Origin of the sequence: Corynebacterium sp. H78 (assembly GCF_037572275.1) — a bacterium.
Taxonomy (GTDB): domain Bacteria; phylum Actinomycetota; class Actinomycetes; order Mycobacteriales; family Mycobacteriaceae; genus Corynebacterium.
In genome coordinates, this window is the sequence record NZ_JBBHKX010000004.1 from 1 (window position 1) to 100,534 (window position 100,534).

85 protein-coding genes, 1 tRNA gene and 1 rRNA gene are annotated in these 100,534 nt (G+C 57.6%); 52 read left to right on the forward strand and 35 right to left on the reverse strand.

Annotated elements, in window-relative coordinates; genetic code table 11:
- Nucleotides 1–80, forward strand: a 5S ribosomal RNA gene (gene rrf, locus WG934_RS08055); the annotation flags it as partial.
- Between the two features lie 212 nt (nucleotides 81–292).
- Nucleotides 293–736, forward strand: a complete 444-nt coding sequence (locus WG934_RS08060; protein ID WP_339989643.1) for a DUF2871 domain-containing protein — start codon at nucleotides 293–295, stop codon at nucleotides 734–736.
- A 31-nt stretch (nucleotides 737–767) separates the two neighbouring features.
- On the opposite strand, the gene WG934_RS08065 is transcribed toward WG934_RS08060, so the two are convergent.
- From WG934_RS08065 to WG934_RS08080, 4 genes are all read right to left on the reverse strand, one after another.
- Nucleotides 768–1,400 carry a cation transporter gene (locus tag WG934_RS08065; protein WP_339979666.1) on the reverse strand — a complete coding sequence of 211 codons (633 nt, stop codon included), beginning with the start codon at nucleotides 1,398–1,400 and terminating at the stop codon, nucleotides 768–770.
- A gap of 45 nt (nucleotides 1,401–1,445) precedes the next feature.
- Complete coding sequence (locus WG934_RS08070) at nucleotides 1,446–4,067, reverse strand: ABC transporter permease (RefSeq protein WP_339989645.1); 2,622 nt, start codon at nucleotides 4,065–4,067, stop codon at nucleotides 1,446–1,448.
- Nucleotides 4,068–4,072: 5 nt separating this feature from the next.
- Complete coding sequence (locus WG934_RS08075) at nucleotides 4,073–4,852, reverse strand: ABC transporter ATP-binding protein (RefSeq protein ID WP_339979669.1); 780 nt, start codon at nucleotides 4,850–4,852, stop codon at nucleotides 4,073–4,075.
- 124 nt (nucleotides 4,853–4,976) lie between these two features.
- Nucleotides 4,977–5,933, reverse strand: coding sequence for a pseudouridine synthase (locus tag WG934_RS08080; protein ID WP_339989646.1), 957 nt, complete (start codon nucleotides 5,931–5,933; stop codon nucleotides 4,977–4,979).
- A gap of 45 nt (nucleotides 5,934–5,978) precedes the next feature.
- Here WG934_RS08080 and WG934_RS08085 point away from each other — a divergent pair, with 45 nt between their 5' ends.
- The 4 genes from WG934_RS08085 to WG934_RS08100 all read left to right on the forward strand — a co-directional run bounded on the left by WG934_RS08085 (nucleotide 5,979) and on the right by WG934_RS08100 (nucleotide 9,624).
- Nucleotides 5,979–7,031 (forward strand): LLM class flavin-dependent oxidoreductase, encoded by a 1,053-nt coding sequence (locus WG934_RS08085; protein ID WP_339989648.1) that lies wholly within the window; start codon nucleotides 5,979–5,981, stop codon nucleotides 7,029–7,031.
- Nucleotides 7,032–7,305: 274 nt separating this feature from the next.
- Complete coding sequence (locus tag WG934_RS08090; protein ID WP_339979674.1) at nucleotides 7,306–8,202, forward strand: universal stress protein; 897 nt, start codon at nucleotides 7,306–7,308, stop codon at nucleotides 8,200–8,202.
- Between the two features lie 266 nt (nucleotides 8,203–8,468).
- Nucleotides 8,469–8,765, forward strand: coding sequence for a GlsB/YeaQ/YmgE family stress response membrane protein (locus tag WG934_RS08095; RefSeq protein WP_339979675.1), 297 nt, complete (start codon nucleotides 8,469–8,471; stop codon nucleotides 8,763–8,765).
- A gap of 226 nt (nucleotides 8,766–8,991) precedes the next feature.
- Nucleotides 8,992–9,624 carry a TetR/AcrR family transcriptional regulator gene (locus tag WG934_RS08100; RefSeq protein WP_339989650.1) on the forward strand — a complete coding sequence of 211 codons (633 nt, stop codon included), beginning with the start codon at nucleotides 8,992–8,994 and terminating at the stop codon, nucleotides 9,622–9,624.
- Between the two features lie 26 nt (nucleotides 9,625–9,650).
- On the opposite strand, the gene yidC is transcribed toward WG934_RS08100, so the two are convergent.
- From yidC to WG934_RS08120, 4 genes are all read right to left on the reverse strand, one after another.
- Nucleotides 9,651–10,961, reverse strand: a complete 1,311-nt coding sequence (gene yidC / locus WG934_RS08105; RefSeq protein WP_339979678.1) for a membrane protein insertase YidC — start codon at nucleotides 10,959–10,961, stop codon at nucleotides 9,651–9,653.
- Between the two features lie 49 nt (nucleotides 10,962–11,010).
- Nucleotides 11,011–11,361 carry a histone-like nucleoid-structuring protein Lsr2 gene (locus WG934_RS08110; RefSeq protein ID WP_339979679.1) on the reverse strand — a complete coding sequence of 117 codons (351 nt, stop codon included), beginning with the start codon at nucleotides 11,359–11,361 and terminating at the stop codon, nucleotides 11,011–11,013.
- Nucleotides 11,362–11,776: 415 nt separating this feature from the next.
- Nucleotides 11,777–13,474: an alkaline phosphatase D family protein gene (locus WG934_RS08115; RefSeq protein WP_339989652.1), complete on the reverse strand. Its 1,698-nt coding sequence runs from the start codon at nucleotides 13,472–13,474 to the stop codon at nucleotides 11,777–11,779.
- A 108-nt stretch (nucleotides 13,475–13,582) separates the two neighbouring features.
- Nucleotides 13,583–14,362, reverse strand: a complete 780-nt coding sequence (locus WG934_RS08120; protein ID WP_339989654.1) for a DUF6474 family protein — start codon at nucleotides 14,360–14,362, stop codon at nucleotides 13,583–13,585.
- A gap of 126 nt (nucleotides 14,363–14,488) precedes the next feature.
- On the opposite strand from WG934_RS08120, the gene WG934_RS08125 reads away from it, so the two are divergent.
- Both WG934_RS08125 and WG934_RS08130 read left to right on the forward strand, forming a co-directional pair.
- Complete coding sequence (locus WG934_RS08125; RefSeq protein WP_339989655.1) at nucleotides 14,489–16,273, forward strand: ribonuclease H-like domain-containing protein; 1,785 nt, start codon at nucleotides 14,489–14,491, stop codon at nucleotides 16,271–16,273.
- A gap of 90 nt (nucleotides 16,274–16,363) precedes the next feature.
- On the forward strand, nucleotides 16,364–17,278 hold the full coding sequence (locus WG934_RS08130; protein ID WP_339989656.1) for a Dyp-type peroxidase: 915 nt from the start codon (nucleotides 16,364–16,366) through the stop codon (nucleotides 17,276–17,278).
- Here WG934_RS08130 and WG934_RS08135 read toward each other — a convergent pair.
- Together WG934_RS08135 and WG934_RS08140 are read right to left on the reverse strand one after the other, a co-directional pair.
- Nucleotides 17,275–18,147 (reverse strand): crotonase/enoyl-CoA hydratase family protein, encoded by an 873-nt coding sequence (locus WG934_RS08135; RefSeq protein WP_339989657.1) that lies wholly within the window; start codon nucleotides 18,145–18,147, stop codon nucleotides 17,275–17,277. The genes WG934_RS08130 and WG934_RS08135 overlap by 4 nt on opposite strands.
- A gap of 390 nt (nucleotides 18,148–18,537) precedes the next feature.
- Nucleotides 18,538–19,140: a superoxide dismutase gene (locus tag WG934_RS08140; protein ID WP_339979689.1), complete on the reverse strand. Its 603-nt coding sequence runs from the start codon at nucleotides 19,138–19,140 to the stop codon at nucleotides 18,538–18,540.
- Nucleotides 19,141–19,347: 207 nt separating this feature from the next.
- On the opposite strand from WG934_RS08140, the gene msrA reads away from it, so the two are divergent.
- Nucleotides 19,348–19,983, forward strand: coding sequence for a peptide-methionine (S)-S-oxide reductase MsrA (gene msrA / locus WG934_RS08145; RefSeq protein WP_339989659.1), 636 nt, complete (start codon nucleotides 19,348–19,350; stop codon nucleotides 19,981–19,983).
- 8 nt (nucleotides 19,984–19,991) lie between these two features.
- Here the strand turns inward: msrA and WG934_RS08150 are convergent, their stop codons facing one another.
- Both WG934_RS08150 and WG934_RS08155 read right to left on the reverse strand, forming a co-directional pair.
- Nucleotides 19,992–20,156, reverse strand: coding sequence for an antitoxin (locus WG934_RS08150; RefSeq protein WP_339989661.1), 165 nt, complete (start codon nucleotides 20,154–20,156; stop codon nucleotides 19,992–19,994).
- A gap of 122 nt (nucleotides 20,157–20,278) precedes the next feature.
- Complete coding sequence (locus tag WG934_RS08155) at nucleotides 20,279–22,042, reverse strand: alpha/beta-hydrolase family protein (RefSeq protein WP_339989663.1); 1,764 nt, start codon at nucleotides 22,040–22,042, stop codon at nucleotides 20,279–20,281.
- Nucleotides 22,043–22,216: 174 nt separating this feature from the next.
- On the opposite strand from WG934_RS08155, the gene WG934_RS08160 reads away from it, so the two are divergent.
- The 5 genes from WG934_RS08160 (at nucleotide 22,217) to WG934_RS08180 (ending at nucleotide 27,833) form a co-directional block, all read left to right on the forward strand.
- A complete protein-coding gene (locus tag WG934_RS08160) occupies nucleotides 22,217–23,182 on the forward strand; it encodes an L-lactate dehydrogenase (protein WP_339979694.1) in 966 nt (321 codons plus the stop codon).
- Between the two features lie 98 nt (nucleotides 23,183–23,280).
- Entirely contained in the window at nucleotides 23,281–25,245 is a 1,965-nt protein-coding gene (locus tag WG934_RS08165; RefSeq protein ID WP_339979695.1) for a pyruvate kinase, read from the forward strand.
- Between the two features lie 68 nt (nucleotides 25,246–25,313).
- Entirely contained in the window at nucleotides 25,314–26,069 is a 756-nt protein-coding gene (locus WG934_RS08170) for a hypothetical protein (RefSeq protein ID WP_339989665.1), read from the forward strand.
- A complete protein-coding gene (locus WG934_RS08175) occupies nucleotides 26,069–26,905 on the forward strand; it encodes a glycerophosphodiester phosphodiesterase (RefSeq protein WP_339979698.1) in 837 nt (278 codons plus the stop codon). The genes WG934_RS08170 and WG934_RS08175 overlap by 1 nt, the downstream gene beginning before the upstream one ends.
- Before the next feature lie 10 nt (nucleotides 26,906–26,915).
- Nucleotides 26,916–27,833, forward strand: coding sequence for a DUF5926 family protein (locus WG934_RS08180; RefSeq protein ID WP_339989667.1), 918 nt, complete (start codon nucleotides 26,916–26,918; stop codon nucleotides 27,831–27,833).
- A 5-nt stretch (nucleotides 27,834–27,838) separates the two neighbouring features.
- On the opposite strand, the gene WG934_RS08185 is transcribed toward WG934_RS08180, so the two are convergent.
- Nucleotides 27,839–28,774: an LCP family protein gene (locus tag WG934_RS08185; protein WP_339979700.1), complete on the reverse strand. Its 936-nt coding sequence runs from the start codon at nucleotides 28,772–28,774 to the stop codon at nucleotides 27,839–27,841.
- Between the two features lie 29 nt (nucleotides 28,775–28,803).
- On the opposite strand from WG934_RS08185, the gene WG934_RS08190 reads away from it, so the two are divergent.
- The 3 genes from WG934_RS08190 (at nucleotide 28,804) to WG934_RS08200 (ending at nucleotide 31,711) form a co-directional block, all read left to right on the forward strand.
- The gene (locus WG934_RS08190) at nucleotides 28,804–29,229 is read left to right on the forward strand and encodes a hypothetical protein (RefSeq protein WP_339989668.1); all 426 of its coding nucleotides are present in this window, start codon (nucleotides 28,804–28,806) and stop codon (nucleotides 29,227–29,229) included.
- A 275-nt stretch (nucleotides 29,230–29,504) separates the two neighbouring features.
- The gene (locus WG934_RS08195; RefSeq protein WP_339989670.1) at nucleotides 29,505–30,347 is read left to right on the forward strand and encodes a fructosamine kinase family protein; all 843 of its coding nucleotides are present in this window, start codon (nucleotides 29,505–29,507) and stop codon (nucleotides 30,345–30,347) included.
- Between the two features lie 41 nt (nucleotides 30,348–30,388).
- Nucleotides 30,389–31,711: a polysaccharide pyruvyl transferase family protein gene (locus WG934_RS08200; protein WP_339979704.1), complete on the forward strand. Its 1,323-nt coding sequence runs from the start codon at nucleotides 30,389–30,391 to the stop codon at nucleotides 31,709–31,711.
- 13 nt (nucleotides 31,712–31,724) lie between these two features.
- Here WG934_RS08200 and WG934_RS08205 read toward each other — a convergent pair whose 3' ends face one another.
- Nucleotides 31,725–33,050 carry an amidase gene (locus tag WG934_RS08205; protein WP_339989671.1) on the reverse strand — a complete coding sequence of 442 codons (1,326 nt, stop codon included), beginning with the start codon at nucleotides 33,048–33,050 and terminating at the stop codon, nucleotides 31,725–31,727.
- Nucleotides 33,051–33,099: 49 nt separating this feature from the next.
- Between WG934_RS08205 and pheA the strand changes: the two genes are divergently transcribed.
- Entirely contained in the window at nucleotides 33,100–34,035 is a 936-nt protein-coding gene (pheA, locus tag WG934_RS08210) for a prephenate dehydratase (RefSeq protein ID WP_339979706.1), read from the forward strand.
- Nucleotides 34,032–34,946: a histidine phosphatase family protein gene (locus tag WG934_RS08215; protein ID WP_339989672.1), complete on the forward strand. Its 915-nt coding sequence runs from the start codon at nucleotides 34,032–34,034 to the stop codon at nucleotides 34,944–34,946. The genes pheA and WG934_RS08215 overlap by 4 nt, the downstream gene beginning before the upstream one ends.
- 16 nt (nucleotides 34,947–34,962) lie before the next feature.
- Here the strand turns inward: WG934_RS08215 and WG934_RS08220 are convergent, their stop codons facing one another.
- Together WG934_RS08220 and WG934_RS08225 are read right to left on the reverse strand one after the other, a co-directional pair.
- A complete protein-coding gene (locus tag WG934_RS08220; RefSeq protein WP_339989674.1) occupies nucleotides 34,963–35,307 on the reverse strand; it encodes a metallopeptidase family protein in 345 nt (114 codons plus the stop codon).
- Nucleotides 35,308–35,311: 4 nt separating this feature from the next.
- Nucleotides 35,312–36,412 (reverse strand): septum formation family protein, encoded by a 1,101-nt coding sequence (locus WG934_RS08225; RefSeq protein ID WP_339979712.1) that lies wholly within the window; start codon nucleotides 36,410–36,412, stop codon nucleotides 35,312–35,314.
- 59 nt (nucleotides 36,413–36,471) lie between these two features.
- Here WG934_RS08225 and WG934_RS08230 point away from each other — a divergent pair, with 59 nt between their 5' ends.
- From WG934_RS08230 to WG934_RS08245, 4 genes are all read left to right on the forward strand, one after another.
- Complete coding sequence (locus WG934_RS08230; RefSeq protein ID WP_339989676.1) at nucleotides 36,472–37,131, forward strand: LysE family translocator; 660 nt, start codon at nucleotides 36,472–36,474, stop codon at nucleotides 37,129–37,131.
- Between the two features lie 62 nt (nucleotides 37,132–37,193).
- Nucleotides 37,194–38,453 carry a serine--tRNA ligase gene (gene serS, locus WG934_RS08235; RefSeq protein ID WP_339989677.1) on the forward strand — a complete coding sequence of 420 codons (1,260 nt, stop codon included), beginning with the start codon at nucleotides 37,194–37,196 and terminating at the stop codon, nucleotides 38,451–38,453.
- Nucleotides 38,454–38,506: 53 nt separating this feature from the next.
- Nucleotides 38,507–39,541 carry a lysophospholipid acyltransferase family protein gene (locus WG934_RS08240; protein WP_339989679.1) on the forward strand — a complete coding sequence of 345 codons (1,035 nt, stop codon included), beginning with the start codon at nucleotides 38,507–38,509 and terminating at the stop codon, nucleotides 39,539–39,541.
- Nucleotides 39,528–40,367 (forward strand): HAD family hydrolase, encoded by an 840-nt coding sequence (locus tag WG934_RS08245; RefSeq protein WP_339989680.1) that lies wholly within the window; start codon nucleotides 39,528–39,530, stop codon nucleotides 40,365–40,367. The genes WG934_RS08240 and WG934_RS08245 overlap by 14 nt, the downstream gene beginning before the upstream one ends.
- A 20-nt stretch (nucleotides 40,368–40,387) precedes the next feature.
- On the opposite strand, the gene WG934_RS08250 is transcribed toward WG934_RS08245, so the two are convergent.
- The 3 genes from WG934_RS08250 to WG934_RS08260 all read right to left on the reverse strand — a co-directional run bounded on the left by WG934_RS08250 (nucleotide 40,388) and on the right by WG934_RS08260 (nucleotide 45,645).
- Entirely contained in the window at nucleotides 40,388–40,696 is a 309-nt protein-coding gene (locus tag WG934_RS08250) for a hypothetical protein (protein ID WP_339989682.1), read from the reverse strand.
- 201 nt (nucleotides 40,697–40,897) lie between these two features.
- Nucleotides 40,898–43,390 carry an N-acetylmuramoyl-L-alanine amidase gene (locus tag WG934_RS08255; RefSeq protein ID WP_339989684.1) on the reverse strand — a complete coding sequence of 831 codons (2,493 nt, stop codon included), beginning with the start codon at nucleotides 43,388–43,390 and terminating at the stop codon, nucleotides 40,898–40,900.
- A 497-nt stretch (nucleotides 43,391–43,887) separates the two neighbouring features.
- The gene (locus WG934_RS08260) at nucleotides 43,888–45,645 is read right to left on the reverse strand and encodes a peptidoglycan recognition protein family protein (RefSeq protein ID WP_339989685.1); all 1,758 of its coding nucleotides are present in this window, start codon (nucleotides 45,643–45,645) and stop codon (nucleotides 43,888–43,890) included.
- Nucleotides 45,646–45,857: 212 nt separating this feature from the next.
- On the opposite strand from WG934_RS08260, the gene glf reads away from it, so the two are divergent.
- The 8 genes from glf to WG934_RS08300 all read left to right on the forward strand — a co-directional run bounded on the left by glf (nucleotide 45,858) and on the right by WG934_RS08300 (nucleotide 56,328).
- Nucleotides 45,858–47,075, forward strand: a complete 1,218-nt coding sequence (gene glf / locus WG934_RS08265; RefSeq protein ID WP_339989687.1) for a UDP-galactopyranose mutase — start codon at nucleotides 45,858–45,860, stop codon at nucleotides 47,073–47,075.
- A 241-nt stretch (nucleotides 47,076–47,316) separates the two neighbouring features.
- Nucleotides 47,317–49,326 (forward strand): glycosyltransferase, encoded by a 2,010-nt coding sequence (locus tag WG934_RS08270; RefSeq protein WP_339989742.1) that lies wholly within the window; start codon nucleotides 47,317–47,319, stop codon nucleotides 49,324–49,326.
- Nucleotides 49,327–49,369: 43 nt separating this feature from the next.
- On the forward strand, nucleotides 49,370–50,014 hold the full coding sequence (locus tag WG934_RS08275) for a phosphatase PAP2 family protein (protein WP_445228230.1): 645 nt from the start codon (nucleotides 49,370–49,372) through the stop codon (nucleotides 50,012–50,014).
- Nucleotides 50,011–51,057: a decaprenyl-phosphate phosphoribosyltransferase gene (locus WG934_RS08280; RefSeq protein WP_339979727.1), complete on the forward strand. Its 1,047-nt coding sequence runs from the start codon at nucleotides 50,011–50,013 to the stop codon at nucleotides 51,055–51,057. The genes WG934_RS08275 and WG934_RS08280 overlap by 4 nt, the downstream gene beginning before the upstream one ends.
- A gap of 278 nt (nucleotides 51,058–51,335) precedes the next feature.
- Complete coding sequence (locus tag WG934_RS08285) at nucleotides 51,336–52,364, forward strand: alpha/beta hydrolase (protein WP_339989690.1); 1,029 nt, start codon at nucleotides 51,336–51,338, stop codon at nucleotides 52,362–52,364.
- Nucleotides 52,365–52,763: 399 nt separating this feature from the next.
- Complete coding sequence (locus tag WG934_RS08290) at nucleotides 52,764–54,881, forward strand: alpha/beta hydrolase-fold protein (protein ID WP_339989691.1); 2,118 nt, start codon at nucleotides 52,764–52,766, stop codon at nucleotides 54,879–54,881.
- Nucleotides 54,878–55,393 (forward strand): DUF732 domain-containing protein, encoded by a 516-nt coding sequence (locus WG934_RS08295; RefSeq protein ID WP_339979733.1) that lies wholly within the window; start codon nucleotides 54,878–54,880, stop codon nucleotides 55,391–55,393. The genes WG934_RS08290 and WG934_RS08295 overlap by 4 nt, the downstream gene beginning before the upstream one ends.
- A 5-nt stretch (nucleotides 55,394–55,398) precedes the next feature.
- Nucleotides 55,399–56,328, forward strand: coding sequence for a cutinase family protein (locus WG934_RS08300; RefSeq protein ID WP_339979734.1), 930 nt, complete (start codon nucleotides 55,399–55,401; stop codon nucleotides 56,326–56,328).
- A 117-nt stretch (nucleotides 56,329–56,445) separates the two neighbouring features.
- Here WG934_RS08300 and WG934_RS08305 read toward each other — a convergent pair whose 3' ends face one another.
- The 6 genes from WG934_RS08305 to trmB all read right to left on the reverse strand — a co-directional run bounded on the left by WG934_RS08305 (nucleotide 56,446) and on the right by trmB (nucleotide 61,622).
- The gene (locus WG934_RS08305) at nucleotides 56,446–56,970 is read right to left on the reverse strand and encodes a TM2 domain-containing protein (RefSeq protein WP_339989693.1); all 525 of its coding nucleotides are present in this window, start codon (nucleotides 56,968–56,970) and stop codon (nucleotides 56,446–56,448) included.
- Between the two features lie 129 nt (nucleotides 56,971–57,099).
- Entirely contained in the window at nucleotides 57,100–58,620 is a 1,521-nt protein-coding gene (locus tag WG934_RS08310; protein WP_339989694.1) for a peptide MFS transporter, read from the reverse strand.
- A gap of 145 nt (nucleotides 58,621–58,765) precedes the next feature.
- The gene (locus WG934_RS08315; RefSeq protein WP_339979739.1) at nucleotides 58,766–59,143 is read right to left on the reverse strand and encodes a DUF3054 domain-containing protein; all 378 of its coding nucleotides are present in this window, start codon (nucleotides 59,141–59,143) and stop codon (nucleotides 58,766–58,768) included.
- Nucleotides 59,140–60,216 carry a lysylphosphatidylglycerol synthase transmembrane domain-containing protein gene (locus WG934_RS08320; RefSeq protein WP_339989696.1) on the reverse strand — a complete coding sequence of 359 codons (1,077 nt, stop codon included), beginning with the start codon at nucleotides 60,214–60,216 and terminating at the stop codon, nucleotides 59,140–59,142. Before WG934_RS08320 ends, WG934_RS08315 begins: the two co-directional genes overlap by 4 nt.
- A gap of 24 nt (nucleotides 60,217–60,240) precedes the next feature.
- On the reverse strand, nucleotides 60,241–60,897 hold the full coding sequence (locus WG934_RS08325) for an NYN domain-containing protein (protein ID WP_339989698.1): 657 nt from the start codon (nucleotides 60,895–60,897) through the stop codon (nucleotides 60,241–60,243).
- Entirely contained in the window at nucleotides 60,897–61,622 is a 726-nt protein-coding gene (trmB, locus tag WG934_RS08330; protein ID WP_339980043.1) for a tRNA (guanosine(46)-N7)-methyltransferase TrmB, read from the reverse strand. Before trmB ends, WG934_RS08325 begins: the two co-directional genes overlap by 1 nt.
- A 208-nt stretch (nucleotides 61,623–61,830) precedes the next feature.
- Here trmB and WG934_RS08335 point away from each other — a divergent pair, with 208 nt between their 5' ends.
- The 8 genes from WG934_RS08335 to WG934_RS08370 all read left to right on the forward strand — a co-directional run bounded on the left by WG934_RS08335 (nucleotide 61,831) and on the right by WG934_RS08370 (nucleotide 70,426).
- Nucleotides 61,831–62,457: a hypothetical protein gene (locus tag WG934_RS08335; RefSeq protein ID WP_339989700.1), complete on the forward strand. Its 627-nt coding sequence runs from the start codon at nucleotides 61,831–61,833 to the stop codon at nucleotides 62,455–62,457.
- A complete protein-coding gene (locus WG934_RS08340) occupies nucleotides 62,451–63,500 on the forward strand; it encodes a hypothetical protein (RefSeq protein WP_339989701.1) in 1,050 nt (349 codons plus the stop codon). Before WG934_RS08335 ends, WG934_RS08340 begins: the two co-directional genes overlap by 7 nt.
- A gap of 39 nt (nucleotides 63,501–63,539) precedes the next feature.
- Nucleotides 63,540–64,127, forward strand: a complete 588-nt coding sequence (locus tag WG934_RS08345; protein WP_339989703.1) for a DUF6802 family protein — start codon at nucleotides 63,540–63,542, stop codon at nucleotides 64,125–64,127.
- 307 nt (nucleotides 64,128–64,434) lie between these two features.
- Complete coding sequence (locus tag WG934_RS08350; protein ID WP_339989704.1) at nucleotides 64,435–66,270, forward strand: phosphoenolpyruvate carboxykinase (GTP); 1,836 nt, start codon at nucleotides 64,435–64,437, stop codon at nucleotides 66,268–66,270.
- A 176-nt stretch (nucleotides 66,271–66,446) separates the two neighbouring features.
- Nucleotides 66,447–66,884, forward strand: a complete 438-nt coding sequence (locus WG934_RS08355; RefSeq protein ID WP_339989705.1) for an RrF2 family transcriptional regulator — start codon at nucleotides 66,447–66,449, stop codon at nucleotides 66,882–66,884.
- A 134-nt stretch (nucleotides 66,885–67,018) separates the two neighbouring features.
- Complete coding sequence (locus tag WG934_RS08360) at nucleotides 67,019–68,221, forward strand: FAD-binding oxidoreductase (protein ID WP_339989707.1); 1,203 nt, start codon at nucleotides 67,019–67,021, stop codon at nucleotides 68,219–68,221.
- Between the two features lie 73 nt (nucleotides 68,222–68,294).
- Nucleotides 68,295–68,726 carry a carboxymuconolactone decarboxylase family protein gene (locus WG934_RS08365; protein ID WP_339989709.1) on the forward strand — a complete coding sequence of 144 codons (432 nt, stop codon included), beginning with the start codon at nucleotides 68,295–68,297 and terminating at the stop codon, nucleotides 68,724–68,726.
- A 224-nt stretch (nucleotides 68,727–68,950) separates the two neighbouring features.
- Nucleotides 68,951–70,426: a YeeE/YedE thiosulfate transporter family protein gene (locus tag WG934_RS08370; RefSeq protein WP_339989711.1), complete on the forward strand. Its 1,476-nt coding sequence runs from the start codon at nucleotides 68,951–68,953 to the stop codon at nucleotides 70,424–70,426.
- 40 nt (nucleotides 70,427–70,466) lie between these two features.
- Here WG934_RS08370 and WG934_RS08375 read toward each other — a convergent pair whose 3' ends face one another.
- Complete coding sequence (locus WG934_RS08375) at nucleotides 70,467–72,128, reverse strand: protein adenylyltransferase SelO (RefSeq protein ID WP_339989713.1); 1,662 nt, start codon at nucleotides 72,126–72,128, stop codon at nucleotides 70,467–70,469.
- A gap of 70 nt (nucleotides 72,129–72,198) precedes the next feature.
- Between WG934_RS08375 and WG934_RS08380 the strand changes: the two genes are divergently transcribed.
- The 3 genes from WG934_RS08380 to WG934_RS08390 are packed head-to-tail and all read left to right on the forward strand — an operon-like array spanning nucleotide 72,199 to nucleotide 75,171.
- On the forward strand, nucleotides 72,199–73,071 hold the full coding sequence (locus tag WG934_RS08380) for a hypothetical protein (RefSeq protein ID WP_339989714.1): 873 nt from the start codon (nucleotides 72,199–72,201) through the stop codon (nucleotides 73,069–73,071).
- Between the two features lie 36 nt (nucleotides 73,072–73,107).
- Entirely contained in the window at nucleotides 73,108–73,356 is a 249-nt protein-coding gene (locus WG934_RS08385; protein ID WP_339989716.1) for a hypothetical protein, read from the forward strand.
- Nucleotides 73,357–73,359: 3 nt separating this feature from the next.
- A complete protein-coding gene (locus tag WG934_RS08390; protein ID WP_339989718.1) occupies nucleotides 73,360–75,171 on the forward strand; it encodes a radical SAM/SPASM domain-containing protein in 1,812 nt (603 codons plus the stop codon).
- 225 nt (nucleotides 75,172–75,396) lie between these two features.
- Here the strand turns inward: WG934_RS08390 and WG934_RS08395 are convergent, their stop codons facing one another.
- The 3 genes from WG934_RS08395 to WG934_RS08405 all read right to left on the reverse strand — a co-directional run bounded on the left by WG934_RS08395 (nucleotide 75,397) and on the right by WG934_RS08405 (nucleotide 80,291).
- Nucleotides 75,397–77,709 (reverse strand): 3-hydroxyacyl-CoA dehydrogenase NAD-binding domain-containing protein, encoded by a 2,313-nt coding sequence (locus WG934_RS08395; protein WP_339989744.1) that lies wholly within the window; start codon nucleotides 77,707–77,709, stop codon nucleotides 75,397–75,399.
- A gap of 36 nt (nucleotides 77,710–77,745) precedes the next feature.
- Nucleotides 77,746–78,981, reverse strand: a complete 1,236-nt coding sequence (locus tag WG934_RS08400) for an acetyl-CoA C-acetyltransferase (protein WP_339989720.1) — start codon at nucleotides 78,979–78,981, stop codon at nucleotides 77,746–77,748.
- A 458-nt stretch (nucleotides 78,982–79,439) separates the two neighbouring features.
- Nucleotides 79,440–80,291 (reverse strand): class I SAM-dependent methyltransferase, encoded by an 852-nt coding sequence (locus WG934_RS08405; protein WP_339979765.1) that lies wholly within the window; start codon nucleotides 80,289–80,291, stop codon nucleotides 79,440–79,442.
- 123 nt (nucleotides 80,292–80,414) lie between these two features.
- Here WG934_RS08405 and WG934_RS08410 point away from each other — a divergent pair, with 123 nt between their 5' ends.
- Entirely contained in the window at nucleotides 80,415–81,551 is a 1,137-nt protein-coding gene (locus WG934_RS08410; RefSeq protein WP_339989722.1) for a glycosyltransferase family 4 protein, read from the forward strand.
- On the opposite strand, the gene WG934_RS08415 is transcribed toward WG934_RS08410, so the two are convergent.
- Nucleotides 81,496–83,319 (reverse strand): hypothetical protein, encoded by a 1,824-nt coding sequence (locus tag WG934_RS08415; protein ID WP_339989724.1) that lies wholly within the window; start codon nucleotides 83,317–83,319, stop codon nucleotides 81,496–81,498. The two genes, WG934_RS08410 and WG934_RS08415, sit on opposite strands and share 56 nt — an antisense overlap.
- 102 nt (nucleotides 83,320–83,421) lie before the next feature.
- Complete coding sequence (locus WG934_RS08420) at nucleotides 83,422–84,615, reverse strand: DUF3068 domain-containing protein (RefSeq protein WP_339989726.1); 1,194 nt, start codon at nucleotides 84,613–84,615, stop codon at nucleotides 83,422–83,424.
- A gap of 304 nt (nucleotides 84,616–84,919) precedes the next feature.
- Between WG934_RS08420 and WG934_RS08425 the strand changes: the two genes are divergently transcribed.
- A complete protein-coding gene (locus WG934_RS08425) occupies nucleotides 84,920–86,119 on the forward strand; it encodes an acyltransferase family protein (protein WP_339989727.1) in 1,200 nt (399 codons plus the stop codon).
- Here WG934_RS08425 and WG934_RS08430 read toward each other — a convergent pair.
- The 3 genes from WG934_RS08430 to WG934_RS08440 form a co-directional block, all read right to left on the reverse strand.
- Complete coding sequence (locus WG934_RS08430) at nucleotides 86,028–89,594, reverse strand: DUF3367 domain-containing protein (protein WP_339989729.1); 3,567 nt, start codon at nucleotides 89,592–89,594, stop codon at nucleotides 86,028–86,030. The two genes, WG934_RS08425 and WG934_RS08430, sit on opposite strands and share 92 nt — an antisense overlap.
- A 58-nt stretch (nucleotides 89,595–89,652) precedes the next feature.
- Complete coding sequence (locus tag WG934_RS08435) at nucleotides 89,653–89,847, reverse strand: DUF2613 domain-containing protein (protein WP_339979772.1); 195 nt, start codon at nucleotides 89,845–89,847, stop codon at nucleotides 89,653–89,655.
- Between the two features lie 164 nt (nucleotides 89,848–90,011).
- Nucleotides 90,012–90,485, reverse strand: a complete 474-nt coding sequence (locus tag WG934_RS08440) for a universal stress protein (RefSeq protein WP_339989730.1) — start codon at nucleotides 90,483–90,485, stop codon at nucleotides 90,012–90,014.
- Nucleotides 90,486–90,665: 180 nt separating this feature from the next.
- On the opposite strand from WG934_RS08440, the gene WG934_RS08445 reads away from it, so the two are divergent.
- A complete protein-coding gene (locus WG934_RS08445) occupies nucleotides 90,666–91,115 on the forward strand; it encodes an arsenate reductase ArsC (RefSeq protein WP_339989746.1) in 450 nt (149 codons plus the stop codon).
- A 96-nt stretch (nucleotides 91,116–91,211) separates the two neighbouring features.
- On the opposite strand, the gene WG934_RS08450 is transcribed toward WG934_RS08445, so the two are convergent.
- Nucleotides 91,212–91,285, reverse strand: a tRNA-Gly gene (locus tag WG934_RS08450).
- A 183-nt stretch (nucleotides 91,286–91,468) separates the two neighbouring features.
- On the opposite strand from WG934_RS08450, the gene dcd reads away from it, so the two are divergent.
- From dcd to WG934_RS08485, 7 genes are all read left to right on the forward strand, one after another.
- Complete coding sequence (gene dcd, locus WG934_RS08455) at nucleotides 91,469–92,041, forward strand: dCTP deaminase (protein ID WP_339979775.1); 573 nt, start codon at nucleotides 91,469–91,471, stop codon at nucleotides 92,039–92,041.
- A 58-nt stretch (nucleotides 92,042–92,099) separates the two neighbouring features.
- Nucleotides 92,100–93,029, forward strand: coding sequence for an ABC transporter ATP-binding protein (locus tag WG934_RS08460; protein WP_339989732.1), 930 nt, complete (start codon nucleotides 92,100–92,102; stop codon nucleotides 93,027–93,029).
- The gene (locus tag WG934_RS08465) at nucleotides 93,026–93,679 is read left to right on the forward strand and encodes an ABC transporter permease (RefSeq protein WP_339989735.1); all 654 of its coding nucleotides are present in this window, start codon (nucleotides 93,026–93,028) and stop codon (nucleotides 93,677–93,679) included. Before WG934_RS08460 ends, WG934_RS08465 begins: the two co-directional genes overlap by 4 nt.
- On the forward strand, nucleotides 93,676–94,377 hold the full coding sequence (locus WG934_RS08470) for an ABC transporter permease (RefSeq protein ID WP_339989737.1): 702 nt from the start codon (nucleotides 93,676–93,678) through the stop codon (nucleotides 94,375–94,377). The genes WG934_RS08465 and WG934_RS08470 overlap by 4 nt, the downstream gene beginning before the upstream one ends.
- Nucleotides 94,374–95,363: an ABC transporter substrate-binding protein gene (locus WG934_RS08475; protein ID WP_339989739.1), complete on the forward strand. Its 990-nt coding sequence runs from the start codon at nucleotides 94,374–94,376 to the stop codon at nucleotides 95,361–95,363. Before WG934_RS08470 ends, WG934_RS08475 begins: the two co-directional genes overlap by 4 nt.
- A 179-nt stretch (nucleotides 95,364–95,542) precedes the next feature.
- Nucleotides 95,543–96,919: a UDP-glucose dehydrogenase family protein gene (locus WG934_RS08480; protein WP_339989740.1), complete on the forward strand. Its 1,377-nt coding sequence runs from the start codon at nucleotides 95,543–95,545 to the stop codon at nucleotides 96,917–96,919.
- A gap of 308 nt (nucleotides 96,920–97,227) precedes the next feature.
- Nucleotides 97,228–100,425: a SpaA isopeptide-forming pilin-related protein gene (locus tag WG934_RS08485; RefSeq protein ID WP_339989741.1), complete on the forward strand. Its 3,198-nt coding sequence runs from the start codon at nucleotides 97,228–97,230 to the stop codon at nucleotides 100,423–100,425.
- The last annotated feature ends 109 nt before the right edge of the window (nucleotides 100,426–100,534 follow it).

The window sequence follows — 100,534 nt, forward strand, 5'->3', positions numbered from 1 at the left end:
TTCCGAACCCGGAAGCTAAGTCTGCCTGCGCCGATGGTACTGCACTCGGGAGGGTGTGGGAGAGTAGGTCGCTGCCGGCATTGTTTTTGTGGGGGTCTGGTCCTTGTGGGCTGGGCCCCCTTTTTTTGTGTGGCTACTCGAACACACAAGCGAAGGCCACGTCGTCTGGCTTCGAGGTTATACCCCTACTCCCAATTTCAGTCTTTCGATTGACCCGCTCTGAGGGGTTATATGTCCTGGTAGCAGCCTTAGTGATTACTTGTTGTGGATACGCCCCTATAGAGTCGAGGACATGAAGAAACTCTATGGCGCATCTCTGACGTACTTGATTGTTGGCCTGGCGGCTGGCGTCTTCTATCGGGAGTTCACTCGCTTCTTCGACGCCGTCGAAAAGTCGCAGTTGAATACCCTGCACACTCACTTGTTGGTGTTGGGTACGTTCTTCTTCCTTATTGCGGTCGCATTAGAGAAGCTGTTTACGCTGAGCGCGGATAAGAACTTTGGCAAGTGGTTTGTAGCTCATAACGTGGCCTTGGTGTGGACCATCGGCGCGATGCTGGTGAATGGAATTGTTCACACAACAGGCAACGGTGATTCGTGGGGCGCTGCTCAGTCGGGTGTCGTTGGTCTTGGTCATATTTTGCTGTCGGTGACCTTTGTGTGGTTCTTCCTGATGTTGAAGAAGCGGGTCAAGATCACTGAACGCGATGAGCGTCGACTTCTAAACGCGAAGTAGATATCCAGCGCGGGGTGGTTTAGCCGTTGCCCTAGTGGCAGTCGCAATCCTCTTCGAGCTCGCCCTCCCAGGCTTCGAGCCCTTCCATGATGGCAATCCCCGCAATCGCGAATGCTGCCAGCGCATCAAAGCCAGCCCACCCAGTGTAGTGAAGCAACCCAAGTCCCAACAGCGAGCTGAAGGTCATCAACAGGCAGATCTTGGTTTCGGCGGCGTCGGCCAGGATGAGTGGATCATCTAGTTGTTTACCCACGTGAAGCTTCGCCCACCAGAGCAACGGCATTACGACGGCCGACGCTACAAGTACACCTACTCCGATTACCGATGTCTCTGGATCCTTGTCGCCAAGCAATCCGCTGATTCCTTCGTAGGCCAAGTAGGCCGCGAGTAAGAAGAAAGTCACGGCTACCGCTCGGAGCGTATTATGCTCCCGATGTTTTGCGTCGGTCAGTGATTCGTCGGCAAGTCTGCCGCGGAGGCGGAGAGCAACGAGGATCGCGACGAGTGACTCGATGAAGGAGTCAAGACCAAAACCGATCATTGTGGAAAGATCAGCGGCGCGACCCGCCCACATAGATAGGCCACCTTCGGCGAGGTTGTAGACCACGGTAAAAACGGCGAGCCTCAACCCGATCGAGTTGAGGTGACGTTCTCTAGTGCTCATTTGCATGAGACCATTGTGCCATTGGCGTGTGTACCGCCCCCAGCGCTAGTCAGCAATCGCTGCGAGAGGTGGCGTCGATGCTGCCTTATGTGCAGGCCAGGCTGCCGCGAGCACGCCGACAACGGCCGAGGCAAGCAACATAATGCCGATCTGGCCCCATGGCACGATGACGTCGCCAAGTCCTTCATTCGAGAGCACGGTCAGTAGCGACCAGCCGAGAGCCAGACCCAGGCCAATACCAGTGATCGCTCCGAAGATGGCGATCTGGACGGATTCGAGGCGGATCATGCTACGGATATCACGACGTTGGAAACCAACGGCGCGGAGCATACCGATCTCTTGACGACGCTCAACGATCGACAACGCCAACGTGTTGATGATGCCCAAGATCGAAATGATCACCGCTAGGCCGAGCAGTCCGTAGACGATGCCAAGCATGACATCGATGGATTGCGTTGCCATGCCGGAGTAGTCTTCGGCATCCATGACTTGGACAACGAGGAAGTCTGCAACGGCATCTTCCAAAGCCGAGCGCTTGTTCTCAATGTCGGCGGTGCTTTCGCCAGCGACGTCGACAAGCAGCATGCGGGGGATCAGCATGTCGCGGCTTGCGTTGGCGCGATCGAGAACGGTTGGTGAGATGGAAATTGCGAGGGACGGATCGGCGGTGTCCTCGTGAATACCCGTGATAGGGATAGGGAGGACTCCCATCGGGGTAATCATGCCGACGTCATCGCCGACTTTCCAGCCCTTTTCTTTTGCCACAGTGTTGTTAATAACTGCGCCAGAATCGGGCGCGGTCAGGTCGAGAGATCCATCGATAACATGCGCGGAATACCAGAATCCAAGGTCACCGTCGAAGAAGGAAGCATTTCCAGCTTGTGGGCCACCGACAGGGCTTGTGTTTGCATCTTCGGACGCTGCGAGCGCTTCGGCTTCATCGAGGTTCATGACATTGGCCATGCCAAAGTAGCTGACCGCTGTCGTTTCGACACCCTCAACCTGATCCACTTCTGCGCGCACACCGTCTGGCATTGCGACGTGGGCGGTCATCGGCGGTGCCATGACGTAGTCAGCTTTCAGATCACTCTTCGTAAACTCGCTGACTGAATTCTTCATGGTCGCGCCGAGCATGCCGACACTCACCACGAGCGCTAGTCCCAACATCAACGCAAAAGCAGTTGCCGCAGTTCGGCGCGGGTTACGCTGCGAGTTCGTACTAGCGAGCTTGCCGACGGTGCCAAACGGCCATCCGAGCACCCTGCCTACCCCACCGACGAGAGGCTGGGACAATGCCGGGCCGATGAGCCACATGGCCACGATGGCCGCGAATGCGCCGATGCCGACGAGAGTTGCTCGTCGCCCAGTCGTGCCGTCCTCCCACAGCACCGGTGCGATCAGCAATGCTGCACCAATGAGTGCTGCAATAGTGCCGGAAATGGTGCGGACCTTGAGGTTGGATTCGGAGGTTGCATCGCCACTGCGCATCGCTTCCACCGGAGGGATTGCTCCGGCACGCGAAGCTGGTGCCCACGCTGCAACCACAGTGATGAGAACACCTGCGATCAGGGGAATGATGAACGCAGTCCACGTTGCCGTGAGCCCGCCACCAGGCATCTCGTAGCCGAAAAGCGACATGGCTTCGTACAACAGTTTGGTCAGTCCGAAACCGCCCGCGATACCGAGTATGGAACCAATCAAGCCGACGACAAATGACTCGGTGAGCACCGAACGAGTGAGCTGGCCACGGGATGCGCCGAGTGAACGGAGCAGTGCGAACTCGTTAGTACGCTGGGCAACCAACATCGAGAAGGTGTTGGAGATGATGAACATGCCCACCAACAAACCGATGAGGCCGAAGGCGATGAGGAAGTAGTTCACGAAGCCGAGTGCTTGCGAAATCACCTCGGAGTCGCGTTCGGCGAGCACCGATCCTGGTTCGACAGTGAGCGTCGGATAGGCGTCCGTTAGCGCTTTGGATACTGTTTCAGGGGTCGTCGAATCGTCGACTGATAGCGACAGTGTTTCCACGTGCTCGCCATCGGTATACATCTCGTACCACTTGTCGAGTGGGAAGACGCCACTCATCCAGCCAGTCGAATCTGCCTCGGTAGTGAAAACGCCTGACACAGTGAATTCAGCTCTGGTCTTGCTGGTCACTGCGGTAATGGTGTCGCCAACCTGCAGATTGCCAAGCCTCTCGGCTACTGCGTTGATAGCAACTTCGTCAGGACCGCGAGGCGGATGGCCAGCCGTATACGTCTGAATACTGCCGACTGCTTCCTCGGCGTCGTAATACGGAAGTCCCATGGACGGCGCACCGTTGGTCTGAATGGCCTTGCCATCCGACCCGGTCATAATTACGCCAACAGATGCAGCACCAACATTGGCTGCTTCAACACCAGGAAACTGAGAGATCTTTTCGACGGTCTCCCTATTCAGCACCATCGCATCATCGGGAGCGACGGTCGCTACGACATCGATGCCGTCGTACGCGGTGCTCAACGCACCATCGAATGCCTTATTCAGTGATGCAGTGAAGACGAATGCGCCGGCGATGAATGCCGTACCAAGGACTACTGACAGGATCGTGAGAACGAGGCGAAGCTTGTGCGCCGCGATTGATCGCAGCGACACCTTCCGCATCGTGGAGGCAGAGGTTGCCATGATGTTTAGAACTCCTCCATCTGCGACATCTTCGCAAGGATTGCATCAGCATCAGGATTACGGAGTTCGTCGACGACTTTGCCGTCGGCAAGGAAAATTACGCGATCGGAGAAGGACGCCGCGCGCGGGTCGTGTGTCACGATCACGACTGTCTGACCCATGTCGTCCACAGCCGAACGCAGAATCTCGAGTACTTCGCGTGAAGAGTTGGAGTCGAGGTTGCCGGTTGGCTCATCACCAAAGATGATGTCAGGCCTACTCACGAGTGCACGCGCACACGCGACGCGCTGCTGCTGGCCACCCGACAGCTCGCTTGGCCGATGCGATAGTCGTTCCGTCAGGCCAAGGCGGCTGGTAATTTCGTCGAACCATTCCTTATCGACGTCTCGACCAGCGATGTTCAACGGCAACGTAATGTTCTCGGCTGCCGTGAGAGTAGGGACCAAGTTGAACGATTGGAAGACGAAGCCTAGCCGGTCTCGTCGTAAAGCAGTGATTCCCTTGTCATTCAAACTGCTCAGTTCAGTTTCGCCAATGTAGGACGTGCCAGAGGTTGGCGTATCAAGACCCGCCATGCAGTGCATGAGTGTCGACTTGCCGGATCCCGAAGGACCCATGATGGCCGTGAACTGGCCCTTGTAGAACTCGACATCGACATGATCGAGGGCAGTGACGGTTGCGTCTCCGGATCCGTAGGTCTTGGTGAGACCTTGGGCGTAAGCGGCGTTGTCGATTTTTGCCGCGTGCCGAGGCGAGTACTCGGTGGACGCAGGGGTGTCGGCCATGGTGTGGACCATTCCTTTGAAATAACAGTAGTAACAGTAGTTATCTCTATTCTTCCTGGGTTAGGTCCGTGGCGCTAGAGAAAGTCAGCTCACACCAGAACAGGTCTGTCCAACCCGGCCCAACTCAGTCCAACTGCAGGGGCGCGAGAACACTCCGCGCTGACCGGAAACTGATCGGCTTGCCAGTTATCGGGTCGGTATACGACATTTCCGTGCACACAAGATGTAGTGGCAAATTCGGATCCTCGGCCTCCACGGGCAGCAGTTCGGGATACACCTGGTCCCCAAGAATCGGTGCACCCTGTTCCCACAAATGCAGGCGCAACTGGTGTGTTCGCCCTGTCAACGGGCGCAAGAACCAACGGCACAGGGGGCCGTCGGAGCCGTCGATAAGCTCCCATTTCTCGATAATCGTGTGCGCATTCGGTTCGCCGTCAATCGTGTAAGCCTGCAGTTCACCTGGAACTTTGCGTTGCCGAGTGCTGATCTGTAGAGGTGTTTCAGGCAAGGCCGTGGGCACCTCCGACAGTGCTTCGTATCGCTTCACGACGGACCCGTGCGCCGCAAAAAGCCCCTGGTACGCAGCACGAGCCTCTTTCCGAGCCGTGAAAATCAATAGCCCTGACGTCATCCGATCCAGCCGATGAGCTGGCACCAACTCCGGATTGTCCAGCTGACGCCGAAGACGCACCACCGCAGTCTCGGTGATGTGTCGCCCCTTCGGCGTGGTCGCGAGAAAAGGAGGCTTATCGACGACCACCACGTTGTCATCGCTGTACACCACAGGCATATCCCCGGCGATGACAGGCTCGATTGCAGGAACGCGGTAAAACCAGATGTCACGGCCGGGTTTCAGCACAGAGTCGGGTGAGAAAGGCTTGCCATTGGAATCAACGACAAGCCCATCGGTGAAGCGCTGTGCAATGGCGACGTGGTCGTCGTCAGGATGGCGGTGCCGTTGCCCGTAAATTGCAGCAGTTAGTAGCTCGAGAGCTGTGACCGTGGGGTCGCCACGATGTCCGGGTACACGAACACGGGACGGGTTGAGGCCGTCACGGATCGGGAGAGGAGCATTCGCCATAATCATTCAGCCTAGTGGGTCGCATCTTTTCGATACAGTGGCACCATGACGAATGCTGTTACATCAACTTCAGGATCTGTATCGGGCGATAACTCCGACATCGCGTTGTCCTTTCTCGACCTCGTACCGGTGTCAGCAGGGACTGATGCCGCCACCGCTATTGCAGCCTCGGTGCGAACCATTCAAGCGGCTGAGCAGGCGGGATACTCGCGGTTCTGGGTGGCAGAACACCACAACACAGTGAATATTGCATCGTCGGCGACGGCAGTGTTGATCGGTCATCTCGCCGGCGCTACCTCCAGCATCCGAGTCGGTTCGGGTGGCGTTATGCTTCCCAATCACGCGCCACTGCGCGTTGCGGAAGACTTCGGCACCTTAGCCACCATCTATCCTGACCGCATTGACTTAGGTCTGGGACGCGCGCCGGGCACAGATCCAATGACCGCCCGGGAGTTACGTCGCGGTCGCTCCGATGTCGCAGACTTCGCTGCCGATATTCGTGATTTGCAGCGATACTTAGCGCCCGTACGGCCCGAAGCGCACATCATTGCGTACCCGGGACAGGGCACCAATGTTCCGATGTATGTTCTCGGTTCCTCCACGGCAGGGGCGTCGGTAGCTGCCACCTTGGGCATGCCTTTTGCCTTCGCCTCGCACTTCTCGCCATTCCAGCTGGTCGAGGCGTTAGAGGTGTATCGCTCATCGTTTAACCCGGATGCTCCGACTGCGACCGTCGCAAAGCCGTATGTCATGGTGGCGACGAACACGATGGTTGCAGATACACAGGAAGAGGCGGAGTACCAGTTCTCGGTAGTGCAACAGATGTTCCTATCGCTGGGTCGGGGCGGCACACGAAAGCCATTGCCGGAGCCGACGAAGAACCCGATGGCCGGGGCAACCACGATGGAATGGGAGCGGGTAAAGGCAGTTCTGCAATGTTCTTTCACAGGAACTGCGGACGATGTGGCCACCGAAATGCGCGAGTTTGCGCGGGAGATCGAGGCGGACGAGATCATTACGACGACATACGCCCACGATCCCGAGGTCCGAATCAACTCGGTACGGGCACTCGGTGAGGCGTGGAACTCGCAGCGTTAAAACGGCCTGTTTTGCTAGCCCCGAATGTGCGGTAACACCGATGAGCTGGGATTCAGTTGTCACTTCAAGCACAGCTGTTTCGCTAAGAACCCTATTCTTTGGTGTTCTTGTTCCGCTTCACCGGGCATTGTGACTTGCTCAACATGGTTAGGGTGGAGACTGCGGGGGTAGGGTGGTAGGTAAGAATCACACACTTTGGCACCCAGTTGGACGCAGCCGAATCTGGTCGCGCGAGAACCCGACGCACGGTGCTGTACGAAGGAGGACGGAAACAATGCCGAAGCAAGACATTATTGTCTGCGCAATTGACGGTTCCGATGCATCGAAGACCGCGGTCAAGTGGGCTGCAAATACAGCTGTAAAGCGCGATGTTCCGCTGCGTCTGGTCAGCAGCTACTCAATGCCACAGTTCTTGTACGCGGAGGGCATGGTTCCTCCGCAGGAGCTTTACGACGATCTTGAGGCCGAGACCCTCGAGAAGGTTGATGAAGCGAAGAAGATTGCGCTCGAGTTTGCTCCAGAAGTTCAGGTCTCTCACCAGATTGAAGAAGGCAGCCCAATTGACATGCTGCTCGATCTGTCTGAGCAGGCGACCATGATTGTTATGGGTTCGCGTGGTCTCGGCGGATTGTCAGGCATGGTCATGGGATCCGTCTCGGCTGCAGTAGTCTCCCACGCTTCCTGCCCAGTCGTCGTTGTCCGCGAGGACAATCTGGTGACTGAAGAAACCAAGTACGGTCCGGTTGTTGTTGGTGTCGATGGCTCGGGTGTTTCTCAGAAGGCAATTGAGAACGCATTTCGTGAGGCAGATGCGCGTGGAGCTGAACTAATTGCAGTCCATACCTGGATGGATATGCAGGTTCAGGCGTCGCTTGCAGGCCTGTCTGCAGCACAGCAGCAGTGGCAGGTTGTGGAAGAAGAGCAGCATGCTCTTCTTGGTCACCGCCTTGCCGGTTGGTCAGAGCAGTACCCAGACGTAAAGGTCACGAAGGTGGTCACCCGCGATCGTCCGGTGCGTGCCCTGGCAGACGCGTCTGAGGGAGCACAGCTATTGGTCGTTGGCTCGCATGGTCGCGGTGGTTTCAAGGGGATGCTCCTGGGCTCCACCTCTCGTGCATTGCTGCAGGCAGCGCCTTGTCCGATGATGGTGGTTCGCCCAGAGTCTATGTAACGAACTCTATAAATACTGTTGCAGTATAGGAGTTGCATTAAGAGTTTAAGCCTTCAATATGTTGTCACATTGGTTGTGAAGCTTTATTGAATGTTTACCTGCACGAAAGCGTCATTCACTTAAAATGGTGTGTGACGCTTTCATTTGTGTCGAAGTAATGACTCGCAAAAGTTGCGTGATGTTACTTGTAGCTATCGGGTAGATCCGATCAGCACGACACATGATGATTGCATTTATTGTTCGCCGAATAGAAAGAGAAACACGACATGAACGAGATTTTGCTTGCTGCGTCGTCCACTCCAGCGCTCGGCTTCATCGGCTGGATCATCATTGGTGGTTTGGCTGGTTGGATCGGCTCCAAGATCATGGGCACCGATGCTCAGATGGGTATCCTGCTGAACATTATCGTTGGCATCATCGGTGGTTTCCTGGGCGGTTGGGTGCTTGGCCTCTTTGGTTTCGACGTAGCCGGTGGCGGTTTGATCTTCAGCTTCCTGACCTGCCTGTTGGGTGCAATCATCCTGCTGTTCCTGGTTGGACTGGTCACCAAGCGCCGTCGCTAGTACGAGACAACTAGACTGCCTAGCCTGATACGGCAGGACTAAGGTAACTCAGCCCCTTGCCTTCGCGAAGTGCGAAGGGAGGGGGCTTTTTGCTGTCCACAGGGTTTTTCCTGTGATAGTCGGTGGTCGATAGCAGCATGGCATACAGTCGTACTGATAAAGACAGATTTGTCCATTGTAGAATGGCAACAGTTGATAAAACTGTAATCGAGAACGAGGAGCAGACGTGGCGGACGAGCCTGCGAAGGGTAAGACGGCCAAAGGTGGTCGAGCCACATCTCGGCGTCGAAATCGCCCCAGCCCCCGAGAACGATTGCTAACAGCTGCCACGGATCTCTTCACTACCGAAGGCATTCGTGTCATCGGTATCGATCGAATCTTGCGTGAGGCGGACGTCGCCAAGGCTTCCTTGTACTCGCTATTCGGATCCAAGGACAAGCTAGTCATCGCTTATCTCGAAGACCTGGACAACAAGTGGCGCGAAAGCTGGAACAAGCGAGTTGCCACCGTCGATACGCCAGAAGAAAAAATTCTCGCGTTTTTTGATTTGTGTATTACGGAGCAGCCGGGAATCGATTTCCGGGGCTCCCATTTTCAGAATGCCGCGAGTGAATACCCGAAGCCGGAAACGGAGTCGGAGCAGAATATTCGAGAAGCTGTCGCTAATCACCGGATGTGGTTGTGGGAACAGATCCGCGAATTGCTGACTCAGAAGGAATGTAACAAGCCGTCACTTCACGCGAACATGCTTATGTTGTTCCTTGATGGTGGCCTCGCTGGCGCCAAAATGTCGAAGGACCTGACGCCGCTGCAAACCGCCCGCGATCTTGCTCGTGATCTGATTTATAGCGAACACTAATTTCTAAAACTCATTCATTCTACTGTTCATTTCCGGAATCGTTTCCATTGCGATTCTTCACGACCCCGCATCGCGAGGGTCTTTTTCTTTACGACGGCAGCCAGTGAGCGACCTGCCCACATGACGTATTGAACGCTTTTCTTCTTACGTAGCCATGTCGCGACCCGAGAATGTGGTGTTCGCTGCGGTATCGGAAATACATGTGACGACTGCAGAAGTTCAACAGTGAAGTCTGCCTGGGGAAGTGTTGCGATCGGCGCTTGGTCACACAAGTCGGGTAAGAAGTGCTGTTCGCGAGGACGCATGAGCGCCACCGCGAATCGGAATTTTTGCACTTTGAGATTGCGAGCTGCTTCCGCGGCTACTTCGTCGTCATGCTGTTTCTGAAGTTCGGCAAGCTCTGCACGGGCGGGTGCAGAAAAACTCGAGCGCCATGTTAAATGCCGTTTGCGACGAGCAATAGAAATGCGACGACGTTCCATTATGCGTTGGGACGAACGATGGTGAATAAATTTCTCGGAAAGCGGATATTTCCGCTCAATATAAATTGTCAAAAGTACATTCTGAATAAGCGTCCATAAATTATTGCATACCCAATAGATAATTAGTGCTAGTGCTACTTTTCCGAAAACTCCCATTGTGAGGATGAAGATCGGAGATACGAATAGCATGACCAACATGAACCGAGACATTCTGCGCGCAAAAGGGCGTGAGTAGTCGTAAGTGCTCCCGTAGCGACGTAGAGAGACCGCGAGGTTGATGGTGGTAAACAGGGCTGCGCACACGATCAACGGCAGGATGACATCGACAACCTGCTGGCGCGAGGTTGCGAATTGCGCCAATGCGGTAGAGGGCATCGACATTGATGCGGATAACGGCACTCCGAGTAACTCAGATGTGGCGAACTCGGACACTTCAGCGGTGGAAAGGAAACCAACTCCATGTGGTCCCGCATGGACAATCCTGCGTAACAGTGAGTACAACCCGATGATGACAGGGAGCTGAATCAGTGGAGTGGTGAGGGCACCAGAGAGACTGATGTTCTGAGATCGCTGTAAGTCGGCAATTGCCCATTGCTGATATGCAGGGGCAAGGGGATCGCCGCTATGGCGATAGCGACGTCTAATAGCATCGATGTCGGGACGCAGATTGGCGCTTTGACGTGCGATGACGTACTGCTTGATGCTAAGTGGCGCAATCAGTGCTCGAACAGTAACGAGCAGTGAGATGATCGACAGTAGCCAACTACTTGAAGGGCTGACGGAAGTTAGTCCGGTATATAAAACATGCCACGCTTTCAGTACGCCTGAAACCGCGAGGATGAGAGGCTCAAGCATTGACTGAAAGCGTGGCTATGGATGCTGCCAGCATGAGGCAGTAAGGCAATTAAGCCTTGTCGAAAGCGTCGATAATGTTCTTCGGTAGAGCGCCACGGTCGGCGACCTGGTAACCATTCTCGCGGGCCCATTTGCGAATCATGTGATTACGCTCGCGAGCGCGACGGGAAGCTGCGCCAGCGGTCGTGCGACGGTTGCGAGCGACGTTGGCATCTTCGTCAATAGAAGCCGCGTCGATGTATGGCTTCATCGTCTCTGTGAACTTCTCTGCATTCTCGACCGACAAATCCATGACGTAGTTTTGGTTGTTAACGCTGAAGCGGACAACGCGAAGATTGTCAGCGCTCAGCTGAGTGCCGTCAATATCGTCGATGTACTGAATTACTTCTTTACGCGCCATTTGTGAGTAGACCTCCGTCGAAATTCTTGCAATCGATTCAGGGGATGAATATTGCACGTACTGAACCTCCACGCAGTGGGTGTGTACCGCGTGCATTGCTTTGCCTGAATTGATTTATTCCGAGCAGTTGTTGAGTACATGCTCGAGATTACGTCAATGTAGCCGAGTTCAGTGACAGATTCAACGAAACCGACAATGGTAGGGAAGTAGAAGTGGGTCTAAGTCAATGCGAAATGAGGCTTTTCGGGCGACGATGCCAATATCTCGCGATAATTTAGGTGAATAGCGATTAGCGAGTTCGAGCGCTTCGCTGATCCAAAATTGTAGTGGTAGTGAAAAGATAAATAAACCCACCTTCACCTGCGAAAATGAAAGTGGGTTTACAGTGAATTGAGCACTGTCAAGGATTAAGTGACTATGCGAGAGTCACTCCAGAGCCACGGCGGCCTACGTACTGGGCTGCCACAAACAGTTCCTGGTCCTTTTGGGTCTTGTCCTGCACAAATCGGTACTCGGCACGTACTTCGTCGGAAGTGAAGTGAATTGCCGCGTATCCGTGGTGGTCGAACTCCAAATATTTCACGTGACGGTTGACCCCAGTTAGGGCTGTTTCTGCGGTCAAGGAGATGCCGTTGCGTTGTGGCAGCTTCACGATGTCGTCGATGTTTGGCGCGCTCACAGAGGTGCACACGAATTCCATCGCAGCGACCCCATCTACGGGATATCGTCCAGGGGACCTCGGAACGTTACATGCCCACGAACTATGAATATCTCCGGTGAGGAACACAACGTTGTCCAACTGGTGCTCGCCCATGAGATCGATGAGCTTGCGTCGCTCGGCTGCAAAGCCATCCCATTGGTCAAAGTTGTATGGGATCCCCTCTTCTGGCATACCCAGCAATTCTGTTACTGCACGGGTCGCTTCGGGATCCATTGGCGGAATAAGGACCGGAGTAAACATCACCGAATTGCCCACGATATTCCACGTTGCCGACGAAGTCGTCCATTGCCCGCGAAGGAATTCAAATTGCTCAGAACCGAGCATGCTGCGCGATTCGTCATCAATTCCGGCCATGGCCTTGAATTCGACGGGTTGATCGCGGTACGTACGCAGATCCAGCATGACAATTTCCGCCAGGTCGCCGTAATTGAACGAACGGTAGAGATGTCCCTGTTCTGAAAATGTCGTCGCGCGCACTGGGAGCCACTCCAGGTACGCCTGGATAGCTGCGTCACGACGGGCTGCATATGAGCCCTCTTCGCCCTCGGTGTGGTTCTCTGCGCCGTTGTGGTAGCTGTCGTTAGCGACTTCGTGGTCATCCCACGTTACGACCCATGGCTTCACTCGGTGTGCTTCCTGGAGGTCGCTATCGGTGCGGTATTCGCCGTAGCGACGTCGGTAGTCCTGCAGCGTGACAATTTCATGTTCCGGCTGGTGCGTGCGAATTGGGCCGGTCTTTCCTGCGTACTCACCAGTGCCGTACTCGTAGATGTAGTCACCGACGCACATGACAATGTCGATGCCATCATTGCGGGCCATATCGCCGTACGCGCTGAAGTAACCGGTTTCAAAGTTGGCGCATGAGGTTAGGGCGATACCGAGGTGTTCGGGCGAGGAATTGACTGGTGGAGTCGTTCGAGTGCGACCGATCGGTGAGATCTGGCCGGAGTACTCTCCGTCAGCGACGATAAAGCGGAAGTAGAACCATGTATCAGCAGCGAGGCCAGTTGGTTCGACCTTGACTGTCTGATCGGCTGCTGGGTTGGCTACCGTCGTGCCACTGGCAACGATTGAGCTAAAGGCCTCGTCGGTTGCTACCTCCCAGCGGAGGTTGACTGGGTGACCTGCGCCCGAGCCAGGGATGTCGCCAGCATGCGAGGTTGCACGAGTCCATAGCAAGACGGAGTTGGGGAGCGGGTCACCCGAGGCGACACCGTGCTGAAATACGCTGTGCTCGGTAGCGGCAGCGTTGCTGTCGCCCGTGTCGGCGGTTGGGGCTTGCTCGGCAGATGCGGTTAATGGCGAAAGGGCGGAAGCGCCAACTAGCGCAGCGCCAGTGGCGCCTGCACGCAGGGCGGTACGTCGTGAAGTTGTGAGAGAGCGCAGATGCATGGATCTCATGTCACAGCTTCGCGACGAAAACTGCAGGTCATTAACCTATATTAATAGCCCGTTACGGGGGTAAGTTCACGTGAAGTTCATTTACCTGTTGATTAGTGGTTACTTACCAATCATTTCCACGATCTCGCCGTCGAGCTTGTTCAGCTCGGCAGTAATTGACTTGTGCGTACGGCGACGCTGATCCGGGGTCATCCGCTCGGCGGTTTCCACGGAGTCATCGAGAACGTCGAGGCGCTTCTTCGCATCCTTGACGAATCCGCTCGTGCCGGATTTGTTGGAACGGTCGAGGTCATCCAAAGCTGTACGGATCTTGCCGATACGTGCGCGCAAACCAGCGCCATGGCCGTAGAACCGGGCAGATTCTGCCCCGGTGACACCGTACTGCTGCGCCTTGGAATTCAGCTCGCGGTTCTGCAGGAACGCAATGCCACGGTAGGCCAGTGGCAGGGCAACTGGAATGATCATGCGAGCTGCTGCCACCCAGTTCTTCGCCTTATCCGCAGTAAAGCCCTGCGCGCGCTGCTGCTCCAAGATCTTTGCGGCCATCGCGGTCTGATGCTTCTGCTTTGCAGCGAGTGCCTTGCGTTCAGTCTTGGTCTCGCCCTTGTGGATCTTGACCATGCGCTTCGACGCGCGATCATCCAGCTTCTGCTGCTTCTTCAGTTCCTTTTTAGCCTGCTTGACGTCCATCGAAGCAGCCTTTTCCATCATCTTTTGGTCGCGCTTAGCTTGCTTCGCGGCAGCCTTGCTCTCGGCCTTCTTCGTCTCGCGCTTCAGCTTTGCCTCGTGCTTGGCGGCCGCCTTGGCCTTAGCGGTTGCGGCCTTTACTTCCAGCTTCATATCGCGACGACGTTCGCGCATTGCGTCCAAGAAACTCATGATGTCCTGTTCTTCGTTCAGCTATATGGTCAGCGTGAGATAGTTCAAATCCGGCTAATGATCTAACTATTTAGTAACTACCAGGGTAACGCGATTTGAGCGCGGGAGGCGATATTCTTGAGCACTGTGACTCCCCTGAAATCTTTGGCCAAGCCTGTTACCGGTTCCGATCTTATCGGTTGCCGTTACCGATTGGTTCGCGATTTATGGGAATACCAGGGCAAAGGTCAGGTGAAGAACGCAGTTGAGGAATCTCGCTCTCACCACAAGGATGCTGTCTTGGCTGCAATTCCGCATCCTATTGTCATCCAGGATGGGCCAGATGCGGACCTCGAAACATTGGAAGCAATGGCAGCGGGTGCTCCATTTATCATCGGCGCAGTATTGAGACATGAGCGTCCGCCTGCCGCCTACGATGCCGCCGGCCGTGCCATGAACCAACGAGCTTTCTCTGGCATTGCTGAGGAGTCTCGTCCTGATCTACTGGTGAAAATCGACGATGCTCCACAGGCACACGGGCCTCGCTACATGCCGGTACTAATCGTCGCGCACAAGTTGCTTAGTCCCCACAAGGGGCGTGCTCCGGCAGCAAAGATCTTGCCACTCACCCGTCTTGCGGGACCAGGGGTGTTTGGGCGCACGATGCGGCAGGGGATCGTCGCAACGCAAAAGTGGAGGTTGCGGCACCACGGCCCGGATGCGGTGCGCTTGGGGCAGGCTGCGGCGCTGTTGCACAGGTTGGGTGTGTCCAGTGGTCTCGTCGGTGGCATTGGCGCTGACGGAGAGAACATTGTGGTGGTCGATGAGGGGCCACGAGTGGCGTCGTATCGAGCTGCACTGCGGGATGCTCGCGAGACGGTGTACGCCGTCGCCGGTGAGCCGTCGCGGTGGGAGGTCGGACGGTGGCCGTTGGCTGCTCGCAAAGTGAGGGAGTGCAAGGGTTGCCGTTGGCATGACGCATGCGATGAGGAGCTTCGCCACAGCGATGACATTTCGCTGCTGCTCCCGGGTGACCGCGCTTCGAAGCTTCGTGAACAGGGCATTTCTACCGTGCGTGAACTCGCTGCCGCCGATGACTGCGGAGAGCAGAGCTGGCTAGCGCGAGCGGTGCTCGCTGGTACTCCTGCTTTACGACGAGTCGATGCCACCTCAGCGCCCCGGGCTGATGTGGAGATAGACATCGATATGGAGGCGTACCCGGCGCACGGCGCCTATTTGTGGGGAGCGTGGCCGGTGGGTGAGGACTACCAACCGTTCGTGACGTGGGCCGCGCCGGGCGAGAAAGGGCTTGGCGGTCAGGCGGAGGCTCAGAACTTCGCGATCTTCTGGACCTGGTTGATGAAGCGGTGCAATGACGCACTGAGAGCCGGACAATCCGTGCGCGTATATTGCTGGGCTGCCGAAGGCGAGAATTACTGGCTGCGGCAAAGCGCTGATCGCTTCGGTGGCATGGAGTTTGTGGTCGACGGTGCGCTCGTTGGTGACCGTGACAGTGACCGTGATGGCGAGAGCAGCGAAGGTGACAGCAGTGAATGCGATGGCCCAACCGTTGTCCGGGTGCCATCGCGGACGGAGATTGATGAGTTCATCTCGTCAGATATGTGGACCGACATGTTCCGAGTAACTAAGTCGCAGCTACTGTCGCCACAAGGGATGGGGCTGAAGGTGGTCGCACCGATGGCAGGTTTCCACTGGCGTGACGAAGGAGTCGATGGCGAAGTGTCCCTGACCCTGTACGAACAGGCTGTCGGACTCGCAGAAATCGCACCTACCGTGGCTGAGAGCGCGCGTGCTGCGCTACTTCGTTACAACGGTGATGATTGTCGCTCCGTTGCACACATCCGTGATTGGTTGGATTCCGGCCAAGCAACACTGGAGATTCCGCACGGAAGCAACTTGCCGAAACCGTAGCCAGACAGTTGAAGGCGTGACCACTACCATCCGGCAGCAACGTCGCCAATTTGGTGGCACAACCACATTATGGACAGGCACCATGGATACATGGCTCATCAAAGTGGAATTACCGGAATCGGCGTTACTGATCACGTCTACATCGAGTTCGACCTAGTCGACGGTGTCGATGGGGCAGAGGCCGTCGCAAAGCTATCTGAAGCGATAAACGTGCCAACGACCGCAGGTGCAAACATCGTGGCAGGTGTCCGTCCGGAATTGTGGGCGCGTGTCGCGGAGGCGGCGGACGTACCGGACAATGTGCACGGGTTTAACGAAGCGATTGTGGGACGTGACGGGTACACGATGCCGGCGACTCAGCACGATGTGTGGTTGTGGGGAGCGTCATCGTCGCGGTCGGCAGCATTCGATCTGTCGCGGTCGATCATCGAGCAACTGCGGGAGGTTCTGGCTGTGGCTGACGAGACAGTTGGTTGGGTCTACCAGCACAATCGCGATCTGACCGGGTTCGAGGACGGTACCGAGAACCCAGGTGCGCTCGAAGCTCCGAGCGTGGTCGCGATTCCGGCAGGTCAGCCGGGCGCAGGTGCATCGATCCTGCTGTATCAGCTGTGGAAGCACAAGACGGTCGACTGGGAGAGTCTCGGCACCAAGGCTCAGGAAAACATCATCGGGCGAACCCGGGAGGACTCCACGGAGCTTGACGACGATGTCATGCCCGACGATTCCCACGTCTCCCGAAATGTGATTGAGGTCGACGGCGAAGAGTTGGAAATCTTCCGACGTAACACCGCGTACGGAGACCATAATGACCATGGCACAGTGTTCGTCGGATTTTCCTTTGACCAGTGGCGCATGGAAGAAATGCTCCGTCGCATGGCCGGAGCCGACGACGAGCAAGGGCCACGCGATGCGCTGACTCGCTTCACTGACGCGATCTCCGGAAGCTGGTACGTGTGCCCATCAGTCGAGGCGCTAGCGAAGCTGCTGCCGGAAGAGGACTAACCCCGACCAAGCCACGTGCCGCGCCGGGCATAGCGCGGTGCGACCTTCTTCAATGCTGCCGAGCGTGCACGGACTGTATTTTCCCTGGCGAAGAGCATGAGCTGTTCGATGCGTTCGGCCCGAAATGTTGCACGCGGGGATTTCGAGGTATTCATATATAAGCGTTTCGTCGCTGCTAGCTGATCTGGTGAGCGCCCTACGAGTCTGTGCATCCTCGACCATGCTTCTTCCGTAGCAGCAGTGAGGTCTGGGGCGGTGGTCGTCGCTAAGCCAAGGTTTGTGGCGGAGGCGCCGGAGAGTTCTTCGCCGGACATCGTGAGCCATTTCGCCTGATCAAGCGGGAGTTGATCAGTGAGGGTACGGATCCCCGACATATCAGGGATGAGCCCCCACTTGGTTTCCAGCACAGACCAACGTGAGTCGGCGGTGGTGATGCGGAAGTCCGCGCCCAGGGCGATCTGCAACCCGCCGCCGTAGCAGTGGCCGTGCACGATTGCGATAACGGGAACGGGTACGCGGCGCCAATCCCAGCATGCGCGCTGGAACACGTTCGTGCCGTGGATATCGGGGAGGAAGCCGGTGGCGAGCGCAAAACGGGCGGATCGCGTCGGCTGCAGAGCGGAGCCGAAATCGAGCCCAGCACAGAACGAAGCGCCTTCACCTGCGAGGATGATGCCACGTAACTCGGGGTCGCGGGCGAGCGTTCGGGCGGTGGTGGATAAGTCGCGGAGCATGTCGATGGTCAGGCCATTGAGCTTTTCCGGACGGTTCAGCTTGACGACGGCTACCTTCCCCGCAACATCGCCACCGTCAGAGGAAAGCTGCTCGAAACTCACGGAAATGTTCTGAAAATGTGCGAACTCGGTCATGAAGGTGAGCGTATTCAGGGCACTGCAAGGTGCGAGGTGTTTTGCGGAAATTGATTGTGGAGCGTGAGGGGACGGCGGTGCAGACGGAAAAGCATTGTGCTTTAGGAGTCTCCCTCCATGAGGTACGCGGGCCCGCACGATTCACGAAAACGCGTCAGCACGCATCGCCAGGCGTGAAATCTACGCCACTATGTCGCTCCTGCACCGGAAACCGCTCCTGCACCCGCACCTCGAAATCACAAAACGCGCCCCACGCACATAAAGTGCATGAAGCGCGTTCAGGTTAGCTATAAAGCCAACTGCAAAGTCAGCAGAACTGACCAGCCAACAAGCAAGCTGAATCGCCTACCGGCGTAATCGCTTACTTGCTTGACTTCTTACTTAGATCTTTTACTTAGAAGCCTTTGCGAAACGCTCTGCAACGTCATCCCAGTTGAAGACGTTCCAAACAGCCTTGACGTAGTCAGCCTTAACGTTCTTGTACTGCAGGTAGAAAGCGTGCTCCCACATGTCCAGCATCAGCAGTGGGGTCAGGTTGATGGAGATGTTGCCCTGCTGGTCGGTCATCTGCTCGATGACGAGACGGCCAGCAACGTGGTCGTAACCAAGCACTGCCCAGCCGGAGCCCTGCAGGCCGAGAGCAGCACCGGAGAAGTGATCCTTGAACTGCTCGAAAGAACCGAAGTCGCGGTTGATAGCTTCAGCCAGCTCGCCGGTTGGCTCGCCGCCACCATTTGGAGACAGGTTCTTCCAAAAGATGGAGTGGTTGGCGTGTCCACCAAGGTTGAACGCCAGGTCCTTGGACAGAGCGGTAACAACGGAGGCAACTTCGCCGTTTTCGCGGGCAGCCTGCAGCTTGTCCAGGGCAGCGTTAGCGCCGTTGACGTAGTTCTGGTGGTGCTTGGTGTGGTGCAGCTCCATAATCTCGGCCGCAATGTGTGGCTCGAGTGCGTCGTAAGCGTAGTCCAGCTGTGGAAGCTCGTAGGTAGCCATGAAAATGGTCCTCCTTCATTTGACGAAATAACTTCTGTGCAACCGATGGTACGCAAGATCGGGAATTACGCAAGAGAATACATTCGAAAATAGGCATATTCTCAGCCAACTATTCGGCCTTGTCTATTTAATCCGCGCGCGGAAGACCAAAAATTCCCACAAAAAGCACGCTTCACGACGTCCCCCTCCACCATTATCATCAGCCATATGTCGAATGAGTCGCGCAATCATCACAACCACATTTTTTCGGCGGAGCAGATTCTTGGGGCTCCGGTCGTCGGGAAGCATGTTGTCCTGGGCAACCCGGTCGGGGAGTGGCCAGCTCATTGCGAGGTACTGATCGCGGCGGCCGGGTGTTTCTGGGGCGTGGAGAAATTGCTGTGGCAGCAGCCAGGTGTGGTTACAACCCTGCCGGGATATGCCGGAGGGCACACCGAGCAGCCGGATTATCGCTCGGTGTGTTCCGGTCTAACAGGGCACACGGAATCGGTGTTGGTCGCGTTCGATCCTGCGGAAACGAGCTTTGACCAGTTGCTCCGAGTGGTGTTGGAGGCGCATGATCCGACGCAAGGGGATCGTCAAGGTAACGATATTGGCCCGCAGTACCGCTCTGCAGTATTCCCACTTGACGACGATCAGATGGCAGTCACCACCGCACTCCTGGCTAACTATGGGCAGCGACTTTCGCGAGCAGGATTCGGGCCAGTGACAACCGAAGTCACGCCGCTCGGCCAGACTCCGACAGGAAGTTTCTGGGCAGCTGAGGAATTTCACCGTGGCTACTTACGCAAAAACCCGCAGGGATACTGCCCAATCCATGCGACGGGCATTTCCTGCGGGTAGGAGCGCGTTTACTTATTGAGGTGGTTGCGTGCAGCGTCCTGAGCCTTGTCGACATGCTCAGCGTGCTTGTTACCGGTCTTGGCATCGATTACGTCGCCGGCTTTATCAACGCCCTGGTCAACCTTGTCTGGGTTATCTGCTGCGAACTGCTTTGCCTTGTCGAACATGCTCATGAGGAAAGCACCGTCCCTTCTCAAATTGGAGTCGATCAGTAAAGATCGCTTTGGCACACACCATAACGACTCCTGCTTCGACGTGCAGGGGAGATTTCATGAGAAATATGCCAATGAAAGCCCTAGAACCGAGGGGCATGGTTGCGTTTAATCCATTTCCGAATGCGTTTGAATTTGATGCCATTGGCGCTTTTAAGCTTCTCTTTCATTGGCAAACCAAGAACAGAAGCCCAGGCAGGAAGCATTTCTTCTTCGTAGCGGTGGCCAATTCCACCGGGGGTTTCGGTCGAGACTAATCCGTCGATGAGAACTTGCCAGAACGTTACAAAGGGGAACCAGCGCATTGTTGGCAGCACATCGCGGCCGAGCGGTTCACGAAGCCAGTCGGGTCGTCGCCAAGCGAGTGAATAGTCCCACCACACGATCGGGTCCGATGCGTGCTGTAGGAATACCACCCGGGGATGAAGCCACTGTCCGAGCGGTGCCCCAGATACCGACTCGTAGAGCTCTCTCGGGCGGGTAGCAAAGCGAATATGCCGACCGCCGTCAATAATGGGTGCGATCTCGGGAGAACCAGGGTCTCGGTTTTTGGTGATTTCCTGCCACATCGGAGTGAATCGAGGAGCGCCTGACCACACGGCTCCATCAATCTTCGACAGCATGTCTTCCACATCAAAAAACGCGCTCGTGCCACCAAAAGCGCCCAGTGATTCGCCTGCTACGTAGAACTTCGGGCGGTCGTCTTCCGGGAGTTTTTGCCATTCGCGATACACCCGATTGATCAAAGCTCGACCAGCTAGCGGGGCAGTGTCATGATCAGCCAACCAAGCATAAGGCGACGGCAAATCTGAATACTGCAGGCCAATCTGCGCACAATTGCCGAGAGTCAAGAATTCGACCGTGACCAGCGACCATTCCGGCGTCCATCCGGTGCCCGTGGTGGTGTAGACGACCAGATGGTCGCGTCGGAAAGCACCGGTGCGATGCATTTCTCGAATGATCAGCTCCGTCTGCGCCGCTAAGCTACGACCTCGCACGTGCCCCGCATAAATGCGTATCGGCTCCATGACCTCGCTGCGATCCCGCTTCGTCACCGCCGCGATATCGCGTGCCCGCGGACCATCCGCCACCACCGCGCGCCCCTGCGCACCCAACGCATGCCACGGCTCCAATGACCACGGACTTCCTGATCGCTGTGGCTCCCACGGCTGCTGACGTCCCGGCAGCAAACGCATATTCAGGTTGTGCGCATTGCGAGCCACCTTTGCGACGATCCTGCGAATCAACAACTTATCCACGGCCAACGCGACCGTAGTGCCAAGTACAACGCCGGAAATCACCGGCGCGAAGCCAGGGGGAAGCCACGGCCTAATGGACATCCGCAGGTTGTCATACACCCAATCAGCCGCGAAGGTGAGCCCTTGAGTTGTCAGGTAGGCGCTTGTCGCCGCCAGAGTACCGGTGAGCTGCGCTTTTGCGGATGAGGTACCGTCCAAACCGACGAGCGAACCAATTTCACGTTGCTGAGAAATCGACCGCGCCCACACCGCGATAGTGGTCGCAGCGATAGAGGAATGCCACGACACCGCGATGTTTCTTTCGACACGTGGCGGGGGCGCGAACCGCACCAATGAAGTAGCGCGCAACCTGCGATCCAATCGGCGAAAGCCGTACCCAACGGCTGTTCCGACCACATGCCCAGCGACTTGCGCAGTGAAAGTCACCACGGCTGTCGGCACCATTGATCGAGGCATCAGCGATGGCGAAAACGCAGCCCACGATGCTATTTCGGCGCCGATCAGGCCTGGATTGGCGGGAAAGCCTCGGTGGGGACGTCGAAAAGCAGCGACTCGGCTGGCAGCCGTGAGCGCACGCTGGAGGTTCATGACTTCATCTTGAAGAGAGTCCGAAAACTTTTCAAGGGAACCCGGTGCGAGCGTGGACCGTTGCGGTTGCGAGAAGTCAGCGAAGAACCCACAGTACGAGAGGTAAGACCCGAGATAGCTAGCTTGACCATCCGCGTTCGAACTCATGTGAACTCAAATGGAGATGAGACGTTCATGAAGGTATCCGTCGGAAACAAAATTGTGCTGATCGGTGCTGGCGATGTTGGCGTCGCCTACGCATACGCCCTGGTCAACCAGGGCACTTGTGACCACCTGGCAATCATTGACATTGATGAGAAGAAGACCGAAGGCAACGTCATGGATCTGAATCATGGCGTTGTGTGGGCTTCAAGCCGTACAAAAGTGACATCGGGAACATACGCTGACTGCGAAGACGCGGCGATCGTTGTGATCTGTGCCGGCGCTGCTCAGAAGCCTGGCGAAACACGTTTGCAGCTTGTGGACAAAAACATGAAGATCTTCCGTTCTATCGTCGGCGACGTCATGGCTAATGGGTTTGACGGAATCATCATCGTTGCCACCAATCCTGTTGACATCCTCACCTACGCCACCTGGAAGTTTTCTGGCCTGCCTGCAAACCGCGTCATTGGGTCGGGCACCATTTTGGACACCGCGCGCTTCCGCTACATGCTCGGCGAGTACTTCCAGGTCTCTCCGATGAGCGCACACGCGTACATCATCGGTGAACACGGCGACTCCGAGTTGCCGGTGTTGTCCAGCGCTACCGTAGCTGGAGTGAGCCTGGCACGACGGCTGGAGGAGAATCCTGAGCTTCGCGACGAGCTTGAGCAGATCTTCGTCCGAACTCGTGATGCTGCGTACGAAATCATCGATGCAAAGGGTTCCACGTCGTATGGCATCGGTATGGGACTGGCGCGTATTTCCCGAGCAATCCTGCAAAACCAGGAGGTGGCGTTACCGGTGTCGGCGCTGCTGCGCGGTGAGTATGGGCATAACGACATCTACGTCGGTACGCCAGCGATTGTGAATCGGCGCGGTATTCGTCGTGTCGTAGAGCTCGAGTTAAACGACCACGAGCGCGAGAAGTTTGATGCGTCGGTTGCTGCACTCCGCGAAGTTCAGGATCCGTTTTGGCAGGACAAAGTGAACAATGGGTGACAAAAACACGGAAAGTCATCTGTCCGGATGAACTTTCTGTCATCTCGACCCACAATGTGAAGTACTAAAAGTTACGTACGTAGGGAGAGTGCACCTCAATGTCGCATGACATCGCTCCGCTGATTGAACAGCTCGACGGATTGCTCGCTGAGCTCGATAAGACTGCCGAGGCTTCACAAGGTCAGCTGGAGGAGGTGCATCCAGAGCATCGTCGTCGTGCAGAGAACTTGGTGCATTACGCGCACCTGCGCACGATCGATATCCGCGACTTGCAGAATAAGCTGCACGATTTGGGCGTCACCAGCCTGACTACCGCTGAATCTGGTACTCGCGGGCGTTTGGTACTGGCCCGCAACGTATTGAAGCTGGCTAGTGGCCAGGAGTCAGATACCGACGTCGCTGCGATCATTGCTGATGACGAGGCAGCGGACGAAGCACTCGAAAACAACGCCGAAATGTTGTTCGGCGAAGAACGCGAAGGCGTTCCGGCGCGCATTATGGTGACCCTTCCGTCTGAGGCTGCGGACGATGCCGAGATGGTGCTCGGTTTCGCCGAGGCTGGCATGGACTTGGCTCGCATCAACTGTGCGCACGACGGCCCAGAAGTTTGGCGTCGCATGATCGACAATGTTGAAGCAGCTGCCGAGCAGGTTGGCCGCGACATTAAGGTGTCGATGGACCTGGCTGGTCCAAAGCTGCGCACCGGTGACATCGAACCTGGTCCAAGCGTTGGTCGTGCACGAGTCACCCGCGATGATGCTGGCACCGTGTTGACTCCTGCGAAGATCTGGCTGACTCCGCGTCAGGTCGATATGGGCGGCCCAGTCGATGCTGAAGATACGCATTCGGGTGAGCCAACCCGCGCGCTGACAGTTACGCCGCCACCTGCTGATTTGCCAGGTCGCCCAGCACTGCCACTGACGGTTGATGCTGGTTGGTTGCAGAGCCTGCACATCGGCTCGGAGATCACTTTCCACGACAATCGTTCTGCGAAGCGCCATTTCACCGTCACCCGTATTGAAGACGGTGGCGTACTGGCGGAAGGTCCACGCAACGCTTACGTCCTGGACGGCACCCTGCTGCGCTGTGACTACGAAAAGACCCGCGCAACTGGCATCCCACCAACGGTGCAGAAGCTTCGCTTCGAAGTTGGCGACGAGATGGTCCTCACCTCCGATCCAACTCCAACTGCAATCCCAGATCCTGGTTTCGCTCCACGCATCAATTGCTCTCTTACTGAAGCTCTTGAAGCGCTCCAGGTTGGGGAGCCAGTGCTTTTCGACGACGGCGCAATTGCAGCAGAAGTCATCGAAAAGGGAGAGTCTCCGTGCGGAGAGTTCCTGGATGCGCGTCTTCGCGTCACGCGTGCGAAGCCGGGCGGACAGAATCTGGCTGCGCACAAGGGCATCAACCTGCCACACACCGTTCTGCCGTTCCCATCCTTGACGGATGAGGATATCGAGCACCTGCGTTTCGTCGTGGAAAACGCCCACGTAGCTGCAGTGAGCTTCATTCGAACGGTTGACGATGTCGAGCAGGTGCTGGACGTTATCAACGGTATTGCGGAGGAGCACGAGAAGGCTGGTCAGCCTGAACTGGCAGAAAAGGCACGCAATGTGGGCATTGTGCTGAAGATCGAGACCATCCCAGCTTTCGAGAATTTGCCAAACCTGATGTTGACGGTGATGCGTCGTCGAAACGTTGGTTTGATGATTGCTCGTGGCGACCTCGCAGTGGAGCTCGGCTTCAACCGCATGGGTGAAGTTCCAGGTCAGATTCTGTCGCTGGCACAGGCTGCTGGCCTGCCAACCATTTTGGGTACCCAGGTGCTGGAGACCCTCGCCAAGGCTGGTTTGCCATCGCGCGCGGAGATCACCGACGCAGCGTTTGCCCTGCGTGCAGAGTGCGTCATGTTGAACAAGGGCCCTCACATTAACGACGCGATCAAGATTCTGGATAATCTGGCGAACAAGATGGGTCGTTCGCAGCGTAAGAACCGCATCATGTTGCGTCGTATCCGCAGCTGGGATGCGGAGTATCATCCAGAAAACACTATGAACTAGGTCCCCGACGGTGCGCAGGCCAAACACCATGTGCCGCCTGTGCAACGTATGGAGTAGAGCGAGGGCGCATGAATTGGCAGCAACCAGGCACCGGCTGGCCTCAGCCACACCCTGGTCTGATGTCTCCGGAGCAGTTGAATGCTCCGGTGCGTTTTCGCGCCCGAGCGGTAAGTAACTGGGCGGTTGCTGGTTTTGTGATGTTGGCGTTTGGCCTGGTCGCGCTGTCGCTTGGGTACACGGATCACACTTCGGATATTTTCAAGGCCAATATCTTCCGCGTCGTTTCTACGCTGTTCTTCGCCATTGCGGGTGTCTGTGCCGCGGTTGTGGGTGTGTTCGTGTGGATCACGTTGGCTGCCCTCAAACGCCGTGCGCAATATTGGCAGCCACCGCTGAACCGCGACTTCGTATCCATTTCGACGATGCATGTATGGCCAGTCCGCAACATCACCGGTCCGGTTGTTGCCCTCGCTGAAACTGGGGTTACCGGTTCTGCCCGATACGTGTGGTTCGCGACGTGCGCCCTATGGCCTTTGGGTCTGATCTGGGCAATCGTCGGTGATAGCGCGCTGACGAACTTTCAAAGCGGTGTCGTGCTGTGTCTCGCCTTTGCGACGACCGCCATCACTGCTCGAACCCTTGCGTTGGCGTTGGAGCCTGAGTCAGGTCGTCGTCAAGTAATGCTTGGGAGGCAAGCGCCACAGCCGGGCTTTTGGAGTCGTGGCATCATCGAGCCCGCTACTAGCGCAAAGGCGGAACTAACGATGGTGACGCCACCGTTGGATGACAGTATCGAGAAGTTGTTCATCAAGGAGACCGACTGATGCAGATTGTTGCGCATCGGGGAGCGTCGGGCACTTTTCCAGAGCACACGCTTGCAGCCTACGAAGAGGCAGTGCGACAAGGTGCGGACGGCGTTGAGTGCGATCTTCGACTGTCCGGTGATGGGCATTTGGTGTGTTTCCATGATCGCTTGCTGGATCGGACCACTAATGGGCGCGGGCCGATTGGGGCGATGCCGATTTCCAAGTTGCGGACGTTGAATGCTGGGACGGAAGAGGCACCACAGCCGATTCTTGAGTTCGAGACTTTCCTGGAGTTTGTGTCAGCGCATCCTGATTTGGGAGTGTTTATCGAGACAAAACACCCGGTCATGACTGGGCTGCGCACTGAGCGGAAGCTTCGGGAGCAGCTGAAGCACTTTGGCTTGGATACGGCTGAGCGGACCCATGTGATTAGTTTCTCTACTCGTTCGATGAGCGCAGTGGGAACGATGCTGCCGAAGCTGAATCGCATCCAGCTCGTTGATTCGCCCAGCCCTCGTACTGCTTTACGACGGTACCTCGGACGTCCAACGTCCATGGGTGTGGATATTGTGGGCGCTCGACGTGATCCAACTGGGGCAACGGGGTGGAAGAAGCCGTTGTATAGCTGGTTGGCGAAAACCGACACTGACGTGACCTTTGCACATGCCCGTGGTGTGCAGTGGCTGGCCACTGATTGGCCTGCAGAAGCTAGAGCAGTTCTTGATACGGCAAGATTGGAGCAGTCGGCTCCGGGTGCCGAAGCAAAGCGGAAACGCGCTGATGCAGGGGCTTTTGTGCCACGAAATGTGCCGCAGAGGTTGGGTCATGGCGCAGGTCTGAACGCGCCCAAGTAAGTTAGTTGGCGTGGGAAAGAAATCTCGTAAGAATCGTGCACATGATGTTCCTGAGGGCATGAGCCGTCGTCAGGCTAAGTTGGCTGCTCGCGCTGCTGAGCGAGCCCGTTTGGCTGGCAACCCTCGTCCGTTCGAAGGCTTTGCGGCTGAAGCTGATTTGGTTGCGTTGCGCGAGTTCGCGCCTTCTGTGGTTGTGCCTGTGAAGGTCACCGATTCGGATCGCAACATCTTCCTTTGCACCGTCCTTCCCGGTGGTATCGCTGCGTTGACGCGCGAGGATAAGGATGGCGTGACTGCTTTTGTCGCTATGCAGACCCAGGCTCGGTCTAACGACGCTGCAGCGGATTTGGCGCGTGCGTTGCTATGGGCTCGCGACGCTGAGCCTGGCCAGCAGCTTACTGGCGCTACTGATGGTGAGGCTGTCGAGTTGAGCGGTCTGCTCGCCGGCGTTTCGCCGGACGACATCGTCGTTCATCAGGACTTCGAATGGTGGCTGCCAGAGGGTATTGAGCGCACTCAATTGGTCGAGCAGAACCTCCGCGTGGCTAATGACTCGCTGTTGCCGTCTTACCGTTTGGACATTGATGTCGCTGGTGCCGTGTGGTGGATTGATCCGGGCGAGCGCGCGCATATTCGTTGGGTCCGCTTGGAAAAGGAGGCCGAGCTTCTCGACGCTCTGGCACGAGTCCACGCAGCTGACCACTTGACCATGGGCGAGGGGACCAAGTTCGCGGGTGTCTTCCGCGCCGATGGCGTGCTGGTTCCGGTATGGGACCTGGATAACACCAAGCCTTATGACTCGTGGAATGCAGCCATTGCGGACGCTGACAAACGCATCAAGGATGCACTTGCTGTCACCGAACCATTGACTGCGGAAGAGCGTAAGTCCCGCGAAACCATCGTGTCCCGCCAGGTCACGCTGCGCTAAGTCTTTTAGCGCAAGTCCTTGAAGAACTGTTCTGTTTGATTTTCATCCCAGAGCAAGACATTTCCTGCGTAATCGGTGTCCATCGTGCCGGCGGTGGGCACCGTGAGTGATTCTGTGCCCATGGCCAGTCGTGCCATGAGCCAGCCGAGGTTCCACGAGTGGTCTTTTTCGCTAACAGTCAGCGAATTAACGCCTGCGTTGGCGAGGCGAATCGTGCGGTACGGGTTCAACAGCACCCATGGCGACGACACTCGTTTCATGAGCGCCCCCATGAATTCGCGCTGCCTGCCAACGCGGTCTAAGTCACCCTGCGCCGTTGCACGCGTGCGGACATAGCCGAGCGCATTCTTGCCATCAAACTTCTGGCATCCAGCCTGGATATCAAGCCCAGCTAGGGGATCTTGAATTGCCTCAGGAGGACACATTTCGATGCCTCCAGCTGCATCAACGATGCCGGCGAAACCGCCGAAACCAATTTCTGCGTAATGGTCGATGCGCACGCCGGTGGACTTTTCGACGGTGTCCGTCAGCAACTCCGGCCCACCCAACGAAAATGCCGCGTTGATCTTGTCTGTGCCATGCCCCGGGATTTCGACAAAAGAGTCGCGGGGGATACTCACTAGTTTTGCCTTACCCACGACTGGGATATGGGCAATCATGATGGTGTCGGTTCGCTGGCCGAAATCACCGGCGCCGGTGGAGAGCTCTGCGGCCTGTTCGTCGGTAAGTCCAGCGCGTGAGTCTGAACCAACCAGAAGCCAGTTGGTAGCAATGGAACGGCCGGGGCGGTCAGCGAGGTTGTCGAAGACCGTCGTGCGGTTCAGGGACAGCTCGACGAAGATCAACCCGCCCGCAATGAAGAGCAGGAGTGCGAGGAAGGCTGCACGTAGTGCTCGGCGGACGCTAAATGGGCGACCATTGCGTCCGCGTGGGAGACGCATGCTGTGGGCGCGGTCGCGAAGTGACGCGCGTGCCGACCCTACGCCAGCACCTCGGGAATCACGGGAACTACTTGCCCGTCGACCTGAAGTCTGCGCCGAACCAGCATCGTGAACGGCTCGGTTGGGGTCATAGTCGCGTGGAGGAAAGCGCGGATCATCCTGATTGCGATAGAGCGGCGCTTGCTCGATTCGTGTGTGTTGCGCTTCAGATCGGTGCGGCGACTCGGATCGACGCTGCGGCTCTCCACGGCGCGTTGGCTCTGGGCGATGGCGCGGTTCTACATGCTGGCGACGAGGATCTGCTTCTCGATGCTGCGCCGGACGTTGCGCCGGAAACTGACCACCGCGAGAACCCGCGGAGCGCGCGGAGCGTTCAGCGCGTGAAGACTGCGCTGGTGGCTGACTTTGCGCTGGACGTTGGGGGCGCTGGCTCTGAGCCGGTTGGCGACGCCTGATCGGCCGCCCGTACCTATCTAGTAGCGGTCGACCGTCAGACCCCCGCACGAAGTCGCCGTCGGCGCTGGAGCTGCGCGGCGGACGTGGGTTTCGGGGCATGTCGTTACCGTCCATAGGTGTAAAGGATAGAAGATGCGAGCATAAACACCTACACGAACAATGTTGCCGTTCGATGAGGTCGACCGGCCTGCGCAAGCGACCAGACAGCAATCGCGACTCACGAGCCCCAACCCAGCGCATTACCTCAGCATTTTCACTGGCATATCCTGAATACATGGAGAACTCGCAGTTCGGCTCGGCCACAAACCGGAACTCAGCCACCGCCCCTGCTCGCTATTCGCGTGTGAAAGAACCCGCTGTGCACGTGAAATCGCACCGTGGCGCACCGCGTGGCTTCTTTCAATGTGAAGCTGCTGGTCTGCGTTGGCTCAAAGAAGCCGAACCAGCAGGGGGAGCTCGCGTGGTCGATGTGGTCAGCATTGGTCGGACTGAATTGACTTTGAACCGAATTGTGAAGTCAGAAGCTACCGCGCGAAAAGCAGAGAAGTTCGGTGCAGCGCTTGCGATTACCCACGACGCAGGAGCTGCAGCGTGGGGCAGTCCACCTGATGGTTGGGATGGTCCGGGGTTCTTTGGCCCTCTCGATGACCCGCACCCAATGTCTCTAAAACCACGCACCACCTTCGGCGAGTACTGGGCGAACGACCGTCTTCGTCCGGCGCTGGCACAGCTGCGTTCGGAGTACACAACGCGGGAACTGGCCACCTTCGATCGGCTTCTCGAACGCCTACATGACGGTGATTTCGATACCGATGATTCACCAGCTCGTGTTCATGGTGACTTGTGGTGGGGCAACGTGATGTGGGACGAGGAGGGAGCAATCCTCATTGACCCGGCAGCTCATGGCGGGCATCGAGAAGAAGACCTCGCGCTCCTGGGGCTGTTCGGCATGCCTCACTTGGACCGGATCTACGCAGCGTACGAAGAAGTGCACCCGCTTCCAGGTCGTGAGGAGCGCGCGCCGCTTCATCGTCTTTACGCGGTCCTGATGCACGCGATTCTCTTTCGTGGCAAGTATGCGGAGCAGGCATACGATATCGCCAAGAAGTACGCCTAACCACCTCAAACAGCGGTCAGCATCCAGGTACCGTTGTTGACATGTACCGCAACAGAGAATTGATCTACCTGGTCGCGCCCACCGGGCTGCCAAACTTCGGTGACGAGTTTATCGCCGCAGCCTGGTTGCGAACTCTTGCGCGCCGACGCCCCTCGGCGAGGGTCATTCTCGATTGCCGCACACCCGGTTCCGTCGCGGTCCTCCATGCGGGTTTGCATCCAAATCTCACCGTCACCGATACGCTGTTTCGGCTTTGCGACGAAGCTCGTCGTGAAGCAGATCCGCAATCCGCTCACTTCGACGAGGTCGTACGGATCGCGGAAGAGGGCATGCGGAATCCGGAAGCAGTGCCGCATTTGGAAAGCGGTTTGCGGTTGGCGCAGGCCGCAGACGTGGTGCACGTGTTGGGTGGCGGTTGGTTCAACGATATGTGGCCAGAACACGCGGGAGTGGTGGCGGCAGCGTCGGTGGCTGGTGAGTCGGAGGCGTTACGAGTGATGACCGGTATCGGCCTCTTGCCCGGGGCCGAGACTGCGAAGCGATTGCGGGAGGTTTGGCCGAGGTTCGACCGGATTGATCTCAGAGATGAGGGGTCGACGGAGCTCGTTAAGCAGTATGTTGGCGAATCCTTGGCTGAGCGCTGTGCCGTCACTTGCACGGGCGATGATGCGTGGACAGTTCTCGGCGGTGCAGATTTGGAGGACAACGGACTCGGATTTGGTACTGAAGCTGCACGTGAGCGCAATGTCGTGGTGTGTTTGCAGTCGGATCTGTTGAAAGAATCGGCAGCCGAGGCAGAGTCGGATCCAGTTACAGATCTGGCGCTGGCGACGATTCGGATTCTGCAATCGTGGGGCGTGCGCGGCTCGGATATTGCTGTGGTGGAGGCGATCCCAGAGGTTGACAGTTTGGTGTGGACTCGGGTGGCTGAGCTTGCTCGGGAGCACGCACCGGAACTTGTCGACGATGTCCTGATGGTCCGCTTCTTCGAACTGTGGAATCACGGCCTGCCAGTAAGAGCGGGACAAAAGTGGCTGAGCACGAGGTTCCATCCACATTTGATTGCTGCTGCGCGTGGAGCGCATGGCGTGGCATTGGATGCTCATGTGGAGAATTACTACACCGTGAAGCACGGTTTGGTGACGGCAGCGGGTAGCCAGTGGACCGTGGCCGACCCTTATGCCGAGGCTGAAACTAACATCATGCCGGGGCAAGGAATGTCAGCTGAAGCGGTGGAGCGCGCTCGCGAGCTTAAGTTGGCGACCATCGATGCGGTGTATCCGATGTCTCGGGTCCAGGAAAAGACACTCAATACGGCAGTTCGTGCGAGGCGACTGGCGCGCCGGGCACTCACCCGACGCTAGGGTTCGTCGCGACCTAACGCCGTGCCACTTCCAAACTCGCCGCAACCTCCAGCAATTCCTTTTCGCCAACGCGCACCGCGCCAAGGTGGATGCTGGTCGGATGGCGTTTACTGCCGATGCCAAAAGCATCATCGGTGACGTCAAACGGCATCGAAAGCCCCGCCCAACCGGTGAGGTTCCACAGCGATAGCCACGGGGTCCATTCGGTTTGGGAGGCGAAGTTGCGTTCGGGGGTCATCGTCGCAAAGTGCTCGATTGTTGGTGGATCGAACGCGAGCGTTGGCGTCAGCACGATGTCGATGTCCCAGCGCGCCGCGACTTTCGGGCCGAGCTCTTCGCGCTGGCGTTGGAACTGCATGACCTGAGCCTTCTCCAGTTTGTAGCCACGCTGGCGAATCCACCGCACCATTTGCGAATACTCGCGGCCGGGCAGTTTCGACGCGAAGTACGACATGATGTCGCCGAAAATCTGGAAGTAGTCCGGCCACGCGGGATCGTACGGCGAACCGACCTCCACCACCTCATAGCCCGCATCTGACAAAACATCCGCAGCTGCCCACGCCGCTGCACGCCAATGCGGAACAACTTCCGTAGCTGCATGGAAAGGTTCCACGGTCACACCGATTCGCAAAGGCTGCTTCGCGGGGTCTTGCTTTGCGACGAATCCCCACTCACTGTTCTCCCACGGGGAGGGGACGCCGGACAGGAGGGCAGCGTCGTCAAGTGAGCGGGTGAGAAAACCGTTGGCGGCGAGACGACCGCCGTGGATATTGTGGGCGGGTTTGAGCCCGTAGATACCGGTGCATGCTGCCGGGATACGGAGCGAGCCACCACCATCGGAGCCGAGGGCTGCTGGGACCAGCTCGCGGGCGACTGCTACCGCCGAGCCACCGGAGGATCCGCCAGGGGTATGGCCAGGGCGGAGCGGATTGTCGGGTGCGGGCAAGTCGATGGGTTCGGTGTACGCGGTGAGACCCATTTCAGACGTGTGTGTGGTCGCTGGGATGACGACGCCACGGTTCAGCACCTCAGCGATGGGATCAGATGTCGCTTCGGGAGTATGCGTCAGCCTGGCAGAACCGAGCGTGCACGGGACATCCTTGATTTGAAAGAGATCCTTCGTCGCCAAGGGAAGTCCGAGCAGGTCTCCCTCCCGAATGTTGCCATCTGCAATTGCACGCGCTCGGTTAAGCGCGAGCTGTGGTGTCAGTGTTGCTACCCCAGTGTGTTCTTGCGGACCGTCGAGTTTCTGCAACACGTTCGCCGCGATTTCGGTGGGGGAAGCGCTGCCGGAAGCGATCGCCGCGACGATCTCGCGAGCACTCGTGGGGTAGGACATGAATAAGCAGTGTAGCCGGAACCACACTTGGCGCTTTAGGCTCTAAGTCATGACCACCGTGACGTACCTAGGACCAGCCGGCACATTCACTGAGGAAGCGCTCCTCGACATGGCTCGGCGCGGCGAGATTGATCCGACTGGCCCAGAGGCTGTGGAGACTGTGCCCGTCGATACGCCGAATGCAGCGTTGGCAGCAGTTCGCCGTGGTGAGGCGGACTACGCCTGCATCGCTATTGAAAACAGTGTTGATGGGCCAGTGACACCAGCGTTCGATGCGCTGACGGAAGGTTCGGAACTGCAGATTTACCGAGAAACAGAGATTGGGATTGTCTTTTCCATCCTGGTCCGTCCGGGTACGAAGCTGGAGGATGTGAAGTCGTTCACGACTCATCCGGTCGCGCACCCGCAGGTGAAGCAGTGGCTGGACGACAACTTGCCAGGTGTCGATGTGTACCACGCCAAGTCCAACGCAGCGGCTGCCCATTTGGTTGCCGACGGCAGTCACGACGCCTGTGCCGCCCCAGCTCGTGCTGGTGAGTTGCTGGGCCTGGAACCGCTTGCCGACGGTGTCGCCGATGTTCGCGGTGCCCGCACCCGCTTCGTTCTCGTGGGCCGTCCTGGTGTGCCGACTCCTCGGACAGGCATTGATCGCACCTCGGTGTCGTTCACACTTCCAGATGTGCCGGGTTCGCTGATGCGTGCCATGAATGAGTTTGCGGTGCGTGACGTGAATCTGTCGCGTATCGAGTCGCGACCTACCCGCCAAATGATGGGGCAATACCGCTTCTACATTGACTTGGCCGGACACCTCGACGATCCGCAGCTCGGGAGTGCGCTCGCCGCGCTTTATGGGCATGCTGAGAACGTCCGGTTCTTGGGTTCGTGGCCTGCAGCGCATGGCACTGCAACTGCTGAGACCGCTCCACCTGACATTTCCGCAAGTCTTGCTTGGGTATCGGGCCTGAAGGAAGGTAAACGACCATGACGCATCCGCAGAACGAGTACGACGGTAGCTTTTCCACCGGTGGCGATGGTTCTTTTGAGACGGCCGTCGGCACGAGTCCACGCGACAAGTCCGCAGCTCACCCTGAGCTGAGTCGTGTGATTCTCATTCGCCACGGCCAAACCCATGCGAATATTCGCAAGATTCTGGATACCCAGCTTCCGGGTGCTCCGCTTACCGACGAAGGTGTTGCCCAGGCACGTCGCCTCGGTAGGGTGCTGTTGCCGTCGTGGGGGCGGATGAGCGAGGTTGTGACATCGCATGCGTTGCGTGCTCGACAGACGGGTGCAGGCGCAGTAGCTGGCTTGCACAGGCTGGCGGGGCCAGGTGTGCGTCTGCGCCACATGGATGGCTTGCATGAAGTCAACGCTGGCGACTGGGAGGGGCGCAGCGACTTTGAGGCACACCGCCAGTTCCTCGACGTGTTCCGTAGCTGGAGTCACGGAGATATCGATCGTTCGACTCCGAATGGGGAATCCGCTCTTGACGTGCTGGAACGCTATCTGCCAGCACTAGAAACGTTGGTTGAAAACAACATTGTTTCTCCACTTCTTGCTGGTAAGTCTGCAGATACCAGTGGAGTTGCAGGTGGCGATAGCGCAGATACTGAGGTCGCGCAGGCAGACGATGCACAGAACGTCGAAGGGCGCGATGTGGCTGTCGTGACGCACGGCGCTGTGATGCGAGTTGTTGCCGCGCACCTGACAGGACTGTCTGGAGAATTCATTGTGCACAACCCGTTGGCGAACGCTTCTCGCGTAGAAATCGCCCGCACGATTCAGCCTGCCGATGCTCATCGGGCTAGCAATCTCGTCGTTCCTGGAGAGTGGAAGCTGGTTCGCTGGGGAGATCTAGTTGGCTCGGCATTGGAGCAAGAACTGGGCAGGTACTAGCGCACTCGCGAGTTGCTTAGCCGTAGCCCAGCCGGTCGAGGTCCTCTTCATCAAGACCAAAAAAGTGCCCAATTTCGTGCAACAACGTGACCCGAATCTGCTCGATCAGCGCTTCTTCTGAGTGACTAATCGAGCACAACATGTCGCGGTACAACGTGATGCAGTCCGGTGGCCCCCAGTGGTTGGCTTGGCGCTTCGTTAACGGCACACCCTCGTAAAGCCCGAGCAGCGTGGGAACCTGCGGATGCCGAGGCTGCACTTGGATCACAACATTTCCCAGCTGATGCAGAAATTGGTGGGGAATGCGATCGATGGCTTCGTCGACAAGCTGATCGAACCGTTCCTCGCTCACCGCAACCATGCGACTAGCCCCCAGGAGTTCCTGCGGCGTTCGGGTTAATTGGGTTGCGTGGCGGAGGAGCGATAGGAGCGTATCCGTCAATGGTGAAGGACTCGTTAGCCTTGCCAGCGAGCGTGGAGAAACCACCGGAGCCGTTGTCCTTCACCAACCAGCAATTGGTGCTGTGGGAACCAGCAGCGTACGAATCCTCTGGAATGGTGATCCAGAAAGGCACGAGGGTGGACTGATAAAGCGCCTCATCGCCCCCCACATAGTCCATGGCCATCTGGGTGCACTGCTGTGCCAGAGCATCATTCTGCTCTTGCGCGGTAGGAGTCACACCTGGGAATACCGTCTGCAAATCAACAATTCCGACGGATTCCATGAAGTGGTTACTAGCGCAATCGGTTGGGACCAGGCCACCATTGGCATCCGTGGTGGCACATGTACCGACCTCGAAGGTGCGAGACTGGTCAGTTTCAGCAGCAGGTCCGGCGATCTTCGCATCCTGGCCCTCTGGAGCAGACGGCTGCACGCCACACAGCAACGTGCGATCGCCCTCATCCCACTTCGCCTGCGGAGGAATGATTGGTGCCGACAAGAAACGACCACGCTGGTCGAACTTGCCGTCCATGTACTTGGTGACTTCCTTCTCACACACGCCATCGCGGAGCTGCACCAACGAATCTTCGGTCGGGTAATCAGCCTTCAGACCAAACTGGCCACGCCACGCTTCGGTGTTACGCAGGTCTAGGCGAGAAGCAACCTCGAAGTTGTGAGGCTCCGCGCAATCCACAATGCGGAAGTTGTTGATCGACTGCGTCTCCTGGTTGACATCCCACGTCAGGCAGTCGCCAGGCTTCGCCTTGGTAAACGCCACGATCTCGACAGGGACCTTCGATGATGTCGTGGTGGACTCGGAACCCGACTTCTCTTTGTCCTTGCCCTTTGTTGCCTGCCGCTGAGCGACTTTGTCCGGCGAGCCAGGGATATCAAAATCCGTTGGGTGCTCATACGCAAATGCCACACCGCTGCCACCGACAAGCATCGCAGTGGTGAGAACGCGCATGCCCCAGCCACCGCGCACGCTATTGCGGAATCGTTTTGAGCCTTGTGTCTGTCCCATGATGCTCCCCATTGTGCTACATGACAGCCAACATTCCAGCACCCATTACAATTCCATCCATGATCAGTTGGCCCGCCTATGCCTCGATGATGGGCATGCACCTCGTTGGCATGTCCACACCAGGCCCAGACATTCTCATGATTCTGCGCTTGGCGACGAAGTCCCGAAAACACGCTTTAGCAGCAGTAATGGGGATTTCTACCGGATCTCTACTGTGGATTTCGCTGACTGTTTTTGGCGTGGCAGCGGTACTGGCAGCAACCCCTTCCGCGATGGGCGCGATCCAAACATTGGGTGGTGCCTATTTGGGGTACATGGCGTGGAAGATGTTGTCGACGGGGTTCATTTCGATGCGCCAGATGCAAGCTGGCGCTGACCCGTCTGTCATTGCCGGCTCAGGCCAGTTGAGCCCACTGCGGAGTACCTTTTGGCAAGGCATGCTCACCAACTTGTCGAATCCGAAGATCGTGCTGTTCTTCACTGCTGTGCTGACACAATTCATCCCAGTCGGCGCCCCATTGTGGGATCTGATGTTCGTCGCAGTCTCGCTGCTGCTGTTCCAGATCTTCTACTTTTCGATGGTGGCGATATTGGTTTCCACGGAAGCCGTCGTAAAGCGAATGGTGAATGCGGGACCGTACATTGATATGGGTGCTGGCGTGATATTTGCCGTGATGAGCGTGATTTTTGTGGTCGAGGGAATCACCACTTTGGTGTAGACACGCTCGCTAGCCCTGGCTTTAGAAGAAATAAGGATTATGGCCAGGTAACGTTAGGGATCGTGATCGATCTTAAATTCCTCCGAGAAAATCCTGACGTCGTGCGTGAATCGCAGCGAACCCGAGGCGAGGATCCGGCACTGGTAGACCAGCTGCTGGAAGCCGACGCAACCCGCCGCGATTCCATTGCCAAGGCTGATGCTCTGCGCTCAGAGCAGAAGGGCTTCGGCAAGAAGATTGGCCAGGCATCGAAGGAAGAGCGACCTGCTCTGCTTGAAGAAGCGAAGGGTCTGTCCGACCAGGTTAAGGCTGCGGAAGTGCAGCAGCGCAACTCTGAAAACAAGGTCGAAGAGCTGCAGATGAAGCTCGGCAACATCGTTCTCGGCGCCCCAGCTGGTGGCGAAGATGACTTCGTCGTGTTGGAGCATGTGGGCGAGGTGCCAGAATTTGATTTCGAACCGAAGGATCACCTGGATCTTGGTGAATCGCTTGGTTTGATCGACATGGAACGTGGCGCGAAGGTATCCGGCGCACGCTTCTACTTCCTCACTGGCTTCGGCGCTATGCTGCAGCTGGGAATGCTGAACTTGGCTGCTCAGAAGGCCATCGAGAACGGCTTCCAGCTAATGATTCCGCCAGTACTGGTTCGTCCAGACACCATGCGCGGTACCGGCTTCCTCGGGGAGCACTCGGACGAGATCTACTACCTCGAAGAGGACGATCTGTACCTGGTCGGCACCTCCGAAGTAGCGCTGGCTGGCTACCACTCCAACGAGATCATTGATCTGAAGGATGGGCCACGTCGTTACGCTGGTTGGTCGTCGTGCTTCCGTCGTGAAGCTGGTTCTTATGGCAAGGACACCCGCGGTATTTTGCGTGTGCACCAGTTCGACAAGCTGGAGATGTTCTCCTACTGCAAGCCTGAAGAGGCAGAGGCAGAGCACCAGCGTTTGCTCAAGATGGAACGCGACATGCTCGCAGCTGTCGAAGTTCCGTACCGCATTATCGATGTTGCTGGTGGCGACTTGGGTTCATCTGCTGCTCGTAAGTTCGATACTGAAGCCTGGGTGCCGTCTCAGAACACGTACCGTGAGCTGACGTCGACATCCAACTGCACCACCTTCCAGGCCCGTCGTTTGATGACTCGTTACCGCGACGAAAATGGCAAGTCCCAGTACTGTGCAACTCTGAATGGCACGTTGGCAACGACTCGTTGGCTCGTGGCAATCCTGGAGAACCATCAGCAGGCAGATGGGTCTGTTGTTGTTCCAGAGGCACTGCGTCCATTTGTTGGTCGCGATGTACTGACCCCAGTGAAGTAACCAGCGGTAATAGGCACGCGTAGTTAGCGGCAGCAAGCGGCGGAGGAATCGTTATGTCAGAGCGAGCACAGAAGTTTGGCCCGTACAAGGTCATACGTGGTTTCAAGGTGCCAACGTCGTTTGAACCGGCACCTGATACGAAGGAAGCCAAAGAGTGGTTCTACGGTGGCATGATCTTGCCTTTCGCCGTGAATTACCTGCGGTTCCAGGGTCTTGACATGACGGTCGAGGGCGCCGAGAAGATCCCCACGACGGGTGGCGCAATCATCGTGTCCAATCACACGGGATACTTCGACTTTGTCTACGACGGCATCCCGGCGTTCCTGAACGGCAAGCGCCTGGTGCGCTTCATGTCCAAGCAGGAGATCTTCGACAACAAGATCGCAGGTCCGCTCATGCGGTTGATGAAGCACATTCCCGTCGACCGTTTCGCAGGTCGCGGTGCTTACGAAGAAGCCGTTCGTCGCCTGAAGGATGGCGCTCTCGTTGGGTTGTTCCCAGAGGCGACCATTTCCCGATCATTCGAGCTGAAGTCTTTCAAGACCGGCGCGGTGCGCATGGCTAATGAGGCGGGTGTGCCGGTTATCCCTATCGTCATGTTTGGCTCGCAGCGCGTCTGGACCAAGGGACATAAGAAGCACCTTGGTCGCGTCAAGGTTCCGGTATGGCTCCGTGTCTGTGACCCGGTCATCCCAACCGATGACATTGCTGATACGAATGACCGGCTTCATGCCGAAATGGAGAAGCAGCTCGACCAGCTGAAGGCTGACTACCTTGCCCGGTATGGCACTGAGCCTGGTGCGTATTGGTTGCCTGCGAAGCTCGGTGGTAGTGCGCCAACGCTGGAGGAAGCCAACGAAATTGATGCGCAGGTGCTGGAAGAGCGTCGCGCCAAGCGTGAGGCACGAAAGGCAGCGGAGGCAGAAAAGGCTTCGAAGAAGGAATCTCGTAAGTCTGGGCTTTCAGCAGCGCGAAAGAAAGTTCAGTTTGCGACTGCGCCACTTGCGAACGTCGTGAAGAAGGCAAAGAAGTCAGAGCCAGCACAATCGCCACAGCCGCCCATCAAGGGTGACAATGCCGACGTCTGATTCTCTCCCACCTCTTTTCGTGGCGTCGGATATCGATGGCACGTTTCTTGATTCACGGGAACGCGTTTCCCCACGTCTGCGGGCTGTTGTTGCACGAATGTTGCGCCGAGGCGTGCCGTTGTCGCTTGCCACGGGCAGGCCACCACGTTGGTTGTATCCGGTGCTAGAGCAAATTCCGGTCCGGCCATTATGTGTGTGCGCCAACGGCGCCATTATTTATGACTCGGCGACAGACACAATTGTCCACACCAAGACTTTGACGCCAGAAGTGCAGCGAATGGTCGTGGATATTGCTCGCGAAGCTCTTGCAGAACATGGAGGAGTAGGCGTTGCGGTGGAGCGCGCCGGGCGGTCAGCGAAAGACCCAGCCTCTGAGCTTTTTGTGGTGTCGCCGTCGTACGATCACGCCTGGATTTCCACGGAGCATGGCACCGTCGATGAAGACATCGTACTGAGCGTCCCGTGCACCAAACTTCTCCTACGCAACGAAGCATTGAGCAGTGCGATGATGTTTGAGATCGTCGCAAAGCATATTCCGACTGAGCTCGCGCACGTGACATATTCGATGTCCGAGGGATTGCTGGAAGTTTCCGCGCCTGGTGTGACCAAGCGTGGGGGAGTGCAGGAGTTGGCTGGTCTGGTTGGGGCTGGGTCTGACGACGTCGTGTGCTTTGGCGATATGCCCAACGATATTGAGATGCTGCAGTGGGCAGGGCTCGGTGTCGCGATGGGTAATGCCGCGGCCAAGGTGAAGGCCGCCGCGAATGAAGTCACCGCGACGAACGATGACGATGGCGTTGCGGCAGTTTTGGAGCGGTGGTTTTAGGCGGAGCTTCCGCTTCGGGCCTAGCCCCGGGGAACGAACAGTGCGGACGATCCGACTTGGACAAAGTCAGTAGCGTCGAGAAAGCCGGACAGGCGACCTGGTTCATCGAGTCCGTAGTTCACGCCTTGGAATTCGGCAGTGCCAGAAAGCTCGATGGTGTCGAGGCTCGTGACATCAAGGTCGGCACACTCGATATTCACACCTAGATACAGTTGCGGCTCCAGACCAATGGGAGCGTTCTCGAAGAGGTGCCCAAACCACGCAGCCTTTACTGGCTGAAAATCGGCTGCAGTAGGGATGCATTCAGTGAAATCGTCTTCGTTGTCCATGGAGCACCTTTCCAGTTTGTCGATATGAAAAGTCTACGTGGCATCGAACGCGCCGTAGAAGAAGTGCTACGGAAGAACCAGTACAGAAGAGCCCGCACAAAACTACCCGCAAAGAAAAACGGCCTACATCGTGGCTTTCGCTCGATGTAGGCCGTCGGATTGGCCAGCTGTTGAACTCAGCTCAACAACGCTATAGCTCGTTTATCGCTTCTGAACGTCAACCTTGCCGGTCTTCGTATTCCAGGTGATGGTTCCGTTCTGGAACTCAGCGGTAGCGATATCGCCCTCGATGGTCTGTGATGCAACTGGTGCGCCGAGCTCGCCGATCTCGAAGCCCTGGTTTGCCCATGCTTCTGCAACTTCGCCCCAGATTGCGTTGGTGCCGGTTTCTGGCGACGAAGTAATCAGGCCCTTGTCGAACTTCACGTAGCTCAACGTGTCAGTGTTGCCGGAGTCGGTTGGCAGGGTAGCGCCGGTCTGCACGCCGGATTCCACCTGGCCAAGTGCATCCTGGCCGTATGCGGCGACGATGCGGTTCCACTCTTCAGCGAGGTTGTTCTTCTCGTTGATGTCGAGCAGCTTCTCTACAAGGATTGGCAGATCATCGACCGATGGGCCGTTCTGGATAGACATGCCGACCGATTCGAGGATTGCATCGGCAGACTGTGCCAGGCCTGGCGCGCCGAGCAGACCCAGCGCCGATGCGAGCATCGAACGTGCACCGGTGATTGCCTGCGCAGCATTCGCCTTGTCCTGCTCGGTGAGCTGTGGCGAGCCAGCAGTCGCATCGTCAGCAGTGCCGTCCGTACCTGGCTCAGCCGGGGCGGTTGGCTCGGTTGGTTCGGTGCCTGGGAGCTCGGTTGGCTCATCCGTCTGCGTGGAGCTTGGGACTGCGCTTGCCGACGACGACGTCGACTCAGCAGCCTTGCTCGAGGTGGATTCAGACTTCTTCGAGGTGGACGAAGCAGCGGATTCGGTAGACGTGGTCGCCTTCGACGAGGTGGACTTCGAAGGTGCTGCAGACGAAGACGTGGTCTTTGAGGATGTAGCCTTCGACGAGGTGGTCTTCGAGGAAGACGTGGTAGATGGCGCAGCCGAGGACGACGTGGTCGAGCCGTCCTTGTCAACGACGAGGTCCGGGCTGCCTTCCTTGCCTTCGTTGTCTACCTTGCCGCTGGTCAACGTGTCGTACTTCTTCTTCGCGATCGAGCGAATATTGCCCATCTGAGCGAAACCTGCGTCACCTGGGCACGTCGTGTAGCCGGTGTCGCGGTGGGCGAAGATTGCTGGCAGGTTTGCGGTCTGGCCTGCAGCGTACTTAGCGCCGGAGAAGCCGGAGCTGGTCAGTTGAATCTTGCTGGTTGGGTCGACACCGCCGACCTTCATGCGCCAGCCGATCATGTTGCCGACAGAGTTGATCATGGCCTGGGAAGGCTGGACGGACGAGTAATCACCCATCATTGAGATGCCGAACGTGCCCTGGTTAAAGCCACCAGCGTGTGCACCCTGGACATTCTTGTCGAGTCCGCCGTAGCGACCTTCGTAGATATTGCCGTACTTATCGACGAGCGCGTTGTATCCCACATCGCACCAACCCAAGGTCTGGCCGTGGTAGGCGTAAATGCCGCGGACGATGCCCGCAGCCTGTGCCTCGGAGTAGTTGTTCGAACCAGCGGTGTGGTGAACAGTCGTGCCCTTCAGCTTCGCGTCGTAGGAAGCGCCCTGGCAGCGCTTGGACTCGTCAGCACCCCAGCCTGCGCGGGTGATGACCTTTGGCATGCCGGTAGCGTTCTTGGCATCAACGATTGGGTCAATGCCACCTGCTGGAGCATTGCCATCAATGAAGACAGCATTGACCTGTTCCATTGGCTTCTCATCGACTACTGGTTCAATGTTTGCCCAGTCGTCGAGAGAGACCTTTGGCTTGTCGGTCTTGGTGGTCGCTGGCTTGTCAGCCCTGTCAGCCGTGTCTGCTTCTGGTGCAGCGCCGGTGCCTGCCTCAGAACGAGCCTCAGCGTCGTCGGCAGCGTCAGCGTTGGATGCTGCGTTGGAAGCGACGTCGTTAAGCGCAGAGTTAACGGACTCGGAAGCGGTTGCTGCGGCGTTGGTCAAGGACTTGATCAGAGCATCTGCCTGATCCTTGTCGAGATCTTCGATGCCCTTGATGTTCTTCGCCTCATCTGCGGCAGCCTGTCCGAAGACATCGAGGCCGTGCGTCGAAACCTGAACAGCCTTCGTCGGCTCGACGTAGATGAGCTCGGTGCCGTTCAGGCCGTTGCCCTGGTCGCCGGCTGGGTACTGTGGCTCGGCCGCGTACCACTCGGACCAGGAACCGTCTTCACGCTGTGCGCGGAAGAAGCTCGCGACATCCGCGCTTCCGGTCCAGGTGAGGGCGAACATGGAGAACTCTTCGTCACGACGAAGCTCCTTCACGACACCACGGTTCGGATGTAGGTCGTCCGCCACAGACTGCGTTGCGATAGCGGCATCGTCAACGAGGACAGATGCGCCATCGGACAATGGCATCTCGTTCACCATTGCGTTGACGGGACCGGTTCCTTCGCCCTCCACCATGTCAATGGTCGCGTTGCCACCGATGGCGACGAGCGGGGCTGCGAGCAAAGCCGCGACCGCGCCGAAGATAAGCGGGCGTCGCGCACTTACGCTGGTGCTGATGCGTCGTCGATTCAGCAAGATATCGCTCCAAATTGTTGATGTACAGGTGTACTGCATTTAGCCCATCGAGAAACTGCCCGTTAGGCAACGAAAAGCCACCTCAACACGGGCAGTACAAGTGCTACCTGCGGTTTTGGCGGGGAATTTCCTGATAGTTAAATGAGTAATCAGGTACGAATGTTACCAAAGTGATGCCACGTGTCCAGTGATGATGGGCGTGTCGGGTGTGGTTTATGTGACTGATGTTAATTAAGTGTTTGTGTGGGCGGGGTGCGCTTGCTGTGCTTCTGGGGGCGCGTGGCGGGCTGCTAGAGCGTCAGAAGTGCGCGAGTAGGCGAGCAGTTGCCACTGACCCGAATGACTTATGACCGTGCTGGCAACAATTAAGGCCAAAAACGGCAGGAATTGTTGCCAGCACGGTCATAAGTGGGGAAGTAGTAGTGGTGGAGCTAATAGGCTCGCGAGGGTCCTCGGGCAAACGCCTCATTTATAGAGCGAAACCCTGAAGTGACCCATTACCGAGGTGAAATTCCCAGTGAATCAGCGAACTTCTGGAACTCAGGCCCGAAATCCGAAGCGAACTGGCGAGCTGCGTCGTTGACTGCGGTGTTGTTGCTTACCTGCGGGGAACCAGCATTAGGTGATCCATCTGCAACCTGATCGCCAACGGTGCCGCTGCCTGGGGAGCGCTGGGCTCCACCTGGCTTTGGCACCGATCCGCTTGCGCCCTGCTTCGCGATCGTACGAATCGTGCCCATCTGCTGGTATCCCGAATTTCCTGGGCATGGGGTATTACCAGTATTGCGGTGCGCGAAAATTGCAGGCAGTGTGACTGACTCGCCAGCAGCGTACTTAGCGCCGGAGAAGCCTGCGCACGTCAGCGTCGTCTCGCCCATTGGATCAATGCCGGCGATCTTAAGGCGCCAGCCAATCATCTCGCCGACAGAGTTGATCATGGCTTGAGATGGCTGGACCGACGAGTAGTCGCCCATCATCGAAATGCCAAACGTGCCCTTGTTGAAGCCACCAGCGTGCGCGCCCTGGACGTTCTTGTCCAGACCGCCCGCGCGACCCTCGTAGATATTGCCAAACTTATCGACGAGCGCGTTGTACCCAATATCGCCCCAACCACGGGTTACTGCGTGGTAGTGGTAAATGCCACGGACGATTCCCGGTGCCTGAGCCTCGGTGTAGTTGTTCGAGCCTGCGGTGTGGTGGACGGTCGCTGCCTTGAGCTTGGAGTCGTAGGAAGCGCTACCGCGCTTGGACTCATCGGCACCCCACTGCGCACGAGAGATAACGCGTGGCATGCCATTGATGTTCACGCCGTCAGCGATTGGATTGATGGTTCCTTCGGCGGAGTTGCCGTCGATGAAGATTGCGTTGACGACATCCAGTGGCAGCGTATCGTTGACTGGCTTGATCTCTGCCCAGGAAACGTCGCTTGGTGCAGGGGTTTCGCCAGTTGCGGCTGCATCCGCGCCCGCGTCCGCAGCGCCCGCACCAGCCGCGGCAGCTGCTTCGTCGGCGATCTCGCCCGCTGCCTTGTCTGCAGAGCTTGGCGCCTGTGGCATACCTGGCATTGTCAACGATGGGGAATCCATCGTCGGTGCGCCGGCAGTAGCTGCGCCAAGCGCGCCCGCTGCCAGGGTGTTCGGATCGATCGCGCCGAGGTCGAGGCCGAGGGACTTGAGTGCTTCGACATCGATCGTCGACAAATCCAGCTTGTCGATGCCCACAATGTCCTTCCACTCCACGCCCGAGCCAGGGCCGAAAATGTTCAGACCGTTCGATGAGACCTGAACAGCCTTGGTTGGCTCGATGTACAGCAGCTCGGTGCCGACGAGACCGTTGTCGCTGTCCGCCGCCATCTCTGGGTCGGCCTGGTACCACTCGGACCACGTGCCGTCTGGGCGCTCGGCGCGAATGAACGTGCTGACATCCGGGCTGCCGGTCCAGGTCAGTGCGAACTGGGAGAATTCCTGGTCGCGACGGATTTCCTTGACGACGCCGCGGCTAGGGTTCTGCGCATCTGCGAGCGCTTGCGTCGCGATAGCAGCGTCCTCGATGAGTACGGAAATAGCCGTGGACAGCGGGGATGAGTCGACAATTGCGTTGATTGGGCCAACGTTTGCGCCCGATGCGTCAAGGACGGCACGACCCTTGGTGAGACCAAGGGTTCCCAGTGGGGCAGCAACTGCAGTGGCGGCAAGACCCATCAGGAACGAACGGCGGCCAACTGATGGGGCGTTGATGCGGCGACGATTCGGCAAGTTTCTACTCCAGAACTAGGGGACTGATTCTCAAGGTCGGCGCGAGCACACATGACTGCGCGCTTCCTTGTGACCGACTAGACGTTACGGATGTTACCAATGTTACGCAATTAGTCTAGAGAAAATTATGTGAGAAATGGGGTCATTGGGGCTGGGGGAGTGGTGGCGTGTGCAGCGAAACTTGGCGATACCTTTCTAATAGGGTGGGCTGCGTGAGTAGCGAAAACACCAACATCAAGAACGCCAAGTATGACCTTTTCGTCGTCGGTTCCGGATTCTTCGGCCTGACCATCGCAGAGCGCGCTGCTACCCAGTTGGGCAAGCGCGTGCTGGTGGTGGAACGCCGTAACCACATCGGTGGCAACGCCTACTCGGAGGCGGAGCCAGAAACCGGCATCGAAATCCACAAGTACGGCGCGCACCTGTTCCACACCTCGAACAAGCGCGTTTGGGACTACGTCAATCAGTTCACCGACTTCACCGACTACCAGCACCGCGTTTTCGCGATGCACAAGGGCACTGCGTACCAGTTCCCAATGGGCCTGGGCCTGATCAACCAGTTCTTCGGCAAGTACTACAGCCCTGATGAGGCTCGTCAGCTGATCAAGGATCAGACCGACGGCATGGATCCAGCCGAGGCAAAGAACCTGGAAGAGAAGGGTATTTCCCTGATCGGCCGCCCTCTCTACGAGGCATTCGTCCGCGACTACACCGCCAAGCAGTGGCAGACCGACCCGAAGAATCTGCCAGCATCGAACATCTCGCGCCTGCCAGTTCGCTACACCTTCAACAACCGCTACTTCAACGACACCTACGAGGGCCTACCTGTCGACGGCTACACGGCATGGCTCGAAAACATGGCGAAGCATGAGCTTATCGACGTCGTCGTCGATACGGATTGGTTCGACGTGCGCGAAGAGCTGCGTGCTGCCTCGCCAGAGGCGCCGGTTGTGTACACCGGTCCGTTGGATCGCTACTTCGATTACGAAGAAGGCCGCTTGGGCTGGCGCACCCTGGACTTTGAGACCGAGGTGCTGGAAACCGGTGACTTCCAGGGCACTCCTGTTATGAACTACAACGATGCGGATGTGCCTTACACCCGTATCCACGAGTTCCGTCACTTCCACCCAGAGCGCGACTCCTACCCAACGGATAAGACCGTTATTATGAAGGAGTACTCGCGCTTCGCGGAGGGCAACGACGAGCCGTACTACCCAATTAACACTCCTGACGATCGCGAGATGCTGGCCAAGTACCGCGAGCGCGCAGCTGCAGAGACCGCAGACGAGAACGTCCTGTTCGGTGGTCGTTTGGGCACCTACCAGTATCTGGATATGCACATGGCTATCGCTTCGGCGCTGTCGATGTGGGACAACAAGCTGGTGCCATTCTTCGAGGATGGCGCTGCGCTGGAGTCGAAGCACGCTTAGTTTGTGGGAGGGGTTCTGGGCGTGGCTGTGCGCGGCCACCCATCACCCGGGCTAAGGGCGTGGCAGCATGCCCATGTATCAAGTGCACATTAAGATTCGATGCGAACTTGAACCTTGAAGACTCTCGACTTCGTCTCAAGCACAAAACAGCAACTAACCAATCAGAACTTGGCCCTGGCCCCAGGAAACTCACGATAATTTCTCCGTGACCTGGTTCGCTAGTTGGCACGGAAAGCGGTTGATGCACCTCATGGCTAACTCGACAAGCGGCTCCATGGCAGTCGAACGTCTCCAGCGAATCATCCTGCCGAAGCTCGGTGAACCTCGTGACGTCCGCTCGCTCTACCTCGTCGAACCCGACACCAACCCTGGTCGCGTCAAGGCTCTGTCGCGCACATCCGCGCACATCCCAGCGGGTAGCGAAGTCAGCTTTGAGTCCTACTTCAATGCACTTCCGGCGAGCTACTGGCGTCGTTGGTCTCAGCTTGACGACGTCGTCCTGCGCCTCGAACTCACCGGCGTCGCACGCGTCGACGTGTTTCGTTCCAAGATTGACGGCTCCCGCATTGCGGTCACTGGCGAGGTCGTGGGTGACCCCGAAAAGCCAGAAGCCACCTCGGTCTGCGAAATCCCAGTATCGCTCGCGCCTTTCGAGGACGGTGGCTGGATTTGGTTCGACCTGACGTGTGAAACCGATGTTGAGATCAAGCAGGCTGCCTGGTGGTCGCCAGTTGCAGCAGGTGAGCAGACCTTGCCGGATGGCTCGACGCAGTCAGCTCCAGAGGGTCGCGTGACCATTGGCATTCCAACGTTTAACCGCCCGGCTGACGCAGTAGCAGCACTGGAAGCACTTGCCTCTGACCCAGAAGTTGACGGCATCATCGACGCTATTTTGATGCCTGACCAGGGTGACAAGCATCCGGCGGATGAGCCTGGATTTGCAGCCGTCGCAAAGCATTTCGGCGATCGACTACGGATCTTCCCGCAGGGCAACCTCGGTGGTTCGGGTGGTTACTCGCGCATTATGTACGAGGCGCTGGGTGGTCCGGAGTCGGATCCAGAGCGCGCGACGGATAGCCCGTTCATTCTGTACATGGACGATGACATCGCTATCGAGCCGGATTCGATTCTCCGCGCGGTGGCTGTGGGACGTTTTGCGAAGCAGCCAATCCTCGTTGGTGGCCAGATGCTGAACCTGCAGGAGCGTTCGCATCTGCACTCGATGGGTGAGGTTGTCGGTCGCCATGACTTCATGTGGACGTCTGCTCCGCACGTGCACTACGACCACGACTTCTACACGCACCCATTGCGCGATCGTGGTGAGCACGGCGCTAACGCTGCTGGTGAAGTCATCGATTCGAAGGATCTGCACCGCCGCATCGACGTTGACTACAACGGTTGGTGGATGTGCCTGATCCCGCGCACGGTTGCGAAGAAGATTGGTCAGCCGCTGCCACTGTTCATTAAGTGGGACGACGCTGAGTACGGCCTTCGCGCCGGAGACGCTGGCTTCCCGACGGCCACCTGGCCGGGCATCGCCATCTGGCACATGGCCTGGTCCGACAAGGACGATGCCATCGACTGGCAGGCGTACTTCCACCTGCGTAACCGCCTTATCGTCGCGGCTATTCAGCATGAGGGTTCGGCTGATGGCATCGTGAAGTCGATGCGCAAGGCAACCGCCAAGCATCTGCTGTGCCTCGAGTACTCCACCGTTGCTATTCAGAACGAAGCAATGAAGGACTTCCTCGCAGGCCCTGAGCATCTTTTCGACATCCTCGAAACCTCGCTGCCACGCATCAACAAGCTGCGCAAGGAGTTCCCGGACGCACGCGTGATCCCAACGGCTGGCGAACTGCCGAAGGCATCCGGCCTGGCAGGCGTACCAACCCGAGACATCGGCGGCCGCCTCGCGCCACTGAAGAAGTCCGTGTGGCTCGCCAAGGGCCTGCTGAACAACCTGCGCCCAGCCGATCGCGTCCACCACGAGATCCCACAGGCCAACTTCGCCCCAATCGAGGCACGGTGGTTCTCACTTTCGCGTGTCGACGGCGCGACCGTCACCACCGCCGACGGCCGTGGCGTAGTGTACCGCCAGCGTGATCGTGAAAAGGCCAAGGCTCTGCTGGAAGAATCATGGGCATTGCAGAAGCAGGTCGCAGACCGCTTCCCAGAAATGCAGCGTCGCTACCGCGAAGCGCATCCAGAACTGACCAGCAGGAAGAAGTGGGCCGATGTCTTTGAGAAGTAACTCGACCGTGGGTAACGACGCAGTCGTAACCGCAGACGCAGTCGTGAACGAAAAGGACGCCGATATTCCTGCTGTGGTCGGCGACCCATTCGGTGAGTCCGACATTCTGGTTGCTATCCAGGAGCGTCTCCTCGACGTGCCCGGCATCGTCCCAACCGCGCAGGCCATGAGCCTGTTCGGTGAACACGCTGCTGGCTGGATGGGAATGGCTGCTGTCGGGGCGGTCGTCGATAAGCAAAACCGCATCGGCTGGGTGAAGCTGGGCGTATCGGCGTTTACGTCGCATGCAGCCTCGGTTGTGATCAAGCGCATCGTGCGACGGCGTCGCCCGCATGATCCGCGGATTCGCATTGGCGTATCCACGCCGAGTAAGTTGAGTTTCCCGTCATCGCATTCGACCTCGACGACTGCAGCAATGGTGTCATTGATGCAGCTTGGCGCGGGTCCAGCCCCACTCGTGGGAATTCCGGCGATTATGCTGTCTCGACTAGTTTTGGGTGTTCACTACCCAACCGACGTTGCGACGGGCGCGGCCCTGGGCGCCACTACATCTGTGGTGGTGGACAAGGTTGTGGATGCGATCGTCGCAAAGAGGGCGCACAATAACTCTGATATCAACACTGTAGATCTGGCAGAACCCATTCCAGCTGATGCACCAGCTGAAGCTGAGGAAAGGACCGCGAAGTGACAAGCCACGAAGAGGGAGCGCAGGCACGGGCCGTACAGCCTGAACCGCATACTTCCAGGTTCGGCTCGGAACCTCACACGTATGGAATCGATGAGCCATCGTTCCCCCAGGGCAAGCCACCGAAGAACCTTGTCGACGCAATGTACAAGGCACTTCGCCCCAAGCAGTGGGTTAAGAATGTCTTGGTGATTGCCGCACCGGCGGCCGCTGGCCAGGAAGCACTGGCAAGCAGTGACTCGCTAGGCACCCTAGTTTTCGATGTTCTGATCGCATTCGTTGCGTTCTGTTTGGCTGCGTCATCGATCTACTTGATTAATGATGCTCGTGACGTGGAAGCAGACCGCGCCCACCCAACGAAGCGATTCCGCCCCATCGCTGCTGGTGTGCTGCCAGTGTCCTTGGCCTATGTCATGGCGGTGGCACTCATTGTGGGTGCGTTGGCGGTCAGTCTGTTGTCGTCGTCAGGTACCAGCCTGCTTATTGTGGTCGCGGTCTATATTGTGCTGCAGCTGGGCTACTGCTTCGGTCTGAAGCACCAGCCAGTGATTGATATTGCGCTGGTGAGCTCCGGTTTCATGCTTCGCACCATGGCTGGCGGCGTTGCAGGTTCGATTGAGCTGTCGCAGTGGTTCTTGCTGGTTGCAGCGTTTGGTTCGCTGTTCATGGCTGCTGGTAAGCGGTACGCAGAGTTGTTGTTGGCGCAGGCGACGGGCAAGAAGATTCGCAAGTCGCTGCAGGGCTACACCCCGACGTACCTGCGTTTCGTTTGGACGCTGTCCGCGACCGCAGTTGTTCTTGCGTACTCGTTGTGGGGCTTTGAGATGGGCCGGGTTCCTGGAACCCCAGAAGCTTCGGCGATTTGGTACCAGGTTTCGATGGTGCCGTTCACCGTCGCAATTCTGCGTTTTGCCGCTGATGTCGACAGAGGCGATGCCGGTAGCCCGGACGAAATTGCACTCCGCGATCGTCCACTGCAGCTATTGGCTCTGCTATGGGCATTGTCGATCGCGATTGCTGTCTACGTCATTCCGATGATGGGGTAGCTCGGCGCTGACTAGCTAACTCGCTTGCGCTGTTCAAGCTGAGTTGTTCAGGCACTCACTCACATGGTTTTGCCATGTGGTGGGTGCCTTTTTGCGTTCGCGCAGCAGACGCCCAGTACGGATCCCCAACTAGTTAGATTTCCAAAAGTAGGTGAAGGTGACCTCCCGCTTTACCTCAGAATTGCCTTAAAATATCTCAATTTGATAACGTGATCTTCTGCGTTTTTCGTGTTCATCATTCGGTGAACACTGTCGGGCGAGGGAGAGAAATGAGCGTTATGACAACTGCCCACGGTTGGCGGACTAAGGTTCTCGCTGCGATCGTTGCAGTAGCGACGATTTTTGGCATGATGCAGCTGGTGAACACTGAGGAAGCTAGCGCTAATCAGGGAACACTTCGTCCGGGTTGCGAGTGGGATCTATACAACTACTACGTGCAGTACTGCCGGGTATGGTCGCCGTCGATGGGCAAGGACATCAACGTGCACATCAAGGCTGCTCCTGGCGGCTCGAACGCTGGCCTGTACTTGCTGGACGGCATCCGTGCCCGTGACGAGTACAGCGGTTGGGTCTGGGGTGGCAATGCCCCTCGTGCGCTTGAGCATGCCAACGTGACCATGGTGGCGCCTGCTGGTGGCCAGTCATCGTTCTACACCAACTGGCAGCGTCCGGCAGTGTCGACGGAGCGTGGTGTTCAGAACTACCAGTGGGAAACTTTCCTAACTGAAGAGCTTCCTGTCTACCTTGAACAGAACTTCGGTGTTTCCCGCTCGAACAATGCGATTGCGGGCATTTCGATGGGCGGTTCCGCGGCTCTGTCCCTGGCGGCCAACCACCGCGATCAGTTCAAGCAGGCAACGGTGTTGTCGGGCTACCTGCAGACCTCCAATATCGTCATGCAGACCGCTATCGCTGGCGCTCAGGTGAACGTTGGCGGCTACGACCCAACGGCTATGTGGGGTCCAATTGGCATTCCTAACGAGGATCGCCTCCGCAACGATCCTTCCAAACTGTTTGATCAGATGCAGGGTCTGCCTATGTACATCTCGTCCGCTAACGGTATGCCTTCCCAGTGGAGCGACCCAGCCGCACTCGCTGCTGATCCGGCTCAGCTTCCTCCGCTTGTCGACGCCTCCGTCCTGGAAGCGCTGTCTCGCGCTTCGACCGTTGTCTTCGAGCAGCAGGCTCGCGCTGCAGGTCTGGATCCGAAGATGAAGTACTCCAACGATGGTGTGCATTCGTGGCAGCTGTGGGAGCGTGACTTGGTCGAGGCAAGTCCACAGATTCTCTCCTCGTTGGGAGTCTAAACTTTACGGCTTGCACCTCGATTCGCTCTCCACAGCTTTCGGGTGACATTGAACCCCGTTCTGTAACTCATTTGTTCGCCGGTCTACGTCAGGTAGACCCTATGTGAACAGTGGTTATAGGGCGGGGTTTATTGCATTGTTATCGAGTTCGCCCTAGACTAAAACCCTAAAGTTAAACTTAAGGATTAAGTTTGCCGAGTGTCGCAGCCAAAACACCATCACAACCGGGTAAGTGTTAACACGAAGTCGTGCACATGGGAGCCGTCGTAAAGCAAAAGCCGGGGGAGGGGAACCCTCGGACTTGCCGAAGGACGGCCCCACAACACCACACCCGATGTGCTGGATGGGCTGCGCGCGTTAGACGAATCGTGACAAAAGGATTGAAGGGGAAGCCCTCACATGCGAGTTACCGCACACTCCCTCCGTGGACGTACGCCACGGGCGCTCACCGCTATTTTGGCTGTACCAGTTTCGCTGGCGCTGCTTGCACCGGCAGCGCAGGCTGTCCCAGCAATCCCTGATTCTGCATCTCAGACGATTCAGGCGCAGGACGCTACGACGCAGGATGCACCGGCCACGCAGGCTCCGGGACAGGATGCACCTGCATCGTCGAATCCAGCTGGCGACGCATTAGACGCACTCGGCCGGGCAGCTGCTGCCAACGGTGTTACTCCAGAGGAGTTGCAGAACCCGGAGGCGCTCAAGCAGCGCTCCGCTCTGTTTATGCCACAGCCACTTCCTGGGCCACCACGGGCACCGTTCCGTGTTGATAACCAGCAGCTCGATGGCCTGCCATCTGGTGTCAGCGTGGAAAAGGTGGAGTGGTTCACCGAGCGTCACGTCATGCTGCACATCAACTCGGCAGCTATGCCTGACAAGCCAATGCAGGTTGAGCTGTTGCTGCCACGCGACTGGTACCGCGATAAGGAACGCACGTTCCCAAGTGTTTACCACCTCGATGGCATGAACTCGTTTGACGATTACTCCGGTTGGACCCGCGCAACTAACATCCAGCGCTTTTACGAGGACAAGAACGTTCTCGTCGTTCTTCCGGCAGGCGGCAAGTCGTCGTTCTACGCTGACTGGGACCAGCCAGACAATGGCACTCACTACATGTGGGAAAGCTTTATTACCAAGGAACTCGTCCCAGTCATTACCAAGGGCTGGCGCGGCAACGATGACCGTGGCATCTACGGCATTTCCATGGGTGGAACCGGAGCGATGAACATTGCTGCGCATACTCCTGACATGTGGAAGTTCGTGGGTAGCCTGTCGGGTTACTTGGATACGTCGTCGCCAGGTATGCCAGAGGCGATGGCCGCAGCGATGAAGAACACCGGTGGCTTCGATGCAACGAAGATGTGGGGTCCACTCGGCAGCAAGCGGTGGAAGGAAAATGATCCGAAGCTGAACATCGAGAAGTACAAGGGTATGGCCCTGTACATCTCGGCGGGTAACGGCAACACCGGCGAATGGGATCGTCCATCGCAGGTTGACCCGAAGATTCCAGATAACCCAACCGGTTACGCCCTGGAGCTGCTGTCTCGACTAACGTCCGAGACTTTCCTTCGCGATGCCGAAAAGGCAGGCGTTGACGCTACCGTCAACTTCCGCGAGTCGGGAACGCACACCTGGCCATACTGGCAGTTTGAAGTGAGCCAGGCGTGGCCAGTGCTCGCTGACTCCCTGCAGCTGTCCGAGCAGGATCGTGGCGCAACCTGCCACGTTGGTGGGGCAATCGAGCAGCTCGTTGCGTCCTTCAACGGCATTGGCACCTGCCTGTCCGATGAATACGACACCACAAATGGTGGCCGCGTCCAGGACTTCACCGGCGGTCGCGCATACTGGCACCCAAATACTGACGCACACGTCGTGTGGGGACGCATTGGTTCCCGCTACGCAGAACTCGATGGCCCAGCATCGCCACTTGGTTTCCCAGTGAGCAACGAAATGCAGACCCCAGACGGCAAGGGTCGCTTCAACCACTTCGAGCACGGCTCCATCTACTGGACCCCAGAAACCGGCGCACACGTTGTCTACGGCGACATCATGAACGCATGGGGCGAATCCGGATGGGAAACCGGCCCACTTGGTTACCCAACCGCTGAGCGCGTCGAAGTTCCAGGTGGCTGGTCGCAGGACTTCCAGAACGGTACTGTCATCAAGCTTGGCGACGAGCCAGCCCGAGTCGTCAACGGCGCAATCGGTGCAGCATACGCTGCTGCAGGTGGTGCCAAGTCGACCCTCGGCTTGCCGACTTCCGGCGAGATCAAGCTCAACCGTGGCGCATTCCAGCGTTTCGAGCACGGCTCCATTTACTGGTCGCCAGAGACGGGTGCACATGCAGTGCCTAACGGCGACATGATGGACTTCTGGGGCGAAAAGGGCTGGGAGAACGGCGAGTACGGCTTCCCAGTTGGACCGCAGCAGAACGTCCGAGCCGGTGGCCTGGAGCAGGAATTTGAAGGTGGCTGGATTCGCCAGCTGAACGGCAAGATTGTTGAGGAGCGCCGATGAATCGCACGTCCTTAACCTCTATGAAGAAGCTTCTGAAGCCGGCGATCGTCGTCACGTGTGCGACACCAGCGCTGTTGCTCGCAGCGTGTGGTGATGCGACCGTGGAGTCGTCGGATGTGACGACGTCTGCGACAGCAGAGAAGCCGGCGACCGCATCGGAGAAGGCGACTGAACAGTCAACGGCGAAGACTACTAAGCCGAAGGACGCGAACGACATCACTGATGACGCAGCCGAGCGCGTTGATGAAGAGCCAGCCGGCACCATGCCATTGAGCAAGGACGATGAGGGCTACTTGGATGCGCTCATTGACCAGGGCATTGATGTCGCTGGCGCCGAAGATCAGTTGATCGCAGCGGGTCGCGCACAGTGCGACGAGATGGTCACCGATGAAGAAGTTGGTGTGCTCGCCGACGCCGTCGCAGGCCAAATGATCGCCCAAGGTCGCACTGATGCGAAGGCCGAGAATGTGGCGAAGGCAATTGCAGATGCGGCGAAGAAGGCGTACTGCTAGCCAGTATGCGAAAAACGCTTACACTTCTCGCGGTTATCGTGCTGGTGGTAGCCATCGGCTTTGGCATTGGCCAATGGTTGATGAACCCCCAGCCGGGACCCGACAATGGACCTGGCCCTGATGGTGGTGCCGGACTGCTGTCTGAGCAGCCAGAATGGTGCCCAGCGATTGAACTCATCGCTGTGCCAGCCACAGGCGAATCCCGTGTCGATGATGACCCGACGAATCCGACTGCAAGCCCAATCGCGTTGTTGTTGAGCGTCACTCGTGCCATGCAGACTGATTACTCTACCGAGGATGTCAAGGTCTGGACGACGCCGTACCCGGCAGAAATCCAGTCGATTCAGGCACCACATCTGAAGACGTATGACGAGTCGCAGGCGATTGGTCGCGATGCAATCAAGGCCGAAATGTCGGCGACGCATGCTGACTGCCCACTGACTGACTATGTGTTGATCGGCTACTCGCAGGGTGCTTCCATCGCTGGGGACATTGCCTCTGAGGTCGGCAACGGAAATGGCCCGGTGCCTGCGGAGCGCGTCGCGGGGGTGGCATTGGTGGGCGATCCACGCCGGTCACCGGACCAGGGCATGAATCCAGGCGTGGAACTCGGTGGTGTTGGGATCGAGGTGGCACTTGCTCCGATGAACATGCTGGTGCAAAACGTAACGCCTGGCGCGACCATGCGCGGACCACGTCCAGGTTTCGGGGCGCTGAATGATCGGGTACAGAACATTTGCGCGCCGGGCGATTCTTTCTGCGACGTTCCGCCGGCCATTCCAGACGCGATCGCACGTGCCGGCGAAATGATGGCGATGGCAGGCGCTCACACGAGTTACGGCTTCAGCCAGACCATCATCCCGGGTACGACACCGGTTGCTTGGATTGATGGTTGGGTGCGCGGACTTATCGACGCTTCGATGGCCCGGCAATAGGACTGAAAGTATGAGATGTAAAAAGCGCTATGCAACTTCCTTGCGGAGTAGTGCATAGCGCTTTTGCCAGTTTGAGTGTGGGAACCTTGTGTCCCAGAGGCAATGGGGCTTGACAGTCTAAGACTGCAGCAAGCGCCCCTGACCGTCGTAGGCGTACTGCCCCGATCCCATCAGGATGAGAATGAACTCAACAAAAACCCAGATGCCAAGTGGAACAAGGATGAAGAAACCGATAAAAATGAATGCTGTTGCGAGGCCGATCAAGTAAAGAACCAGCTGGGTAACCGCAACGTTGGTCTTGCCCAAGTAGAAGTTGTGGACACCAAAACCGCCAAGGAAAAACGCGAGGAGTGCCGCAACAATCTTGGATTTGTCCGACATCATCGGTCCACCTGGCATGCCTGGGGCACCGTAAGCATTCATTGGAGCCATTGCGCCATACGGCTGTTGAGCGCCATATGGCTGACCGTATGGTTGCTGTGCTGCACCGTATGGCTGGCCGTAGCCCTGCTGAGGCTGTGCATATGGCTGGTCGAATGGTTGCTGTGCTGCACCAAATGGCTGGCCGTAGCCGCCAGCGCCGGCGTTGTTTATTGGCAGGCCATTCTTGTCGTACTGCTGGCCATTAAATGGGTCAGTCATCCCGGACGGCGCTCACTTTCAAGTGCGAAGAAATCAGAGAAATAAATGCACGTTAAATATTAGCGTTCGAAAGTAATTCTGACTAACGCGACAGGTGTTAGACGCCAACCAAGACCCACTAAGCTCCTACTACCGAACACCCTCAAACTTGCGGATGATCCACTTACGCATGACAACCAGCAGAATGCCCAGAACGATGGATGCGATTCCCAAGACGAGGAAGAAGTTCGTTTCGGCTGCGGCATCTTCTGGGTGGTAGTAACCAGCGAGCGAACCAGCCAGCGAGGTACCCATTGCGACGGCCATCATCCAGACAGCGAACATACGAGTTGGGAATGCCTCGGGGGCGAGTTTCGTCGCAAGGGAGTTGCCAACAGGGGAGAGCAGAAGTTCACCCATGGTGAAGAGGAACAAGATCCATACGATGGCGATCAGCGGGGTCGAGTTTGCCGCACCGCCTGCGAATGGCAGGAAGAAGAACAGCGAGATACCAATGATGACGTTCGCGACACCGAACTTCACTGGGGTCGACCACTGGCGAGTACCGAGCTTCGTCCACATTGCAGCGAAAATGCCGGAGAAGATAATGATGAAGATTGGGTTGAACGACTGAATCCACGTTGGGGAAAGTTCGAAGCCGAAGAAGTTACGATTCAGGCGCTCGTCTGCGTAGATTGCGAGCACGGTGAACTGCTGCTGGAAGATGCCGAAGAAGAGGACACCAGCTACGAACATTGGGATGAAGCCGATGAGGCGGTGCTTTTCTGGGGCGGTCGTCAGTGGGCTCAGGTACATCTGCAGCCACAAGCCAACTGCAGCGATACCAGCGAGAATGGTGACAGCGTTGGAGAGATGTTCTGCAGGCAGCAGGCCAGTTGCAATGATTGCCACGACAGCTGCGATCACCACAACAGCGCCGACGGCGAACATCAGGTACTGCTTCTTTGGCAGTGGATTCGGTACGTCATGACCAGCTGCGCCGATGGTGGTCTTGCGCATCAGGATGTACTGAATCAGACCAATCGCCATACCAATAGCGGCGAGACCGAAGCCCCAGTGGAAGCCCTTCCAACCCCAGACCCAACCAGTGAGCAGCGGCCCAAAGAGACCACCGATGTTAACGCCCATGTAGAAGATGGAGAAGCCGGCATCACGACGAGGATCGTCACGCGAGTACAACTGTCCCAACACGACGGATGCCGTGGTTTTCAAACCACCGGAACCCAGCGCCACACAAACAAGACCTACGGCGAGGCCGGTCACGCCAGGGAGGAAAGCGAGTGACAAGTGGCCAATCATGATGAGGATGGCCGAATAGAACAGGGTCTTTTCAGAACCGAGGAGGCGGTCGGCGATCCATGCGCCGACGAGTGCCGCCATGTAGACGAGGCCACCGTAGGCGCCGACGATGGAGGTTGCCATGTCTTTGCCCATGCCCAGGCCACCATCGGTAACCGAGTGGTACATGTAGTAGACGAGGATGCCCTGCATGCCGTAGAAGCTGAAGCGCTCCCACATCTCCACACCGAAGAGGTTGGCCAGACCCCATGGTTGGCCAAAGAAGGTGCGTTCCGTGTGCCCAGCGAGCTCATGACTTGAGCTATGCGCTGCAGCGTTTTGCGATTGTGTCGCAGAAGGTTGATCTGTCATGGGCTCCAGTATTCGCCGTTAAACTCTCTTTCACCAAAATTTCGCCAGAATTTTTGGTCTAAACAACAAAAACCCATTCCCTCCAAGGGAATGGGATACGAATCAGGCATGCTCACCTGTGCCCAGGTACGCGCAGGATGGAGCTTTACGACGTCTTCTTCTTGCCAACAATCCGCGCGATAAAGCGCCAACCCATGAGCAAAATACCGGAAGCAATGGTTGCGACCATGACAAAGGACCAGTGCGGCATCTGCCCGTTGCGGAGCCACCAGATACCAAGACCAACTGCGACCGTGGCAATCCAGACCAGGATTCCACCGGTGCCGAGGTCTTCTGCCTCACTCTTCGTCGCAACGCAGAGCCCCAAGCCGACCAACGCGCCGATGAGGAACGGCCAGTACGTGTCGAGAATATTAGGAATGGTGAATGGATCGAGCGGGCTGTTGTGAGCCAGTCGCGCCAAAATAGCGAAAATGAGGACGGCGATGGCGTCGGCAATAACCGTGGTCGTGCGGAGCTTCATGAGCCCAGGTTACCGCTTTTGTTTGGTGCACTGGCATCGCAGGGAGTGTCACCGGTTGTCGGCTTATCGCCGGTGTATCCGATGAGGTAAATAATCCAGCCGATGATGGCTACCAAGATGAAGGACACGATGCGGTAGAGAAGCACTGCTGCGAAAGCATCGACACCTGTCATGCCGGCGGCCACCAACGTACCGGTCAGCAGAGCTTCGACGGGGCCAACGCCACCTGGTGTCGCCTGAATGAATCCGGCGACCTTGCCGGATACGAAGGCCAACAACACGGCGGCCATGGAAATACCTTCGATACCTACGGCACGGATAGCTGCGTAGAGGCAGATAACGTCGGTCAGCCAATTGGTGAGCGACCACAGGAAAGCCAGTCCCATGCGGGTAGGGCCGAGCTGCACAGATGTGAGCTGACGAATGGTATCGCGGACCGTGACTTCATCGCGGTCAAGTGGACTGCGTCGAACCTTGTTGACCAGGTGCAGACCACCGATCGCGATCCGCTCAATGAGAATGGTGTTCCGCGAGAACCACCACAGCAGCGCTGTCGCCGCGAGCACCGCCACGCCCGCCATCACCAGCATCCCGGGAGCTGGCCGCTGGCCAATAAAGAACACACTGCCAATAGCCAAAGCTACGAGGCCAAGGAAGGCAAGAGCACCGGACATCAGCACGTACCAGCTGACAATGACTGGCGATGCGCCCCACTTCAATTGCCGTCTGACCTGCAACGCAGTGGAAAACGCCACGCCTCCAGGAACAGACACCGACCATGAATTCGCGACAAATGTTAGGGCGTTAGTAGCACGTCTTGTGACTTTGACGTTGGCAGCGCGGAATAACAGCCACATGACCTCGGCCATGGCGAACATCGACACGAGTACCGCTGCGATGGCGATGAGGGTCCAGCCGGTATCGGCGTCGCGAAGCGTCGTGAGACCATCGGTGACCATGCCTTGGTTCTGCAGGGTCAACCACGCAGCAATGGCGACGATGATGCCAGTTAGTGCCCAGCGCACCCATCCGGCGCGGGCCAGATGGGATACAACTCGTTTGGTGCGCTCCATAGCTTCCTAGAATGCCCTCGATTTCTAGCGTTCGCGCATCAGCGCGGACAGTGGGCGGAATGGCTGCAGCCATGCGCCTTCGTCTGGCAGGGTGTCGAGGTCGATGCGAGGCAGCGGTTCGCGGAACACTCCTTCGATGTCTTCCAGGTCCACGAACGTGATGAGTTCTGACGCCAGTGCCCACGACGCATGTTCGTGGAATCCGATGACGGTGACAGGAATACCGTCGTTAGCTAGTTCCTCAAGCGTGTCCTGGAAATTCTGGCCATCCGCAGATGCGACAACAACGCTGTGGAGTACACCTTCGTTGTAGCGACGCCGGATATGCGCGAGCATGTCCGGATCGACATCGGTATCCTCTTCCAGCTTCGGCTTCGCAAACACTGCGAAACCAACATTACGCAGCGCCTCAACCCATGGGCGCACAATTTCCGCTGACCCTGGCGACACATTGGTAAACACGGTCGCTTCAGGGGTGATGCGCATGTCGGACTCTTCCGACAGCGCCATGGACTTTTCGACGAGCCAGCGGCCGACTGCGTCGAAGCGTGGACGATGCGCTGCGGTTGGGCGGGAGCCGAGGATTGCGCCGAGGCCCATGTCCAGGTTCGGTGCGTCCCACACCAACAACATGGTGGGCGTGGTTTCAGCAACAGCCGAGTAGGTGTGTGTCACGCTCATTATTCGTCACCTTCTGCCACTGGCATGTCGCGCTTGCGCCACACGAACTCGTGGATTGCATGTTCGAGGTTCAGTCCACGACGCTCAAACTTGGTGGTCGGGCGGTCAAGCAACATTGGCGATTCTGGCCACGGCCAGGGCATTGGTTCCAGCGCTGGTTCGACGGTACGGAGCTCTTCGATCCATTCGGCGTAGCCTGCGTGGTCGGTTGCCGCATGGAAGACTCCACCTGGCTTCAGTCGCGAGGCGATAAGACGCATCGTGCCGGACTGCAGGATTCGACGCTTGTGGTGGCGAGCCTTTGGCCAAGGATCTGGGAAGAATAGGCGCACGCCATCTAGAGATTCTGGGGCAATCATGCGTTGAAGGACCTCAACGCCGTCGCCACGCACCATGCGGATGTTGGTGACACCTTCGCGGGTAGCAGCGGAAAGCAGCTTCGCCAAACCTGGCTTGTACAGCTCGACTGCGATGATGTTGTGGTCGGCTTCCTTCGGAGCCATGGCGACCGTCGAAGTGCCGGTGCCACAACCGATTTCAACGATGGTCGGGCCGGAGCGACCGAACCATTCTTCGACATTGATGATGTCGTCGGAAAGTACGGTGCCGTATTGATCCCAGTTCTCGTCCCAGATTGCAGACTGGTTCGGGGTCAAGGTGCCGCGACGAAAGCTGACGCCACCGATGCGTGGGTACTCGAGTCCATCATCGAACTCCGTCTGCATCGGTCGGCCATAAGGTAAAGAGCCTTTTTCAGGAAAATCAGGGTTATTCACATTCTCTATTGTTCATGAAGGCGAGAAAGGGTCAAGAAGTAGGTATCCCATAACTTGCCGAGCCATAACCCTCATGCCAAGCTGAGCGCGTACACGCGTGGTGCGTCACAGTGCTGCGCGACGGGGGATTAGTGGGGATTTCCGGGGGGATACCACCATGAATCACGAGTCTGTGGGCTCTTTGTATACGTCGGAAGACGTATGGAACGCCACTGTTGACTGGTTAGCAAGCATGGATGTCGAGGAGCCAGCTGCGGTAGCTGTGGCTGCTGTACTAGAGGAGCTATCCGGGCCACCACGAATTGACGTGTGGGGTCGCGTTGGTGCGGGGGCGGGAGTCGTCGCGAAGTACTTGCAGCAGGTTGCACTTAATAACGTGAGTGCCGCCTCGACGTGGCAGTGGCAAGACAGTGAGGGTGTGGCTGGTGCGCTTTCCACCATCAACGGTGAAGCCGGGCAGTTGACGTGGGTTGATGCGCGGGTTCGGGTTACGCGGGATACACAGCCGGTTCAGCAGGCACCAGGGGTGCAGCAGACACCAGCGGCCCAGATGTCTCCTGCGCGGGAGTTGTGGGTTCATCCTGAAGAGTGTGCCGATGGCGAACGTGCTGCTGAGTTAATCACACAGCTGGAGGAGATTGTGTCGGCACCGGGTGCTCGTGATGCGCTGCTCACCGAGGCGTTAGAGCACATCGCGGTGTCCTTTGCTTCACGACGAGACGACATCGAGGCACTACTCGCTTCCCGGGAGGCTGCAGCGTCAGGAGGTGCCCGACCATGGTGATGGTCACTCGTACTGGCCCTGCTGCGTCGTGGGCAGACTACTCGGCGATGGCGGAAGTCATGGACGATGAGGGCGTTCCGTTGGTGGAGCTGGTGTCGTCTCGCTGCGCAGTAGTCCTCATCGTTGTCGATGGCACAGTGCCGCCTGTTCGTTCAGAACTCGACCTGGTGTCGGCTGTTTCGGGCGCGACCGGGCGCTGCGCGGTGGGACTCGCGGGCTCGGTGACACCGGGGGACAGTAGTTGGCTTGCGTGGCGACGAGCCGTGGATCCATCCATACCTGTTGGGGCACTCGATGCGGCGATGGTGCGAACACTCGTGTTGCTGGGTGAGGGTCCGTCGCATCCGCTGTCGCCGACTCCGTTGGAGAAGCGGCGTGAACTACTGCGCAAGCAGCTGGCGGGGGAGCAGGAATTTCGGGAAGCTCAGTTGTCTGAGCAACCCGAAAGGCCAACAGCAAGCGATGACTCGCACCATCTTGCCGAAGCAATGGATCAACTGAGTGCCTCGATTACTGCCTTGGGCGACGCGAAAACACTGTCTCCAAGAATGTTGGCTACTGCGACGAAACGTACGGGCGACCGGCTGGCGGAGCGCCTCGGACTTGCTGAACCCCTGCCGTGCCCTACGCCAAAACAGCTGGCGAAGCCGTCTTATGGCATGGAGATCGCGGCCGGCGTCCTCGCTTTCGGTGCGTCGATGGGGGTCGGCCGCATGATTGTCGAACCACTCGAGCTCCTAGGTATCGGCTCCGCCGTGGCACATGGGGTGGCCGTTGTCGTTGGTGTCCTTCTTGCGACGGTGGTGGCGGTAGGCGGAGGGCGTCGTAAAGCACAGCAGCGAAAGATGGCGTGGGCGGCGCAGCATGTGGCCACCGTCCGCAAGCAATGGACGCGACATATTGCTGTCTGCCGACGCTCCGAGACCGCCAACTCATCGACCGGCATGGCCCACAGCCAGGTGGGACACGGAAGCGGGCACGCTCGCTCTCCGGGGTGGCGGGAACGAGCGTTGACGATGGCTCTGGAATCAAACGGTAACTAGCCCGACAGTGAAGAAAAACGGCAGGACAACAGCATGGACATGATGAACTTCGACTCGAACTTCGACACAGACTTCAACGCAAACACGAACAGCCTCAGCGACGCTGGTGCCACAGATTCCTTGGAGCTTGTATGCGGGCTTTCAGATGCCCGCCCACTCGCGCCGGGCGAAGTGGGAGAGGGAATGGTCGTCTCCATCGGTGGTCAGCTTTTCGACCTGGGCTCTTCCTCCGCTGAACTTGGCATGGATCTTGGTTTAGATCCTGGCAACGATTGTGGAGTTCCACCGGATTTCGATCCGAGGTCTGGGAATGCTCCGAACGACCATGGGGCGCACAGCATAGGAGGTGGCGCCGCCGATTCGATTACGCTTGCCGACGATCGCGGTCTGAGCATCTATGCCGATACAAACGGAGATGGAACCGTTGATCATGTCACCACTGTGCTTTTCGATGGCAGATGGGAAACGTGGTCGCAGGAGCAGGTATCGGAATCGCTGCCCGGAGATGGACAAGAATCTGCAAATCGGACTGTGAATGTTTGTGAAGGTAGCGAATTCGATGGCGCAAATACCCCCAATTGGGCGACCTGTGAATGGGAACGAGAGGAGTCTGGCAGGTGGGTGTGAGGTAAAACACAGGGCGTGACAGGTTTCTTTTATCGTGGGATAAATATCACATTAAAAAACGAGGCTAAGTGCTGTGTTTGGGTGGTGTAGGTGAGTGGGGAAGACCGTCGTAAAGCACGAAATTAGTGCGTAAACGCCTAGTAAACTTACGAAAATCGACCTACGTGAATGTGATTTGGGTGCTGCATTGGTTTCTTTGCCCATAAAAAGGCCAGGTGCGGGGCGGGTGTGACACAGAGTGGGGGCGATATTCGCAATACCCCGGTAGCCTGATTAGGAGACGCGAAACGACGAGTCAGGAGAACAGATGTCGGATATTTCCATCCCGGGCCTCGAAGGTCAGGCCCCAACTGAAAACGCCGAACTGCTGCGCTGGATTGCAGAAGTTGTCGAGCTGACGACCCCAGAGAAGGTCGTATTCTGCGACGGTTCTCAGGAAGAATGGGACCGTCTTTCGAGTGACTTGGTGGAAAAGGGCACTTTCATCAAGCTGAACGAGGAGAAGCGTCCAAACTCCTTCCTCGCTCGCTCGAACCCTTCTGACGTTGCGCGTGTGGAGTCCCGTACCTTCATCGCTTCCGAGAAGGAAGAGGATGCTGGCCCAACCAACAACTGGGCAGATCCAAAGGAGCTCAAGGCAGAGATGCTTGAGCACTACCGCGGTTCCATGAAGGGCCGCACCATGTTCGTTGTTCCATTCTGCATGGGCCCTATTACTGACCCAGAGCCAAAGCTCGGTGTTCAGCTGACTGACTCTGAGTACGTTGTTCTTTCCATGCGCATCATGACCCGTATGGGCCAGGACGCATTGGACAAGATTGGCAAGGACGGTGACTTCGTCCACGCTCTCCACTCTGTGGGTGCGCCACTCGAAGAGGGCGAGGAAGACAGCACCTGGCCATGCAACGACACCAAGTACATTTCCCAGTTCCCTGAGACCAAGGAAATCTGGTCGTACGGTTCGGGCTACGGCGGAAACGCCATCCTGGCTAAGAAGTGCTACGCACTGCGTATCGCATCTGTCATGGCTAAGGAAGAGGGCTGGATGGCTGAGCACATGCTCATCCTGAAGCTGACCTCGCCAGAAGGTAAGTCCTACCACGTCTGTGCCGCATTCCCATCCGCATGTGGCAAGACCAACCTCGCAATGCTCACCCCAACCATCGAAGGCTGGACCGCAGAGGTTGTTGGCGATGACATTGCATGGCTGAAGTTCGGCGAAGATGGACGTCTGTACGCAGTGAACCCAGAGAACGGCTTCTTCGGTGTTGCTCCGGGCACCAACTACAGCTCCAACCCGAACGCAATGAAGACGATGGAGCCAGGTAACACCATCTTCACTAACGTCGCGCTGACCGACGATGGCGATGTCTGGTGGGAGGGCATGGAAAACAAGCCTGACCACGCTATCGACTGGAAGGGCAATGAGTGGACCCCAGACTCTGACGAGCTGTCGAGCCACCCTAACTCCCGTTACTGCACCCCAATCTCGCAGTGCCCAGTTGCAGCTCCTGAGTACGACGACTGGAAGGGTGTCCCAGTTGACGCCATCCTGTTCGGTGGCCGTCGCCCAGACACTGTTCCACTGGTAACCGAGGCTCTGAGCTGGAACCACGCAACCTTTATCGGTGCAACCCTCGCTTCCGGTCAGACCGCTGCGTCCGCTGAAGCTAAGGTTGGCTCCCTCCGCCACGACCCAATGGCAATGTTGCCATTCATCGGCTACAACGTCGGTGACTACCTGCAGCACTGGGTTGACATGGGCAAGAAGGGCGGCGACAAGATGCCAGCCGTCTTCCTGGTCAACTGGTTCCGCCGTGGCGAAGATGGTCGCTTCCTGTGGCCAGGCTTCGGTGACAACTCCCGCGTTCTGAAGTGGATCGTCGACCGTATCGAGGGTCGCGTTGACGCTAAGGAAACCGTTGTCGGTAACACCGCTCGCGCTGAGGATCTGGACCTGACCGGCCTGGATACCCCACTTGAGGATGTTAAGGAAGCTCTGAAGGCTCCTGCAGCTAAGTGGCAGGGTGACCTGGCTGACAACGAGGCATGGCTGAAGTCCCTCGGCGACCGCGTTCCACAGGAAGTGTGGGACGAGTTCGAAGCATTGAAGGCTCGCGTCAAGGCAGCAGAGTCCAAGTAAGGGTCTCTCTGACGCCGTCTAAAAGGCGCCCGGCACCACACACGGTGTCGGGTGCCTTTTTATGTATCTACCTGCAGCGGAGTAGGCTGGAATTACCGTGTCTGGTTTGCTCACCCTGCAGGGAAGCCGAAGTGAGTGCTGCAGATGCGAGGAAAGCACAGGGAAGGAGAGTCAGCGTGCAATTGACGGTTTTCTCCGATCTGGGGCTTCGTATCATCATGCGAATGGCAGTTGCCGAGCCAGGTCGCAAGTTCACCGCGGCCGATGTTGCTGACGAGCTGAACGCATCGAGGGCGCACGTCTCTAAAGTTGTGACAAGGCTTGCTGAGCTGGGATTTGTCACTGCCTTGAAGGGGCGCTATGGCGGCATTTACTTCGCTGAAGGCGCAGAAAAGAAGTCTGTCGGGCATCTTCTGCGAATCTTGGAAGCAGGCGAAATTGTTGACTGCGTCGGCACAGCATGTCCGCTCATAAATGGTTGCAAGCTTCGCGTTGCATTAGCGGGTGCGCAGGAGGCGTTTTTCTCCTACCTCGACCCAATTACTATCGAGCAGCTCACGCATACGCCGGCGTTGCGGGGGCACTTTTCGCTACCGATTACCCCAGTGGAATAAAAAGTCATATGCAAATGCAATGTCAGCTGCTACTCTTAAATGCGAATGTGAAAAGCGCATTAAGGAAAAGTGGCATGGCCAGTCCGTATGTGTCCTCCTGTGCGCAACCTCAACCCTGAAAGCGAGTACATCGCATGGCTGACATCGTCGTTAAGAAGTCTGTATTGACATCTGAACAGGAAGACATCATCCGGCAGACCCTGCCGGTTGTTGGCGAGAATATCGGTGAGATCGCGGCGAATTTCTACAAGCGAATGTTCGCTGCACATCCTGATCTGCTGGCACACACGTTCAATCGTGGCAACCAGAAGCAGGGTGCACAGCAGAAGGCGCTGGCAGCGTCGGTTGCAACGTTTGCTGCGACATTGATTGATCCTGAAGCGCCAGCACCAATTGAGCTGCTTCGTCGCATCGGCCACAAGCACATCTCCGTGGGCATTGTGGAGGAGCAGTATGCGATCGTGCACAAGCACTTGTTCGATGCGATCGAGGAAATCCTGACGCCTGACGTTTTCCAGGGCGCAATCCGTGAAGCATGGGACGCTGTCTATTTGGCAATGCAGCAGGTTCTCGTCGATTTCGAAAAGGAAGCCTACACCGAGCGTGGGGTCAAGGATGGTGACGTCTTCCGTGCTGCAAAGGTGGTCGAGCGCGAGGATCTGAGCAACGATGTCGTCCGTTTCACCGTTCAGCTTGACGACGGCTCAACCCCGGCATTTCTTCCTGGGCAGTATATTTCGGTTCGTCAGACGATGTCGGATGGCGCGGGTCAGTTGCGTCAATACTCGCTGGTCAATGCATCGGGCGCTAGCGAAGGTCTGACGTTCGCGGTGCGTCGCGTGGATGCATCGGCAGAGCTTCCTGCTGGTGAGGTATCGACTCAGCTCGTCGAGAAGGTGCAGGAAGGCGATGCAATTGAGGTCTCCCTGCCTGCTGGCGATCTAATTTTGGATCTGGACTCTTCTGATCCGGTCGTGTTGGTTTCTGCTGGTATTGGCGCGACTCCAATGGTCGGCATGTTGTCTGCTCTGGTTGCGCAAGGTTCCACGAGAAACATCGTTGTTTTGCATGCTGACCGCAGCGAAGCTGCAGATGTTCTGAGTGCAGACCGTGCAGAGTGCGTCGCCAAGCTAGAGAATGCGACGGAACGTACCTGGTATGAGCCTGAGTTCATGAATCTTGAGGATGTGGATATCCCTGCGGATGCCGAGATCTACATCTGTGGTGGCAATGGGTTCTTGCAGGCTGTTCGTGAGCAGCTGGTGGACAAGGGAATTGAGCGCGAGCGAGTGCACTTTGAGCTGTTCTCGCCGAATGACTGGTTGCTTGACGCGTAAGCGGACGAAATTGGCGGGGCTATTGTGACGTGTGTGACTAGAAAAGTTTGATGGTCATGACATAATGGCCTCCATGACAAGCACGAATGAAAATGGCGCTGCTCAGGATGGTCGTTACGATGCTGGCATCCGAATTCGTCGAGAAGTAATGGGCGATGAATTTGTTGATGCCGCGTTTAGTCGCAATGAAGGCACCGACGGTGAACAGCTGCAAAAGCACATCACGGAAACCGTGTGGGGCTCTGTGTGGACGCGTGACGGGCTCGGTAAGCGCGATCGCAGTCTGCTGAATATCGGCATGCTGGTTGCGCTTCGTGCAACCGAAGAGCTGCGTGGTCATGTGCGTGGCGGTCTTCGCAATGGGCTGACCCGTGAAGAAATCACGGAAGCGGTCATTCACACTGCGGGCTACTGTGGTGCGCCGGCTGCACTGTCCGCCATGAAGGTAGTGCAGGACGTTCTTGTCGCTGAACTGGGCGATCTCCCTGAGTCGGACGACGCCTAGTTTGTAGCTAGGGTAGCTCCGCCCTTCTTTCTTCGAGCACCGATCTGGTCAAGTAGACAGATCGGTGCTTTTCTATGCCTGGATTCCAGCAGGTCGCGAGCCGTAATCTTTGGAAACTAGACAATACGGGGTATTTCACGTAGTTTACTCGGGTGTAGATAGACAGGTCTGTTCACAATGGTGGCGGATCGTCGTAAAGCGTGAAAACAAAAAGGAGTTACCCCATGCTTGTTAGTGGTCTAGTGCTCGGAGCCGTGCTTGGCTTCGTTATGCAGCGAGGCAGGTTCTGCGTCACCGGATTCCTGCGCGATCTGTTTACCCAGCGCAGTACCCGCGGTCTGATCGCGTTGCTGATTGTTATTTCAGTCCATGCGGTGGGACTCGCTGCGCTCACGACGGCGGGCGTGATTACTCCGGAGTATGACGAATTCGCGCCAGTTGCGGTGATTATCGGCGGATTTATCTTTGGCCTGGGCATCGTGCTCGCCGGCGGTTGCGCCTCTGGTACGTGGTACCGGTCGGGCGAAGGGCTCGTAGGTTCGTGGATCGCCCTGTTTATGTACGGACTATCCGCAGCGGCCATGAAGTACGGCGTGCTGGAAGGCGCGGCATCCGCACTAAAGTCGCAAACCGTGCCACTAACCACGCTGCCAGCGACGTTCGGCACCAGCGCCTGGCCTTTTGCCGTCGCTTTGACAGCATTGACCGCGTGGCTCGCTGTGCGTCAGCTGCGTCGCGAGTTCTCCGGCCCAAAGCCAGCTGTATTGAAGGCGAAGAAGACCGGCCTTGCGCACCTTCTTTCAGAAAAGCCATGGCACGTGTACGCAACCGCTGCCATTGTGGGCACGTTGGGAGTTATCGCTTGGCCTTTATCGGCTGCTACCGGGCGTAACGACGGCCTCGGCATCACCACACCATCCGCCAACCTGACCAGCGTCATCGTTACTGGTAATCCAGAGCGTTTCGACTGGGGCGTGCTGCTCGTCGTAGGCATTCTGGTTGGTTCATTCATCGCAGCGAAGGCTTCGGGCGAGTTTCGAGTGCGCGTGCCGGATGCGACTCAGTCGGGTCGTTCCGTAGTGGGCGGCATCTTCATGGGCGTTGGCGCTGCGTTGGCTGGTGGCTGCACCGTTGGTAATGGAATGGTTCAGACCTCGCTGTTTAGCTACCAGGGTTGGGCCGCACTGGCAGCGATCACTGTTGGTGTCGGTGTTGCTGCGAAGCTGTGGCTGAAGCCAGCAAGCGCACAAGCCGATGGTGGCTCGGTGGCACAGAAGAGTGTTGCTCCACGCTCTCCAAGGGCTCCACATACTGCCGAGTCGATCACGGCCGTACCGGCCACTGACGTGGAAGCCCCAGCTCCAGTCTCTTTCGCAGGTACCTCGAGTACCCCGTCGTTCGCCACTGCTCCGGTCGGGTTGCTGGAGCGTCCGGTCGTCGCAAAGCCAGCTGGTTTGCAGGAGCTGGGCAACGGTCGGTGGGGTATGGACTCGCTCGGCGCGGTGTGCCCGTTCCCTCTCATTGAGGCGAAGGATGCGATTAAGCGGATCGATGTGGGTGATGAGTTGGTCATTACGTTTGACTGCACCCAGGCAACTGATGCTATTCCTCGTTGGGCTGCGCAGGATGGCCACGAGATCACGGAGTTCGAGCAGACTGACGACGCTGGCTGGATCATTACGGTCAAGCGCGGGCAGTAACGCGAGGGAGAAAAGACAGGGCGACTATGTCCCTACGTCTCTATGTCCCGCAATATGACGTGAAATTGCCAAGCTCGGGGGGTGGCGCTTGAATGAATGCGGAATATTGTGGAGCGGGATCTTCATATGGCCTGGTCACTGCATCATAGAGAGCAAAGAATTGCTTCAATTCGCACGTGACCGGGCCTTTTGATTCGCTGTTTCCGACCTCGCCATCGTCCGACAGCGCCCGCTTAACTTCATTACTGGCAGCTACGAGCGCTTCATTCACCACATGATTTCGAGGAATCACAATCGGGTTGTGGTGTGCCATTAACTCCTCGGACTCAGCATCGGTAATGCCGTGTGCCCGACGGTATTCGCGCCACGACCGCACCCACTCGGCGAACCCTTCCGGTAGACCAGCTGGATCACGCATCAACGTGACATGAGCATTCGTGTGATCTGGCTGATCTTCTGCGAGTAGGCCTTGCCATTGGCGGAGAAGTGCGACGGCGGAGTCGTCGTCAAGTGCAGTGGCAGGAAGGCCGATCTTTGGAAGCCAGTGTCGTGAAATGGCAGTGGAAAAGTAGTCGCCGAAGGAATTGATGATGGCTTGTGCCGCGTCGAGATCCATCAGCGGCAAAAGTGACTCGGCAAGGCGACCACAATTCCATACCGCGATCGATGGCTGTGCGCCGAACGCATAGCGGCCACCCACATCCACACTGCTGAACACCGCCTGGATGTCGTGCGTATCCAAGAAAGCGCACGGTCCGAAGTCGATGGTTTCGCCGGAGATGGTGCAGTTGTCGGTGTTCATCACGCCGTGCACAAAACCCGTCGCCATCCACTGCGCGACCAGCTCGGCCTGCTGCTTTACGACGTACTCCAACAGCGCCTTCGCATTCTGGCTGGTCTCGGTCGTGCTGTTATCGGTCGGGTTGGAGTCGTGGATGCGGTGGCGATCCACGGTGTAGTCAAGCAGCCGTTCGAGAAGCGCAGTATCGGCCGTGCGGACGAGCTCAAACGTGCCTACGCGCACATGGCTACTGGCGACGCGCACGATGATGGCACCCGGCTGGATCGGATCAACTGCTGTTGGTGAATCGGTGGAGCCAGTTGCCTGGCCAGGAAACGCAGGGGTGAGATTGCGCTGGACCAGTTCGCCCGTGGATATGACCGCTAACGCGCGGGTGGTGGGGATACCAAGTGCGTACATGGCCTCGCTCATGAGGTACTCGCGGAGAGCTGCCATCACCGTGCATTTGCCGTCGCCACCTCGGGAAAAGACGTTCCGACCGGTGCCTTTGGCATGAATGTCATACGTCTGCTGGTGCTGTTCGTCGGAGTGATCCTGTTCCGTGGGGTTCAGGCGATCAGGAAAAGTAAGTCCCGCGGGCGCAGTAACTTCGCCAAGCAATAGGGCCCGACCGTCGCCAAGAACGGGCGAGTACTGCCCAAACTGGTGACCCGCATACGCCAGCGCCACTGGCTGCATGGTCGCCTCGGCCTGCCTGGTCGTATCAGCCTGCGGCGTGCCACGGCCAATTAAGAAAGAAATGCCCTCCTCGGAGCGAAGCCAGGTGGGGTCGAATCCGAGTTGGCGGGCGAGGTCGTCGTTAAGTGCAAGAACCGAAGGGCGGGGAACAGCATCACCGGTGGTGGGGACGGCGAGCTCCGGCAGCGCTGCGGCGATGGACATGGTGAGCGACGGCATCATGGTCGCAGTGTACGGTAGGCATGGGCCGGAAAAGTGGGCAAGACAAAATTCCATATCGTATTCTGCGGGTATGGGCAGTAGAGATGGCATTCGCGCGGTAATCGGGTTCCTGCGCTTCGTATTATGGGCGCTGATTGTCATTTCGTGCGTTGTCTTGTTCTTCGACCTCATGGAGTTCGAGGGATCGACGCGTAAGGAACGGCTGACATCGTTTGCCATCATCCTGTCCTTCATCATCGGCGCGTATCTTGTGCAGCGGCTGCTGAAAGCGATCACTCCGCGCAGGTCAGACATCACGTGGTCGGATGGCCATGTGGGAGTGGGCAAGGTGCAGTCGTACACGTACACCGGCAGCAAAAATGGCGGAATCCGCGTGTACAACATCGCGATGGATGTGCAGGGCGATGACGGAGTTCAATTCCAAGGGCAGTTACGGGCGCCGGTGGGCCGGAAGAAGCTGGCATTTCTTGATAGGAAGCCACTCGTCCCGGTGATGTATCGCGAAAGCCAGCCGACCAAACTGATGCTTCCCGAGCGCAATTACCTCGGCCCCGCACAGCTCTTCTTCAACGAATTCTGCAGGCGACATGGGCTTATCGACGACGGCGCCTACAATGCAGACCTGCATGGCGTGCCCATCACAGCCGAGGTGCTGTCGATTGAAGAGCTTTATGACGCAGGAGGCGTGCCGGGTGCGCAAGGGCCGGGTGGGCAAGGTGCGCAAGGGGCGCGGGCGACGAACCAGTGGAATTCGAAGCGACTGTTCGACATCGCGCTGGCTTTGCATCGCCCCAATGGCACAGTGAAGAAGGTGCGCAAGCGTATGTGGCTTGATGATCTTGAATGTCAGCACGTCACAGCCGGTGCCACAGTGGATGTGAAAGTTCTGCCACATGATGAAAACTCGTTGATCATTAAGGTGCCACTCGAGGCAACGAAGTAACCTTGAGCCTGAATGGGATTAAACACGAGGCGTGACATGACACATTCGTATTCTGATTGGCTCAGTAGTGAGCAACAGGCGACACAGCAACAAGGCGGGCAACATTCTTGGGGACAGTCGCTAGCTCAGCCGGCTCAGCCCGAAGCTTCGCCATTTTCCGAAACCTCAAGCTACAACGCTAGCTGGGCTTTTTACTTCAATCGCGTCGGCGTTGACGGCTACGACGGCTTTTCCGGCGGTGGCTCAAATAATAACAATAACAACAACAATAACAACAATGGTTGATGTATGGATAGCGATGTAGCGACGACACCGTCGTCACGTGCATGGATGCGCAAAACCCGGCTGCACCACAAGGCCATCAAGCTCACGTTCGTGCCGAACCAGTTCTGCAATCTCGGCTGCAAATATTGCTATCTCGGCGCCCTGACAAATAACCGCGATGATTCCAGCGACGTGGTCTCGCAATTCCAGCAGATCGCTGCGCACCTTGAGCATCAGGGCACTCTCATCAATTCGCTGCTGCTACACGGTGCCGAAATCTCCATCCTTCCTGCTCCAGTTTTGCGCGAACTTTTCGCCGAGTACCACGCTTATCGACGACACTTCCGAGGCGAGCTCAAAGCTCTCGGACGGGCAGGTGCGCCGATTCACATCAAGACGAATCTGTACAACTTCCATGTTCTGCGCCCACTGTTTGAAGAGTTCGAAGTGTCTATCTCGGGCAGCTTTGACCTGCCATTTAGCCTGCATGAAGAACTCCGCGTGACCAAGGGTGGCAAGTCTACCTTGCAGCGAACGCTGGAGAATGTGCAGCTACTGGGGTCATACCCACACCGGAAGCAGATCAGTTGTGTCGTGGGCAAAGAGCATCTTCGTCGCATTGACGAATTCATGGATGACCTGGAATGGCTCGACGCCAATGGCTTCGACATGGCGACGGATTTCTACATCATGTTCGCCTACGACAGCTCCAATTCGGAGTACATTTCGCAGCTCAGCCAAGACCAAATGGTCGAGTTCTACGAGCGTATGCTTGACCGTTTTGCAGGCACGAAGTTTGAGCGAGCCATCTACTACGAATGGTTCAAGGAATTTACCCACGACTACTGCACGAATCAGATCAACTGCGGGAGCAATAACTTCCTCGTTCAGAAAGACGGCGATGTTTACCCTTGTCACCGTGGACAAGCGGAACCAGATCTAAAGTTCGGCAATATCCTGAATCTGGGTTTCCCCGACATGGTCCGCAGCGGGGTGGATACGATTCGCGATTATGAGGCACGGAATCCGTCGTTAAGCGAGGACTGCCGAGTCTGCGAATACTTCTATTTGTGCTTCGCGGGCTGCCCGATTCAGCGGAACAACACGGCGGACCACAAGTCGTACACGTGCTCGCTGCAAAAGGCGCTGTATCGCGCGCAGCCCGAGCGTTTCCCGCCACGACCTGTAGAATCGCGGCAGCTTGTCGATGCGTTCATCCGCGAGAACCAGCCGCATATCTACGATGATCTGTCGGTGCCACGGCTGATGAGCCCCACGCCCGAAGTCCTCGACGAGAACAACGCGCTCAACGCGATCATCTCGCGCGACCCGAACCTGCAGGAGCTGTTCCGCCCCGGCGCTATCCGTCTAGTGGTCAATGGCGAGGCCCGGGACTTGTTCAGCAGCCATCTCTTTGGCCGAATGACAAATGTTTCGCTTCACGACGGCGATGCCGTGAAGGTGGTCGTCGACAAGTCATATTGGGACATCAATACTGGTGGGCCAGGGGTTGGTGGCCTAAATGCGCTGAAGGTGCAGCTGTTGCGCGACAACTTGGTGACGTACGGGGACGAACAACGCACCAAGATGGAACACGTTGCGACGGCCGATGTGTACTCGGCGCAGTTGCTTGAGCTGGAGGACTGCTATGTCTGGGATGCAGCGCCATTTTTGACTGCGAATCGGGCAGCTTTGCTTCCTGAGCTGGGAAATCTGCTTTCTATCACGACGTTGAAAGCACGCGAATACCACTACTCGAAGCATGCGAAGAATGCGTTTTATCACCTGGAGACTATCAACCTGCCGTTTCACGAGTTTAGGTTTGATGTGAGGTGAGACTTCGGCGTGTGGGACGTGAGGCGCTGGAGAGGTGTATCTCCTGCGAGCGATCGACAGTAGCGCGTGAGAATTGCCTCAGAAATGGCGAAAGCTGGTGAAGAATGTCTCTTCACCAGCCCACGGCCAAATAGCTCTTAGCCAAAAAGCTAAGTCACGCGGTTACACATTTAGCTTTCAACCAACGCTAAATCCTCAGCTAAGCACCAAATCGGCAACCACGCACTAGCCCTTCAACGACGCAGGTGGCGCGAAGCGCGCGCCGTACTTTGCCGCGAGCTCTTCCGCACGTTCAACGAAACCTGCCACGCCACGACGCTCAGGATGTGCAACCGCAGTGCGTACGCCTGCGAATTCAGTGCCCGGCGCACCGTGGCCAGCTCCAGCGCCAACGCTCGATGCCGACTGAACCGCGCTCGCGGAATCAATGACGGTGCCACCGTCGTAGTTCTTCACGAACTGGCGCGTGCCACCCGTCCACGCTGGGTAACCAATGCCGAAGATTGAGCCGATATTGGCGTCTGCATCGTGCAGCACAACACCCTCGTCGATGCACTTCTGCGTCTCCACAGCTTCGATGAACAGCAGACGGTCAACGAGGTCTTGCATATTGACATCGTCGTTTGGAATTGGGGTGATGCCCAACTCGTCGCGAAGCTCAGCGCGCAGGCCACTCCACAGGCCGGAGCGACGACCGTCGCCGTACTCGTAGAATCCACGCTTTTCGAGCTTGCCTGGGCGGTCGAACTTGTCGATCATCATGTTCACAAGCTTTGCGACGCCGCCGTCATCGATGACCTCGCCACGTTCACGCGCTGCGGTCTCGTTTTCTTCGGAGATCTTGCGCATGAGCTTGAGATTCAGTTCATCCGCTAGCTGCAGCTGCGCTGCGGGGTAGCCAGCCTGTCGGGCTGCGGACTCTACGACTGCTGGGTCGTAGCCCTCTGCAACCATGCGGATGGCCTCGTTGATGACGGTGCCGATGACTCGTGAGGTGTAGAAGCCTCGGGAGTCGGTGACCACAATCGGAATCTTGCGGATAGCTACTGCGAAGTCTAGCGACGCAGCAAGCACGGCTGGGTCGGTGTTGTCGCCGGTAATGATCTCGATGAGCTGCATCTTGTCCACTGGGGAGAAGAAGTGCAGACCAATGAAGTCCTTCTCTCGCTTGACGTGCGATGCCAACTCAGTGATTGGCAGCGTCGACGTATTCGAGCCGAGGATGCAGGTCTCTGGCACAGCTGCTTCGATTTCGGCGTGGACCTTGTGCTTCAGGTCCGTGTTCTCGAAGACGGCTTCGATGACGAGGTTGACATCGGACATGTCGTCGTAAGAATCGGTTGGGTGGATGCGGGACAGTAGAGCCTCAGACTTCTCGACGGTGGTGCGACCACGCTTTTGGGCTTTTTCCTCAAGGCCGACGGAGTAGGACTTGCCGCGCTCGGCGTTCTCCAGGGAGATGTCCTTCAGCACAACCTCCATTCCTGCCTTCGCGCAGACGTAGGCAATACCCGCGCCCATCATGCCGGCGCCGACAACGGCAACCTTCTTGAATTCGGACTTCGGGTATGGGGTGCCGTCTTCCTGCAGTGGTCGGGAACCGCCACCGTTGCAGTGACCGAGGTCAAAGAAGAATGCCTGCATCATGTTCTTCGCCTGGGAGCCACATACGAGCTCGGTGAAGTAACGGGATTCGATGCGCATTGCAGTATCGACGTCGACCTGTGCGCCTTCGATAGCGGCCTGCATTGCCAAGCGAGGGGCCTTCATTGGCGAGCCCTTGAGCTGCTTGGTCAGGTTCGCTGGGAACGACGGCAGGTGCATTGCCAGCTTCGGCGAGTTAGGGTCGCCGCCTGGGATGCGGAAGCCCTTTTCGTCCCATGGCTGTGCTGCCTTCGCAGCATCGGAGGCAAGCCATGTGTGAGCCTTGTCGAGCAGCTCCTCCGGCGCGCACAGTTCGTCGACGATACCGACAGAATGCGCCTTCGCCGGTGCCATCTGTGCGCCAGGAAGGATTACCTTCATTAGTGCATCCTGCAAGCCAAGCATGCGCACCACACGAGTCACGCCGCCACCGCCTGGCAGTAGGCCAAGGGTGACTTCTGGCAGGCCGATCTTGGAGCCACGGGCATCAGCTGCGATGCGGTGGTTCGCTGCGAGTGCGACCTCTAGGCCACCACCGAGAGCTGCACCGTTGATGGCTGCAACGATCGGTACTGGCAGCTTTTCCAGGCGGCGCAGGGATTCCTTCATGTGCTCGACATTGTCGAACATTGCCTGGGCATCCTCTGGGCCAACCTTCAGCATTGCCTTCAAGTTGCCGCCAGCGAAGAAAGTCTTCTTCGCAGACGTCAGGATAATGCCCGTAATCGAGGTGTCAGAACCATCGCCGATCTCCGCTTCCAGGCGTTCCACCGTCGAGCGAATATCGGACTCGAACTGGTCGTTCATGGTGTTGACCGGTGCATTTGGGTCGTCCATGGTCAGCGTCACGACACCAGCGTCGTTCTGCTCCCACCGGAACATGTTGTCAGACATGGTTTCAGTCATTGTTTTCAATCCTTCCGGTAGTTTCTAGACTCGCTCGATGATGGTTGCAACGCCCATACCGCCACCAATACACAGGGTGACCAGGCCGTATCGGCCACCAGTGCGGTGCAGCTCGTCAATTGCGGCGCTCATGATAATCGCGCCCGTCGCGCCCAGCGGGTGGCCCATTGCCATCGCACCGCCGTTGATGTTCAACTTCTCGCCGTCGATTCCCAGCTGGTTCTGGGCACGCTTTACGACGGCTGCAAAAGCCTCATTGATCTCCCACACGTCGATGTCATCAACGGTGAGCTGTGCCTTGGCGAGAACCTCGCGGACCGCTGGTTCGATGCCAGTCAGCATGATGGTTGGTTCGACACCATTAATGGACTGCGCAACGATGCGTGCCCGTGGGGTCAGACCCATGTCAGCGCCGGCCTTTTCAGATCCGACCAGTGCCAGTGCAGCGCCGTCGACGATGCCCGACGAGTTACCTGCGTGGTGGACGTGGTTGATGGTCTCCAGCTGTGGGTACTTCTTCAGCGCCACAGCGTCAAAGCCACCCTGTTCGCCCATGACGGTGAAGGATGGGCGCAGGCCAGACAGGGATTCAGCCGAAACTCCATCGCGGATCGTTTCGTCGCGATCGAGGATCATCAGACCATTCTGGTCCTTGACCGGCACGACCGAACGGTCGAAGCGACCCTCGGACCACGCGCGTGCTGCACGGGCGTGGGACTCTGCCGCCATGTTGTCGAGGTCCTCGCGAGAGTAGCCGTCCAACGAAGCAATGATGTCGGCGGAAATGCCCTGGGGGACGAAGTCCGTCGCAAAGCTAACTTGTGCGTCCATTGCCATGGCGCCACCGTCCGACATCATTGGGACGCGGGACATGGATTCGACGCCGCCGGCGAGGACGAGTTCGTCGGAGCCAGAACGGACCTTGTCTGCAGCGAGGTTGATGGCTGCGAGACCGGAGGCGCAGAAGCGGTTAATCTGCATGCCGCCCGTGCGGTACGGAAGGCCAGCCAGCAGGCCAGCGGTGCGAGCGATGTCCGCGCCCTGATCGCCGACAGGGGAGACACAGCCGACGATCAGGTCGCTGATGCGGCTTTCGTCGAGCTCAGGGAAACGGTTGCGGATCTCTTCGATGAGGCCCGCGAGCAGGGTGACAGGTCGCACCTCGTGGAGCGAGCCGTCCTTTTTGCCTTTGCCGCGTGGGGTGCGGATGGCTTCGTAAATGAAGGCCTCGCCACCCGATGGGATGCTGGCGTTGGTCATGTGTGTTTCGTCCTCACAAATCATGGAAAAGTGGTGTACGTCACTTTGGTTTCACAGTCACTATATCCATAAGAGTTGCGTGCGGGGCGGGGTTTCACGGGAGGGGGTGAAATTTATTTTGTTATATGGGTTTTGGGGTGGTCGTTGGGCGGTGGCTGGGGTGACTGGTCGGTGGCTGGGTGGCCGCGATGACTCTGGGGAGGTGCGGATGTGGTGGCCGTGGCCAGTGGGAGAGGTGTGGTCAATTGGCGAGGGTGCTTGACTGTCTGCGCTTTCCAATCGGCTCGGTAGCTCCTGTGAAGCCCCGACTTGCGACGCAAAACCCTAGGTCGCACAAATTCCCGTTGGGCTGCAGAAGAGACACCGAGCCGATTGGAAAGCGCAGATGCCCTCAATCGCGCGCAGGTGGCTGCATTTGGACGCGCCACCTACGCCAGACACGTCCCACTCCATTCGCGCTACTTCTTCTTCAGCACCAGCACCAGGTTCGACACCGCGAACTCGCGAAGAACCGGAACATGGACCATCCACCACGCCCACCACGGGTGATAGCGAGGAAACGCAGCCATTACTTCAACCTCGCCGGATTCCTCTAACGTGCGAGCCCATTTCAGCCCCTCGCCACAGCCGACCTCAAAAAGTGATTCGCCGTAATAGTTCTTCGGACGCTTGCCATGCTTCTTTTCATACATCCGGCGCGCGCGATCCCCGCCCAGATAATGCGTCATGCCCATTTCATGCCCACCAAAAGGCCCCAGCCAGATCGTGTACGAATATACGACGAGCCCGCCCGGCTTTGTCACGCGCAACATCTCCTGGCCCATTCGCCACGGATCCGGCACGTGCTCGGCCACGTTCGATGAATAAGTCAGGTCAAAAGAGTCCTTCAAAAAGGGCAGGTCAAGACCTGATCCGCGTACCGACGACTCCAACTTAATCCCCGCCGCCGCCATCTCGCCAACATCCGGCTCACAGGTGAAGTAGGAAACATTGCGGTCGGCGAAGGCCTTTCCGAAGTAGCCAGGACCCCCACCGACATCGAGGATCGTGGAGCCAGCGAGAGGCGATGAACTGGCACCCGAGTCCGTGGCACCAGCATCAGCGCTAATGCCAGGATCAGCGCCTACAACGCCAGCACCTGCCACAATGCGCTCCAGCAGCGTCACCGTGTCATCGGCCAAGTGCCCGTAAAAGCGATCCGGATCCGACTGCTCATACTTGAAGTCGTTGAGCAGCCCGAACGACCGCTTTAGCGTCGCAAAACTCGTCGCCGGCCGAAGCGCGGCAGGCACGATCCATTCCTTCCACATGCGTTCTACTTAACCACTTTCTCTCTCTGGTGCTTGGGGTTTATGCGTTACGACAACATCATCGTGAAGCCAATTCCCCCAAATCGGTAACGGATCCAGTAGTCGGGATTAAGGTCTAGAAATATGAAGATTCTCTTGCTCTGTTGGCGCGACACTGGTCATCCCGAGGGTGGCGGCAGTGAGCGCTATTTGGAGCGGGTTGCCGAGCATTTGGTGCGACATGGCCACGATGTGGTGTTTCGGACGGCCGCGTACACCGGGCAGACACATTCGTCAGAGCGTGACGGCATTCATTTCTCGCGGGGTGGCGGTAACTTTTCCGTGTATCCGCGCGCGTGGGTAGCAATGCTTGCCGCGCGAGTTGGGCTGGGGCCAATTGCGAAGGCGTTGGGCGGGCGGCCGGACATCGTGGTGGATACGCAGAACGGCGTGCCCTTCTTCGCGCGAGTGTTTTCGGGCGTGCCGACGATCATCCTGACGCATCACTGCCACCACGAGCAGTGGCCGGTCGCGGGGCCAATCGTGGGCAGAGTTGGTTGGTTCATTGAGTCAAAGTTGTCGCCGATGCTGCATCGAAAGTGCAGGTATGTGACAGTGTCGCAACCGAGTGCCGATGAACTAGTGGGTTTGGGTGTGAACCGTGGGCGCATTGACATCATTCGCAATGGTGTCGATCCGGTTCCTCCTGAAGCCCGTGGCGTGCGGTCAACTGATGCGCCGCGTCTGGTGGCATTGTCTCGACTGGTGCCGCATAAGCAGATTGAGCATGCGATCGATGCGGTCGCTGCTCTCGCGGAGACGATTCCAGAGATTCGCCTCGACGTCATTGGTTCCGGCTGGTGGGCGGACAACTTGGCGGCGTATGCCCACGACCTGGGCATCGCAGACCATGTTGTTTTCCATGGGCAGGTGTCCGAGGTTGAGAAGCACCTCATTTTGTCGCGGGCTACGGTGCATGTGATGCCGTCTCGTAAAGAAGGCTGGGGACTGGCCGTCATCGAAGCTGCTCAGCATGGGGTGCCGACCGTTGGCTACCGCTCCTCGGCAGGGCTGCGTGATTCGGTGGTTGATGGTGTGACGGGGTTGCTCGTCGATTCGCCCGCCGAACTGGTCGAAGCCACCCGACGCATCGTTTCGGAGCCTGATCTACATGATTTCCTCAGCGTCGAGGCTCTGAAGCGATCGCACGAGTTCGGCTGGGACTCTACGGGCGGGAAATTTGCAAGTTTGCTTCACGACGTCGTGGCCCAGGCCACATAGCCCGCAGCACACCGGTACTGAGCATTAGCAGCCACACCGCAAAGGCTGCCCAGGCAAGGCCCCGCTGTGTGCTGGATGCGGGTTCGGGAAGCTCGATCGCACCGGGCACCCGGTAAAGCGCGAGGTTCTCGTCGACGAAGACTTCATCGAGTTGATCGATGACTGCATCGGACCGGCCAAACTCGCCAGGAGAGTTTTCTAGCAGCACCCAGCCGACTCCATTGGTGCGAAGGATCTGCAGTGCATCGTCAGGAGCTGACAGCAGTGTGTGTTCGACAGTTCGAGAGCCTTCGCCGCTCACCACTGTGCCGGAGACAACCAAGTTTCCAGAGGTCACAACGGGTGCCGGCAGCGTCTTGATGGCGGGGTCGTATACGGGGCGACCGTCGATAAGTCGATAGGAACCAGCGGGCAGCACGGTGACCGCAGACGTATCCATAGCGACGACACCCGATACCGCCGACCAGCCCGACCATGCGGGAACTGGGCGGAGTGGCTCCATGTCCTTTGGCATATTCGGCACCGCCGACATAATTGCCAGCGCAGCAACGGAAACCGCTAGCCATTGGCGACCTGGGGGGAGGTTACGCGCCAGCAGGTCAGCGCTCGCAGCAGCCAGCAACACGTAGGCAGGGATGGCGAGTGCGACCCACTTCTGGGCGTCGCGTAACAGGCCCGCACCAGGAATGTTGTTGAGCAATAACTCCATCGCCGCGATGCCGGTCGGTGTTGCGAAAAGCGCGATCACAACAATTGCGACCCCAGCCATGACGACGAGACGTGCTTGGGCACGCCAGACGGTTTTCACACCGATTGCGAAGAAAGCCATCAACAAGATGACGGCCAGTGACGCGAAGCCAAAGTTCCGCGACTCGGGAACCGCCTCGCCATTCCACAACCCGCCGAGTGCCAACAAGGCCCCTATAGTGCCGACGTAATGCTCCGCCCTTGCTGAAAACGCCGCCGCGCCTGCCATGTCCGCAGAGGTGCCACCTCCCGACAGCGCCGTGGCTAGCAGCCAGGGGGCGGAGACGGCGATCGTCGTAAAGAAGGCGACGACGCGGTCGCGCCACGACCTACTCGCCACCACCGCGACCACGCCGCCCAACAAAGCACCAGTCGGAGTTAGCCCCGCCAGCGCCAACGCCGACGCGCGCCACCACACCTGACGATTGATACTGGCCAGCGCAATGGCAGGCAACAGCATGGCGGCGACCACCAGGGACCAGTGTCCTTGCAAGAGACGTTCAGCGACGAATGGGTTCCACAGCAACATCGTCGCCGCTGCAATTTGCCCGATGATCCGCGCGCCCACGACCACTCGCGCAAGCTCCGCAGCGGCCAGTCCGCCAATGATGAACGACAGCGCCAGCAGCACCTTCACCGCGACGTTGGCATCGACGACATACCCCACCGCCCACAACACTGTGTCTTGCGGTATTGCGCGCGCGGCGGCTTCGGTTAGCCCGAGCGAGGCATCGGTTAGCGGAGGGTGCGCCGGGATGACCATGTCTCGGAGCAGAAGCTGCGATCCTCGGGTTCCGCTTGACGACGACCCCGCGCCCGACACAGCCGGCCCAGCAAAGAGCGGCCACAAGATGACAGCGGTCAGGATGAGGATCCACGAAGCAACGAATGCTTGCCCCATGCGGAGCTGATTGATGGCAGCACGTCGGGCGATGGCCCGCTCGACGTCGGTGCTATCAACGCGAGAAGCAGCCGCGCGCGAGGTTGCGCGGGGCTGCTTCTCAGGGTCGTTGATGCTCACCAGGCCAATAGTAGGCAAAGGCGGAGGAAAGGGCACCTACCGCCGTTCGCCGGTTCTAGCTGCCGGTTTTAACTGGCTACGACGTGTGGCTACGGCGTGTGGCTACGACTTGCGGTGCATGCGGATTCCGAAGATTACGAGCAACAATCCGATGATGCCGAGGATCCATGGTGCGATGGAACCAGCCATGGTCATCTTCTTGCTGGATTCCTTCGCCTTTTCCAGCTGGTTTGCCTTGGTTTCGTCGCTCCACTGGGCAACGAAGTCCAGTGCAGTGCGGTTACGCTCCTGCTTTTCCTTTTCGCGGCCGGCACCGAGTGCGATGTCCTTCGCTTCTTCCTCATCGCGTGCGTAGAACTGGAAGATGTGCTCGGTACCGTTGACGATCATGCCGGTGTTTGGCTCGACGCGAACGGTACGAACGTTGGTGTAGTAGCGATCCATTTCGATCTCTTCGTCACCTTCAAGACCCCACTTGCTAGCAGGGAACTTCAGACGCAGCGAAGCGAGGGAAGACTTGTCGGCTTCTGTCATCTTGCGGCCATTCTGAGTGAAGTGAGCCTTCTGAGATTCGTACAGGTTCACTGGTTCAACTTCCATGGTGAACTTGTAGACGGTGGTGCCGTCCTGCTTTTCCTCACCGACGAAGTCGATAGGGAAAGTCTGCAGCGCAGTTGCATCGAAGTAAGGGAAGGACTTCTTCGTGGTGCCGAATGGGAACTGGTACTGAATGCCTTCACGGGTGAACGCTGGAATGTCGGCAGTGTCCTCGCCGCCACCAGCCTTCGGTGCATTGAGTTCGATGGTCGACACTGGGTCTACCACTGGGAATGCCGTGGAGCGGTCCAGGGTAATGCGGTCGACGGTTGCGTTGACGAGGTTCTTTGGTTCCTCGCGGTCGTCGCGAAGCACGACGGTGCCGACCTCCATGGTGGCAACCTTCTTGTCCGCAGGTTCCTGGATGCGGACATGACGGTTCGATACCAGTGGCGTTTCACCAATGAAGCAGTGCAGTGGCATTTCCGCAGGCTTATCTGCCTCCGCATCGCCTTCTGGCTTGTCCGCGCCCGCGTCCTTACAACGTGGGTCGTCCTTACGGTCGGCGGCTGGCTCGTTCTTGGCTAACAAGCCGGAGTCGAGGAGGTAGCCGTTTTCGATGTTCGTGACGGTTGAGCTTTTGGTATCCAGCGGGATGACACGCAGCTTTGGCACAAGGAACGACGGCAGGAGTACCGCGATCACAAGCAGCGCTGCACCGATGACGATCATCACAAGCGAAAGAGTTCTCTTAGCCATAAGCAGTGATTTCCTTAGATCATTTCAAGTTCTTTTTGGAAAGGTATCAGTAACCAGGTGGCCGAAGTGACCGAAATTCATAAATATTTTTCTGAACTAAGGTATTTTCTGGGTACCGCACTCTGAACAGCATAAATAGCGCCCCAGAAATTGGGTTAGTTCTTGTTAACACTCTAGTTGTCACTGTTAGCTGGGGGAAACTAGGCTCTCTCAGGTGTGTCATGGGACTCTTAAACTTTGCGACGATCACGTCGTAAAGTAGCTCCCACATCTCGTGTGCAATGACGCGGAAGGAGTGCCGGGCGTGGTTGAGACAGCAGCTGTAAAAGCAGGATCGTCAGCTTCGGACGCAGCGACTGTATCGTCTGCAGCAGCGTGGAAGCCCGGGTTTTTGCCGGCGCTGGAGGGGCTGCGGGCAGTGGCGTCGTTGGGCATTATCGGCACGCACGTAGCGTTTCAGACTGGTCATGACACGGGTGCGTTGTGGGAGCGTGTACTGGGGCGATTCGACTTTTTCGTCGCAGTGTTCTTTACGCTTTCGGGCTTTTTGTTGTGGCGTTCGCACCGTGTGGGATTTGGCGCGAAGAATAGTCGCTCGGGAGTTGCCACCTACTACCGCAAGCGTGCTGCCCGTATTCTGCCGGCGTATTGGGTACTGATTCTGATTGTGCTGATCGCGTTGCCTGTCGGCGCTGGTGCGGATCTGAAAGCATGGCTGGCGAACCTCACGCTCACCCAAGTTTTCGTGCCGGATTCTCTCCATGGCGGGCTAACTCATTTGTGGTCACTCAGTGTGGAAGTGGCCTTCTATATTGCGCTGCCAGTTATTGCCGTGGCCTTGCAGCGCATCGATCCGGCGACAAAGCAGTTTCAGCGCATCGGTGTCATTTGCGCGCTTGCCGTGCTCAGCTTCGGGTGGGCGTGGTTGCCGTTGCCATACCTCGATGGCGTGAATCCGCACATTCAGCCTGCAGCGTATTTCTCGTGGTTCGCTGCTGGGTTGGTGCTTGCGGAGTTGGAGTCGCTGGCCGGGGCGTCGTCGGCACGTGCGCGGGCGGTGCACCGGGGATTGCAGAAGTGGGCGCGTCGCCGCTGGCTATGGCTGGGTATCGCGACGGTGGCGCTCATTGTCGCGGCGTTACTTGGGCCGGAAGGGCTCGTGCAGCTGTCGAATTGGGAGTTCCTGCGTCGGCTGTGGTGTGGCCTCGTATTCGGCGCGTGCATCATCGGCCCGTGGGCGCTTGCGCCGGAGTCTCGGGCGCTGAATCATCCAGTGATGCAGGCACTCGGCCGCTGGTCGTATGGCATCTTCTTGTGGCACATGGCCATGTTGTCGGTCGCTTTTCCGCTGCTTGGTGTCCCGCTTTTCGACGGCCACCTGCTGGCCATCACCCTCACCACCGTGGCGTTGGCTATTCCGATGGCAGCGGCGTCGTATGCCCTCGTCGAGGAGCCTGCTCGACGTTGGCTGGGGAAGAACTGGGTGCGACGAGAAGCGTCGTGACGCACACCGCAGCCGTAGCAATCAATTGCAGTAGCCAACCCGCACCGGCGTAGCCAGACTGTGGCCACGGATTCGTTCCGAGGAGAAGCGCCATCGCTGCGACAAGAACGCCAAGAGTTGCGATCATGCCGTGTCGATACTTTTGCTCTGCGAGTTTCTTGCGCGCAAACCATGCCGCGCCACTCGTCGCAGCAGCAACGGCAAGGCCAGGAAGACCCGATACAAGAGTCGCGGTCACCGCGCCACATGCCAGCACGAACCACGCTGGGACTGTGTCGGCATTGTCGACAAGCGTGAAGTCGCGACGAAGCTCTGCACGCCACAGATACGCCAGCGCCAGTGTGACCAGCGCGAATACCGCAGCGATAGCGCCACCAGCCAGAATGCCATTGCGCCATGTCGATGCTGGTTCATAAGCAATCGTGACCGTGCCAGACATCCCTGCCGGCACGACCCAGCCTTGCTGCCAACCATTGATGGTTACAGGGGTGAGGGTGATTGGCTGATCGCCACCTTCGCCACCTTCGCCACCTTCGCCACCTGCAACAGTCGCGACCATGCCCTTGTTCACGGAAATCGGGCGCCAGAGAATGCGGTCGGTGGGTGCTGCGTCGAGACGATCGTCGTGAAGCACAGCGACCTTCTGCTCAGCGCGAGTTGGTGCGCGGAATTGATCGGAAGTCAGCGTTACCCAGTCGGCCTTGGACTCCAAGCGGTACATGCCAGCGGGCAGGGGGTACGTGTCCTCGCAGGTCAGCTCGGTGCGTTCGAAGCCGCCGCCGATGCGTTCCAGGCTAGTCCACGGATCGCCTACGCCGGTGTCGCAGGTGTCGGCGCTGACGGACACGGTCGTATCAGTAGGTACCGAGAACATGCGCGTTAGCGTGCCTTCGCGAACTTCCTGGCCAAACGACCAGCGCTGCACCACCTTCGAGGAATCGGGCACGGTTGGTACGCGGATTGGAGTGATGTCCTCACCAGCTGCGGTGATGCGCATTTCCGCGAGCGTGAAGCCCACTGGCGCGCTGACTGCGGTGACTCGGATGCGGTCGGTTTCCGCGCCGGGCACTGCGATCCGCGTTTCCTCACCGGGGTAGAGCACCTTGTTGGTGGTGGTCGTGGACGATTTCACTTGCACTTCTACGGGCACCACAGCACCGGTCAGCGTGACGACGACTCCCTTCCGAGGACTCTCAAACCTCGCCTCGACCCACTCCGCCTGGCCGGTGCCGGTGGCGGGTTGCCACCAGGTGGTGTCATCGCCGTCGACAAGTGCGTTGAGTGAATGCTCCGACGCAGCGCCACCCACATTGAATGGATTGGAAGCAGACGACGATGCTTCCAACTCGCCACGCCCCGTTGTGGTGGTGGTGAGTGGGAGGCCATCGACGGGATAGTCGGCGATCTTGTTGCGGACCTTGGCGTCCTCGTCGGTGGCAAGAATGCCACTGACAGCGCGGGTAACTTCGCCGTAGTTTCGACCGCGCAGAGCTGGAGTGTCGGTGACGGTGCCCGCATTGACACCAGCGAGCATGCGGACTGGCGCGTCCTTATCAACCTGATCCAGTCGCGATAGTACTTCCGGTCCGCCGGCGACTAGTGGGATATTGGCGGTGTCGATCAGGCGTGGGGACAATAGATCTGCCACTGCACCTGAAGATTCGCCAGCTCGCCAAATCTGAATCTTGGTGCTGGAACTGCCCGCGGCTTCTGCTGCATCTGCGGAATCTGAGGCATCGTGGTCGGTGAACTCGGCGACCTTCACCATGTCTGGCGAGTCTTCGAGCGTCTGCTGCACCATCTTCTTGCTGTCGGTGCGGTACTTGCCACCAAGGTCAGAGCGCACGACAACGTAGCCGATGCCGTTGTTATTCAGCGTTGCCGCCAGTGCATCGTTGCCAACTCCACGGGCGAAGGAATCACGCAGGCCGTCCAGCCCACGGATTGCCTCTGGTGGCACTAGAGGTACAGCATCGCGAACCACCCATGGCACGTCGGCAAGTGGCTGTAGTGGTTCGTCACGGGTATTACCCCACTCTTGCAGCGCAAACGGGCTAGATGGCATGAGCAGTGTGCGCGAGCCCTGCGCATTGGTGTTGAGCCAGTCCGCAGTGTCCTGCCAGTATGACGGCACCCGCTCAAAGCTGCCTTCCGGTGCTAGACGAGCACTCCATGCAGGCGCGGTCGCCCCTGCGAATGCAATGAGCACCATCATTGCCGCGATCCCGGCGACATTGCGCTCTGGATGCAACCACGCGGCCCGGTTCTCCCGCTTCCACGGCACCAGCGGCAACTGCGCGATGGCATGTGCGACTCCGAGCATGAGTGGCAATCGCAATACGGGGTCAAACTTGTGGAGGTTTCGAATTGCGGCAAGGGAGCCGTCGAGAAGCGAACGCCCCGACGCACCGAATAGGCCAAACGGCTCCGTCCACGAAGACATGACGACGATCCCCGCAAGCGCCACGACCCACCACATCCGGCGATGTGGCATGGAACGCATGGCGAGGCCGAGGAGGCCAAGACCCATGATCGCGATGGTTGCGTAAATGAGGATCGGTTCGGCGACGAGCGCGTGACCGCCGATGCGCTCAGTAGAGACGAACGGAGTCCACGAGGTCGTGCCACGCAGCGTTTCGGTGAGGTTGAGCCAGCGGGTGGTGACGCCGGAGGACTCGATGTAGTCGGTAAACGGTGGTGAATATCGGCCGAGCAGGAGCAACGGCGCCAACCACCAGATGCTGACAGCTGCGCAAGAAGCCACCCAGCCCGCGAACATTGTCCAGCCGCGCCGGCGGTGTGGCCCGAATAGCGCTGCCCCGATCAGGACGAGAGCAGTGGGGACGCACGCCGCAGCGGTACTGACTGCGTTGACGGCGCCGGTGCTGAGGACCGCAACGCCCGACAACAGCACGGCAATCGTTGCTCTGCGCGTGCCGACGACATCGCGAGCCAGCACCACCCTCAACACTGGCAAGAGAATCCACGGGGCGAGCGCTACCGGCCAGGCTTCAGAGGAAATCGCCCCGAGAGTCGTGATGATTCGTGGCGAAAACGCATACAACAACGCAGCCACGATGCGGGAGGTATGCGTGCCGACGCTCGCTGCTTCGGCAACTCGATACAAGCCGGTGAACGCCAAAATCAGCGTGAGCGACCACCAGAGAGCCTGGCCGACCCAGTCGATATTCCACGCATCGTGGAGATAGTCGGGGAGGAGCTGGGTGGTGGCGTCGAAAAGCCCGAAGAAGGCGCCTTGCGGAAAGAGGTATCCGTACGCCTGATTCTGCAGCTGGCCGAGAGGCATAGTCTCGGACCACATGGTCAGCGAATTGGCGAGGAAACCGAGGGGGTTCTCCGTCAGATTGTGCTTAGTGTCCGCGACCGTGCGACCGGGCGACTGGACAAACGCAATGAGGGCAAGCAAAACCCACCAGGGAACGAGAGCCCTGGTGGGCGTGCGAGTTGTGGACACTATTGCTCAGTGAACGCTCAAATGACGAATACGAAGAATGCGGCTGTCTAGCGACTGCCTAGCGCTGGCCGTACTCAACGCCACCAAGCAGAGCCTGGTCGGCAGAAATGGCCTGAGCTTCTGGAAGCTCGTCTTCGGATGCGACCTGCGCAATGCCGAAGATGGCAGCACCGCCGAAAAGTGCGCCCACGAGTGCGCTAGCAAGTGCTGGGCCTGCGGTACGACGAGGTTCTGAGGCGGTCTCGTAAGGCATGAGCGACTCCCTTGTGGATCTTTGGGTCATGACGAATGGTTCTGACTGTAGACCATAAAACTTACTACTGGGAAGTTTTTGTCAGACAAAGCTCAGTTTTTCTTGGGAATTACTGGGGTTGCTGCGCACTATTGGGGTTATTGGGGTGGGTGGAGCCGGTGTTGCTAGTTCTTTTCTGGCGGGCAGATCAGAACGGGGCGACTGGCATTCTTCACGATCGCATCTGCCGTCGACGTCGACAGCAAACCACGCAATCCGGACATCCCACGCGTACCGGAGACGATGACACTCGCGTCGAGCTGATTCGCAGCGTCGACGATCGCGGACCAAATGGTCGTCTCGGACTGGACGAGATATGGCTCGGCCTGAAAACCGGCTTTGGCGGCCAGATCGAGGCCTTCTTCGCACACGCGCTTTGCCTCTACCTGGGCGGGATCCTCTTCGACGGTGGAAGAATCCCAGTCTGGCTGCATCATTCCAGATGCGCCAGCAGTGCGGGCGGCTTGGCGCTGCAGTGGTTCCCAGGCGGTCAGAATGTAGGCGGTCTTGACGGAGAGGACCTTGCTCGCCCAATCTAAGGCGCGCTTGGCTTCGTCGGAGCCGTCGTAAGCAATGAGCATTGAATCCGGAGCTGTCATACTGCCAGCTTAGGGCAGTTCCGCGACACTGCGCAGGGGTTTTCCTGGTTGCGACGGCGTAGGATGCTCCTGTTTGTTCGGCGCGGTACGTCGCTATTCGTCACAATTGCCGTAACGACCAAGAATCGTCGCAAATCGTCGCAAGCTTGCAAGCCGTCACAAGAGAAACTCGAGGCCGAAATGTCGGAGAATCCATCATCTGCCCAGCCAACGAAACCATTGATCAAGCCATCAATCATGTTCGTGTGCGTTCACAACGCTGGGCGCTCCCAGATGGCGGCCGCATATGCTCGCGTGATGTCCGGCGGGCGCGTCGAGGTTCGCTCCGCGGGGTCTGCGCCGGCGGATTCGCTCAATCCCGCGGTAGTCGCCGCGATGCACGAAGAGGGCATCGATATCGCGGCAGAAAGGCCGAAAATCTTGACGACGGAAGCCGTCGAAAAGTCAGATGCAGTCGTGACGATGGGATGTGGCGACACGTGTCCGTTCTTCCCAGGCAAGCGTTACGAGGATTGGAAGCTCGACGATCCTGCTGGTCAGAACGTTGAGGCGGTGCGGCCGATCCGGGATGAGATCAAGCGGCGGGTCGGTACGCTGGTGAGCGAGCTGTTGGGTGAGTCGGTGGGGTAGGGGAGTTCGACCCCTGCGCCGACCAATAGCGCCGATAAAGCGAAAAAGACCGCGCAAGGAATCCTTGCACGGTCAAATTGCTGGTCAGAAAGACATTGGAGCCGATGACGGGAATCGAACCCGCGCTGTCTGCTTGGGAAGCAGAAGTTCTACCATTGAACTACATCGGCAAGTGGCATTACGCCCAGGCGCTTGGCCTATTTTCAATGTAGCACTCGAGCTATTTCGGTAAAAATAGCGCCATCGCCCACGCGCCCCGCCCACGTCACGCATAGCCCAAACAACGGTGACTGCTGTCGCCCGCATCACATACCGCTCGCGTACGGCACATATATAGAAGGTATGCTGGCTACGTGCTTCTTTCAGATCGTGATATTCGTGCTGCTATCTCTGCTGACGACGACTCGCGTCTCGGCATCGAGCCCTTTGACCCGGAGATGATTCAGCCGTCTTCCATTGACGTGCGGTTGGACAAGTTCTTTCGCGTCTTCAATAACTCGCAGTACACGCACATCGATCCGAAGCAGCCTCAGGAAGAGCTGACCTCGCTGACAGAAGTGCCCGAAGGTGAGGCATTTATCCTGCATCCGGGCGAATTTGTCCTGGCATCGACGCTTGAATACTTCACTATCCCCACGAATTTGGCGGGGCGCTTGGAGGGGAAGTCGTCGTTAGGCAGGCTCGGACTGTTGACGCACTCGACGGCCGGTTTCATCGATCCGGGTTTCGCGGGGCACATCACGCTGGAACTGTCGAATGTGGCGAATCTGCCAATCGCGCTGTGGCCGAACATGAAGGTCGGGCAGCTCGCGCTGTTCCGCATGACATCGCCGGCGGAAGTGCCGTACGGCACAGGCAAGCTCGGCTCAAAGTACATGGGACAGCGTGGTCCAACGCCGTCGAAGGCCTACCTGAACTTCCGTTAGATCACGCTTTACGACGAATCCCCACGGCAGCTCGAGCGACGTTGCTAACGTTGCACACATGACTGCAGCCCAGCCAACGCCAACTGGCCAATCAGGGGAGTCTGATCGGTCTACGCCTGCTATTCGTTTCGAGGGTGTCTCGAAAACATATGGTGCTGGCCCTGTGGTGGTGGAGTCCGTCGATGTGGATATTCCGCGGAACGCCGTGACGGTGTTTGTGGGCTCCTCGGGGTGTGGCAAGACGACGTTGCTGCGCATGGTCAATCGGATGGTGCAGCCAACTTCGGGCAGGGTTCTCATTGATGGTGAAGATATTGCTGGTCACGACCCTGTGAAGCTCCGTCGTGGCATCGGCTATGTCATGCAAAATGGGGGTCTTCTGCCGCACCGGACAGTCGTTGACAATGTAGCGACGGTGCCGCGCCTTAATGGCTGGTCCCGTCGTAAAGCACGCGACCGGGCGATGGAATTGCTCGAAGTTGTGGGGCTTGATCCAGCGGTGGCAAAGCGGTATCCGGCGCAGTTGTCGGGTGGTCAGCAACAGCGTGTGGGTGTGGCTCGCGCGTTGGCTGCGGAATCTGGAATTTTGCTGATGGACGAGCCTTTTGCTGCCGTCGACCCGATCGTTCGTCGGGAGTTGCAGGCCGAGGTTAAGCGTCTGCAGCGGGAGCTTGGGCGCACGGTGTTGTTCGTGACGCACGATATTGGCGAAGCGTTCCACCTCGGAGACAAGGTCGTATTGCTCAGTGAGGGTGGCAGAATTGCACAGCAGGGCCCGCCGAACGAGTTCATTGAGAATCCTGCGAACGAGTTCGTGCGCGACTTCATTGATGCGGATTCCCGGCAATTGCATATCGATGGTTCGCGAGTGCTCGATGCCCGCGGTCGCGTTGCGGGTGTGCTTGCTTCGCCACAGTCTGCGGTGCCACAGCTTAACGACGACTCTGACCCCACAGCGCCCTCGACCGCTCGGGGTGTCTCGTCATGATTCGGTGGTCGTGGTACGTCGATAATAGTCATCAGATTATCGACTTGACCTGGACGCATATAGTGTTGGCGGTTCCCCCGATTATTGCTGCGGTGTTGGTGTCGGTGCCGCTTGGGTTTTGGGCATCGGGAAGCCGGAGATTGCGTGGCGTAATTACGTCGGGCACGGGGCTACTGTATGCGATTCCGTCGTTGGCGATGTTCGTAATGTTGCCGTTGGTATTGGGAACATCGGTGTTGTCGCCGTTGAATCTGCAAGTGGCGTTGGCTGCGTATGGAATTGCGTTGATGACGCGGACCGCCGCCGATGCTTTCGGCGCCGTGCCTAGCGTGACTCGAGATGCCGCCACCGCGATTGGTTATTCGCCGCTCCGCCAGGTCACGCGAGTGGAGTTGCCGCTAGCTGGTCCAGTGCTGCTGGCAGGTGCGCGGGTGGTGTCGGCCTCAACGGTGTCGCTGGTCAGCGTTGGTTCCCTGGTCGGTGTGCATGGTTTGGGCTACTTCTTCACGGATGGCTTCAATCGCAGTTTTCCCACGGAGATCATGGCCGGCATCCTGGGCACGGCGCTTGTCGCGCTCGTTTTCGATGGCATTCTGGTTGCGCTCGGCGTTGCGTTGATGCCGTGGTCGCGTAAGCAGGTGACTGCATGAGCGTCCCTGAGAAGAGTGTTCCCGAACAAGCCTGGTCCTGGCTGACGACGGCGTCGTCATGGTCCGGCGATTCCGGAATCGGTATGCGCATCGCTGAGCACCTTGGTTACTCATTCTTGGCGACGTTCCTATCTGCCATTATCGGCATCGGTCTTGGCATTTTCGTGGGGCACACTGGCCGTGGACAGGCTGTAGTGCTTGGCGTGTCAGGTGTTTTCCGGGCAATGCCGACCCTTGGCTTGCTGACGTTTCTGGCCCTGATCATTCCGGCTGGCATCACCATGCCGTTGATTCCGGCAACGATTGTGCTGGTGTTCCTTGCGGTTCCGCCGATTTTGGCGGCGACTGCATCGGGGTTTCGGGCGATCGATCGTTCCACTATCGACGCGGCGTACGCGATGGGGCATTCGACGAGGCAGGTCATCTCGACGGTCGAGCTGCCTCTGGCGATGCCGGTACTTGTTGGCGGGCTCCGCTCCGCGTGGTTGCAAGTCTTAGCGACGGCCACCGTTGCCGCCTATCTCGGACTTGGTGGCTTGGGCCGATACTTGTTGGATGCCCTGGCTGTGCGCGACTACGGCATCATGCTGGGCGCGGCGATCATCGTTGCTGTCCTGGCACTTATATCGGACGCACTGTTTTCGCAGGCAGAACGCGCGTTCACGCCAGCTGGATTGCGACTGGGGAAGAGATCATGAACGTACACCAAGCGGGACTTTCCCGACGACGCTTCCTATCCTCTTCTGCGCGGGCAGCGCTTTTTCTCGCGGGAGGTGCGTCGGTAGCAGCGCTCAGCGCGTGTGGCCTTGATCCGGCTGATCCCGCGAACCGAAAACCAGGCGAAATCCGTATTGGGTCAGCGATGTTCCCGGAATCAGAGATTATTGCGCGAATTTGGGCGCTGGCATTGAAGGATGCTGGCCATGCGGTGACGGTTGTGCCGCAGATTGGCGCTCGTGATGTGTATTTGGCTGCGCTGGCAGAAGGCTCTATTGACATCGTTCCCGAATACTCGGGCAACTTGGCGTCCTATTACGGTGAAGTATCGAAGGGAGCGAAACCGGACGAAGTGCTCGCTACTCTGCGCAAGAACATTCCACCGGAATTTGAAGTAGTTGCGCCGGCGAAAGCCGAGTCGAAAGATGCCTATCGAATGCTGCGCAGTGTTGCTGAGAAACACGACATTCGTAGCCTTGCTGATGTGAGGAAGCTGCTGGGGGACGAGTCGTCGCAAAGCACAAGCGCAAAGATTCGGATTGGTGGTGCGCCGGAGCTGGCGCAGCAGCCATATGGTCCGCAAGGGTTGGCGGAGCTGTATGGGGTGCCGGAAAACCGCATTGAGATGGTGGGATACGGCGATTCGGGCGGTCCGCTGACTATTCGTGCGCTCGCGGACGGTGCGGTGGATTTGGCGGATATTTACACAACGACGCCACTGCGCGATACGACGGGCGCGCCTGTCGACGTTGTGACTCTAGAGGATCCAAAGCAGCTGATTCCAGCTCAGAATGTGGCGGCCCTGGTGCGTAAGGGCGTGCTTGATCAGTCGGCGCGGCAGACTCTGCGAAGCGTTGCAGATCGAATGACGACGGAGGACTTGACGGCGATGAATTTGCGTTCGTCGGGAGATGAGAAGGCTGGTGCTGAATTGATCGCGCGGGATTGGCTGGGTGCGACCGGTTAACGCGAGCGACTAACGCGACCAACTAATAGGTACTTGGACTACTCCACGTCAATTATTTGTGTAGTTCTGTACATTTCTTGTTTACCTGAAAGTAACGTCTACACCCGTTTGTGTGAATTGTATTATCAAATGTTTCTCCAAAGTGGCGGGACTTTCATAGGTACTTAATAATCAGTCCTATGCGAATGACGGTTATCGGAACTGGTTATCTGGGAGCTACGCACGCTGCGTCGATGGCGGAGCTGGGGCACGAGGTGTTGGGTGTCGATGTTGACCCTCAAAAGATCGAAACCCTTGCAAGTGGCAAGGTGCCATTCTATGAACCGGGCCTTCCAGAAATGCTGGAAAAGCATATCGGTACCGAACGTCTTGATTTCACGACTGACTATGACCGCGCTGCTGAATTCGCGAATTTGCATTTCATTGGGGTGGGAACTCCGCAGGTAAAGGGTTCTTTCGCGGCGGATGTAAGGTATGTGGATGCAGTTATTGATGAGCTTGCGAGGCGCGTAACTGGTCATCACGTCGTTTTGGGTAAGTCGACGGTTCCGGTGGGGACGGCTCGTCGTCTGCAGGAGCGTGCGGACACGATCTTGGCCGAGCGTGTTTCGTCTGGCGAGATCGAGCGCAACACCACGTCCATTGAAGTTGCATGGAATCCTGAGTTCTTGCGCGAGGGTTTTGCGGTGAAGGACACGCTGACCCCGGATCGTATGGTGCTTGGTCTGCGTGACGAGTTCATTCATGCTGGTGAGTCCAACGGTAAGTCCCCTGCAGAGGCTGCTTTCCGCGAGTGCTTCGCACCAATCCTGGAGGCTGGCACCCCACTAGTTATCTCCAATTTGGAGACTGCGGAGTTGGTCAAGGTCTCTGCCAACGCTTTCTTGGCGACGAAAATCTCGTTCATCAACGCCGTCTCTGAGATCTGTGAGGTCACAGGGGCAGATGTCACCGTGCTGGCTGATGCGATTGGTATGGATGCGCGTATCGGACGCCGCTTCTTGAATGCTGGCCTTGGCTTTGGTGGTGGCTGCTTGCCGAAGGACATTCGCGCCTTCATGGCTCGTGCCGGTGAGCTGGGCGTGGACCAGGCGCTGACGTTCTTGCGTGAGGTGGACACCATTAATATGCGTCGTCGCGAAAAGGTCGTGGGCGACGTAAAGCGCATTTGTGGCGGTTCGCTGCTGGGCCACAAGGTTGCAGTGCTGGGTGCATCGTTCAAGCCGAACTCTGATGACGTTCGTGATTCACCAGCTCTGTCCATTGCTGGCTCGCTGTCGCTCGGTGGCGCAGCGGTAAGCGTTTACGACCCGGAGGGAATGGACAATGCGCGCCGTTTGTTCCCAACCCTGGATTACGCAGATTCGATTGAGGACGTTTTGCGAGATGCCGAGGTCGTCGTTCTGGCAACGGAGTGGAAGGAATTCCAGGAACTGGATCCGGTTGCTGCTGGCGAGTTGGTGAAGACGAAGAAGATCATCGACGGTCGTAACTGCCTGCCACTGGCTGCGTGGTTAGACGCTGGTTGGGATGTCACTGCGTTGGGACGTGGGTAGATCCCTCTGAAGCAGTTAGCTGCTGGCATTATTGCTTTACGACGAGCAGACCCTGGAGAGGTTTCTCTCCAGGGTTTTGTGCTGGGTTGGTGGCGTTGCTCACAAAGCGGGTGACGGGCTGGTGTCTTTGTAACGCTTTATCAGTGTCAGTCGATGTAGTTGATGAACCCGTCGAATAGTTGTCGAGTGCGTTGTCCCCGCAGTTGGCAAGTGTTCGGGCGTAGAACAACACGCTGGCTCTCCGATTGTCTGGTCGCTGAGCTTCTGGTTGTTAGAGCTTTAGTGATTGCAGTTGGGAAGGTATCGACGTGCCGGACTTTGTAGGCCCTTTAATGAGGCGCTCGTCTGATGTAGCCGTCAGGCATGATGGGTCTCGCAAGATAGTGGCGTTCTTGCTGAGTTTTATTCTGGTGTTTGCAATGTCTTCGGCATTGGATGTGCCTGCTGCGGGTGCGCAGGAGGCGAGTAGCGATCCGGCGGCAACTTCTGCTGAGGAAGTTGTTACTGAGACGGTAGAAGCGCCAACTCCTGCTCCGGTAGAAGCACCAGCTCCTGCTCCGGTGGAAGCGCCAGCTACGGCAGAGGCGCCGGCGGAGCCTCCATTGGAGGAAATGCTGGAAGGGCCCGACGCGCAGCCGATGATGGCTCCGATGCAGGAAGAGTCTTTGATGGCTCCGATGGCAGTCGAAGGTACTACAACTCGGCCTGTGGCTACCTCGGATTACGCGATTATCGACCAGAAGGTGACGAAAAACACTTCTGGAAGGGACTCAGTTCGATTAGAAGTGAAATTCAATAGTGACGTCACGTTGACGAATGTGAATCTTGAGTACTTCGATGTTGATGGTCTCCATAGTTATCACTGGATCGACAGCACGTACAGCATTAACTCTAGAAAATTGACGGTGGGAACAACTGATAGGACCACCCTACTTGGCGCGGGTGCAAGTGTTGATAAATATAATGCTTCATTCACGATGTCGAATGTCGTTGTGAAGGCTGGCGAAATACTTGTATTGACGTATGACGGTGGCAAAACCAGCTATGCAACGAAAGTTGTTCCAACCTTCACCGGTACGGTAGCCGAAGCGGTTGTAGAGCCTGACCCTGTCGATCCGAATGCGTGTACTCCTGCTTCTGCTGACATTAGGTCTGAAAGCTTGGGCTGGCAAGATAACGGCGTTTATAATAGCTCTTATGACTTTTACGAATGGTACTATTCACTGGTTCTCAATAAGGCGCATGAAATTCGAGAGTTAACTCTCAACCTGGATCAGAAGATTTCAATGCCTGCCGGGACTAGCTGGCAGGGAGAGTACTGGGTCGCGCGTTCCAAGAAGACGGTTCCTACTGCGACAATTACGGTTATTGACAGTGACACCGTTAAAGTGACCTTTTCGGCTCCCCTAGTCCTACGTGAAGGACAGGAATTACGGATTGAACCCGCAAGAGATTACGCAGGTACTTGGAACTACGACCCAGCATTGGCTTCCAGCAATATTTCGGTGACTTGCCCAAAGGAAGAGCAACCACCATTGCCGCCAGCTCCAGATACCCCGACGGGTGCTGGGGAAGCTTTGGAAGGCTATTGGAAGAACATTAATTCCGTTGAAAATCCGCCTATGCCGGAAAAATGTGGCATCAATATCGCGCTTGTCTTCGATATGTCTAACTCGTTGAACAACAATAATGGCGTGCAGGGCTCAAAAGATGCGGGTAATGCGTTCATCGATGCACTGGGGTATACACCTGCAAATATTGGCATTTATAACTTTGCGACCTACGCCCCTGCTAGCTCTACGCTGCCCAATTATCCGCTATTCGAATTGAATACAAGCTCGGGAATCACTGCTGCCAAAAATGCGATCAATAGCCTGAAAACAGGTACTGGTACTGGTGGCACGAACTGGGAGGGCGGTCTCCAGCAGGTAGCCAACGAAATGAACAAAGCCGGTGGCACACAGTATGACGTTGTCTATTTCATTACGGATGGTGTTCCGACTACTAATCAGACTCAGACTCCAGGCGGTGATAACGGTCGTGTTACGCATAATTTGGACGTGAAACGCGGCATCGATGGAGCGAACGCGGTGAAAGAAGCGGGTGCCCGCCTCGAAGTGATCGCTGTAAATATTGAAAACAACATTCCATCAGATGGGATCGATCAGATCGCGGTCCTTCATGATGATGTGACCGAATGGCTTATCACGGGAGCCCTTAGGGAGAAGAATGGCAAGCCCTATATGCATCGACCTCCGTCAAATAGGTTTAGGGAGATCTCTAAGGCCGATGCGGAAAGAAGGCCCACGGGGTCGTACGAAAACTTAACATATTATGATAATGATATCTATGTGAACTATGCGGTCGGTAGCCCAAATGGTGTATATGTACGTCGTGAAGACGCGACATTAGCAAAGCCAATCGATCTTGCCACAAAGCTGACCACTAATAATCTGACAGATCGAAGTGCTGTCACTAACTTGGCAAAGTACTCTGAGCTGGCGACAAAGTTGAAAGCCTATGCTGAAGCTATTTGTGGTGGTTCGGTCATTATCCATAAGCAGATTGTGGATAATACCGGCAAGGTTATTGATGATACTCCAGCTGGTTGGGTGTTCAACGGGTCTGATGTAACCCAGTACGGCTCCAGTCCGTCTAAGCCTGCTGCTGGCACCGTCATCGACCCAACAGACTTCATCACTTTGGTCGATGGCGACGGCAAAAAGTTGGATCCTCAGGAAGTATCAATGAGGACGGATGATGAAACTGGTTCGGTGGAGTTCAAGTTCAAGACAGAAAAGCCACACAAGTATGGCGACCTTCTGATTGAGGAGTTGCAGCAGCCTGGTTATGCGTTGCGTCAGCAGGACGGCAAGAACGCGGTGTGTACGGCGACACCTGTGAACGCAGGTGGTAGCTCCACCCCGATCACCCTGTATGAAAATGTACGCGATAGTGGTTTCCGCGTCGCAACCGGCACCGACCGAGTCGTCAACTGTATTGTTCAAAACCGCAAGGTTCCGCCAGTAAGTATCTCCGTCAAGAAGGTTGATCACGAGAACAACACTCAAACCCTGCCAGGTGCAGAGTTCACGTTGTATGCAGTCGCAACAAACGAAGCAGGGGAAAAGATCCCAGGTGCCGAAATTGCGAAGCTAACTGCAGATTCCACCGGAACTGTCCACGTGGCAAACAACCTGATGGCTGGAGACTACTTCCTCATCGAAACCAAGGCGCCAAACCTGGAAGGCAAGCAGTACGAACTACTTCCAAGCCCAATCCTCATCAACGTGAAAGAACAGGGCGGCAAGGGTGTAGTCACAGTCGACACTGTCGCGAACCCGCAGGTCTCTGTTGATCAAAACGACCTATCCATCATCACCGTCGCTGACATCTACACAGGCACCCTGCCAAAGACTGGCGGAATCGGCTTCGGGCCAATCCTGCTCGCAGCCTTCGGCTTAATCGGTGCAGCAGTAGTTACGCGCAGGAAGATGACCGCATAAACACAGCCCAACGCTAGCGCCAGCTAGTTTAAGCCAGAGGAGGGGGGGGGGGGGGGGGGGGGGGGGGGAAAACCAGTGAGCCCCAACCGCGCAACACCCAAAAACCAAC

Excerpts from the sequence above, each read along its gene's own strand:
- WG934_RS08205 (WP_339989671.1), bottom strand. The coding sequence starts at position 33,050 with ATGTCCTACCCCACGAGTGCTCGCGAGATCGTCGCGGCGATCGCTTCC.
- WG934_RS08075 (WP_339979669.1), bottom strand. The coding sequence starts at position 4,852 with ATGGCCGACACCCCTGCGTCCACCGAGTACTCGCCTCGGCACGCGGCA.
- WG934_RS08170 (WP_339989665.1), top strand. The coding sequence starts at position 25,314 with ATGAATTGGCAGCAACCAGGCACCGGCTGGCCTCAGCCACACCCTGGT.
- WG934_RS08295 (WP_339979733.1), top strand. The coding sequence starts at position 54,878 with ATGAATCGCACGTCCTTAACCTCTATGAAGAAGCTTCTGAAGCCGGCG.
- WG934_RS08410 (WP_339989722.1), top strand. The coding sequence starts at position 80,415 with ATGAAGATTCTCTTGCTCTGTTGGCGCGACACTGGTCATCCCGAGGGT.
- WG934_RS08195 (WP_339989670.1), top strand. The coding sequence starts at position 29,505 with ATGGAGAACTCGCAGTTCGGCTCGGCCACAAACCGGAACTCAGCCACC.
- WG934_RS08160 (WP_339979694.1), top strand. The coding sequence starts at position 22,217 with ATGAAGGTATCCGTCGGAAACAAAATTGTGCTGATCGGTGCTGGCGAT.
- WG934_RS08465 (WP_339989735.1), top strand. The coding sequence starts at position 93,026 with ATGATTCGGTGGTCGTGGTACGTCGATAATAGTCATCAGATTATCGAC.
- WG934_RS08400 (WP_339989720.1), bottom strand. The coding sequence starts at position 78,981 with ATGACCAACGCCAGCATCCCATCGGGTGGCGAGGCCTTCATTTACGAA.
- WG934_RS08215 (WP_339989672.1), top strand. The coding sequence starts at position 34,032 with ATGACGCATCCGCAGAACGAGTACGACGGTAGCTTTTCCACCGGTGGC.
- WG934_RS08185 (WP_339979700.1), bottom strand. The coding sequence starts at position 28,774 with ATGCGTCTCCCACGCGGACGCAATGGTCGCCCATTTAGCGTCCGCCGA.
- WG934_RS08245 (WP_339989680.1), top strand. The coding sequence starts at position 39,528 with ATGCCGACGTCTGATTCTCTCCCACCTCTTTTCGTGGCGTCGGATATC.
- WG934_RS08460 (WP_339989732.1), top strand. The coding sequence starts at position 92,100 with ATGACTGCAGCCCAGCCAACGCCAACTGGCCAATCAGGGGAGTCTGAT.
- WG934_RS08360 (WP_339989707.1), top strand. The coding sequence starts at position 67,019 with ATGGCTGACATCGTCGTTAAGAAGTCTGTATTGACATCTGAACAGGAA.
- WG934_RS08340 (WP_339989701.1), top strand. The coding sequence starts at position 62,451 with ATGGTGATGGTCACTCGTACTGGCCCTGCTGCGTCGTGGGCAGACTAC.
- trmB (WP_339980043.1), bottom strand. The coding sequence starts at position 61,622 with ATGCAGACGGAGTTCGATGATGGACTCGAGTACCCACGCATCGGTGGC.
- msrA (WP_339989659.1), top strand. The coding sequence starts at position 19,348 with ATGTCGAATGAGTCGCGCAATCATCACAACCACATTTTTTCGGCGGAG.
- WG934_RS08335 (WP_339989700.1), top strand. The coding sequence starts at position 61,831 with ATGAATCACGAGTCTGTGGGCTCTTTGTATACGTCGGAAGACGTATGG.
- WG934_RS08375 (WP_339989713.1), bottom strand. The coding sequence starts at position 72,128 with ATGATGCCGTCGCTCACCATGTCCATCGCCGCAGCGCTGCCGGAGCTC.
- WG934_RS08315 (WP_339979739.1), bottom strand. The coding sequence starts at position 59,143 with ATGAAGCTCCGCACGACCACGGTTATTGCCGACGCCATCGCCGTCCTC.
- WG934_RS08440 (WP_339989730.1), bottom strand. The coding sequence starts at position 90,485 with ATGACAGCTCCGGATTCAATGCTCATTGCTTACGACGGCTCCGACGAA.
- WG934_RS08220 (WP_339989674.1), bottom strand. The coding sequence starts at position 35,307 with ATGGTTGCGGTGAGCGAGGAACGGTTCGATCAGCTTGTCGACGAAGCC.
- WG934_RS08130 (WP_339989656.1), top strand. The coding sequence starts at position 16,364 with ATGGCTCATCAAAGTGGAATTACCGGAATCGGCGTTACTGATCACGTC.
- WG934_RS08395 (WP_339989744.1), bottom strand. The coding sequence starts at position 77,709 with ATGTCTGACAACATGTTCCGGTGGGAGCAGAACGACGCTGGTGTCGTG.
- WG934_RS08090 (WP_339979674.1), top strand. The coding sequence starts at position 7,306 with ATGCCGAAGCAAGACATTATTGTCTGCGCAATTGACGGTTCCGATGCA.
- WG934_RS08230 (WP_339989676.1), top strand. The coding sequence starts at position 36,472 with ATGATCAGTTGGCCCGCCTATGCCTCGATGATGGGCATGCACCTCGTT.
- WG934_RS08310 (WP_339989694.1), bottom strand. The coding sequence starts at position 58,620 with ATGACAGATCAACCTTCTGCGACACAATCGCAAAACGCTGCAGCGCAT.
- WG934_RS08250 (WP_339989682.1), bottom strand. The coding sequence starts at position 40,696 with ATGGACAACGAAGACGATTTCACTGAATGCATCCCTACTGCAGCCGAT.
- WG934_RS08305 (WP_339989693.1), bottom strand. The coding sequence starts at position 56,970 with ATGACTGACCCATTTAATGGCCAGCAGTACGACAAGAATGGCCTGCCA.
- WG934_RS08175 (WP_339979698.1), top strand. The coding sequence starts at position 26,069 with ATGCAGATTGTTGCGCATCGGGGAGCGTCGGGCACTTTTCCAGAGCAC.
- WG934_RS08135 (WP_339989657.1), bottom strand. The coding sequence starts at position 18,147 with ATGACCGAGTTCGCACATTTTCAGAACATTTCCGTGAGTTTCGAGCAG.
- WG934_RS08115 (WP_339989652.1), bottom strand. The coding sequence starts at position 13,474 with ATGCATCTGCGCTCTCTCACAACTTCACGACGTACCGCCCTGCGTGCA.
- WG934_RS08435 (WP_339979772.1), bottom strand. The coding sequence starts at position 89,847 with ATGCCTTACGAGACCGCCTCAGAACCTCGTCGTACCGCAGGCCCAGCA.
- WG934_RS08385 (WP_339989716.1), top strand. The coding sequence starts at position 73,108 with ATGACACATTCGTATTCTGATTGGCTCAGTAGTGAGCAACAGGCGACA.
- WG934_RS08345 (WP_339989703.1), top strand. The coding sequence starts at position 63,540 with ATGATGAACTTCGACTCGAACTTCGACACAGACTTCAACGCAAACACG.
- WG934_RS08070 (WP_339989645.1), bottom strand. The coding sequence starts at position 4,067 with ATGGCAACCTCTGCCTCCACGATGCGGAAGGTGTCGCTGCGATCAATC.
- WG934_RS08300 (WP_339979734.1), top strand. The coding sequence starts at position 55,399 with ATGCGAAAAACGCTTACACTTCTCGCGGTTATCGTGCTGGTGGTAGCC.
- WG934_RS08150 (WP_339989661.1), bottom strand. The coding sequence starts at position 20,156 with ATGAGCATGTTCGACAAGGCAAAGCAGTTCGCAGCAGATAACCCAGAC.
- WG934_RS08325 (WP_339989698.1), bottom strand. The coding sequence starts at position 60,897 with ATGAGCGTGACACACACCTACTCGGCTGTTGCTGAAACCACGCCCACC.
- WG934_RS08155 (WP_339989663.1), bottom strand. The coding sequence starts at position 22,042 with ATGAACCTCCAGCGTGCGCTCACGGCTGCCAGCCGAGTCGCTGCTTTT.
- WG934_RS08140 (WP_339979689.1), bottom strand. The coding sequence starts at position 19,140 with ATGGCTACCTACGAGCTTCCACAGCTGGACTACGCTTACGACGCACTC.
- WG934_RS08080 (WP_339989646.1), bottom strand. The coding sequence starts at position 5,933 with ATGGCGAATGCTCCTCTCCCGATCCGTGACGGCCTCAACCCGTCCCGT.
- WG934_RS08085 (WP_339989648.1), top strand. The coding sequence starts at position 5,979 with ATGACGAATGCTGTTACATCAACTTCAGGATCTGTATCGGGCGATAAC.
- WG934_RS08470 (WP_339989737.1), top strand. The coding sequence starts at position 93,676 with ATGAGCGTCCCTGAGAAGAGTGTTCCCGAACAAGCCTGGTCCTGGCTG.
- WG934_RS08290 (WP_339989691.1), top strand. The coding sequence starts at position 52,764 with ATGCGAGTTACCGCACACTCCCTCCGTGGACGTACGCCACGGGCGCTC.
- WG934_RS08365 (WP_339989709.1), top strand. The coding sequence starts at position 68,295 with ATGACAAGCACGAATGAAAATGGCGCTGCTCAGGATGGTCGTTACGAT.
- WG934_RS08225 (WP_339979712.1), bottom strand. The coding sequence starts at position 36,412 with ATGGGACAGACACAAGGCTCAAAACGATTCCGCAATAGCGTGCGCGGT.
- WG934_RS08420 (WP_339989726.1), bottom strand. The coding sequence starts at position 84,615 with ATGGCTAAGAGAACTCTTTCGCTTGTGATGATCGTCATCGGTGCAGCG.
- WG934_RS08285 (WP_339989690.1), top strand. The coding sequence starts at position 51,336 with ATGACAACTGCCCACGGTTGGCGGACTAAGGTTCTCGCTGCGATCGTT.
- WG934_RS08480 (WP_339989740.1), top strand. The coding sequence starts at position 95,543 with ATGCGAATGACGGTTATCGGAACTGGTTATCTGGGAGCTACGCACGCT.
- WG934_RS08270 (WP_339989742.1), top strand. The coding sequence starts at position 47,317 with ATGCACCTCATGGCTAACTCGACAAGCGGCTCCATGGCAGTCGAACGT.
- WG934_RS08475 (WP_339989739.1), top strand. The coding sequence starts at position 94,374 with ATGAACGTACACCAAGCGGGACTTTCCCGACGACGCTTCCTATCCTCT.
- WG934_RS08110 (WP_339979679.1), bottom strand. The coding sequence starts at position 11,361 with ATGGCGCGTAAAGAAGTAATTCAGTACATCGACGATATTGACGGCACT.
- WG934_RS08370 (WP_339989711.1), top strand. The coding sequence starts at position 68,951 with ATGCTTGTTAGTGGTCTAGTGCTCGGAGCCGTGCTTGGCTTCGTTATG.
- yidC (WP_339979678.1), bottom strand. The coding sequence starts at position 10,961 with ATGCTTGAGCCTCTCATCCTCGCGGTTTCAGGCGTACTGAAAGCGTGG.
- WG934_RS08095 (WP_339979675.1), top strand. The coding sequence starts at position 8,469 with ATGAACGAGATTTTGCTTGCTGCGTCGTCCACTCCAGCGCTCGGCTTC.
- WG934_RS08240 (WP_339989679.1), top strand. The coding sequence starts at position 38,507 with ATGTCAGAGCGAGCACAGAAGTTTGGCCCGTACAAGGTCATACGTGGT.
- WG934_RS08380 (WP_339989714.1), top strand. The coding sequence starts at position 72,199 with ATGGGCAGTAGAGATGGCATTCGCGCGGTAATCGGGTTCCTGCGCTTC.
- WG934_RS08165 (WP_339979695.1), top strand. The coding sequence starts at position 23,281 with ATGTCGCATGACATCGCTCCGCTGATTGAACAGCTCGACGGATTGCTC.
- WG934_RS08445 (WP_339989746.1), top strand. The coding sequence starts at position 90,666 with ATGTCGGAGAATCCATCATCTGCCCAGCCAACGAAACCATTGATCAAG.
- WG934_RS08405 (WP_339979765.1), bottom strand. The coding sequence starts at position 80,291 with ATGTGGAAGGAATGGATCGTGCCTGCCGCGCTTCGGCCGGCGACGAGT.
- WG934_RS08200 (WP_339979704.1), top strand. The coding sequence starts at position 30,389 with ATGTACCGCAACAGAGAATTGATCTACCTGGTCGCGCCCACCGGGCTG.
- WG934_RS08320 (WP_339989696.1), bottom strand. The coding sequence starts at position 60,216 with ATGGAGCGCACCAAACGAGTTGTATCCCATCTGGCCCGCGCCGGATGG.
- WG934_RS08065 (WP_339979666.1), bottom strand. The coding sequence starts at position 1,400 with ATGAGCACTAGAGAACGTCACCTCAACTCGATCGGGTTGAGGCTCGCC.
- WG934_RS08390 (WP_339989718.1), top strand. The coding sequence starts at position 73,360 with ATGGATAGCGATGTAGCGACGACACCGTCGTCACGTGCATGGATGCGC.
- WG934_RS08060 (WP_339989643.1), top strand. The coding sequence starts at position 293 with ATGAAGAAACTCTATGGCGCATCTCTGACGTACTTGATTGTTGGCCTG.
- pheA (WP_339979706.1), top strand. The coding sequence starts at position 33,100 with ATGACCACCGTGACGTACCTAGGACCAGCCGGCACATTCACTGAGGAA.
- WG934_RS08350 (WP_339989704.1), top strand. The coding sequence starts at position 64,435 with ATGTCGGATATTTCCATCCCGGGCCTCGAAGGTCAGGCCCCAACTGAA.
- WG934_RS08120 (WP_339989654.1), bottom strand. The coding sequence starts at position 14,362 with ATGAGTTTCTTGGACGCAATGCGCGAACGTCGTCGCGATATGAAGCTG.